Source organism: Jeotgalibaca arthritidis, from assembly GCF_011100465.1.
GTDB classification, from domain to species: domain Bacteria; phylum Bacillota; class Bacilli; order Lactobacillales; family Aerococcaceae; genus Jeotgalibaca; species Jeotgalibaca arthritidis.
Map to the genome: position 1 here is coordinate 2,265,757 of NZ_CP049740.1, position 82,340 is coordinate 2,348,096.

The following is an 82,340-nucleotide window of genomic DNA, read 5'->3' on the forward strand; positions in this document are numbered from 1 at the left end:
CTGTCGCCTCTGGTTTTAAAATAGTATGGTCAATATATTTGTTGATGTTCATCATTAATAATCTCCTCCGTTTAATAATTCAAAATGATATGATACAGCAGATAAAGCGTAAAGAGGTGCCGTTTCCGTTCTCAAGATTCGTGGTCCTAATGCACAGGTTAAGAAACCATCATCCTTGAAGGACGTGATTTCATTCTCTGACAAACCACCTTCTGGTCCAAAGACTATTAATAATTTGTCACCTCTCTGAAGGTTTTGTAAGGTTTTAGCCAGAACAGCCTGCTCACCTTGCTTAGCATCTTCTTCATAAGCAACTAGCTTAACTGAATATTTTTGTGATAAAGCTAATAGTTCCTTTAGGGTAACCGCTTGATGGACTGTTGGCACAAGTTGGCGATGAGATTGCTCCGCCGCTTCTTGGACAATTTTTTGGAATCGTTGCGTCTTTTTCTTTTTCTTGCTCTCATCCCATTTTACAACAGAATAATCAGAAGCAAAAGGAATGATTCGATTTACACCTAATTCTGTTGCTTTTTGAGCAATTAAATCAAGTTTATCCCCTTTTGGAAGTCCGCAAACAATGGTCACATCAATCGGTAGTTCATTATTTTTGTCTTCATTCGCTACCCAAGCCAACTGAACTTCTTTATCATCTGTAAAAGTAATAATTTCAGCAATGCAACTCTTTCCGTTTGGATCTGATAAGAACACTTTGGTTTCTGGTTTAAACCGCATCACATTTTTCATATGATGATAATGGTCCCCACTTAGGAAGATGGGATGGTTAGAAAAGTCTTCGAGACTTTCAGCAATCATATATCGTTGCACGACTAGTCCTCTACCTCCTTTTTACAAATGATACAGTACCAGTCTTTTGAATTTTTAATTTCTTCGATAACAAAACCTTGTTCAATTAGAGCATGAAGAACATCATCCTTTTTAGAGTTGATGATTCCTGATAGAATAAACGTTCCATTGTCTTTTAAATTATTCCAAGCATCTGTAATCATTAAGAGAAGAATTTCAGCTAATATATTTGCGACAATAATATCTGCCTTAGCATCTTTAATCCCTTCTAACAAACTATTTTTAGCAATGCTAATTGAATCGCTAAACCCATTTAGCTCAACATTCTTTTTGGTTTGTTGAATAGCAACTGGATCAATATCATAAGCATATGTTTCGCCTGCGCCTAAGTATTTTGCTGCAATACTTAAAACACCTGATCCTGTTCCAACATCAAGAACTTTCTCATCACCTCTGATGACAGTCTCAAGAGCTTCGAGTGATAATCTGGTTGTTGGATGAGTTCCTGTACCAAATGCCATACCTGGATCCATTAACAAACGTTTCTCGTCAGCCTGTTGTGGCGTATAATCTTCCCAAAATGGGACAATCGTTAAGTAACGGGTAATTCGAATCGGGTGGTAAAATTGTTTCCATGAATTTTCCCAATCTTCTTCTTTGACGTCATTAACAATTAGTTGGTATTTACCAAGATCGAGATCAATCTTTGCCATAGCGGCCATTTTTTGTTTAATAAGTGTAATCGTTTCTAAAAAAGCATCCGTATCAGGATAATAGGCTTTTACAAATACATCTTGATCACTTGCTGGTATATCTTTATCATCTTTTAGTTGGCCAAAGCCATCGTCCTGCAAATTAATAAAATCTAGTTCATCTTCAATAACGGTACCTTGAGCACCAGCTTCAATAAATAAGTTAGCTGTTGCATCAGCAGCCTCAGTTGTTGTCACAATGACGACTTCATTCCACTTCATTTTCATCCACCACTTTTTCTGTAATATCAGATGGATAAGAATAAATAACATAATCGAATCGATTCAAATCCTTCATTGTTTTAATTGTACTCAAGTAATTGTCATTATGCCACTTCATTTCAAATAAAACTGTCTGATTATCATGTATAAATTCATTTAAATCACTAATAGCCTGTACTACGGATAGTCGAAGCGTCTTACAAAGCGCTTGGATGGTGCCGCCATATAGGCCATCTTCCTTGTCAAAGGGAATAGAAAGCAAATAATTATCATTTTTAATTTCAGCTAAACGACTATCAAATAACAATATCGTTTCTTCAAAAACAAATTGATCATGGCTGTTGACTGTTCCATATTGATCGCTGACTCTTTCATCAAGTGGCATTGCAACTGGAATCATCACCACAATCTCAATCATATGTTTTTGTTTGAACCATTCTACCCGCCATTCACACGGCATATTCATGTCTTCAAGTGTTTCTTTGATTTTATTAATAATATTCTTTTGCATCTCCATAACCTCCTTTTTATAACCAACCTTGGTCCGTAGCCACGCTACCTTTTCGTTTCGAAACATAGGGATTTCCTTCCACAATAAATCTTAATGCTTTTTCGGTCCATTCCCCTTTATTAGGAATGCCTATTCGAGGTGTCGCGATAATCTGTTTTGCTTGTTTTTCTATATTTTCGTCAATAAATAATTGACTACCCAAAATACTTTTTCCATAATAGGCCATATCAATTCCCATAGCCTTTGTTAAATTTCCTGGACCATTCGTTAGATTATGTCCATGCCTTATACGAGCTCTTTCCATCTCATATATCCCCTCATAAGGCTCGATAGCACGAATAAGAATCCCCTCAGGTGTACCTATTGGTTGAGTGATAATGTTTAATAGGACATGGGTATGCATGATATGAGTATAAATGCTGCCAGCTTCTTGAAACATAATCTCCGTACGCTTCGTTCGTAGCCCTCCGTAACTATGAGCAGCCTTATCACTTACTCCTAAATAGGCTTCTGTTTCAACAATAAAACCTGAACGACGAATACCGTCTTTTTCATGGACAAGCAGTTTTCCTAATAACGATTGAGCAATTTGCTCTGTTGAATAGTTTGATTGTAACAATTCTTTTAACATCATTCATCCCTTACTATCTTTGTAATAACTAAAAATAGTTTACCAAATTTTCCAACAAAGCACTAACAATCTCATTTTGAGATGCTCAAATCTATAATTATATTTTAATGAAAGTTTTATTTCGCTCATAGCATCTCCTCACTTCTATTGTCACAATGCATTTTATTTGATATAATTGTAAGGAAGAAAATTTATTGAAAATGACAAATGATTTATATCATTATCTTGAAAAAAATGATTGAAGAACGAGGTGTGATGGATGACTGATAAAAACTTAACAACAAAAGATATTTTACAAAAAGAATTCAAAACTTCCATGAGAGGATACAATGCTGGTGAAGTGGATGAATTTTTAGATATGATTATCCGCGACTATGAATCTTATCAAAAAGATTTAGCTTTCTTGCAAAGTGAAAATGAGCGTCTACGTAGTCGTGTTGATGAATTAACAAAACAAGCTGCATTAGGCAAACGTAGCCAATCAAGCTCTAGCCCTGCTAGCGGTGTAACAAACTTTGATATTTTGAAACGTTTATCTAATTTAGAAAAACATGTCTTTGGATCTAAATTAGAAGATCATCAAGATGACGATTTATTATTAAACGATTGATTTTTCTAAAAATTAACGTATAATTAACCGTTGCTTGAAACTCTGTAAATTCTGGGTAATCGCGGTTTTTAAATAAACTGAGGAAAGTCCATGCTCACACAAGCTGTGATGCTTGTAGTGTTCGTGCTTAGCGAAACAATAAGCTAAGGCAATTTTTAATTGACGGCAGACAAAAAGGCTAAGGATTTTATCTATGCCTGAGTAATCTTGAAAGTGCCACAGTGACGAAGTATTGAAGGAAACTTTAATAGTGGAACGGGTAAACCCCTCGAGTGAGCAACCCAAACATTGGTAGGGGCACTCTCTTTAGTAGGAATCGAACGAAAAAGAGAGGCAGTAATGCAGATAGATGATTACCTCAGCAAAAAAGACCTGACTTTTTTGCGAGACAAAACATGGCTTATAGGAATTTACAGAATCAGGTTTTATGTTTGCGACATATTAAAATCGCACATGATGTTCAGAATTCAATTCGGGGCGGGACTGGTGTCCTGCCCTTTTCTACTGTTTATACCTTGTGTTATGAAAGGACGTTACTATGAAAAAAAATTACCAATTGGTTGCAACCGCAGCTAGTGGCATTGAAGCACTTGTTGGAAACGAATTAAAAGACTTGGGCTACACTGTTCAAGTTGAGAATGGAAAAGCATTTTTCCAAGGTGGAAACGCCGATATCGTTAAAACCAACTTATGGTTGCGCACTGCTGACCGCGTTAAGATTGTTTTTGGAACATTCAATGCGAAAACATTCGATGATCTTTTCGAACAAACAAAAGCGTTACCCTGGGAAGATATTTTACCGATGGATGCTGCTTTCCCTGTTTCTGGAAAGTCTCATAAATCAACCTTATACAGTGTGCCAGATTGCCAGGCTATTGTTAAAAAAGCAATTGTTAATCGCCTATCTGACTTCTACCACCGCCGTAACCGTCTACCGGAAACAGGTGCTGAGTATCCTATTGAAGTAGCGATTTTAAAAGACGAAGTATCGATTACGATTGATACAACGGGATCAAGTTTATTTAAACGTGGTTACCGTACTGAAAAAGGTGGCGCGCCAATGAAGGAAAATATGGCGGCTGCTCTTGTCAAACTGACAAATTGGTATCCGGATAAACCATTCTACGATCCAACATGTGGTTCTGGAACAATCGTGATTGAAGCAGCAATGATTGGCTTAAATATTGCACCTGGCTTAAACCGCGAGTTTATGGCAGAAAAATGGAATATTTTCCAAGATAATGAATGGCAAACATACCGCAATGAGGCTAAATTAGCTGCAGATTACTCCAAAGAATTAGACATTGAAGGTTCTGATATTGATGGTCGTATGATTGAGATAGCTAAACGAAATGCTGAAAAAGCTGGTGTTGAAGATTTTGTTAGCTTCAAACAAATGCAATTAAAAGATTTTACAACAGAAAAAGAATACGGTGTGATTGTTTCTAACCCGCCTTATGGTGAACGTATGGATGATCAAGAATCAGTTGAACGCCTGTATAAAGAAATGGGAGATGTGTTCCGTCCACTAGAAACATGGAGCAAATACATCATTACCAGTGATTTATTATTCGAAGAATTCTATGGTCAAAGAGCTACTAAGAAGAGAAAACTTTACAATGGCCGTTTAAGAACAGATTACTTCCAATATTGGGGCAAACGTGCACCACGTAAGCCACGTGATGTGGAATCTAACTAAATCCTTGAATGAAGAAAATCCCCAACCCTTTCTAGATTGAAAGGGTTGGGGATTTTCTCATTGTAAAAAGCACAGTGAACAAATGCCCTATAATTTAAGCGCCACACAATCAATGAAGAATCCATATTTTTTTATTCTTAAACGTCCCTTAATAAATTTAAGATATAATCAATACATCTTAAATTGGAGGAAATGTATGATGGATCTTGAAATGTATTACAATAATTTAACAGTTCGACTTTTTGTTTTAATTACTTTAAATATTATTTTAAGTAGCTTCTATTTGAAGTATCTCAGTCATTCAAACCGTTGTTTATTTCTTAAACAAGAACAAGGTATTTATTTATTACATATAACATATTGGGTTTTATTTATTGGAGGTTTTTTTGTAAAAAGTTTACCACCCAATTCCAGTAGTGTTATTGCGTACTTTGCTACTGAATTCATAATACTAGCAATTATTTTGATTAGTTATACTTTTTTACTATGGAAATTATTCAACAAAAGAAGATTTGATTATAGTATATTCTTTCTCACCTTACCTCTAATGATGTTATTTCTTTTTGCTCTAGGTATTGTTTAGGATTATTCACTTTCCTAAACTAATGTGGATAGCTAATGAGACTCTCTACCCACCTAAAATTTCAGCAAAATGTACGATACAGCCTTTTTTTTAAAGCTGTATCGTACACGAGCACACAAAAAACTGCCGGACTTCAAGTTCCGGCAGTTTTTATTTAGAATAAAGGGCTTGTTTAGCTAATTCGTGCGCCCCTCTATTTTCTTTTTCACTAATCCATTTTAAATGAAAATTTGAAAACTGTTGAAGAAGAGTGAATAGATCTTCTAGCAAATCTTTATATTTATCGTTAGATGTATAGTGCTTATCAATAGCATCAACTAACATCTTACTATCCGAGTGGCAAAGAATCAGTTGTTCAGTTAATTCGTTTTCAATCAGCAGTTCTAAACTCTTTATTAGAGCAAGATATTCTGCTTGATGATTATCAACATAATTGGCTAGTTTCTGACCAATTTGTGTTTGCCTACCATTATTGATTAATAAAATACCAATTGATGAACATTGCTTTTTAGGATTGGAGCCACCATCAATAAATAATCGTATCACTTCAGTGACCACCTCTTATCTTAATCGTCAATGCCATTGATTACTCTCACTTGGGTTGCTTGCGGACCTCTGGAGCCTTCTACTATAGTAAGAGACACCTCTTGACCTTCCTTTAATGTCTTAAAGCCATCATGATCAATGCCAGTAAAATGAACAAAAATATCACCTTTGTCATCAGCCAAATCGATGAACCCGTAACCTTTTTCATTATCAAACCATTTCACAACTCCATAAGCCATTGTAACATCCCCCTTTTCAATGAGAAAACCTTCAGCAATTCTGCTTATGAATTAATTATAAGCGTCATTGTAACCGCCGTCAACAATGCCAACTTTCTCTAGACACTTCCTAGTTGATTTAAACCTTCTTCAGCTAATTGAATGGCATCTCTTTCACTCGTGTTATAACCCAACATACTTTCAATCCAAGCATTTGGTGATGAAAAAGCTTGATTTTCAAAAGGATAATAGTAAGACAGGTGTAAAAATAAATTAGCTTCTAAAAATGATGCTGACTCTAAATCAATGTCTGTTTGAATTAATTCGATACAGTCTTGATAAAATGAAGTCTTTTCAATCGGTTTTAACTGCTCTATAGGATACGTCTCTATAAAAGATTCTTTCCTAATGGTTAGTGACCCTTCAAAAGATTGCTTAATCAATAACTGACAAATGTCAGTTTTAAATAAAGGATGGACCTTTTCAGATAACAATAATTGCTCGGCTATAGGAATAAGTGGTAACAACGGTAATTTCTCTAATTTTCTGAGTATTGAAAATTGCTTGTAAAGCGGTAAAATTTCAAACGACTTAAACTCAGCTACAATCGCTGCTATCTCTCTCTGTTTGTTCTCTTCCTCTTTCTTTTCAATCACTTGTAATTGATAATCCAAAATATCAAATAAATGCTGATGATCACTGGAACGTGAACCTTCAATCATCCGTTGTTTAATTTGTTGCTTCGCTTGGTCAAAATGGCCAGCTTTAACAAGTAAGCTGACAAAGAGCATATCTTCTTCAGCTAGAGCATGGGAATCATACAAATAAGCTTTATAGTTTTTAAACAAATCAATGGCCTTTTGATAGTCGGTTTGCTCTTCTAGCAAGCTAATAACAAAGTTAAATAGCTCATTGTCTATCTGGATTGATAAGGCTTTTTCAGCATAGTCAATAGTTGCTGTTAGATCTGCACCTTCAAATGCTAAAAAAGCTTGCTGAACATAGGAATCAAAATTTCTTGGAAATTGAATCAAATCTGACATGGCTATCCTCCTTTTTTTGTTATATAGCTATACAATAACAAAAAAAGCTCGCCGACTACAAGGTAGCCAGCAAACTTTTAATATTTTCTAAATCGTTCTTGTCGTTGTTCAACGATGGTTTCTTTGTCCCATTGCTTCATTTCTCGAAGAGCTGCAGCAACTTCACCACGCATTTTCAACAAGACTTCATCTTTTTTGAGTTTAACTTTACGTCGTGTTTCTGGAATGATTTTGTCAATGACTTCCAGTTCAAGAAGGTCTGTTGGCGTTAACTTCATAATTTCAGCAGCTTCTTTACTACGAGAAGAATCTTTCCATAAAATAGACGCAAACCCTTCTGGAGATAAGACGGAATACATAGCATTTTCCATCATCCATACCTTATTCCCCATAGCGAGCGCCAAAGCACCACCACTTCCTCCCTCTCCAATAAAGATTGAGAGAATCGGAACCGTTAGTTGAGACATCACTAATAAACTTTCAGCGATTGCTTCGCCAATTCCTCTGTCTTCGGACTCAACGTCACAAAAAGCACCAGATGTATTAATAAACGTCACAATCGGCCGATTAAATTTCTCAGCCTGCTTCATTAAGCGGATTGCCTTACGATAACCTTCAGAGTGTGGCGAACCAAAGTTACGGTAAACATTTTCTTTGATATCGCGACCTTTTTGAGTACCAATAACGGTAACAGCTGATCCATCTAAGAGACCAACCCCTCCAATAATAGCAGGATCATCACCAAATCGACGATCGCCATGCATTTCAAAGAAGTTATCAAATAGTTGTTCCGCAAACTCTTTGGTTGTTAAGCGCTCCACACTTCGGGCGTTTTTTACAATTTCATTTGCTTCAGTCATGTTGTACCCTCATTTCTTCGTTACTGTGAATGGCTAATAAAAAGCCAAGCTCTGAACGGAGTTCTTTTCGAGGAACAATATGGTCGATAAAGCCTTTTTCTAAGACATGCTCTGCTGTCTGGAAACCTTCTGGCAGAGATGCTTTGATTGTTTGCTCAATCACACGTTTACCAGCGAAACCAACTGTTGCTCCAGGTTCAGCTAAAATAATATCACCTTGTTGAGCAAAACTTGCGGTTACACCACCCGTTGTTGGATCCGTTAAGACTGTTATATACAACAAGCCTGCTTTACTATGATTTGCTACAGCTGTGCTGACTTTCGCCATCTGCATCAAGGATAGAATCCCTTCCTGCATACGGGCACCACCAGATGCTGTGAAGACAATAATCGGTAATTGAGAGTCTAATGCGCGTTCAAAAGCGCGCGTTAATTTCTCACCGACGTTCTTACCCATACTCCCCATAAAGAAGTTGGAGTCCATCACACATAAAACCGTTGATTGTCCTTTAATAACAGCTCGACCCGTCACAACTGCTTCGTCGATTTGAGCTTTTTCTTTTGTCGCCTTAATTTTATCTTCATAACCAGGAAAGTCTAGAGGGTTTTCAACTGGCATCACTGCGTCCCATTCTTCAAATGAGCCATCATCTACAATCAGTTGAATCCTTTCTTCAGATGAAATTCTAAAGTTATACTGGCAATGAGGACAAATTTTTTCTGTTCCTAAGTCCTTGCTGTAAATGGTTTTTTTACAATTTGGACATTTTTCCCAGAGACCTTCCGGCACGACCGGCTTTTGAACCTCCTCTTGAAGAGTGGCTGGTTCTAAAGATATGTATGGACGTTTTCGAAATAGTTTCATTTCCTCACCTCTTGCCTCTTAAATTATCTTCTCAATTGGATTAATCATGTTGAGAAGGTTGCCAATGTTGTAAAAAGGATGCTTGTAAATAATCGGTATCAAAATCACCTGAAACAAAACGCTCATCCTCCAAAATTGCTTCTTGGAAATATTGATTGGTTTCAACACCATGGATGACTAGCTCTTGTAGCGCACGTTTCATTTTTGCAATGGCTTCTTCACGATTTTCACCTTTTGTTACGATTTTGGCAATCATTGAATCGTAGAACGGAGGAATCTGATAACCACCGTACATCGCACTTTCTACCCTTAAGCCGTTTCCACCACTTGGTAAAAAGAGATAATCGATTGTACCAGATGATGGACGGAATCCTTCAGCTGGATTTTCTGCATTAATTCGGCATTCGATGGTATGTCCTGTCAACGTCACATCTTCTTGTTGGATCGCCATTGGTAAGCCACTTGCGATTCGAAGTTGTTCTTTGACAATATCAATCCCTGTTGCCATTTCTGTTACAGGGTGCTCTACTTGAATACGGGTATTCATTTCCATAAAGTAGAATTTTTCATCTGTATCGACTAAAAACTCAATCGTTCCAGCATTAACGTAACCCACATGTTGAGCAGCTCGAACAGCCGTTTCGCCCATTTCTTGACGTGTTTGGTCAGAAATATAAGTGGACGGTGACTCCTCAAGAACCTTTTGGTGATTACGTTGTAATGAACAATCACGTTCACCTAAGTGAATAACGTTACCATGCTCATCTGCTAAAATTTGAACTTCAATATGGCGAGCAGGAGTGATAATTTTTTCAATATACATCCGGTCGTCACCAAAAGCTGCTTTAGCCTCTGCTTTAGCTTGAGAAAAGAGCGCTTGAAGTTCTGCTTCAGCCATAACCTTACGCATACCCTTACCACCACCACCAGCTGCAGCTTTTAGAATAACAGGATAACCTAATTCTTTGGCTTTTTCAGCAGCTTGTTGATGTGTTTCAATGTAGTCTTTACTACCTGGAATAACAGGTACCGAAGCTTCAATCATGGCATTTCGTGCGTTTGATTTGTTTCCCATTAAATCAATCGTCTCTGCTTTAGGTCCGATAAATTTAATATTCATTTCTTCACACATTGTTGCAAAAATACTATTTTCGGATAAGAAACCAAATCCTGGATGGATGGCTTGTGCGCCCGTGACAACAGCAGCACTTAAGATGCTGGTCATATTCAAGTAAGAGTCACTTGCTCGAGCAGGACCAATACAGATGGCCTCTGTTGCGAGTTGGGTATGCAATGCCTCACGGTCTGCCTCAGAGTAGACAGCAACCGTCTGGATTTCCATTTCGTGGCACGCTCGAATAATTCGAACGGCGATTTCCCCCCGATTAGCTATCAATACTTTTTTTAGCATGGTTTATCTCCCAATAATAAATGTCATTTCAACTTCACAAACTTTTTTATCGCCAACAAATGCTTGGCCATAACCAATACCAGCGTATTTTTTAAGTTTAACGATGTCAACTTGTAAACGCAACACATCACCAGGAACTACTTTTTGGCGGAATTTAACTTTGTTTAATCCACCTAAGTAAGCTGTTTGTCCTTCAAATTCATCCAATTTCAACAATGGAATTGATCCCGCTTGTGCCAAAGCTTCAACAATTAAAACACCTGGCATAACTGGCTCGCCTGGGAAATGTCCTTGGAAGAATGGTTCGTTGATTGTTACGTTTTTATAACAAACGATATGCTCTCCAGGTGTTAATTCTTCAACTTTATCGATAAAAAAGATCGGGTAACGGTTAGGAATGATATCCATAACTTCTTGTGCACTTAATAAGCTCATTTATAATTCTCCTCTTCTTAGACAATACGGAATAATGGTTGGTTGTATTCAACAATTGATTCGTTTTCTACAAGAATTTCAACCACTTTACCAGTGTATTCTGATTTAATTTCGTTCATAATTTTCATTGCTTCAACTAAGCAGACAACTTGGCCTTCACTCACTTGATCTCCCTCAGAAACATATGCATCTGACTCAGGATTTGCTTGTAAGTATACGACACCTACGATTGGAGAAGTAATCACTTTTCCTTCTTTAGCTGCAACAACTGTTGATTCTGTATTGACAACAACCGTTTCTTGTTTAGGAGCAACTTGCTCTGTAGCAGTTGTTTCTACTTTTGTTTCAATGACTGCTTCTTTAGAAAATGAAGGTGTTGTATTTTTTGATAAGCGTAGCGCTGTACCGTCTTGAACATATTCAAATTCTGTTAAAGATGAGTCATCAATTAAGGAAACAAGCTCTTTAATATTTTCGAATTCCACTACGCTTCCTCCCATTTCTTAAAGCATAAAACGGCATTGTGACCGCCGAAACCAAGTGAGTTATTTAAGGCATAACGTACTTCTTTCGCGCGTCCTGTATTAGCAATATAGTCTAAGTCACAATTTTCATCTTGTTCTTTCAAGCCAATAGTTGGTGGTAGGAAATCATCTTGGATTGCTTTAACACAAACAACAGATTCGATTCCGCCAGCTGCACCTAATAAGTGACCTGTCATGCTTTTCGAGCTTGAGATAGCAACTTTAGCAGCAGCTTCTTCACCTAAAGCATATTTAATTGCTTTTGTTTCAGATGAATCATTTGCCGGTGTGCTTGTTCCATGAGCATTGATATAATCAATATCCATAGCTGTAATACCAGCATCTTCAATTGCCATTTTCATTGCTGTTCCTGCACCACTACCATCAACAGATGGAGCTGTCATATGATAAGCATCTGAGTTGCTACCATAACCAACAACCTCTGCCAAAATAGTTGCGCCACGTTTTTGAGCATGTTCTAAACTTTCTAGAAGAAGAACTCCTGCTCCTTCACCCATAACAAAGCCATTACGCTCTTTGTCAAATGGAATTGATGCGCGGTCTGGATCAGTACTTTCAGATAAAGCTGTTAGAGCAGCAAATCCTGCAATACCAATTTCACAAATCGTTCCTTCTGATCCACCTGCTAAGATAAGATCCGAGTAACCGTGTTTAATGTTGCGGTAAGCTTCACCAATTGAGTTTGTTGCTGATGCACACGCTGTAACGATATCTAAGCTGATTCCTTTAGCGCCTACTTTAATTGATGTATTACCAGCAGCCATGTTACCAATTGTCATTGGTACGAACATTGGTGGTACACGTTTTGGTCCCTTGTTATGCATTTTAATAATGCCTGATTCCATCTCATTTAATCCGCCGATACCAGATCCAATAATAACACCAAAACGATTAGCATCGATTTCTTCAACATTCAACTTTGCATCTTCTACTGCTTGAACAGCAGCTGCAACGGCATATTGTGAGTATAGATCCATACGTTTGAATTCTTTACGGTCCATATATAATTTAGGATCGAAATCTTTCACTTCAGCTGCTACAGAAATCCCTGTTTCTGATGCATCAAATCTTGTAATTGGTGCGATACCATTTTTACCATTCTTAATACCATCCCAGAATGCTTCTACCGTATTTCCTAATGGCGTAATTGCGCCCATACCTGTAATTACTACGCGATTCATATGCTTCCTCCTTACATGTACATGCCGCCATTCACACGAATGGTTTGGCCCGTAATATAGTCACTCTTACTTAAAAAGACAGCAGCTTCTGCAATATCTTTTGTTTTTCCAAATTTTTTCAATGGAATTTGTTCTAGCATAGCTTTTTGATTTTTCTCAGAAAGCGCAGCTGTCATATCTGTTTCAATAAAACCAGGTGTAATAGCATTACACGTAATCCCTCTTGATGCCGCTTCACGAGCAACAGATTTTGTTAAACCAATAATACCAGCTTTACTTGCCGCATAATTAGCTTGACCTGGGTTACCTGTTTCACCGACAACACTTGAAATATTAATAATTGATCCAGAACGTTGTTTCAACATGATTGGTAATGCATGACGAATGGTATTAAAAGAGCCTTTTAAGTTGACTTGGTAAGTCACATCAAAGTCTTCTTCATCCATACGCATTAATAATTTATCTCTATTAATTCCGGCATTGTTAACTAATACATCAACACTTCCGAAAATCTCTTTTGTTTTCTCAATAATTGTTTTTGCTACTTCAAAGTCGCTAATATCGCCAAGAATCGTTTCAACTTTTACACCAAAAGCGGTTAGTTTCTGAATCATATCATCTGAAATTGGTTTTCTAGCGTTTAAAACAATGTTCGCACCTTGTTTTGCAAACTCTTCAGCAATTGCTTCGCCAATCCCACGGGAACTACCTGTTACAACAACCGTTTTTCCTTTTAAATCCAAGTGATTTCCTCATTTCTTTACTCGATATTAAGCGTTTAGTCCTTCAAGTGTGTTTTGTAAGGAAGCTAAATCCTCCACATTATAAACAGTGACTTGCTTATCGATTTTTTTAATAAACTTACTTAATGTTTTTCCGGGACCAACTTCAACAAATGTATCGACACCCATTGAAATCATTTTTTGAACGGCATCTTCCCATTTAACCGCTGATTCAACTTGTTTTTCTAATAAGTATGGGATTTGATCCCCAGTCATGACATCTGCCATGGTATTGCCAATAACGGGCAAGTTTGGCTCGTTAATGGTTAAATCTTTTAACAGTTCAGCTAGCTTAATAGCAGCTGGATGTAATAAGGCAGTATGGAATGGGCCACTCACTTGAAGTGGAATCATTCGACGCACACCTTTTTCTTCTAATAAAGCAACGGCTTTATCTACCCCTTCAACTTCGCCACCAATCACAATTTGTGTTGGCATATTATAGTTGGCAGGTGCTACATAAGCTGTTTCAGAAGCTTGTCGACAAACGTCTTCTATAATTTCACGATCAGTATTCATGACAGCAACCATTTTACCAGTACCGGTTGGTGCTGCTTCAGTCATAAATTTGCCGCGTTTAGCAACCAATTTCAACCCCTCATTAAAAGAAAAAGCATTGGCTTTCACCAGTGCTGTATATTCTCCAAGGCTCAATCCGGCAAGATGTGTCGGTTGGATACCTTCTGAAGCAAGAAGTTGATCGATCGCATAACTAACGGTCAGAATTGCTGGTTGCGTGTATTCAGTTAAATGGAGGTTTTCATTTTCTTCAAAGCAAAGATCAGCCATATCATAGCCAAGAACTTCACTTGCTTGTTGAAAAACAGAGCGGACAATTTCATAATTATCATACAGCTCTTTACCCATACCAAAATACTGAGCACCTTGACCACTGTAAACAAATGCCAGTGACATATCTTCACCTCAGTTTTTTTATGACCACAGACCTGCTTGCTTTGAGATAGAATCTCGACAGCCAGTCATGTAGTCTTCGATGATTTCCTTACATGTTTCTTCTTTTTTAATTAGACCAGCAATTTGTCCAGCCATCATTGAACCACTGTTTTTATCGCCATCAACAACGGCACGTTTTAAAGCACCCTCTGCTAATTTCTCTAAGCGTTCAAAGTTTGGATGTTCTTTACTAGTTTCTTCTTTTTCTGCTTGTAAATATTCACGAGTTAGTTTGTTGCGTAATACACGCACAGGATGGCCAGTAATTTGACCAGTCACAACTGTATCGATATCTTTAGCTTTTATAATGGATTGTTTAAAGTTAGCATGGGCGTTTGATTCATGAGCAACAACAAAACGTGTCCCTACTTGAATACCAGCAGCTCCTAGCATAAGTGCCGCTGCCATCCCTCTACCATCACCGATTCCGCCGGCAGCAATAACTGGCACACTGACAGCGTCAACCACTTGAGGCAATAAAGCCATGGTTGTTGCCTTCCCAATATGTCCGCCTGCTTCCATACCTTCAACGATAATCGCATCTGCACCTTCTTTTTCCATACGTCTAGCCAGGGCAACAGAAGCGACTACTGGAATAACACTTATTCCAGCAGCCTTAAACTTGTCCATGTATTTACCTGGACTTCCAGCGCCAGTTGTAACAACTTTTACACCAGAAGCACATACTGCATCAACGACTTCTTCAACGTGTTGGTTTAATAACATAATGTTTACACCAAATGGTCGATTAGTCTTTGCTTTCATGTCAGCAATCTTGTGGTTGACAACATCTACGGTATCATGACCCGTTCCAATTAAACCAAGGCCACCGGCGTTAGAAACTGCACTTGCTAGATCAGCATCGGCAACCCATGCCATTGCACCTTGTACGATTGGATAGTCAATCCCCAACATTTCACATAAAACAGATTTCATACATGAGCCCACTTTCTTCTTTAAAAAATTATGCTAATTGTGCATCAACATATTTTACTAAGTCTTCTACAGTGTTGATTCCTTCGTCGCTTTCGATTTTAATATCAAATTCATCTTCGATATCGTTGATGATTTGGAATAAGTCTAAGCTGTCTGCGTCTAAATCTTCACGGAAGTTAGTTGTTAATGTTACTTCTGCTTCATCTTTGTCCAATTGGTCTACAATAATTGCTTGAATTTTTTCGAATGTCATTTTATATTCCTCCAAATTTTAAGTGCATTTTTTTATTTTTTTTATAGTTTGATAATGATGGAACCCCAAGTGAGGCCACCACCAAAACCAGTAAATAAGATGTGACTGCCATCTCCAATTGCCACTTGTCCTGAATCAACCATTTGGCTGAGTAGAACAGGTATGCTTGCTGCAGATGTATTACCTGTCTCCGCAATATTTGATGCGAATTTAGATAAGGGTAGCTTAACCTTTTTACTGATTGCTTCTAGTAGACGAATATTTGCTTGGTGGGCAACCACCCAGTCAATATCTTCTTTAACTAGATTTCCTTTCGCAACTACATCAGTAATTGTTTTCGGAACACTGCGGATTACAAAGTCAAAAATGCCTCTGCCATCCATTTGTAAGTACTGCTTTGCTGTTACAACGTCATCGGTTGCAGCTGCAAATGGATTAGTTACCTTCTTATCATCAGCAGTTAACGCAATGAAGCGTGAGCCATCTGAATGTAAGTCCTCAGCGACAAAATGATCTGTCTCTGATTCTTCCAGTAATAAACCACCAGCGCCATCTCCAAATAGAACAGCCGTTGAACGGTCTTCCCAATTTACAATTTTTGACATTGTTTCTGCCCCAAGGACAAGTCCTTTTTTATACATCCCACTTCTCATTAAATGACAAGCAGTTGATAGAGCATAAACAAATCCTGAACAAGCTGCATTAATATCGAAACAGAATGCATTTGTGGCACCAATTTTTTCTTGGACCAAGCAAGCTGTTGACGGACTGGATGCATCAGGTGTCATGGTTGCCAAAATAATAAAATCAATTTCTTCGCTAGAGATACCTCTTTTTTCTAAAATAACATTAGCGGCTTTCGCTGCTAATTCAGAAGTATTTTCTCCAGTTGAAATGTATCGTTGGGAAATGCCTGTTCTTTTCTTTATCCACTCATCGCTTGTATCTAGAAAAGCAGTTAAGTCATGATTTGACACAATATGTGGCGGTAAATAATGTCCGGTTGTTGTGATCTTAATTCCCATTTACATTACCTTTTCCCAATACTTTCAACCAGTTCGAATAAGAAACTGTGGAGGTTACTCAAACCTCGTAATAGTACTTCCACTTCTTCGTCATCCATACCTTCAATTGTTCGTTTCACCATTTCACGATGGAACTTTTCATGAAGACGATAGACAAGCTTACCTTTTTTAGTCAGACCTAGTTTAATAACCCTGCGATCATTTTCCATACGTTGTCTGACAACATAGTCTTTTTTAACGAGACTGTTGATAGCAACGGACAAGGTACCGGCAGTAATACTCAGTTTCTTAGCAACTTCAGACGATGTATGCTCTGAATACATACCGATTGCTTCAAGTGTATGCATTTCGCTAATTGATAAATCAGTAAAATTACTTGTTCGCAATGCATCTTCTTCAATATCAAGAACTTCGTTGAAAATCGAAACTAAATATGAATTGATTTGTTCGATAGAATGACTCAAAGAATGGCTCCCTCCTTTTAAAATTTTAGCTCGAAAGAACTTTGAATTCCAAATAGTTTGATTATCAAACCATTTGACCTCCAAACTATATACAAAAAATAAAAAACTGTCAACAATCTTCCCAATATTTTTTCTTCTTAACCTTTTCTTAAAAAAAGAATCTTGATATATCAAGATTCTAAAGAAATTTATTAAAACAAAAAACCAAGAGAATTAAGGGATTCTCTTGGTTTGATTTACTCTTCTGTATTCATAAATTCATCAATATCTTTGAAGTTAACAATTGTTTTATCTTCACAAATGTCCTTCATTACTTCCGATGATTGTTCCCAGTTGATTTCAACTACCGCACTATTAGTCAATAGTTTTTGGATTGTACCAACCATCTTGTGGTCCCGAAAAGTAAAGCGAATCTCATCCCCTACATCCGGCCTAATCGACTCTTTAATCGTATCTACAACCTTTAGGGCATCCTCGTAAGAAACACCTAGTAAACTCGCAATTCGAGAATTACTTGTACCCTTTCGTAGTTGAGTCTCAATCATCGTTTTTGTTTCTTCAGGAATCTTTTTAGCCATATCTAATTGATCTCCTCGCTTTCCGTGCATGAGTGGCCACACAGTTTCTAATATAAGTATAACATATTTTTAATAAATTAGGGATTAATAGCCCTTTTGGTAAAAATGTTGTGAAGGGTTATGGAAGGAGGTTTATGTGATGTTTTATCGTAACTTCTTCTTTATAAATGGATTTCTTAATTATAGAATTAATATCGAGTGTTTTTGAATTAAATTGCATTACTTTTTTCAAAATTAACAGTTAAATGTATTTTTGAAAAAGGGTTTCTATATGCAATTAAAAAAAGAGCAATATAACAAAAGACCCCCTATCATTAGGAGGTCTTTTCGTAAACTATCTTTTTCTATTTACGTCTCAGGAGGGATTCGAACCCCCGACCGTTCGCTTAGAAGGCGAATGCTCTATCCTGCTGAGCTACTGAGACAACACGGTGTTCTCTAACAGAACATTTATAATTATATGAAATTTTTGAATGAAAGTCAACAGATTTTCTAAAATGTTTTTTTAATATTTAGGGAGTCTTTTCAGACTCCCCTAGTTCATTAGTCTTTGAAAAATACGTCTTCTACAGCGGCTGTAACAGCTAGTTTGACGTGTTCGAATGTTAACCCACCTTGAATGTAAAGTGTGTATGGTGGACGAATTGGGCCATCTGCGGATAATTCGATACTTGCTCCTTGAATAAATGTTCCAGCAGCCATAATAACTTCACTCTCATATCCTGGCATCGGTGCTGGGATAGGTGTGACATTTGAATCAACTGGTGAATATTTTTGAATAACTTGAGCAAAGCCAATCATTTGTTCTTTAGATGGTAATTCTACCATTTGAATAAGGTCTGTACGAGGGTCATTCCATTTTGGTGTTGACTCTACGCCTACTTCTTCTAAGAGTGCTGCTGTATAGATTGCTCCCTTAACCGCTTCTCCAACAACGTGAGGTGCTAAAAATAGCCCTTGGTACATTTCTAATAAACTATACAAGGTTGCTCCTGCTTCACGCCCAATACCGGGTGTCGTCAAACGGTAAGCGCACTTCTCAATCAACTCTTCCTTACCTGCTATATAACCACCCATTTTGACGATACCGCCACCTGGGTTTTTAATTAAGGATCCTGCAATTAAATCGGCTCCAACTTCGATTGGTTCCATCTTTTCTACGAATTCACCATAACAGTTATCGACAAAGAAGATGGCATGAGGTGCTAATTCACGAACACGTTCAATCATTTGACGGATATCTTCAATCGTGAATGATGGACGGTTCGCATAACCACGTGAACGTTGAATACCAATGATTTTGGTTTTTTCTGATATTTTTTCTGCAACTGTATCAAAATCAACTGCACCATTTTCTAGTAAATCAACATGGTCATAACCGATTTGATACTCTATTAAAGAACCAATTCCGTTTCCTGTTACACCAACGATATCTAATAACGTATCGTAAGGCTGACCTGTGATATACAACAAGTCATCTCCTGGGCGAAGGAGTCCCAATAAGGCGGTCGAAATGGCATGTGTACCAGAAATAATTTGTGGTCTCACAAGTGCTGCTTCTGCTTTAAACACGTCTGCATACAATTCTTCTAAGGTATCTCGGCCTGTATCGTTGTAACCATACCCAGTACTTGGATTAAAATGATAATCACTGACGTTACAGTTTCTAAAACCATCCAATACTTTCTTTTGGTTAAACAAAGCATTATCTTGAACCTGCTTAAAGACAGGTTGTAGTTGCTTGTCAATTTTATCTACAATTGCTTCAATGTTACTCATTTATTTGACTATCTCCTAACCATTTTGACTGTCTTTTTGCGTAGCCTTTAAACAAATAGACATTCTTTTCTTCTATTAAATCCATTTCTTCAACGAATGTTTCTTGTTGAAGTTGATTAAACAAACTACCACCATCTAACAATGGCACCTCACGCTCATAGGCAACTAAATGCTTCTTAATTTCGTTCCACATAAAGTCTTGCAGTTTAGCAATATCATTCTCATCTAAGGCTGATATAACAATATGCGGGTGTAAATGAGGCTGGAAGTTATCGTGAATCATATCTTTTTTATTGTAAACCGTAATAATCGGCGTTTCTTGCATCTTTAAGTCTTCTATTAAAGAGAGCACTGTTTCTTCTTGTTGGTCAACAAATTCTTGCGATGAATCTACCACATGAAGGAACAAATCAACGCCCCTACTTTCTTCCAAAGTAGAATGGAAGGCATGAATCAGTTGCGTTGGTAAGTTTTGAACGAAACCAACTGTATCAGTTAAGGTTGCTTTGAATTGATTTGGAAAGACCATTTTTCGTGTTAATGGATCAAGAGTTGCAAACAAGAGATTTTCTTCAAATGTTCCTGCATCCGTTAAACGGTTTAAAATAGTTGATTTCCCAGCATTGGTATAACCAATCAAACCAATTTGAAAGACACCGCTCGCTTGCCTTTTTTCGCGTGAGCGCTGGCGATGTTTTTCTGTTTCTTCCAATTCTTTTTTGATTTCAGTAATCTGGCGATGGATATGACGGCGGTCTGTTTCCAGCTTCGTCTCACCTGGTCCACGAGTGCCAATTCCCCCACCTAAACGCGACATATTGACCCCCTGGCCCGTTAGTCTTGGTAAAAGGTAATTCAGTTGGGCAAGCGAAACTTGTAGTTTCCCTTCCTTACTTTTAGCACGCATCGCAAAAATATCTAAAATTAATTGAATACGGTCAATCACTTTACACGGAAGCGCCTCTTGTAGGTTTCTAAGGTGACGTGGTGATAATTCTTGTTCAAAAATAACCGTATGTGGGTTAAATTCTTCAACCAAATGGGTTAGCTCTTCTAGTTTCCCTTTACCAATAACGGTTCTAGGATCGATACTATCCTTTTTCTGTGTTAAAACGGCTACAACTTCCCCTTCAACAGTCTCCGTCAAATTCGCTAGTTCTTGTAGTTCATAGTCAAATAGGTCATCGGACTGACGTGTCTGTACAGAAACCAGAATAACGCGTTCTTGCTCTTTTGCTGTCTCCAACTAATCACCCCTTTCTATAAAATGTGTGACAACTTGATTAACATCTAACTGATAGTTTTGATCAAAAACATCAAACCAATGGACATTTGCCATGCGATTTCTAAACCACGTTAGCTGACGTTTCGCATAGCGTCTTGAGTTTTGTTTAACGGCTTCTTTAGCATCGTCAAAACTAATCTGTCCATCAAAATATGGGAACCACTCTTTATAACCAATTCCTTTGTGGGCTTGGTTATTTTCTCTCTCTGCTAAATCATAAAGAAAACGGGCTTCTTCTAGCAGACCCTTTTCTAGCATGCTGTCAACGCGACCGTTAATGCGTTCATACAAGAGTCCGCGGTCACAGTTTAAAGCAATCAGCAAGCTATCGTACCGATCGTTGACCTCTAACTCTTGATCTGAAAACAACTGACCACTGACGTGAATCGCTTCTAATGCTCGAATAACCCGTCTAGAATTATTAGGATGAATGGCTTGAGCCGCTTTCGGATCAATCGCCAACAATTTATTCCACATTGATTCAGCTGATGTTTCAGCTAGTTCCTCTTCAAGATGGGCGCGATATAAAAGATCATCACCTGCATTGCCGAACGTTAAGTCACTTAACAGGCCTTGAATATACAAACCAGATCCTCCAACAATAATCGGAAGCTTGCCCTTTTGGTGAATGGCTTCAATCGCTGCTTCAGCTGCTTCCTTAAAGTCACTTGCCGTATAAGGCGCTGCTGGATCGACAATATCAATCAGATGATGAACGACACCATCCATTTCTTCCTCCGTCACTTTCGCTGTTCCAATATCAAGTGTGCGATAAACTTGAAGAGAATCTCCATTAATAACTTCGCCGTTGTATTGTTTAGCTAATTGAACACCCAACGCTGTTTTTCCAACAGCTGTGGGGCCCATAATAACAATAACTTTCTTTTTTTTATTCACCTTGCACGATCCTCCTAATACGCAATGCCTTTTCAGGAAAATCCGTAATGACACTATCAACTTTTTTTCTAAAGCAAAAGGCTAACAAAGCTGAATGATTTACCGTCCATACTCGTATAGGAATAGACCGAGTTTGGAACAGTATATGGAGTAAGGTTTTTAATCCGGTATGCCATGCTAAAACTGTTATGCCATTTTTAAGTTGTTTATGATTTTTATTTTTCTCATTAAATAAGAGTGCAAACTCAACATCGGGATTTAACTGCGTTAGACGCTCTAGCGTACGATAATTAAAACTCGAATAAACAATTCGAAAGTCAGGCTTTATCTTGCCTACTAAGTCTAGAACAATTTTCTCAATGCCTTGGTACTCATTTTGATCAGTTTTTAATTCGATATTTAATATGCCCTTAAATTCGCGTTCTGATAAAAGTAATAAGACGTCTTCTAGGCTTAAGATTCGCTCTTCTTTAAATGACTCAGCAAACCAACTGCCGGCATCAAATTGTTTTAGCTCTTCAAGCGTATAGTCTACAACTGCACCCTTACCATTTGTGGTGCGATCGATGGTTTCATCGTGAATGACAACTAGCCTATTATCCTTAGATAAATGGACATCTAGTTCGATGCCATCACTCTTGACCGCTAGCGCTTCTAGGAAAGAAGCTTTGGTATTCTCGGGAGTTGTCCCTTTGCTTCCTCTATGTGCAATGACATTGGTTTTCAAAGTGACCGCTCCTTTCTTACATCTATTGTTTTGCCAAATCTAGTAATTCCTTGGCGTGAGCAATTGACAGTTCAGTAATATCACTACCAGCTAACATACGCGCAATTTCCATCGTGCGTTTATCTTCATTGATCGCATTAACATGAGTCAGCGTACGGTTGTCAGTGACTTCTTTTTCAATGTAAAAATGATGGTCTGCCATAGCAGCTACTTGAGGCAGATGACTGATACATAAGACTTGTGAATGAGCAGCAACAACATGAATTTTATTAGCGATTGCTTGGGCAACACGACCACTTACACCTGTGTCTACCTCATCAAAAATAATACTAGTTATGCCTTGAGTTTGAGTGAAAATTGTTTTTAGGGCTAACATCATCCGTGATAACTCACCACCACTGGCTACTTTAGTCAATGGTTTTAACGGTTCACCAACGTTTGTTGCGATGTAGAATTCAACTTGGTCTAAGCCGTCTGAATAAATGGTTCCAGCCGGTTCATTAAAATGAACCTTAAATGTTGCTTTCTCCATATATAGTTCTTTTAACTGTTTTTCAACATCTGCTTCAAGCTTTTTAGCAACTTTATGCCTCATTGTGCTTAATGTTTGCCCCGTCTTCTCAACCGTTTCTTTAGCTTGGTTAAATTCTTTTGTTAGACGTGCAATATAGCTTTCTTTATTCGAAATCATATCGAGTTCTAAGACAATCTTTTCATAATACGCTTTAATTTCTAGGATTGAAGCGCCATATTTTCGTTTTAACTGATGAATAACTTCTAGTCGAAGCTCGATTTCATTCAACCGTCCTTCATCATAGCTTAAATCATCAACTTCATTTCGAATAGATGCAATCACATCTTCTAATTGATAATAAGCTTCTGATATGCTGCTATAAAAGCCAGCATAGGCAGGGCTAAAATCTTGAATACGTTCAAGTGATTCCATACCAAAACCAATCTGATCAATGGCTGCACTACCTTCTTCGCCTTGAAGTGACCGATAAGCATTCGTTAATCCTTCTAAAATACGTTGATAGTTTGCCAGTAAACTGCGTTCTTCTAGTAAACTGTCTTCTTCATTATCAATAAGCTTCGCTTGTTCGATTTCATCAATTTGAAAGGTCAGTAGATCAATCCGTTGAATATTTTCCTGCTCGTCTGATTGCAAACGTTCCAGTTCTTCTTTAGCCTGTTTATAAGCATCGTAATCCGCTTGGTAACGTAGCAACTGTTTTTTAGTCAGCTCATCAGCAAATTGGTCCAACAAATAAAGGTGATTTTGGGCATTCATGAGTTCTTGATGCTCGTTTTGGCCATGAATATCAATTAAATGGCTGGCAATCTCACGTAAAATAGAAACCGTTACGATACTTCCATTAACACGGGCCACATTTTTGCCATTACGAGATAATTCTCTTTGCAATAAAATTTGGTCGTCATCATAATCAATCCCATACGTCTCTAGTCGTTCTTTCAAATTATTTGATTTTGGAAAAGTAAACAAACCTTGTAAGACGGTTTTATCTTCACCATGACGAATTAAGTCAGTTGATCCTCGTCCACCCGCTAACAATCCAACAGCATCAATAATAATGGATTTACCTGCTCCCGTTTCACCTGTTAGAACCGTCATACCGCCTTCGAATCCAATTCTAAGGCTATCGATAATAGCAAAATTTTTAATGGATAATTCTTGAAGCATAGGTTTTCTCCTTCTTGTTCATTATCGGAGTGTAATGGTTTTATTTTTTAATTGGCTATGAGCCTCTTTAATGACATCAGTCACAGAGACATGATCAGCAATTGCTCCTTTTTCTTCTGAAGCTGACTGCAAGTGAACAAGAAATTCAATGTTTCCCGTACCCCCTGTGATTGGTGAATAAGATAGATTCAAAACATTAAATCCTGTTTCACAAGCAAAAGCTAACATATCTTCAATGACATCTTTATGGATTTGTGGATCAGCGACGATTCCTTTTTTACCTACTTTATCTTTACCCGCTTCGAATTGCGGTTTAATTAAGGCAACAGCTTCTCCATTCGCTGCTAAAACCGTTTTTAAAACTGGCCAAATAAGCTTCAAAGAAATAAAAGACACATCCATACAAGCAAAAAGAACCTGCCCTTCCGTGAAATCTTCCGGTTTACTGTGGCGGAAATTTGTTTTTTCCATAACAGTAACACGGTCGTCATTTCTTAACTTCCAGTCCAATTGGTTCGTACCGACATCTAAAGCATAACAATGGCTAGCACCGCTTTGTAGTGAAACATCGGTAAAGCCACCTGTTGAAGAGCCAATATCTAAAACGACTTTATCTTCTAAAGAAATTGAAAATTCCTTTAAGGCTTTCTCAAGTTTCAAGCCACCTCGGCTTACATATTTCAAGCGCTCACCTTTAACATGTAAAGAGAGACTTGTTTTTACTTTTTCGCCTGCCTTATCATAGCGTTGATTATTTTCATCATAAATTTGACCGGCCATAATCATCCGTTTTGCTTTTTCTCGTGTTTCTGCTAATCCTTGTTGGACAACAAGTAAGTCTAATCGTTCTTTTTCCATTCTAAACTCCTTGGTCGAGCTTAACAAATTCTAGTAACTCGATAAATACGTCTAATAACGCTAAATTCAATTTGGTATCATCTGATTGTCTAATCAGCTCAATTTGCTTTTCTGCTTCCGCAATTTCATCGTCAAGTTTCTGAATGGCACCTTCTAGTCCTAATAAGGATGGATAAGTGTTTTTACCAAGCTCTTGATCACGATTGGCTTGCTTTCCAGATTCGTCTTCTGTTAAAACAACATCCTTTAAGTCGTTGTGAATTTGGTAAGCCAACCCAAGGTGTTCTGCATATTTATGAAGCGACACACTGGCATTAACACTCATGTCTGCAATCAAACTTCCAGCTAAAACAGCGAATTCAATTAAAGCTCCTGTTTTCTTCTTATGAATAGCGACAACATCGTCAAACGTTAATGATGCGCTCTCGCCTTGAATGTCTGCCATTTGTCCTGCGACCATGCCATTTGCGCCAGATGCTTCACCTAAACTTTTCGCAAGTTGTACGCGCTTGTTAGCAGGGATATCCTCTTGGTCCAAAATAATATTAAACGCAGCTGTTAACAGCGCATCGCCTGCTAAAATAGCTGTTGCTTCGCTAAAAGCCTTATGGGTTGTCAACTTGCCACGTCGATAATCATCATTATCCATCGCTGGTAGATCATCATGGATTAATGAGTAAGTATGGATCCACTCTAGTGCTGCAGCCACTGGAAACGCATCAATCATTGATCCTTTTCCTAACTTTACTGCTGCCAAAAGTAACAAAGGGCGGAACCGTTTGCCACCGGTTGACAATGAATACGTCATCGCCTCAAGTAATTCCTCTGATGTATGGGCATATTTTTTTACTGCTTCAATGAGATAGTTCTCAAAAGAAGCCATTTCTTCAACTAATAGTAACTCTTTTTTCATTTTGTTTTTGACTCCTTATTCAGTTACGTCAAACTCTTGAACACTGCCATCTGGAGCGATCATTTTTGTTAATGTTCGTTCGGCATGATTAAGAGTATCTTGGCAGTGTTTACTCAATGCCATGCCTTCTTGAAATTGTTTTAACGCATCTTCTAACGCCACATCTCCTGATTCCAAGCTTGTTACAATTGTTTCCAATTCTTTCATGGCTTGTTCAAATGTCAATGACTCAATGTTTATTTCACTCATGGTGTTCCTCCTGAATATCTATTACTTCGGCACGTACAATCCCATCTTGTAAGTGCACGTCAATCGTCTTAGATAACGCCAACTGTTGAACCGACTTTACAATTGTTTGATCTAGGGTTGTATAAGAATAGCCTCTGGCCATAATTTTTAAGGGGCTTAACAAGTCTAGTGACTCAATGACTTGACTAAAGTCACGTTTCTTTTGATCCATATAGCGTGTCATGCTAGCTATTCGTAGTTTATCTAAGTTTTCAAATGAGCGTTGGGCAAGTACCAATTGCGTTCTAGGACTTGCAGCTCGTAGTCGTGCATCTAGTTGTTCAAACTGACGAGATTTATTTTGATAATGTTGCTGTGTTTGCTGCTGTAATTGTGTCGACAGCTGATCTAGCTTCTGTAAATGTCCTTCGTACAGACGGTTTGGTTGACGAAAAACATAAGAATGCATTAAACGATTCAGTGTTTCTTGTCGAACCGCCAGTTTATTTTTTAAAGCACGGTATAAGCGTTGTTCAGACTGTTGAATGCCTTGAATAAGGTCTGCTAAAACAGGGACAGATAATTCAGCTGCAGCAGTTGGTGTCGCTGCTCGAATATCTGCTGCTAAATCTGACAAAGTGGTATCCGTCTCGTGACCCACGGAGGATATAATCGGCATGTTCATCTCTACAATTTGCCTGATGACCGCTTCTTCATTGAACGACCACAAATCTTCAATGGAGCCACCACCCCGGCCAATAATCGCTACATCAATGTCATCTTGTCGGTTAATTTGTTTTAGATTCTCAACAATGCTTTGAACAGACCCTTTGCCTTGAACAACCGTTGGATATAGTTCAATTTGTGCAATCGGATAGCGCCTTTTAATGGTGGTCATAATATCGCGGATAACAGCACCGCTCGGACTTGTTACTACCGCTATTTTTTTGGGATAAGCTGGCAATGGGCGTTTTGTCCGTGAAAACAACCCTTCCTTAGATAGTTTGTCTTTTAATTCTGTATAAGCTTGATACAGAGCGCCAATACCATCTGGTTCCATATGCTCAATAACGATATTGTAACTCCCGCTTGGTTCATAGACATTTACTCGACCAATAAGTAGGACTTTCATACCATCTTGTAGATTAAATTTTAATTGATTAAATTCTCTTTGGTACATCACCGCTTGTATTAATGAATGATCATCCTTAATACTAAAATACTGATGTCTTGGTCGTTTACGGTAGTTCGAAACTTCACCCGTTAAAAAAACACGATCAAGATGAGGGTCAGCATCAAATTTTCGCTTGATGTATTTTGTTAATGCGGTAACTGTTAAATACTGCGTTGTCACTTACTCACCTCAGTTTAATTCTTCCGCTTTTTGAATCGTTTGGTCTAATAGCATAGTAATCGTCATTGGACCTACACCACCTGGAACAGGTGTTACATAGCTAGCGATACCTTTAACTGATTCTGTGTCAACATCACCAATTAATTTACCTTCATCGTTACGGTTCATTCCTACGTCAACGACAACGGCACCTTCTTTAATATCGTCGCCGGTAATAAAATGTCCGCGTCCAATCGCAACAACGAGAATATCAGCTTGTTTTGCTAAAGCTTTTAAGTCTTGTGTCCGTGAGTGAGCAATCGTTACCGTTGCATGTTCGTTCATCAGCATAACCGCCATCGGTTTACCTACAATATTACTACGTCCAATAACTACAGCGCGCTTGCCCTCTAAAGAAATATCATATTCTGCTAATAATTTCATAATGCCATAAGGCGTACACGGTAATGCGCCATCATTTCCAAGGAAGAAATTCCCCATATTCATTGGATGGAAGCCATCCACATCTTTTTCATAGGCAATGGATAATAAAACGGTTTGTTCATCAATATGCTTTGGCAATGGTAACTGTACTAATATCCCATGCACCGTTGAATCTTGGTTTAATTGTTCAACTTGTTTAATTAAGTCTACCTGAGAGGTTTCTTCTGGTAAACGAATCACTTGAGAGTTAATTCCTGCCTGTTTGGCTTGTCTTTCTTTATTTCTAACATAAACTTGGCTTGCTTTGTCTTCACCTACTAGAATAACCGTTAAGCCTGGAATGATTCCTTTTTCTTTCAAAAGTGAGACACGTTCTTTCATCTCAGCTTGCATTTTTTGTGCTAATTTTTTTCCATCAAGTAGTTGCGTATCCATATCATCATTCCTTTTATATTATTTCCTTTCATTTTACCATAATCAACTGACTTTAAAAATCAGTATGAAAAAGAATCCCCAATCAATAAAAAATCCTTAATGAATACTCATTAAGGATTTTCTGTATGGGTCATTAAATTCGATAACACACCATTGATAAACTTACGAGAACTGTCATCACAATACTCTTTAGCTAACTCGATGGCTTCGTTTAATGCAACACGGCTTGGAACATCCGCTTCATCAACAAATAACATTTCAAAAACTGCGAGTTGTAAGATGATAACATCCGTTCTAGGTAACCGTTCTAATGTCCATTTTTTCAAATAAGGACGGATTTTTTCGTTAATAGGATCCTGATTTGTCAAAACGCCTTCTACTAATCGATACAAATAAGGTTCTTCAGGCCAGCCATGTGTATCATATTGTTTTTCATAATCACTCAGTCTTGCCATTTCAATAGCTGTATCGATATCTAACTCGTCATTAGATTTTAGTTGAAAAATCGCTTGAAGCGCCTTTTCCCTTACTTGATGACGATTAAGTGTTGGGAAAGTCACAGATTATTCACCCGCTTCTTTCTCGGTTAACGGCTCTTGTTTTTCCATTCCCTTTGGAGTTACTAATCCAACAACATGAACATTTACCATGCTGACTTCTAAATCACTCATAAATAAAATTTGTTCTTTTACTTTTTGTTGGATTTCCATAGCTACTTTAGGAACGGATGCGCCGTATTTAATATAGCAATAAATGTCTACAGACAGGCCATTTTCATCCATTTCAAGATGAACACCTTTATTGTGAGCAGAACGGCCTAACAATTCATTTACACCACTTTTAAATGATCCTTGCATGGCATATACGCCTTCTACTTCATGAGTTGCAACACCTGAAATGACTTCTATTACTTCGGGCGCAATTTCAATTTTTCCTAAAGATGCATTTTTTTCTCTAATCGAGATGTTTGCTTCATCCATCTTGATTACCTCCTCTTTTATTCTGGTAGCTTACGCGCGTGATACATAAGATCCTTCAGATGTATTTACGATAAGTTGATCTCCAGCATTAACGAAGAATGGGACGTTAATAACTAAACCTGTTTCCATTGTTGCAGGTTTTGATCCACCTGAAGCAGTATCACCCTTAATACCAGGCTCTGTTTCAGATACAGTTAATGTTACCGTATTTGGTAATTCAACACCTAATGTTTCATCTCCGTACATAATTAAATGAACTTCCATGTTTTCTTTTAGGTATTTTAGTTCTTCTTCAATTTGAGCTTCGTTTAATTCAACTTGCTCGTAGTTGTCCATATCCATGAAGACATGAGCATCTCCACTTGCATATAGGTATTGCATTTTTCTGTTAGAGATGTGTGCACGACCTACTTTTTCATTTGAACGGAATGTTTTTTCTTGAACAGCACCAGTACGTAGGTTTCTTAATTTTGAACGTACAAAAGCTGCACCTTTTCCTGGTTTAACATGTTGAAAATCCATAATGCGCCATAGTCCGCCATCTATTTCAACTGTTAGTCCTGTTTTAAAATCGTTTACTGAAATCATTCTATTTCCTCCTGAGCGATACTTTTGCTTTAGTTTACCATATTGTTGGCTTTAGTTGCCATTTTATTAGAGAATTATCAGTTCTTTTGGTGAAAAAGTTAATACTTCATTCCCATTTTTTGTTAATAATAAATCATCTTCAATACGTACGCCACCTAATCCATCAATATAGATACCTGGCTCGTTAGTAATGACATTATTTTCAACAAGAACTTTTGGTGATTTTTGAGAGGTGTTTGGACCTTCGTGAATTTCTAGCCCAATACCGTGCCCATTAGAATGACCAAAGTATTCACCGTAACCTTTTTCAGTAATGTAGTCTCTTGCGATACTATCGACTTCGATACCAGTCATACCTGGTTTAGCTGCTTCATTTACTTTAAGTTGTGCTTGTAAAACAACATCGTAGATTTCTTTCAATTTTGGATCAGGTTCACCGACAGAAACCGTTCTTGTCATATCAGACACATAACCATTGTAGTAGCACCCAAAATCAAGTGTGACAAAATCACCTTGTTCAATCAGTTTTTCACTAGCTACGCCGTGTGGCATTGCTGAGCGGTAACCACTTGCAACGATTGTATCAAAGGAAACGCTTGTTGCGCCAAGTTCACGCATATGGAAGTCTAACCGATTCGCAATCTCAATTTCTGACACACCTGGTTTAATGTAATCAAGGATATACTTGAAACCAGCATCTGCAATTTCACATGCTTTTTTGATTGTTGCAATTTCTTCCTCATCTTTAACTTCACGTAGCTCTTCAATCAAGCCGCTAATTGGAACAAGGTCAGCATCTAATAAACCTTCCAATTCATCGTAGTTTCTAAAAGAAACATAAGCATCTTCAAAGCCTAATTGCTCAATCTTATTTTCTTCTACAATACGTTTGACTTCATGATAGATTGGTCCACGATTTTGAACAACTTCATAATCATCAGCTTGTTCGCCAGCTTGACGTGTATAACGGAAGTCAGTGACAAAAAAACCTTTCTCTTGTGTAATGACTGCTAATCCTGTTGTACCTGTAAAATTAGAAACATATCTCAAATTATATGGGCTAGTTACTAAAATAGCATCCAAATTTTCTTCTTTTAAGGCTTTTTGTATGTTTGAAAGTCTACTCACTTCATCTACTTCCTTTCAAGTTTAAACGTAAAATGACATAATCCTATCCTATTATAGCAAATAATTAAGCTGTGAGGTAAAAATTATGAAAATAGCGAGCAAGTTTTTTCATAATTAAAAATGAGCTGTTTGAAAAACAGCTCATTCCTCAATTGTGATGATTAAATTTCCCTGATAACCTGTGTTCAAACAGCTAGTCAAAATGATTCGGTCTCTTTCATAGCTAACAGATACGTCACCAATATTATAAGAATAGACGTTTTCCTTTTCACCTTCTTTAATAAATTGCTCAGTCATCAATAGCATACTTTGTGATTGGTAATGTTCTTTTAATAGTTGGTAGGTTTCTGCTTGATTCTTATAAATATAGCAAACACTAAAAAAGCAAAGCTGTGTTAAAAACAAACCCACTAACAATAGTGGTAGAATCGACCCTCTCTTATTCGTTATGAGGTTCAACTTTAATCGTCCCTTCTAATATTTGACCGTTAATAAAATTAATTCTGACACCGACAAGCTGGTTGGATGATTTATCATCATACCTGACCGATTTTAATTTACTAATCATCGGAACATAACCACTACTATTTTTAGTCCGAACGACTTCGCTATTACGCCACTCATAACTAATGACATCAGTTGACTTCTTCTCTAAAAACGTCAGTTCATGTTCTCTTTTTTTAGTTAATGTTTTAGTGTTTATGTCATTTTCAACCTGATTTAAAAATAAATGCCACTCTATATTTTTATCACTATGAAGTGTTGTTTGAATGAGTTGTAAGCTACTAAATACATGACCTAGTAATATCAAAACTAAACTATTGATAAACAAAGCCAGCAGACTTTCTACCAAACTAAAGCCTCTGCTATTCCTACTCAAGATAAATCGTTTCATAACGACTTCCTTTCACTGATTGACAATAAATAGTTACTTTTGTTTTTGCTATAGAAGCTGTTAGTTGGAGATTATCGGATAATCGACTAGTCGTTCCAGTTACTTGGTCATCTATAGATGCTTCTATTAAGCTGTCATAACAAAAACGCCATATTTCAACTTCTTCCTTATCATCATTTACTCCAGACATCATACCGATGATAGCAGGCAAAAGGATGGTCGTTATTAAACTAACAATCATCATCGCAATCAAACTCTCATAGAGAATTGATCCTCGCTTATCGTTTAATTTCTTCAACACGATACCTCCCCATCCCCATTTGGATAGTAATTTTGTAAGCATTTTGACTGTTTGAAAAATAAATGGTAGTTGGTTGAATATAGCCTGTGTCTCCTTTCACCCAAAATGACTGGTCCCTATCAGCTCGAACACCTGTCGGTAAAACTAAGCGTTCCTTTTTAAAATGGTAATCAGGAGAAGCCGTAAAGAATTGAATTGTCGTGTTGCCACTGATCGTTATTATTTCAACTTTTACGGCTTTATTCTGAATAACCGCATAGTTTTGAGCCTTCTCTAACTCTGTTAAAAAATGATTGACGAAATAGCGAAGCTCTACGTTGTTACTTTGATGATTAGCAGTTGTAGAAGACAGCAGAAATATAAGGGATGTCACCATGAGGACAATCAAGGATTCAAGTAAACTAAATCCTGATTGCCACTTACTATTCAACTATTATTCCCCAGTCAATCGCTTTATTCAGCTGAGCGTCGGTAATATACTTGTCCTCAGCCAATTTTTGTATAGATGGCCTTGTGCCTTCACGAAGTTCGTAGAGATCTAGTTGGGAAATAATTAATTGCTCTAGCGCCACCATGCCATCTTTGTTTACTTTACTAGAAGTTTCATTGAGATTAGGGATAATGAGCAAGCTAAGAACAGAAATAATCAAGAGGACAATCAACATTTCTACAAGAGTGAACGCATGTTTGTTATTACATTTTATTAATTTTTTCATCTTAATACATTCCTTTCATCATTGACAACATGGGATACATAAGAATGCCGTAAATCAAAACAATAATTAATCCAATGAATAGAAATAAAACAGGCTGTAAATAATTTATCTTTCGTTCGATATCAGTCATTAATTGTTGGTAGCACTCCTGCGAAAATAGTTTTAATTTCTTCCCCAACTGACTGGTTAGTTGACCATGGTAAGTAATCCAAGTTAGCTCTTTTCTAAAAATAGGAAACTTCGCCATGATAGTTGGTAAATCATCACCCGCTAATAAATCCGTCGAAATCAAATCCGCCAACTCACGAAGCAACTGATTAGTTGACTCGGAGGAAACCATCTCTAGAAATTGATATATCGACTGACCGTTGAGTAAGGCATAGCCTAACTCACGAGAAAAATAAAAGGTATAATAATCTGAGTACCATTTTCCAAATATAGGCATCCTAATTAAAAAACAGACATGGTCATAAGCTGATTTCTTATTTAAATAGCGATTAAGCATACTCGCGACTAGCAAAACAATAAATACGAGACTGCACATCATATAAGGGAGTTTTTCTAAAAAGATAATCATTATTATTCCCCATTTGTTATCATTTGTAACTGAACTTTCCAATGTTGGCAGTAAATAATGCCGTATGGCAATCATCATAAGTGTCGCTAATAAAATGAGAAAACTAGGATAAGCTATCACTTTTTTTGCTTGTTGGCTTTGGCTTTGTTTTCTTTTCATTTGGCTTGCACAAAATGATAGAGTCTCGATTAATTGACCGTTCCGAATAGAAAAGTGGAGCTGTGTGATAATGTCTGCTGAATATCCTAGACTGGACAGACTTGAAGGAAAAGACTCACCCGATGCCATTCGTTTAACAACTTGGTCAAGTTGAGATTCTTGCTTCACCATCATAATTTTTAAGAAAGAAATAGCTTCACTGATAGAGAATCCTTCCGCTAGCAACTCTGATAGCCGATTTAAAAATAAGCACTGTTGATTTAGAGTCCACTTTTCAGAAGATTTGGTTGCTCTCATAGTCTTTACTGCTGATGTAACCACAGGCATAAGCTTTCCGCAATTTGTGATTCATTCTGACAAACTGCGCTCCCCTCCCTTCTTCGTAAAGAATATTTTTTAACGGTTGATCATTTAATAATTCAAATAAAATAGCCTTTTTCTCATAAACAGAAAAATGAGAACAGTAGATTGAACACGCCCCTTCACATAAGTAGCAGTATTTATTGAGCATACGTTGAGAAACAATACCAATCAGTGATTGCTTTAATTGTTCATGAGAAACGTTTAAATCTAACATACGTGTAATCACACCGATACACTCCTTAGCATGAATAGTCGCAATGACCAAATGTCCCGTTAGCGCGCTTCTAACAGCCATTCGGGCAGTATTTTCATCGCGAATTTCACCAATAACTAAGATATCTGGATGGTGTCGTAGTGATTGCTTAATGAGAACGTCATAAACCAAACCCGCCTTTTCATTAATCTCTGATTGCAAAAAACGCGGTTCTTTAATCTCCACCGGTTCTTCCATCGTGATAATTTGCAACGGTTCTTCATCATAAAGTTTTCTTAAAAAGTGATAAATGGTTGTCGTCTTTCCCGAACTAACGGGTCCTGAAAACAAGATTAAGCCGCTCTTAACCTTTAACATCTTTTCTAATGTTTGATAATCTTTAGGAAAGAACACATGCATCTGATTTCGTTTACGATCATTGTGGTCATATAAAAGTCGCAAAACCATTGATTCTTGATAACGATAGTTCGATATTGTTGATAAGCGTAGTTCAATTTCTTCCTGATTAATTACAATATGACAGGCTCCAGACTGAGGCTTTCGTTTTTCACCAATATCCATATTCGATAGAAATTTAAAGTAAGAGAGGTACTTTTCACCACTTACGACTGACAACATCATCATTTTCTTCAAACCAGATGGCACACGGAAATAGATATCGTAGCTGTTCTTATTCGGTAAAATATGAATATCACTTACTCCAGCCTTTACTGCAAGCCCTAGCATTTCGGTTATTTTTGCTTCCATCATCTTCGCTCCTTTCATATATATAATCCGCAAAAGAATCAATTTCCGTTTTTTTAGTTTGAAATTTGTTATAATACTAGCTAGCGAGTGTTTTTAGGAGGACCGTTATGAATTTAAAAACAAGTACATCTATTTTTCTATGTACCATTGGCGCATTTATTTTTTCAATTGCCATTAATACTTTCTCTATCCCTAATCATTTAGGTGAAGGTGGCGTAACTGGGATTGGATTAATGATTTATTATTTATCAGACATACCAGTTTCTATTACAACCATGGTTTTAAATGCATTTATATTAGCAATTGGTTATCGTTATTTAGATAAAAAAACAATGGGATTGACTATTTTTTCAACGGTTATGGTTTCTGTCTTTTTAGAATTAACCTATGGCTGGGCATTTGTGATGACAAATCCCATTCTGGCACCGATTTGTTCGGGTGCTTTGATTGGATTATCACTCGGTATCATTATGCAAGCTGGTGGCTCTACTGCTGGGACAGATATTATTGCCTTAATTCTTAATAAGTATTTAGGCTGGAGTACTGCAACGGCTTTAGTCGTTATTGATGTTTTAATCGTTGGCCCGTCTATTTTTATTATTGGCTTAGAAAATGTCGTCTTAACCGTCGTTCATCTCTACATCCAAACTAAGGTACTAAACTTTATTTTAGAAGGATTTAATCCGAAAAAATCAGTCTTTATTATTTCAGACCACTACGAGGAGATTGCAAGGGAGATTGACCGTGTTATTGGTCGAGGAATGACTTTATTTGAAGCATCAGGTTATTATCGTAAAGACAATAAAAAAGTGATCATGGTTGTTATTAACCGCCAGCAAATTATGCCGTTAAATAAGTTGATTTCTTCTATTGATGATAAAGCCTTTGTAGTCATTTCAGAGGTTCAAAATGTTGTTGGAGAAGGCTTCTCTTACATCATTTCTGATGAAGAATATCAGCATAAGATGAATGAAATGATTGAAACTGCTGAAAACAAAGAAAGAAGCAACTCCTAGGAGCTGCTTCTTTTTTAGTCTTCTGATAAGTTTGCGTTATGAAAGACTTCTTGAACATCATCGTCATCTTCAAGTTTTTCAATCATCATTCTAAATTGAGTTTCTTTATCTGGATCAATATCCATTAATGTTTGTGGTACCATTGTTGATTCTGCTTGCGCAATCTTGTAGCCTTCTGCTTCAAGAGCATCGCGTACATCATTCAAATCGGCTGGATCAGTATAGATTTCAAAAACATCATCAGATGTTTCTAACTCTTCCCCACCGGCTTCAAGCACACTCATCATCATCGTATCTTCATCAATATCCAAACCTTCACGTTCAATAGCGATATAGCCTTTACGGTCAAACATATAAGAAACAGAGCCTGTTTCACCTAAAGAACCACCGTTTTTATTAAAAGCCACACGAATGTTTGTTGCGCTTCTGTTGCGGTTATCTGTTAAAGCTAATACCAGAACACCAACACCATTTGGTCCATATCCTTCATAATTGATTTCTTCATAGTTTTCGCCTTCACCAGAACTTGATGCTTTTTTAATCGCGCGATTAATATTATCGTTAGGCATGTTAGCTGCTTTTGCTTTTTCGATTTTCAAGCGTAATGCTGGGTTAGACGAGGGATCCGGTCCACCACTTTTTGCAGCAACATAAATCTCTTTGGAAAATTTTTGAAAAACTTTTCCACGTTGTTGATCTGCTGCACCTTTAGAATTCTTAATTTTACTCCATTTTGAATGTCCAGCCATCCAATCCCTCTTCTCTTTGTTTAATTAACCTCTTTATTTTAGCAATTATAGGGCTGTTGTGCAAATCCTTCTTAAAAACTTTTAATCAATTTGTTTTGCATTTTTCCTTTCTTTATTCTAAAGTTAATAAAGATTATTAATTTTTGTATTTTGGAAGGAGAATTTTATGAAATACCCGTTAACATGGGACTTAGACTCTATATTCCCAGGTGGAAGCCATTCTAAAGAGCTTCAAGATAAACTCGTTGTGATTGAGGAAGATGTGAAAGCTTATTTCAACTTAAATGAGAGTTGGGAACCAGCATCAGATAAGCCACACTATCAAACATTCCAAACCCTAATCGCCCAATCAGAAATCATTACTAAAGCGATTTCTCAAACGGCTAGTTTTATCAATGCTGTTCAATCAGCTGATGTTACTAACACACATGCACCGATTGTCCGCAATCAAATTGCGCAACTATCTAGTCAATACGCAATTGTTCAAACATCTGTTATAAAAAAACTAGCGGCTATTTCTGACGAAGATTTTGGAGCGCTTATTAAACTTGAAGCATTTGAAAATTTAGCCTTTGCTCTAACTGAAACAAGAGAAAAAGGAAACCGCTTATTAAGCGAAGCGGAAGAAAGTATGCTGTCTAAACTAAGTCAAGATGGCTTCCATGCTTGGAGTAATCATTATGACACCTTAGTTTCTTATATCAAAATACCATTTGAAGCAGCAGATGGACGCATTCAAGAGTTGTCAGCTGGTCAAGCAATGAACCGAATGTACTCCGATTCAGATCCAGCAGTACGCCAACAGTTGTTTGTGAAATGGGAAGAAGCTTGGGCAAGTTATGCGCCACTCTTTGCTGAAACATTAAACCATTTGCAAGGTTTTCGTTTAGAAGATTACAAACTTCATGGTTCAACTGACTTTATGGAAGAGCCACTTCGCTATAACCGTATTGAAAAAGAAACGCTGGATGCTATGTGGCAAGCTATTACTAACCATAAGCAACCTTACTTAGACTTTTTAAATCGTAAAGCCGCTCTAATGGGCAAAGAAAAACTAGCGTGGTATGACGTTGATGCACCCGTCTCAGTTGGCGATTTTAATGCTAGAACGTTTACTTATGATGAAGCTGTTGACTTTATTGTCGAAAATTTCGCTAAGTTCGGACCTACACTTGCGCAATTTGCTCAAGACTTAGTTGGAAATGGCTGGGTAGAGGCAGAAGACCGCGCTGGCAAACGTCCTGGTGGTTATTGTACAAGTATTCCTGAATCTAAAGAGTCTCGTATTTTTATGACCTTTACTGGATCTGCCAGCGATATGAGTACACTAGCCCATGAGATTGGTCATGCTTTCCATTCTTATACCATGTGGGATTTACCCACAATGAATACGCGTTACGCTATGAATGTGGCTGAAACAGCATCAACATTCGCTGAAACGATTGTATCAAGCGCAACAGTGGATGCTGCTGAATCTGACGAAGAAAAAATTTCTTTATTGAATACAAAGTTAGAAAATGCAACAGCAATGTTCTTAAATATTCACGCTCGTTTCTTGTTTGAACAAGCCTTCTATACAGAACGACAAAAAGGCTTAGTATCAGCTGAACGTTTATCTGAATTAATGGTAGACGCACAAAAAGAAGCCTTCCAAAACCAATTAAGTGAGTACCATCCACACTTCTGGGCTTCAAAATTACATTTCTTTATCGATAATGTGCCATTCTATAACTTCCCTTATACATTTGGATTCCTATTCAGCCTAAGTATTTTCGCTGAGTATCAAAAAAATCCAGCTGGCTTTGAAGAAAAATATATGGCGCTATTAAAAGATACAGCTGTTATGAAAACAGAAGACTTAGTGATGAAGCATCTAGGAAAAGACATTCGTTCTCTAGCATTCTGGGAGCAAGGTCTTGCTATTATGGAAAAAGATGTTCATACCTTCTTAGCATTAACAGAAGATAAAATCTAAAAAAATGAGGATTCTGCTGGTCAGAATCCTCATTTTTTTGGTATGTAAACAGAGATAGCGCTCGGAAGTATCGTGACATCAAGTGGAAATGCCCCCTCTTTATCACCATCTATATTGATTGTTAAATTAGCGTTATTACAATCTATGATGAGCTGTTGATAGCTTCCATACGTTAATCGTTTGGTTTGGTTAATCCGTCCTCTTAGAATGCGCCACACATAAAAAGCCGCACCGAAAAATTGAAAACTTGGAAAAAGTAGCGTATGTAAGAGGCCATCATTATAGCGTGCTCTCTGGAAAAATTTTGGCATAGATGCCACTGTTGGATGAAGAGATAACACAAATAAAGATGTCTCTACTGAGTCTTCTTCCATCGCTGTTTTTAACCTTAGATGGAATGGCTTTTGCCGGCTCGCATAGAAAGCCCCATTGAAAAAATAAGCCAGTATGCCATATTTAGATTTCGCTTCTACACTAACATTATGAATGGCTTCTGGGATACCACCTATAGCAATCAATGAAATAAAGTAGTTATGATTAACTTGTCCGATATCCATGCTTGTTAGCTCTAAGTCTCTAAGGGCTAGCAAAGCTTCCTCCGTTTTTACTGGTATACCTAATGACCTTGCCGCATCATTGACTGTCCCATTTGGCAAAATCCCTAGCTTGATGACTTGATTCGTTTTCATAATACCATTAACAACTTCCTTGACTGTGCCATCACCACCAACACAAAAAACGACATCTAAATTCGTAGATGCTTCTAGAACTAAACGCTCGCCGTCACCCCTTCTATTGGTATAGACAACGCTAATCTCATTAAAAGAATGGCTCAATGTGTCTACTATTCTTTTTTCTAGTGCTCGACCATTGCCTTTTCCTGATGAAGGATTAATGATTAGCAAACAATTTGTCATCATTTAACCTCCTTTTGTTCTATTATTCTGCTATTATATAATCTTTATTTGGTCTGACCAAATAAATCAACTAACTAAATCAAAGTATAGCCATTTTTAGTCTTTCATTGTATAATTGGACGTTGGATAGGAATAATGAACGGAGGAATTTTAATATGACTGAATCTTATCGTGTGTTACTATTCTATAAATATGTAACGATTGAAGAACCAGAACTATTTACCAAACAACACTTAGACTTTTGTAAAAGCTTAGGAATTAAAGGACGTATCTTAGTTTCAGGAGAAGGTATTAACGGTACCTTATCTGGAACAATTGAGCAGACAGACGCTTACATGGCTCATATGAAAAACGACCCGCGTTTTAGCGATATTATGTGGAAGATTGATGAGGCTGATGGCCATGCCTTCAAGAAAATGTTTGTCCGCTATCGTCCAGAAATCGTTAGCTTGCAATTGGGCGAAGATGACTTAGATCCTAATGAAACAACTGGCCAATATTTATCCGCTCAAGAATTTAAAGAAGCACTATTAGATGACAATACCGTTGTCATTGATGCCCGTAATGATTATGAATTTGACTTAGGTCATTTCCGCGGTGCCATCCGCCCAGACATTCGTTCGTTCCGCGAACTACCAGAATGGATTCAAGAAAACAAAGAACAATTCATGGATAAACGTGTTGTTACCTACTGTACTGGTGGTATTCGCTGTGAGAAATTCTCTGGTTGGTTAGTTAAAGAAGGATTTAAAGATGTTGGCCAATTACATGGTGGTATTGCTACTTATGGAAAAGACCCAGAAGTTCAAGGCGAGCTATGGGATGGTAAGATGTATGTCTTTGATGAACGTATTGCAGTAGACATTAACAGAAAAGAACATGTTATTGTAGGGAAAGATTGGTTCGATGGCACACCTTGCGAGCGTTATGTTAACTGTGCTAACCCATCTTGTAACCGCCAAATGCTATGTTCAGAAGAAAATGAATATACTTATATGAGAAGTTGCTGCCATGACTGCCGTATTGTAGAAAACAATCGTTATGTGGCAGAACACAAGCTTTCTAAAGAAGCTGTGGCAGAACGCTTAGCTGCAATTAGCCAAGACGTTGCACAATAAGAAAAATGAAAGAAACCGTATATTACATACTGGTTTCTTTTTTGTTTCTATATAGACACGACAATAGCTATATCATTATATTTTTGTTATAATGTCAAAGATTATGGGATGAATAAGAAAGAGGGATCAAATGAATCAATCAAATAAAAATCCATTTAAAGCATTCTATTCCAAGCACAAAAATAAGCAAAGCAAGCAAGAACCATCTAGACGAGGAAAATTGACTAAAGAAAATCAAGACTTGCTTTCAAAAGGATTATTTACATTTAATGTAGCCTATGGCGTTATTAAATCAACACTGATTTCGGTTATTCTATTTATCAGTTTGCTTGGTTTTCTAGCACTTGGTACAGGAATGGGCTATTTTGCTGCTCTAGTTTCTAATGAAGAACCACCATCGGAAAATGAGATGGCACAAGCAATTGGAAATCTAGAATTGATTTCTAGTCTACACTATAATGACGGACAACTCATTTCAGAAGTACGAACAGATTTATTAAGAACCATCATTACAAAGGATGCAATTTCCCCTTTTGTCATCGACGGCTTAGTTTCAACAGAAGATGAGTACTTTTATGAACATAATGGCGTTGTACCGAAAGCTGTTGTTCGCGCCCTAATAACTGAAGTAACTGGTTTGGGATCCGCGACTGGTGGGTCAACCATTACACAGCAATTGGTCAAACAACAAATTTTAACACACGAAGTGACCTTTTCTCGTAAAGTGAATGAAATACTTCTTGCGATGCGTTTGGAAAATTATTTCGACAAAGATCAGATTATTACCGCTTATCTGAATGTGTCACCATTTGGCCGTAACAGTAACGGTGGTAATGTTGCTGGTATTGAAGAAGCAGCGATAGGTATTTTTGGTGTCCACGCTAACGAAGTATCCTTGCCACAAGCTGCCTTCTTAGTCGGCTTACCGCAAAACCCTTATACTTACACGCCCTACACTGTTTATGGCGAACTGAAAGAAGACCTTTCTGACGGTGTGAATCGTATGAAGACCGTTTTAAATCGTATGTTTGAAGAGCAAAAAATTAGTCAAGACCAATACAATGAAGCCATCCAATATGATATTACCCAAGACTTCATTCCAGCTAAAAACTCTGGACAAAACAGTCATAACTATCTCTATCAACAAGTTGAAAAACAAGCCATTGAAATTTTAATGGCGATAGAAGCAGAGAAGAATGGTTTAACTTTTGAAGAAGTTGACGCTGATGTCGACCTTTATAACGACTATTACTTCCGTAATCAAGCCATTTTAAATACATCAGGTTATAAAGTCACTTCAACAATTGATAAAGCTGTTTATCAAGCTATGCAAGAAGCAGTCGCTGAATATGGCGAAAATCTGGGTCCTACCTTCGTAGATACTTATACGAATGAAGAAACTGGCGAAACGGAAGAAGTTATTGAATTAGCACAATCTGGTTCTATTTTATTAGAAAATGAAACAGGCCGTATTCTTGGTTTCATCGGTGGTCGAGATTTCTCTATTGATCAAAATGATCATGCCTTTGATACTTATCGAGATCCAGGTTCAACCATCAAACCGTTAGCTGTGTATGCTCCGGCGTTGGAAATGAATGTGATTACGCCAGCTACTAGACTAGCTGACTCTGCAATTGGTGATCAGGCAACCCCTTATTCAGGAGCGCCATGGAATGTTTCTAACATTGGTGAAGTTATCTCAAATAAGATGGTGACAGCCCGTGAAGCCTTGTATCAATCGATGAATAACCCAACTGGTAAATTGTATCTCAACATGCTAGAGTTCGGCTTGGAACCTTACAAGTATATGGATATGATGAACTACACTATGATTGATGACTACAAAGCAAATGCAGCCTTTTCTTTAGGCGCTGGTCGAACTTCTGTTGCCGAACAAACAACAGGCTTTGCCACTTTCGCTAATCAAGGTGATTATATTGGCTATTACCTCATTGAAAAGATTGAAGATGCCGATGGTAATATTATTTACCAACACGAGAAAGAACAGCGCGATGTTTTCTCAGAAGAAACAGCTTATCTAACCATTGATATTTTAAGAGATGTTATTGATTTAGGCTTCTCTAGCCAAATTAAAAATTACTTGAATTTCTCTGCTGACTTAGCAGCTAAAACAGGTACATCTGAACATAACCGCGACTATTGGATTATTGCAAGTACACCAAAAGTGACCTTAAGTTCTTGGATTGGTTATAATAATGCCATTGAAGATCATGTCTTTTACGATCCTTATTCAACTGGTGCCCCTTCTGCAAATAACATGCGGTACTGGTCACTGATTGCAAATAAAATCTATGCAGCTAGTCCTGAAACTATCGGAACTGACCAAACCTTTACACGTCCTGAAGGGATTGTAGAAAAAGAAGTCGTTGCTGAGACAGGAACACTAGCCGGAAAAGTGACTATACCAGGAACAACAACGACTGTCTCCGTTGATGGCACTAAGAAGACTGAATTATTCAAAGCTGACAACCTTCCTAAAGCAATTACTTATAACTTCTCTCCAGGTGCCTCCGATAAGGACTTGAAACAACTTTATTGGGATAAAAAAGTTAAGGCTGTTAAAGAAGCCGAAGAGAAGAAGAAAAAAGAACAGGAAGCTAAGAAAAAAGAGGCAGAGGATAAAAAGAAAGCCGAAGAAGAAAAGAAAAAAGCTGAAGAACAGAAGAAAGAAGAAGCTAAGAAAAAAGAAGAAGAAGAAAAGAAAAAGAAGGAAGAAGCCGCTAATAATAACGACTAACTTCCCCTTTCTCATTGAAAATCCCGCTAGGCAGATGCCTAACGGGATTTTTTAATTTAGTCTTCTTTAGCAGTTGTACCACGGTAAGCAATCTTGTAAGGAAGAGTAATTGTTTTTTCGTCAATCTCTTCTTTATTCATGATTTTCGTCAAGAGACGCATCGCTACAGCACCGATATCATAAAGTGGTAGCATAATTGAGCTTAATTGTGGACGAGCCATCTCAGTTACTTTTGAGTTATTACTTGTAAAGATTTCAAAGTCTTCTGGTACATTTACACCAGCATTGACAACACCATTCAATAAACCAATAGCTAATTCATCGTCACTCACATAAGCAGCTGTTACGCCTTGTTCAAGTAAACGTGGTGCTAATTCTTCACCCGCTGCAACAGTTAATTCACTTTCGTGTACAAGTGACTCATCGTAACCGATTCCTGCTGATAGCAAGGCATTTTTGTACCCTTTCAGACGGTATTGACCGTTAATTGGATTAGCCAATGGTGTTGAAACGAAAGCAATCTTTTTGTTGCCGCCATTAATCAGTTTTGTAATAATCGCTTCTGTTGCTGCGATATAGTCAATATTAACACTGCCAACTTGTTGATCAGGATCAACTGTTCCTGCTAGTACAACTGGTGTTTTTGAACGTGAAAACTCAGCACGTAATTCATCAGTAATTTTATTACCCATGTAAATGATACCGTCTACTTGTTTTGCAAGTAAGGTATTCAAAACTTGGATTTCTTTGCTTTCATTTTGATCAGAGTTTGCTAAAATGATATTATATTTATACATAGTCGCAATATCGTCGATTCCTCTTGCTAATGAAGCGAAAAACAAGTTTGTAACATCTGGAATAATAACCCCAACTGTTGTTGTTTTCTTACTTGCTAATCCTCGCGCTACAGCATTTGGACGATAGTCTAAGCGATCGATTACTTCTAATACTTTTTTTCGTGTTGTTGGTTTAACATTTGGGTTACCGTTGACAACACGAGAGACTGTTGCCATTGAAACATTAGCTTCACGAGCAACGTCATAAATTGTGATTGTTTGCTTTTCCATATTTTTTCCCCTTTTCAGCATAGTGAATGATTTACAAATTGAAAATGTTTGAATTATATTCTCAAGAAGAATTTATCATTATTTTCAAAAAAATGCAAGCGTTTCAACAATGTTTTCATGAAAATTTCACATGTTCTTTCATTCAATTAATTTCGTGTTATAATGATTTAAACCTTAGGAGGACTAACCATGAACGAAAAAACAATACGTATTTGTAAAACAATGAAAGATGATAATATTGATATCGCCTTTTTCAATAACCCTATTGTAATAAATTTTTTAACTGGTTACAAGAGTGAACCTCACGAACGGATTCTAGCAGCAATTTTATTTGCTGACGCTCCACCCCTTCTCTTTACACCAGGTTTGGAATTTGAAGTTGCTAAACGACTAACGACAGGCTTTGATGTATTCAGCTATCAAGATACTGAAAATCCCTGGTTAGTCTTGAAAGATAAACTTGATAGTCTTGACTTACCTATTCAAAATTGGGCCATTGAAAAAGATTATCTAACCGTTGCTCGAAAAGAGGCGCTAGAAAGAGCCTTCTCAAACAGTCAGTTTGATTATGACTTTTCACCCTTTTTAGAAGAGTTACGTTTGCAAAAAACAGCGGATGAACTTGTTCTGATGGAAAAAGCTGGCTATTGGGCAGATGAAGCGATTAAGATTGGTGCTCGAACGCTTAAAGTGGGCGTTACTGAAACAGAAGTTGTTGCCCAAATTGAGTACGAACTGAAAAAACGTGGTATTAGCGAAATGAGTTTCGATACGATGGTTTTATTTGGAGACAATGCAGCTAGCCCTCATGGCGAACCTGGTAGTCGTCAACTAAAAGAAAATGAATTTGTTCTTTTTGATTTAGGCGTGATGTATAAGGGTTATGCAAGCGATGTAACACGCACCTTATTCTTTGGCGACAAACCAACTGACCACCAATCTCATATTTATCACCTTGTTCTTGAGGCACACGATCAAGCAATGAAACAAGCAAGCCTATCGCTAACAGCAGAAGAATTAGACGCTATCGCGAGAGACGTGATTGATTCAGAAGGCTATGGTCAATACTTCAACCACCGTCTAGGTCACGGACTTGGTCAAAGTGTTCATGAGTTTCCTTCTCTTATGAAAGGTAATACAATGAAGCTTGAAAAAAACATGTGCTTCTCAATTGAACCAGGTATCTATATCCCTAACGATATTGGCGTGCGTGTTGAAGATTGCGGCTATTTAGATGAGTCAGGATTCCATTCTTTTACGTCTTTCCCAACTGATATTGCTGCTTACAAAACATTTATCCTATCTGAGCAATAAAAAAATGCTGGTAGTCTTAGTGACTACCAGCATTTTATATTATTTTGTAACGTTTTCTGCTTCAGCTTTGCCTTCTTCAGCAATCACTTCTGCAACTTCTTTACCATCTTTTGATTTCTCTTTAATATCTGCTACAGACTGAGAGACTTCTTCTTTTGCTTTTTTAAAGTCTTCAGATACTTTAGATGATGTTTCACTGAATTGGGATTTTAAGTTTTCGCTTGTATCTTTCAAGCTAACTTTAATATCTTCACCAGTTTCTTTGGCTACTTCAACTAATTCGCTGCCTTTTTCAACAGCAATGTCTGTGTAGTCATAAACTGTGTCCATAAAGTCATTAAACTCATCAGAAATATCTTGTCTTAATTCTTTACCTGATTTAGGTGCAAATAACAAAGCTGTAATAGCTGCTGCAGCTCCACCAATAATTGCTCCTAATACAAAACCGCCGTCTTTTTTACTCATCATACATCTCTCCTTCAATAAAATTAATTATTTTGTTTTTTTAGTAAATCGAAATATCTGTTTCTTTTGCAGCCTTTTGTTCTTTTCTTCGACGATTCATGGCTGCAGCTGTTCTACCTAAATTATTCATAGTAGAGGCTTTTTTACTTGTCTTACTGCTTTTATTGCTCGTGATGGAACTTGCTAAATTTCGGGTAGATTGGTTCACGTCTGATACTGTTACGCCAATATCACCGATGGCTGTAAATAATGGGTCTGTTTTACTGATTTTCCCATTTAGGTCATCCATTAAGGTGTTTGTTTTGTTTAACAATCCTTCTACTTCAATTGCTAAATGGTCCACATCTTTGGTAATAACCGTTATACTATTATTTGCTTCTTCAGCAATTTTAGATACATCATCTAAAATTTTAGTAGCTTTTCTAATTGCTAATACTAGGAAAAAAACTAATACTGCAAACGCTACAGCTGCGATAAGAGCAGCAATATTTCCCCAACTCATAAGAACCACTCACTCCTTTTCGTTTATTCATAAGCACTAGCTTGCTTCTAGAAAACAGCATCATGTTTATGTTCTGCTTAATAAAATAATACCATAAGGGTTTTCATTATGCTATTGAAACCACTTTTTTTAAACTTTGACCTCACTCTTTAAACGTGTTAGTCTTTGAGTAGATTTTTATTTAAAGGTGGGATTTGATGGTTGTATTGAATACAGTAACAAATAATGCAGTGGATGAAACGATTCAAAACGTCACAGAGTCATCCAACTATATTGTGAGGTGGTGGAACAGTATTGATTGGACCGATATCATCGCACAAGTGATGACAAAATCTATTCACATTCTCTTCATTTTAATCTTATTTATGGTGATCAGACGGATTATCAAATTCTTTTTAAAGCGAGCATTTTCTACTAGAAGCAAACGACAAACCTTCTCCATAAATAGACGAAATACCATTTACAAAATGGTTGATAATGCCGTCTCTTACGCCCTATCATTTTTCCTCATCTATACCCTTTTATCTATTATGGGTATTCCCGTTTCAACTTTATTAGCTGGTGCAGGAATTGCGGGGATTGCCATTGGTTTAGGAGCTCAGTCCTTTATTAGTGATATTGTTAATGGGTTTTTTATCTTACTGGAAAATCAATTTGATGTGGGAGATTCTGTAACCATCGGTGAGTTTTCTGGTTCGGTTGTGTCCATTGGCCTGCGTTCAACGCAGTTAAAAGGGTTTGATGGCACTCACCACTTTTTACCTAATCACACTATTGATGCTATTTCAAATAACTCGCGCAATGATATGCGTGCATTGATTGAGCTCACACTTTACCCGGATAGTGATTTTGAAAAAATTAAATCGATCATTGAAGAAAAGAATAATCAGTTGGTAACCGAATATCCTGAAATCGTTAGAGGACCAAATTATGTTGGCCCTACAAACCTAGGGAATGGTTTGGTGACTTATAGTGCTGTTTTTTATACTTTAAATGGTCAACAATTTCGCATTCGTGATACCTTTTTAGCAGAATATTTGGCAGCTCTAAAAGAAGCAAATATCGAACTGCCGAAACATGGCATTTTAAACGCTAAATAAGACAGGACAAACGCCCATAAGATAGTTACATATTTTGTGGGCGTTCTTTTTTTTCTCGATTGAACCATACACGCTATAAAAATAAGCTGTGTCTTACATTAGCTTGGAATAATAAAAACGATTGAGCTCTCTCAATCGTTTTTGTTTAAACTACTTATTGTTTTAGTATCAATTTCTCTTTTAAATCATATTCATGATGTAATTCATGGACTAAATGATTAACACGTCCTAGAATCTCTTTACGAGTCACAATACCGTTAAAGTAACCTTCATCATCTACAACACATAAAAAGTTATGATCAATTAATTTATTTAAAACTTCTTCTAGCTCAAATGACGTTGGTATAATCGGTACATTTTTATCCATAACCTCTTCAACAGTCAATTTTTCCATTTCTTCAAATCGAATCGAATCAACAGCCATAATCGCATTAATAATCATTGGCATTGAAATTATACCTTTGATTCTCGATTCATTATCTAAAACAGGAATAGAACTATATTTTACTTGCGATAATACTAATAATGCATGGTAGAGATTGTTATTACAATTTAGGTTAGCAACGTTTTCGCTTGAAACGATAAAAGGTTTCCCGTTATCGAAAAGTAAAACAGATTGGACTTCCTTGCTAATCATTTCCAAAATCCTCCTCGTGTATACGCTTCTTTTATTATACACTTTTATCTGTTATTCATAATCACCCAAACACTCTATTTAATCATTTTTTAAAGTTCTGTTTGTGTCCATTTTTTACCTAAAGAAGGAATCTCTTTATGCTTATCATTGTAAACTTTTAGTTCTACAGCTTCTTCTGTAGCATCTAATAAACAATAGGTCTTCTCATAAACCGATCCTCTTGGGCTTTTAATACTGCCCGGGTTAATAAAAAAGACACCCGCTTCGTAGTCTGCCGCAAGGATATGGGAGTGGCCGTAAAAAACAAAGCGCAAAGCTTCTGCTTCAGCGAATGCTTTTAGTTTATCTAAGCTCCACTTCACATCATGATAGTGTCCATGAACAATGCCATAGGGATACTCAAGACTTCGCTCCACATGACTCAAGTTAAAATCGCCATAATAGTCACAATTCCCTGCGACTGTATCCATAACGCCCCATACTAAATCACGATCACTAAGTTCTGAATCACCACAATGGACAAACTTATCTACCTTATCTTGATAACGATTGACTAACTGATTTAGAATATGACTATCTCCATGACTATCGCTGACAATCAATAAACGCATGCTATCGCTCCTTACTCAAACCATTCTGAGATCTGTTTGTCTAATTCTTTTAACGCAAGAGCACGATGGCTAATGGTGTTTTTTTCATCTTCTGACAATTCTGCAACTGACTTCCCTAATTCAGGTAAGAAAAAGATCGGATCATAGCCAAAGCCTGAGTCTCCTTGAGGAAATTGGGCAATTTCTCCTTGAAATTTACCTTCTACTACAAGTGACTCTTTTCCTGGTTTACTTAATACTAAGGTGCAATGGAAATGAGCTGAACGATCCACGTCCGTCATTTCACCTAGCATCGCTAATACCTTAGCGTTATTGCGTGCATCATTCTTCTCTTCTCCAGAAAAACGCGCTGAGAAAACACCTGGCGCACCATCTAAAGCATCGATACATAAGCCCGAATCATCAGCCAAAACAGCTGTTTGAAGAAGCTCACTAATCGTTTCGGCTTTTAACCGCGCATTATCTTCAAACGTGTAGCCAGTTTCTTTAACATCCTCGATTTCAGGATAATCCAATAAGGTCTTAATATAATAGCCTTTTGGTTCAAGCATTTGTTTGAATTCTTTTGCTTTTCCTTCATTCTTAGTCGCAATAATAATAGTCTTTTGTTCACTCATTTTAATAATCCCCTTTAACGGTTTTCTACCTCTGCCTTTTCAACTGTTAATCCCTCTATTCCCAACCATTGACTCGCAATGTCAGAGAATAGCTTTGTTGAGCCTGTCGTGAAAAAGCGATTTTCCATTTTTTCATCACCACTTAAGGCAGCGATTTGGTGGTAGTCTAAAATTGTACTCACTTCAGAAACGGTTTCAGCTCCTGAATCGACTAAATGGACATGATCACCCATGACATTTTGAATAATGGGTTTCAATAACGGATAATGTGTGCAGCCTAGAATAAGGGTATCAATATTTAACTTGGCTAAGGGCTGTAAGCTTTCAAAAACGACTTTCTTAGCGATAGAGGAATGATATTGATTACTTTCAACTAGGGGAACAAATTTTGGACAGCTAATACTATTGATATAGAGTGACGCGTCCTTATCAAGTAGGGTCTTTTCATAGACACCACTATCAATTGTTCCTTGTGTTCCGATCACACCAATACGATGATTGTTAGAATACTTCAGTGCTGCTCGGCTACCTGGTAAAATAACCCCGATAACTGGAATATCTACCCGTTTTCGAATATCATCCAAAGCCACAGCTGTAGCAGTATTACATGCGATAACAAGTAATTTGATATCTTGCTTCATTAAAAATTGTGTCAGTTCCCACGTAAATTCAACCACTTCTTCAGCTGGCCTAGGACCGTACGGGCAACGCGCATTATCACCGATATAGTAAAAAGATTCATTAGGTAGTTGTCTCATTGCTTGCTTAACAACGGTTAATCCACCTACACCAGAATCTAAAAATCCGATTGCTTTTTTTCTCATGATATCTTTCCCTTACCTACATTTGATTACTAGAAATATTATAACAAATAATAAACAGATTCGCTTAGATATGATACAATGACTTTGATAGATTTTCATTAAGATTCTGAGTCAGTTTATTCAATAATAGTAAGGGCTGGAACATTGTTCCAGCCCTTCTGTAATCAGCTATCTTTATTTTCTACCATTTAACTGGCTAGCACGTTCTTCTTCTCTCCAGTTTTGAATGTATTTATAGACTGGCAAGATTAGAAAAATTAAGCCAATCCATTTTCTTAAATTTCTCATTTGATTAGCACCCTTTCTAAAAAATCATTCATCCTATGTTTTTATTATGCCTGATTTTTAAGGAAAATGCTAATCATACACTATTAACTGTTTTAAAGAGAGGTTATCAAATGTCAACTAATGATCGCGAAGAACTCATTAATAGCGAGCACTTTCCCGTTATTATGATTCGAGACTTTTTACTCAATAATATTTTAGGTCAGGAAACTGATGATATCTTGTATTGGAGCGGTAAACAACTGGCACGGCAATTTCCATTAATTCATGTCAAAGATTTGCAAGAGTCTTTCCGATATTGTGGATTTGGCACACTTAGCCTTCATAAAGAGGAACGACACCGCGATATTTACTATTTAACAGGCTCTATTATAGAGACTCGTTTACTTAAACCTGATGCATCCTTTCATTTAGAAGCAGGATTTCTTGCTGAACAAATTGAATTAACAAAAGGAAAGCCGTGCGAAGTACAAGTCAAGCATCCCGAACAAGCCATTACCGATACGGTTCAATTAATTGTTAATTATGAATAAAAAAAGTAGCGACATGTGTTGTGTCGCTACTTTTTTTAATTAGATATATTGTTCTAATACTTCTTCAAGGCGTTCTTTTGGTGTGAAACCAACTAGTTTCTCTACTACTTCGCCATCTTTTTTAACAAGTAGTGTTGGAATTCCCATTACGCCAAACTCTTGAGGTGTTGCTGGGTTAGCGTCTACGTCCATTTTTGCAAATGATACTTTGTCGCCCATTTCCTCATCTAATTCGTCAATGATTGGTGATTGCATACGGCAAGGACCACACCATGTTGCCCAAAAGTCAACTAAGACTACCCCATCTTTTGTTTCTGTTTCAAAGTTTGAATCTGTTAATGCTTTAACCATTTTTATATTTCCTCCCTTTATCTCTATTCATAATCACATTATAGCAAAGTTACTTTTTGTTAGCTAGGTATCTGCTTAGCCTTTAAAAACCGCAACGGTTGCACCATTTCCACCTGCATTATGTGGCGCAAACTCAAATGATTTGACTTGCGGATGGCGTTTTAAAGCATCAATGACACCTTGGCGAATCGCACCTGTCCCCTTACCGTGAACAATAGTCACTTGTGGATAACCAGCTAGTAGAGCAGAATCCAAGTAGCTATCTAGAGCCATCAGAGCATCTTCATAACGGAACCCTCTTAAATCGAGTTGGGTTGACACATGACTATCACTCGCTGAACGAACATTTGCAATTTGACGTTTGACTTTTCTAGCTTGTTTACTTGGTTCTTCTTCAATTTTTCGTAAATCTGATTCAGGTAATTTTAATTTCATAATACCAATTTGAACAACCCATTCGCCTTTAGGTGTTTTTTCGATTAAACTACCTCGCTGGCCATACGTTTCGGTAATGACTTCATCGCCGGCCTTCAATTGCTTTTTGTCTTTAGCTTTTTGTAAGACTTTATTCTTAGCTAAGAAATCTTCTTCTTGTTTCAAATCATCAAACTGTTTCTTTAAATCAATTAATTCGTGCTCTTTAACAGTAGTAGACTTCCCTAAGTTCATCTGCATTTCACGAATTTCCTGCATTAAAAATTCAGCTTCTTCTTTAGATGTTTCAACAATCTGGTTAGCTTCTTGTTTAGCCTTTGCAATAATGGTTTCTTTGTCATTTTCTAACTTCTCATTAGCAGCTTTTAAGTCGCTTAAAAGGGCATCTGACTCAGCTAGCTGTTGCTTTAATTGATAAGACTCAGCCTCAGTTTTACGACGTTTCTGTTCTAAATCGGCAATCATTTCATTCAATTCTTGGCTATCCTCTTGAATAAAACCTGTTGCTTGTTGAATAATTTGATCGGCTAAACCTAGTCGGCGGGAAATATCAAAAGCATTACTTCGCCCTGGAATTCCAATCATCAGACGATAAGTCGGCGCTAGCGTTTCAGAATTGAACTCCATACTAGCGTTAATCGTAGCTGGACGATTATAAGCGTAGACTTTCAGTTCTGGATAGTGAGTCGTTGCCATCACCATGCTTCCTTTTGACCCAACATAGTCGAGAATTGAAATCGCAAGTGACGCCCCCTCTTGAGGGTCTGTACCTGATCCTAACTCATCAAATAATACTAAACTCTTTTCATCAATTTGATCAATAATCGTTACAATGTTAGACATATGAGAAGAGAACGTACTTAAGCTTTGTTCAATCGACTGCTCATCACCAATATCAGCGAAAATGCCCGTAAAAATACCAATTTGACTATTCTCAGCAGCTGGAATTTGTAAACCTGCCTGTCCCATTAACTGAATTAAGCCTAATGTTTTTAAAGCAATCGTTTTACCACCCGTATTGGGTCCTGTAATAATTAACGCTTGGTATTCTTCACCAATAATCAAATCATTGGCAACCACGTGCTCTTGATCAATTAACGGATGGCGTGCACCCCAAATCGCTACATGATTTTGACTACTTAAACGCGGACGGCTTGCTTTAATACTGTCAGCATATCTTGCTTTTGCGTTAATGACATCCAATCTAGTCAAGACTTGACTATTAGCCGCTAGCTCATTCGTATATGGCGCAAGTTCCGCCGATAATTCATACAGGATACGTTCTTCTTCTTGACGTTCTTCAGCTTTTAACGATCGTAATTTGTTGTTTAGGTCAAGTACTGCTTGAGGCTCAATAAAGAGTGTTTGACCTGTGGAACTCTGGTCATGAACCACACCACCAAAATGATGACGGTATTCCTGTTTTACTGGAATCACATAACGATCATTACGAATCGTAATAATAGTGTCACTCAAGTATTGCGATTTTTTGCCCCTAATCATATCATCTAGTTTTTCACGAACATGACCTTCATTACTTTTAATTGACTGACGAATACGTTTCAATTCCGGACTTGCATCACTTAAAATCTCACCATCATCTGAAATGGATAGCTTAATCGTTTTACGAATGTCAGGCAAATCAATTAAACCATCAACAATCTGATAGAGCTGATAGAGTTCAATCTCCTTTTCAGACAAGTCTGCAAAAAATTGTAACATCTCTTTAGTTGTTGAAAGGACACGTCCAATTTGCGAAAGTTCTTTTCCATTCAAAGAACCACCGATTTGAAGGCGTTTGAGAGGCATAGTGATATCAGCCAAACGCGGCATAGGAATACCACCTTTTAATCGTAATAACTTACGACCGTCATCCGTCTCTTCCTGCAAGATATTGACTTCTTCATAGGTTTTCTTTACCTCTAGTTGGAGTAACTGTTGCTTGCCAAGCTCTGTCGCCGCTAACTGGGCAACTTGACCGACTACCTTTTCAAACTCTAGTTTTTTTAAAGTCTTTGCATTCAATTTGTTCACCTCTTTTACTTTAATTCAAAACAATGAGGCTGGGACAACGCCCCGCCTCTCTCTTTTTTATAGTTGACCAACTAATCCTAACCACAAGTCAGAAATGGTTGATGATAAATAAGGTGTATTAGCGATCATCCATCTTGCTAAATTACTATCTGCTAATAATTGCTGAACAGCTTCAAACGGAATCATGGTCAGAATATACAATAGTAGAAATATCCCCAAATATTGCATTAAAAAGCCAAGCAAGCCGCCACCAATGTCATTTAATTGTTTGACAACCGGTAAAAAGGTTAAGGAATTTAACATATAACCAATAATACGCGTTGCTAACCATCCAACAAAGATAATTAACAAGAATGAGATGCCATTATAGAAGGCTACATCAAGATTTAACACTTGAATGGCATCATAAAACACCATCTGATCATCAATGCCTGGTTGCGCATAAGGAACGAGCATTTCAAGGTATTCTGCAAGTTGTAAATAATACTGTTGGGCAAAGTAAAAAGATATGATATAGCCCGCAGTATGAACGAGTTGTAAAACAAGGCCTCTTCTTACGCCTGCATAGACACCCATACAAAGTAGTAATAATATAATGATTGTCAGCATGTTATCACCTATTTCTGGAAGGCTGTTGCCCTTCTTTTTCTTGACTCGTTTCGAGTTGTTGTGCTTGTTTTAATCGATTCTCTGCAGCCGTTGTCGGTCTAACAAAGCGGCTTTTAGCAGTCTTAGCTGTTTTAGCTGATTTGTCAGGAACTGGATTTGGAGATGTGATTGGTCTCTTCTTTAATTCTTTTTCAAGACTTGCTAATTTCTCTTTTAACTCATCTAATTCAGCTTGCCGTTCCATAGACTCTGAAATGGCGTTTACTGCAATTAACACAGCACGTTGTTCCACATCTAAGTTAGGCATAACGTCTTTCAATTGATCAATTTTTTCATTCGCTATTTCCGAAACCACTTTTAAATGCTCTTCTGGTTTCTTAGCCACAATGGTATATGGCCGTTCTGCGATGGTTGTTTTATAGCGACGCTTCTCTTCCGCCATTTTCCATCCTCCTTGCATTTCTACATATCTTTTATTTTACCATATTTTCCCACTCTGAACAGTAAAAAGTAGAGAAGGTTTAGCTTATGCCTCGCCTTCTCTACTTTTCTTTAGCGCTTTTCCCAAGTGATATTCGCGACACAAGCAACCACATCACCATTTTTAATTTGATGAGCAGTGACAATTTGACCGTTGCTTTCTTCTGTCATCGACAGGCTACTATCAATCATATTGCCAAATTCCACTTCTTTTTCATACTTAATTGTAATTGCTGTGATGCGATGTTCTAACATAAATGCCATATCAACCGTATTAATAATCCAGTCAAAATACTTAGAATTATTGACATGTTTGTTAGCATCAATATCTAGATAACGCACACGGTATGGCATTGTCAGTTGATTGTCTTCGTCCACTGGCTGTATTTTTGGTTGTCTTAATAGTGAACGAATTTCTTCTGCTTGATAAGGGGCTACAATAGCCTTATCAATACGTGTCATTTTGCGACTTTCCATATCCATAATCGAAAATGTCGTCATGACTTCGACTAATAAATTGTCACTAGTATCAAATGCCCTAAATACCCGGTAGGTAAAGAAGCGATTGTAAGACAATGCTTCTGTTTCAAACATAATCCTTTCATCTTTTTTAGGAATACGCTTAATGTCCATATGATATTGAATAATAATCCAACTCAAACCCTTTTCAAGCATGCTCTCTTCTGTATTACCTAGCGCTGCACTTTGGACACCAGAAACATGAACCATTTCATTGATGAGTGATGGAATCGTCATTTCTCCTTGAATATCACATTCGTGACTTCTGACTTGATGATTTGTTCTAAAGGTTAACCCGCTCATAATTTTTTTCACCTCAATAAATACTTACTCATTTATCTATTTTAACATAGCTGAGATGAAATTTAGCGGAATTTAACCTCAACAGTCTGGTAACCACTAGCACGAAGTAAATTAGTTATCATCTCTTTTGCTTGTTGGTCTGCTTCTTCTAGTATACCTGCTTCTATTTTATCCATTTCTATCTTTTCACGTTCTTTGTTGATTTCATCAAAAATAAGCTGTGATGGATAATCAGAAAATAATTCACCCTCTATATCTTCAACACGTGTTTTATCTACCTCGACCACATTATCAGTAATGATTGACTGATCTAACGTAACGACAACCCGTTCATCGCTGTCAACTTTTACATCAAGTTTCGATAAATCTGTTCCAGCTTTTAAATACCCGCTATAACTAATTAATTTAATCGCTTCTGCAAAAGAAAAATCAGACCCTAAAACAGATAAGGATTTATCAGTACGGCTAATAATCACATTGCTGTATTCATATTTTAATGTCGTCAATTCTTGTATCTCGCTTAATTGCTCTCTTACTAGTTCACTTTTTGATTCGTGGTTAGCGCTGATATTAAGCCAGTCTGACGAATTAATTGCAAATAAACCAACAAATCCGACTAACATACCCAAAATTAACGTGATAATTGTTTTTTTCATCTCCATTTTTCTCCTATATGATACAAACGGCTGAGATTTTACTCTCAGCCGTTTGATCCTTTTAATTCAGTTACTCTAGCGAATGCTAGCAGAAAGTTGTTCAGCTAATGCCGATTCAACCTTCTCAACAGCTGTTTGAACATCTTCATCCACTAATGTTTCTTGTGGGTTTAAGAATGCCAATGAATAAGCCATTGATTTCTTACCATCTTCAATTCCTTCTCCTTGATAAATATCAAATAAATGGATATTAACGAGGAATTTGCCCGCATTTGCTTCAATGATGCTACGAATCTCTTCGTGGGTCACTGTTGCGTCAACTAAAATGGCAATATCTCTTGATGTTCCAGGATATTTTGGAATTGGATCTTGACTGATATCTTCCTTATCAGTAGCTAAGACTTGGTCTAAGTTAAATTCAAATGCATATGTTTCTTTTAGGTCATAGTCCTTAGCAACAGATGGGTGTAATTGGCCAACATAACCGATTACTGTTCCATCTAATACAATTTCAGCTGTACGTCCTGGATGCATCCAGTCAATACTTTGCGTTGGGCGGTAAACAATTTTATCGGCTAATCCTAAACGTGTAAAGTAACCTTCTAAAATACCTTTGACATGATAGAAGTCAACAGCTACACGGCTTGTTTGCCATCCTTTTTGAACAATGCTTCCTGTTAAAACAGCAGCAACTTGTTCTTTTTCTTGTGGTAAAACAGCTTCCGAATCTGGAAGGAAGATTTTACCAATCTCATAAAAACGAATATCGGCATTATTACGCGCCACATTATAAGCCGTATTTTCAAGCAAGCTTGATACTAAGTTCATACGAAGCGTACTGCGATCTTCACTCATTGGCCAAGCTAAACGAATGGGTTCTGCTTGGTATTGTGTATAAGCTTTTGATTTTTCAGCTGTTGTTAAAACATAGCTGATATTTTGCGTTAAGCCTGATGCTTCCATCTCATGACGGGTTTGACGAATTAATTTTTGAGCTGGTGTTAATTGTCCTGGAATAGATGCTGTCACAGGTAGTGTCGCTGGTAAACGATCATAGCCGTAAATACGAGCTACTTCTTCAACAATATCTGCTTCAATCGAAATATCCCAACGTCTTGGCGGAACCGAAATTGTTAAACGGTCACCGTCAACGCTGTAACCAAAGCCAAGTTGGTCAAAAATCGCTGAAACTTCTGCCATTTCAATCGCTGTTCCTAAAGAACGGTTAATCTTAGCTAAAGTGATTGCTACCTCTTTATTTTCAACCGTTAAGTTCGTTTGCGATGCTGTTCCTTCAACGATCGTACCACCAGCAAGCTCATGAATCAAAGCTGCGGCATGATGGCCAGCTTCTTCAATTGTTGCCACATTAATTCCTTTTTCAAAGCGTGCACTTGATTCACTTCTTAAGTTAAAGGCAGTCGCTGTTTTACGAATAGATAAAGAATCAAATAAGGCAAATTCTAAAGCAACAGTTGTTGTTGAATCGGTAATTTCTGAATCAAAGCCACCCATCACACCTGCTAGGGCAATTGGCTCCTGTCCATTTGTGATGACAATGTTTGACTCTGATAATTCACGGTCAACACCATCTAGTGTTTTTAGTTGTTCACCATTTTTAGCACGGCGAACTAAAATTTCTTTTGAACCAATCTTATCGTAGTCAAAAGCATGTAACGGTTGTCCATACTCCATTAGAATATAGTTGGTAATATCAACGACATTGTTAACAGGACGCATGCCTGCATTCATTAATTTAATTTGAAGCCACATTGGACTTTCTTTAATCGTCACGTTTTTGATGACTTGAATATGGTACGCTGGTGAATCGTTTTGATCGTCAACAGCTACTGCCATATAATCTTCAATCTTGTCTTCTGTTTGAGAGTTTGTATAAGTCGCAAAGTTTGCTTTCTTATTGTAGATAGCAGCCACTTCATGAGCTACACCACGCATACTCAATGCATCGGCACGGTTAGGTGTAATATCAATGTCTAAAATAGCATCATCTAATCCTAAAACAGTCGCAATGTCTTGTCCCACTTCTGCATCTTCTGGTAAAACAAAAATACCATCTGCATATTTTTTAGGAATAACGCTATCCGAATAACCTAATTCTTCTAGCGAACAGATCATACCGTTTGACACTTGCCCACGGATTTTACCTTTTTTAATTTTCATGTTTCCTGCAATGCGTGCCCCATGCAAAGCAACGATTATTTTTTGACCAGCAGCGATATTAGGCGCGCCACACACAATTTGTGTCGGTTCTTCTTCGCCGATATCAACTTGACAAATATGTAGATGATCAGAATCTGGGTGGTCAATCACGTCTAAAGCATGACCAACAACAATCTTCTTCAAACCAGCTCCTGGTTCAATAACATCGTCCACTTCAATCCCTGTACGTGACATTCTGTCCGCAAGCGCTTTGGGTTCAACGTCTGCTAATTCTAAATACTCTTGTAACCATTTATATGACACTTTCATTGTTTATTGCTCCTTCACTTTGAACTGGTCTAAGAATCGTTTGTCGTTTTGATAGAAATGACGAATATCATCGATACCATATTTCAACATGGCTACACGTTCAATTCCTAATCCAAATGCAAATCCAGAATAACGATTAGAATCAATACCAGACATTTCCAATACGTTTGGATGAACTAAACCAGACCCAAGAATTTCAATCCAGCCGCTACCTTTACAGACATTACAGCCATTTCCACCACATTTAAAGCAACTAACGTCTACTTCAACAGACGGCTCAGTAAATGGGAAGTAACTTGGGCGTAAACGAATTTCACGGTCAGCACCGAACAATTTCTTAGCAAATAAATCAAGTGTTCCTTTTAAATCTGCCAACGTAATATCTTCTGCTACAACTAAACCTTCAATTTGTGCGAATTGATGAGAGTGTGTCGCATCATCGCTATCTCGGCGGTAAACTTTACCAGGACTAATCATTTTAAGTGGTCCTTTAGAAAAATCATGTTTCTCCATTGTACGCGCTTGAACAGGCGATGTATGTGTACGCATTAAAACTTCTTCTGTTATATAGAAGGTATCTTGCATATCTCGTGCTGGGTGATCTTTTGGTAAGTTCATTTTCTCAAAGTTATAGCTATCCAGTTCAACTTCTGGCCCATCAATAACTTGGTAACCCATACCTAAAAAGAGGTCTTCGATTTCTTCCATAATTTGTGTGAAGACATGTTTAGTCCCAATCGCAATTTCTTTTCCTGGTAATGTCACATCGATTGTTTCTGCTGCTAATGCTTCTGCCAATGCAGCTGCTTCAAGTTTATCTTTAACGGTTTGGATGGCATCACTTAATTGGTCGCGCACCTCGTTTGCAAGTGCTCCGATAACAGGACGCTCTTCTGCAGAAACATCTTTCATTCCACGCAATGCCTCGGTAATCGGCCCTTTTTTACCTAAATAAGCCACTCGAAAATCATTTAACTCTTTTAAATCGGTTACTGCATGAATCTTTTCTAACGCTTCAACTTGAAGCGATTTTAATTTGTCTTTTAAATCCATTGTTCTCCCTCACAGTCTAAAAAAATGCACAAAAAAACTCCTCCCAAAAAGGGACGAGATATCGCGGTACCACCCTTGTTTTACTCATATTGAGTAACACTTCATTCATTAACGACAAAGTTGCCGGAGCTTTATTCATTGCTTATGCAAATCCCAAAGTCTGCTCAAGGAGTGAAAACATGCCCTTCCTGATTGATTTGCTCTCAGTCTGTGGCAAATCTCCCTGTAACCAGTACTAATTGGCAGGCGGTTCCTGTCTATGCATTTCTTTTATTCTTTAATTAATTTAACAGTCTTTCAAGACTTCGTCAAGCTTCTACACAAATCCATTTATCTGCCCATGTTTGAATCTCAGCCATGACTTTTTCTAGCGATCTTCCTTTTTCAGTTAAGCTATACATCACTTTAATAGGGCCTTCTTCATTTTCAGTTCGAAGAACAATACCTTCTTCTTCTAATTCTTTCAGACGTTCAACCAATACACGGTCACTTACTCCTGAAATTTGTTCTGAAATATCTTTGAAACGGCGGTTATCTACTAATAAAACCTCAATAATAAGTCCCGTCCATTTCTTACCTAAAATAGTAAATGTTTTTTCAAAACGCGGACAAATACAGTCACCTGAAAGGATCATGTTTTCCATTATTTACACCTTCTCAATTCTATTAAATTTAGTAAAAAAGCGGACGAGTATCGTCCACTTTTACCTGTTTTATTAAAAACTAATCGTATTGGTTAAAATGCTTCTTTTAAATGACGCCCATTTACCGCGGAATGTTTCTCTCGTACGGTTCACATAAGGTGATAAAGCTTCATCACAAGCACAATACTTATCTACTAAGGTAACAATGTAACTCTCTTTGTATTTTGGTAGAGCAATCGTTGCTCCCCACATATGTTTTAGAATAATATCTTTTTCTAAATCAGATAATTCAGTTAATTTTAAGGCATTTTCACACGCAATTCTTGGATGCACATAGGCATGAGAGCCTTCGTCAAACTTTGTCGTGCGCCAGTCATAATAAAACAAATCATGTAATAAACCAGCTCTTGATATTGCTCGAACATCACAGTTAAGTTTTTTGGCGATACAATAACTGCGGTATGCCACAGAGATTGAATGATCTAAACGAGTACTGTGATAGTGCTGAGTAATATCTTTTAACATTTGAACTTCTTCAGTTTCCAACAAATCGCTTATATACGAAAGGAATTCCTCATCTTTTTCCCACTTCAAGTCTGTCATTCATCATTCTCCTTATTAAAAGTACGTCTCTTATTATACATGAATTTGAATGCTTGACTAGTGGTTTGACTTATTTTTTAGTCATTTTGATAAAAATGTCACATATTGGTAACAACTCTAATTAACGAAATGATACATTAAAATACTTGCAGCAACTGCAACGTTTAAAGATTCTGCTTTCCCAATGATTGGAATATAAACATTAGCGTCTGTTTGTGCTAAAACCGTTTTAGAAACACCGTTACCTTCATTACCCATAATAATGGCTACTGACTCAGTAAGCGGAATTTCTTTGTGTCTTTTTGCACGCTCATCTAGGGCGGTCCCATAAACAGGAGTCCCTGCTTCTTTAAAGGAATTGATTAAACTAGCTAAATCCACACGGTAAATGGGTATGTGGAATTGACTGCCTTGCATAGAACGAACTACCTTGTCATTAAAGGCATCTACCGATCCCGTTCCAAAGATAACCCCGTCAAAGCCTGCAGCATCGGCTGTTCTAACAATCGTACCAGCGTTCCCTGGATCTTGAACGGCATCAAGAAGAATATATTTGCCACTCAATTGACTTGGCAAAATGGGTTGTTCAATCGGTAAAATGGCAATAATTCCCGGTGCTGTTTCTGTTTGAGACAAAGATTGCATAACCGATTCACTGACAATAACCGTTGCTTCAATATGAGAATTTTTTTCTAAAAAATGGTCGGTCACAATCGTTGCTTCCATTTTCACATGATGATTGAAGGCTTCAATATAAAGATGTTCCCCTTCAATCATATACAAACCTGCTTGTTTTCTACCCTTAGCAGTATGAAGCTTCCGCCATTCTTTTATTTTTTGATTATTCGTAGATGTTATTCGTTCCATCTCTCTTGCCCCCTATCAACGCTACCCATTATAGCAATGAATTAAAAAAAAGTCGCTGTTTAAACAGCGACTTTCGGATTAGATTGAAATATAATTAATCGGATTAACAAATGACCCATTTTCAAATACTTCAAAGTGTAAATGCACACCCGTTGATTGACCAGTTGATCCCATTGTTCCAATTTGTTGACCTTGCTGAACACTTTGCCCTGGAGCAACTTGTAGGCCTGGCGTCATATGAGCATATTTCGTTTTAACTTCCTTACCGTTAATCGAGCCATGGTTAATGACAACATGGTAACCATATGTTGCATCAAATGCTGCAATCTCTACAACACCACTTTGCGCTGCAACAATTGGTCCACCTCCTGCAATATCTGTCCCATTATGCATACGGTGTTCACCGTCAACGGGGCTAATTCTAAAGCCATATGGCGAAGAATTATAACCAGATGCCGGACGAATAAAGCCTGAAGAATTAGTTGCTGGTGCTACTGATTTTTCTATAACAGTTGAAACGACACTATTTGCTACTTCTTGAGCTGCTTTTTCTTGAGCTAATTTTTCTGCTTCAGCTTTTTCACGCGCAATACGCTCGTTTTCTAATCGTTTCTCCTCGCTAGCAATATCCTTAGCAATTTGACTTGATTTCTCTGTTAATAAGGCTTTGGTAGATTCTAATCCTTGTTTTTCTGATTCAGTTAACGCAACATTATCAAGGATTTTAGAAATCTCAACATTTAATTCATCTTGTTGAGCAACGACATTATTCTTTGAAATTGTAATCTCTTGTTTTAAAGTTTGAGCAGCTACTTTTTCTGCTTCTACTTTTTCTTTCGATTCTTCAACTTCTAACTTATCATTTTCTTGTTGCTGAACGATCTCCTTGTTAGCAGTAATCAAACGATTAACTGTACCTACTTTCCCGATCAAATCAGTGAAAGACTCTGCACTGGCAACAATCGTAACAAAATCAGTCAAGTTTGCTTCTGTTTGAATCAGACGAGCTTGGTTATTTAATTTTGCTGTTCGTTGTTCAATAACAACTTCTAACTCTTCAATCCGTTCAACCAATGACACTATTTTATATTCTATATTAATGAGCTTTTGTTCTTGTTCTTCTAACTGCTTCATTAGGAGATCAATATTCTTTTGCAACTCTTCAATATTTGCTTGAAGGTCATCTTTTTCCTTCTCGAGTTCAACAATAGATGACTCTTTTTTATTAATTTCTTCTTCAACACTTTCTGTTTCTTCTTCAAGTTCTTGTTTTTCGCGATTTAAGTCATCTAAACTATGGGCTTGAACATCAGTATACATTCCGAATGAAGATAACAGTAATAGGCTAGATGCTAATGCAAAATATCTTTTTTTCAACAAAGACTCTCCTTTTTCGTTTAATACCACAATGAGTATATCATTTAAAAGGCTATTCGTCTGTATTAGAAATATGACAACTTTGTTTCAGATAGTAAGATGAAACAAGTGGTTCATTGAGTTTTTCGTGACAATCATTTATTGTTTTAATAAGTAATTTGATGATAGTTTATAAATAAATCATCTTTAAAAATCAATATCTTGAATTTTTTGTGCATTTTTTAGCAAAACGAATAGTTCAAGATGTTATCTCTTAGTAACAGTTGTGTCCATAAAATGAACGATAGCCCTCTCTAGTAAACTAGAGAAGGCTATCTAACTAATCAATATTCAATATTTAAAGTGGGGCAAAACTATTACTTCATTTTTAATTATTTCTCATTTAAACGATGTATTCCCTAACCTCTAATACATCCTTGTAGCTCCATAGCTACGCCAGTGTGAATAAACTTCCTCAAAAAAACAAAAATCTCGTGTATTGATATCTTTCATATGAGATATATTATAGCATCTTTCTTTCATTTATGCAAATATGTGTGAATATTGGTTGAATTTGTTGGTAGAGGTAGTAGTAATCAATTTGAAATTAAAATCATACCTCTATATGTAAATATTTTCTCCTCACTAAATGAACTTGAACGGAATCTAATCAAAACTTATAATTCCTACTACAATGGTTACAATAAAACACGTGATAACAGATAAATTTACTTCGTTATCGTAACCAGCCCTTTTAGTACTCCAATAGCAATTGAAGTGTACACAATTATAGTAGCATCGAATGATGTATTATTAATTCCCCAATAAAACAAAAGCAAAGATAATACCAGTAATATGAGTTTTCCGATCATTTTAAAATAATCTTTTTCTTGTGTGACTTTAAACATATTAACGCCAGAAACAACAAAAACCTCTGAACTCAACACGAGAGCAATATATGGAAATACCATATTAAAGGCAATCTGAATCACATCTCTGAAGGCTTCACTTATTAACTCCGCTGACACAGTTGATAACCCCTTTTTAAAATGATTGTAATCCAGTTTAAACTATAAAAATAGCTATTAGATCGTTTTAAATCAAACTAAAAAAGAATTGTTTATGATTTAGACACATTTTATTTTTATGAAGTTACGCCATCAAAAAAAAGGAGACAAACGCTTATTAAAAACGCGTGTCTCCGTTTTTTTCTTTTTACTTAAGAGTTATTTAATCAACTGATAAATCGCATCTGCGTAAATAGCAGTTGCTCTAAACAAGTCATCTAATGCTAGGAACTCGTTTGCTTGGTGCATTGTGTCAATGCTGTCTGGGAACAATGCTCCGTATGCAACGCCACGCTCTAGCAATCGGCCGTAAGTTCCGCCACCAATTGAGCGTTCATGCCCTTTTAGACCTGTATGTTTTTCGTAAACGTCCAATAGTGTTTTTACCAATGGATCATCTGCTGGAACATAGTGAGGTAATTTACCGGCACTCTTAGCAATAGTAATGCCAAATTCGCTTAAAGCAGCTTCTGTTTTAATTTCTAATCCTTCTGCTGTTACACCTGTTGGGTAACGGAAATTTAAGGCGATATTGCCGCCTTTTTCTGGTGTAAAGGTAAAGATACCCGCATTCATGGTTAATTCACCCATAACTTCATCTGTATGAGCTAAGCCTAATTTTTCAGCTGTATGTTCCAAGTGAATGTAGTCTGTAATCAATTGTAGGAATTTAGCAGCGTCTCCACCAAATTGATAGTGATTTAAGAAAACAGCTAAGTACGTTCCTGCGTTGATCCCGCCAGCTGGGTTCATACCATGTGATGATTTACCAACTAACTCAATCGTTACTTGTTCATTTACAACATGAATATTTCCTGTCACAGGATTGTTTTCAACAAATTCAAAGAATGCTTTTTCGATAACGTCAGCTTCTTCACTTGTAAAGACTGCAGTCGCATCTTGAGGAACCATGTTTTCACGCAAACCTGCATCAAAACTCAACAATTGGTTTTTACCACCTTTATTGTCTCCACGGAATTGGATATAAAGGGATTGGTTTCCTTTTTCACCGTTAATAATTGGGAAATCCGCATCTGGTGAAAAGCCAAAGTCAGGTGTTTCTTCATGAGCTAAGTAGTGGTCCATACATTTCCAACTGCTCTCTTCGTCAGTTCCGATAATCATACGAATACGTTTGGAAATAGGTAGTCCTAAATCACGAATAATCTTAATGGCATAGTAACCTGCCATAGATGGGCCTTTATCATCACTTGATCCACGTGCATAAATGCGGTCGTCTTTAATAACAGGCTCAAACGGATCTGTGTCCCAGCCGCTACCAGTTGGTACAACGTCAACGTGTCCAAAGACACCCATCAATTCTTCGCCTTCTCCGTATTCAATATGTCCTGCTAAGTTTCCAACGTTTTTAGTTAGGAAACCATCACGTTCACCAATTGCTAAGAACGCTTCTAATGCTTCTTTCGGTCCTGGACCAACAGGCATTTCTGCTGTTGCTTTCGCATCGTCTCTAACACTATCAATTCTTAAAATTGTAAATAAATCATCAAGAATATCTTGTTTTCTTTTTTCAACTTCACTTTTCCAATTGATTTCCATAAAAACACGTCCTTTTTAAACTTCTATCTCCCATTAGGAGCACTATTCTTCTATCTTATCATTTTTTACTGATTGATTCAGCATTTCCACTTATTTATTTGGCAAATACGCTTTTAAATCTGCTAATTCAGATTCAGTTAAATAACGGTACTCTGCTAATTGAAGCTTGGGATCTAGTACTAAACTCCCCATGGTTAAACGTTTCAGATAAGTGACTTCCTTACCACTCGCTTTGACCATTCGCTTAACTTGATGGAATTTACCTTCTTTAATGGTAATAAACACTTCAGATTCTTGTTTCTCTTCATCCACTGACTTGATTTCAAGTTCTCCGGGCAGACATTCAAAACCGTCTTCCAAAACGATACGATTTTTAAAGGCCTCACAATCAGCTTCATCCATAATGCCAGCAACTCGTGCATAATAGCGTTTAGCTACTTCTTTTTTTGGTGATAGTAGAAAGTGAGCCAGCTCGCCATCATTTGTTAAGAGCAACAATCCTTCTGTGTCTTTATCTAGTCGACCAACAGGAAACAAATTAAGGTGCTGATACTCTTCTGATAGTAAATCAATGACTGTTTTTTGCTTCATATCTTCAGTTGCACTCAGTACACCTGCTGGCTTGTGTAACATCAAATAGTGGAACTCTTGGTACTGAATACGTTCGCCATTAACCACGACTTGGTCTTGGTTAAGATCAACTTTCATCTCACCCTTAGAGGCCACTTTATCATTAACCACTACTTTTTTCTGTTTCAATAAGACTTTTACTTCTTTACGTGATCCAAATCCCGTATGAGATAAAAATTTATCTAATCTCACATGATCGCTCCTTATGATATCTTTAATTTCCTACGCAAACCTGCCACACGTTCTCCTAATACCTCGTCTGCTATCTTTGTTTTTAAAGCTAAATAAATATAAACAAAGCCACCAAAACCAGCAACTAAAACGACAATCACAAAGGCTGTTCCCCTTCTATCAGTTGATAAAAATAAGCTAGATAGACGTAATACAATGTGAGCAACTGCGGTCATCCAGCCTGTTATCAAGGCCATTAGACCAATACTTCGTAGCGTTTCATCCCACTCTAGTTGGACAAGCTTATGAATTTTCCACGTACACAGCACTGTTGTGACTAAAAAGCCTAGAGTTGTCGCATATAGCGTTCCCGCCGTCTGAAAAAAATAGATAAAGGGATACTGAACAACTAGCTTCACAAGTAGACCAACGCCTAGATAAATAATGGCTGATAAATGGTCACCAAATGATTGCAAAATAGATGCTACAATCGTAAAGGCTCCTAAAACAATACTCATTACACAAGCGATCATTAATAGCTGTGAGCCGAGTGCATTATATTCCGATGACCCATAGAATACAGAAAAAATAGGTCGTGATACGACCATCATTCCAAAGGCTGCTGGCAGCATAACAAAGAAAAATAATTTTGAAATCTGCTCAATTTGTTTTCTAAGTTGCTTAAAGTCTTGCTTGATAAAATTCTCAACTAACAAAGGAATCGATGTTGCTGACATCCCTACTGCTAGAGAGATAATAATCATAATTAATTTATCAGCGTTAAAGCTAAATAAACTAAATAACTCACCGATGACATCTTTATCGTAATCCGTTAAACGAAGCATAATCGGTTCAAAGGTGAATTGATCAATAAACTTGCCAAAAGTAATCCCGGAACCAACGACAATAAATGGAATCGACTCAGCCACCATTTTTTTAATGGCACTCGTAATGTCAATGCTAACGGTTGATTGATCAGCGGCCAACAGCTTCCTATATTTTTTCATATGTCGTTGGTAGTACCAAATCAACATAATAAGAGATGCAAAGGCTCCTACGAAAGCAGCAAAAGTGGAGTGAGCAACAGCAGTTGCAACTCTTCCGTCTAATACTTTCATGACAACAAAGGTTGCTAATAACATATAAGCAACACGAATAATTTGTTCAACGACTTGTGTAATCGCTGAAGGAATCATATCCTGATAACCTTGAAAATACCCTCTGATTAAACTCATCACTGGTACGATTAGCAATGCCGGCGCTAAAGATCGAATTACTAAGGTTTTATCCGCTAAAGATGCAATTGGACTATTAGCAGCAATAAATGGCGCTAATATGTACATCACAACACTGCTCGCTAATCCCGTTAAAAGCATAAAGAGTAAGCTCTTTTTGAAGAGATCTTGTCCTGCTTTATATTGCTTCTTAGCATTGAATTCAGCGATTTGCTTAGACATTGCTGAGGGAAAACCAGCTGTACCAATTGATAGGAACAATTGATATGGTGCATAACCAACCGAAAACAAGGCGTTTCCAACTTGTGATCCGGCTCCCATCATAGCAGTCCATGGAATAATATAGAGCGCTCCTAAAAGACGCGAAAAAATGCTTCCGAAAGTCATCCAAAATGTTCCTTCAACCATTTTTTCTTCGGAGTCGCTACGAATAACTTCTTCTAGTTCATCAACTAATAATGGTTGGTCAAACTGAATCGTTTGTTGTAAATCTTCTTCAATTTCAATAGGCTCTTCTTCCTTTAGCCTTTCAGCTCGCTTACGCTCAGCTCTTGTTTTATAATTTTGCATATTATTCAACCTCTGCCTGTTTTTTCATTAGATGTCTTTTTGACCTTTATCTATTATAGCTTTCCTTTGCTAATATTTCCATCTTGGTTTTATAGAACGGAAACTAAAAATCTGTTCATTATTGATAAAAAATGATATAATAAAAGTAAGAAAAGACCCCTTTATTACTTGTGGCTAGTGATTATTGTCATTCATATAGAAAGAGGGATTATCATGATGACTCACAAAAAAGCGACAAAACGACGCTTAGTCACCCTCCTGCTCGCTCTCACAATGACCCTTCTATTTTTAACCCCTAGTGCCTCAGCTGCTACTTCCCAATTCATTTCGAAAGGACCATCAACCTCCAAAATAGTTGCACTTACCTTTGATGATGGTTCTGATGGTACTAATTTCAATAAAATCCTTGATATTCTTGCTAAACACCAAATTAAAGCGACTTTCTTTCTGACCGGTTCTGGTGCGAAAAACCACCCTACTGTTGTCAAACGAGCCGTGAATCAAGGACATGATATTGGAAACCACTCCTTTAACCATCCAGACTTCACAACTTTGACCGCTGCCCAAATGAGAGACCAACTCTCACAAACTGAGCAAGTTGTTTTAACTCAAACGGGTCAATCAACCAAGCCTTTTTTCCGCGCACCATTCGGATCAACCAATTCACTTGTTCTTCAAACCGTTGGGAATGCTGGTTATACTTATACCGTTCATTGGACCATCGACTCTCTCGATTGGACCGGCAATTCCTCAACGACCATTACTAATCGTATTTTAGATCAAATGACACCTTCTTCTATCATTCTAATGCATACTGGCGCTGGCGCAAGTGGTACACCAGCAGCTTTAGAAAAAATTATTCCTTCCTTAAAGAATATGGGCTATCGCTTCGTGACCCTTTCTCAACTATTAGGTCTTGAATCACTTCCAAACACAGGATCAACAACAACTTATACCGTTAAAGCCGGAGATACCCTCTACGCTATTGCAGCTCGCTATCAAACAACCATTCAACAGTTAGTTCAATTAAACAACATCAGCAATCCAAATCTCATTCGAGTAGGTCAAATTCTTGCTATCCCATCGAATCAGCCACAAACACCTCCACCAGCTACTCTTACCTACACAGTTAAAGCTGGCGATACCTTATATGCCATTGCCAGTCGTTACCATACGACTGTTCAGGAATTGGTTAGACTTAATGCTATCGCTAACCCGAACTTAATTAGAGTTGGTCAGGTACTTAAATTAACTGCAAGTCAACCAACGACTTCAACAACAACTTATACCGTTAAAAGTGGCGACACACTCTACAAGATTGCGCGACAGTTTGGAACAACCGTCCAACAGCTTGTAACAGCCAACCAAATTTCCAATCCAAACTTGATTCGCGTCGGACAAACTTTAATTATTAAATAAATGTCGATACAAACGGAATAAAGGAGCTGTATCTTACATTTAGGGGTTAACATGTAAGATACAGCCGTATTTTGAAGGCTGTATCGACTAGTTTCCGCTATATCAAAAAGGATTGAGCGTCTCGGCTCAATCCTTTTTGATTAAAACATATTAGTTGGCAACAATATTAACCAATTTACCAGGAACTGCAATCACTTTACGGATTGTTTTACCTTCAATTTCTTCTTTAATTTTCTCATCTTGCATCGCCACATCAGCTAACTCATCTTTTGATAGAGAAGCAGATACTTTGGCACGTGATTTCAACTTACCATTGACTTGGAAAATGACTTCTACTTCATCTTCGACAAGGTATGTTTCGTCATAACTTGGCCATGCAACATAACTAATACCTTCTGCAGAGCCTAGTTTTTCCCAAATTTCTTCTGCCAAGTGAGGCGCAATTGGCGCAACCAATTGAACAAATCCTTTAACATATTCCACTGGCAAAGCTTTTGCTTTGTTAGCTTCGTTAACAAAAATCATCATTTGTGAAATAGCTGTGTTGAAGTGTAGTTGTTCGTAGTCTTCTGTTACTTTCTTAACTGTTTGGTGATAAACCTTGTCTAGTTCACCTGTGTTTACTTTTGTGATACGGTCGCGCAATTGACCATTATCATCAATAAACAAGCGCCATACACGATCAAGGAAGCGACGGCTTGCTTCAATTCCTTTTTCACTCCAAGCCGTACTTGCATCCAAAGGACCCATAAACATTTCGTAAAGCCTTAGCGTATCTGCACCAAACTCAGAAACGATATCATCTGGGTTAACAACATTGCCTTTTGATTTAGACATTTTTTCGTTATTTTCGCCTAGAATCATACCTTGGTTAAATAGTTTTTGGAATGGTTCTTTCGTTTTAACAACACCGATATCATAAAGGAATTTATGCCAGAAGCGCGCATATAGCAAGTGAAGAACAGCATGTTCTGCACCACCAATATACAAGTCAACATTTTGCCAATATGACATCGCTTCTTCACTTGCAATGGCATTGCTGTTATGAGCATCCATAAAGCGCAAGAAGTACCATGAACTACCTGCCCACTGTGGCATGGTATTGGTTTCACGTCGTCCTTTCATCCCTGTAACAGGATCAACAACATTCACCCACTCATCGATGTTAGCAAGTGGCGATTCACCTGTTCCACTCGGATGGATTTTATCTGTTTTAGGCAACAACAAAGGCAGTTCATCTTCTGGAACTGTTGTTGACGTACCATCTTCCCAGTGAATAACTGGAATTGGCTCTCCCCAATAGCGTTGACGTGAGAACAACCAGTCACGTAGACGATAAGAAATAACCGTTTCGCCGACCTTGTGCTCAGTCAACCATTCATTCATAGTTTGAATTGCAGTTGCTTTATCCAAGCCATCTAGGAAGTCAGAATTGATGTGGTTTCCGTCTCCAGTGAAGGCTTCTTCTTCAACATTGCCGCCTTCAAGGACAGGAATAATTTCAAGCTCAAACTTTTTAGCAAATTCATAGTCGCGTGTATCATGAGCAGGAACTGCCATAATCGCACCTGTTCCGTATGTAGACAGAACATAGTCAGAAATCCAAATCGGAATCTCTTTGCCATTTACTGGGTTAATCGCATACGCACCCGTAAAGACACCTGTTTTATCTTTTGAAAGTTCTGTACGCTCTAGATCACTCTTCAAAGCAACTGAATCAATATAAGCTTGAACAGCTTCACGTTGCTCATCAGATACAATCTCTTGAACTAATGGTAATTCTGGTGCCATAACTGTGTAAGTTGCGCCGAACAAAGTATCTGGGCGAGTCGTAAAGACGGTAAAGTTTTTATCAGTTCCTTTAATATCAAATGTCACATTTGATCCTTCAGAACGGCCAATCCAGTTACGTTGCATTTCTTTAATACTGTCAGGCCAGTCAACTAATTCTAGATCATCAATCAAACGTTCTGCATAAGCAGTAATTTTCAACATCCATTGACGCATTGGCTTTCTATAAACAGGATGTCCACCACGTTCACTCACACCATCAACGACTTCTTCATTCGCCAAAACAGTTCCTAAAGCTGGACACCAGTTAACGGATACTTCTGCCTCGTAAGCAAGACCTTTTTCGTATAGCTTTGTAAAAATCCATTGGGTCCATTTGTAGTAAGATGGGTCTGTTGTATTAATTTCTCTTGTCCAATCGTAACTGAATCCAAGTGATTTAATTTGACGTTTAAATGTCTTAATATTATGAGCTGTAAATTCAGCAGGATCATTTCCTGTATCAAGGGCATATTGCTCTGCAGGCAAACCAAACGCATCCCATCCCATTGGGTGCAAGACATTATAGCCTTGTGAACGTTTCATACGCGCTAAAATATCAGTAGCTGTATAGCCTTCCGGATGGCCCACGTGCAAGCCTTGTCCAGATGGATAAGGGAACATATCTAGAATGTAATATTTAGGTTTTTCTGTTCCTTTTTCTGTTTTGAATGATTGGTTTTTATCCCAATACTTTTGCCATTTTTTCTCAATCTCTTGATGATTGTAAGACATTTTTCTTTGCTCCTTTTTATAAACATAGTAAAAACGTTGAGAAAATAAAAAAGCCTATAGAAATCCCCTTGGGAAATCTATAGGACGATTTTATCGTGGTACCACCTATTAATTAGAATGAACAATCATTCTCTTCTCATACCGTTAACGAGGTGAACCGGTCATACTTACTATATTCAGTATAACAACTAAAAGGTGAGTTCAGATATTTGAATCATGCATTTCCACCAACCATGCACTCGCTATTGATTCATCTAGCCTACTAATCCTTCTCAACGTTTTTCAATTTATTTACCGTATTTTATCAAATATATAGGCTTTTTTCAAGACTTACTTTACTTTCAATAGTTGACCGGGATAGATCGTTGATGAGTTGACATCATTTATTTCCAGTAAACGCGTTAAACTAATACCATTACTTTTAGCAATGGAGTAAAGTGTGTCGCCACGCTTCACTTCATAACTACCTGATGGAGCAATTGTCTGGGTTGGTTCAACTACTGCTGTTTTCCCCACCAGCGTTAATGACTGACCGACAAAAATTAAATCGGAAGCCAATTTATTCCATTCTCTTATTTGAGAAACAGATGCGCCTGCTTTAGTTGCAATTGCATATAAGGTATCACCCTTTTGAACGGTATAAGTTGATTGGTTCGTTACAGGTGTTGTTTGAGCGGGTTTTTCTTGCTCTTTTACAACGACTGTTGTTTTTGATGTTACTAACACTTGACCTGGATAAATCATATCTGATTTCAAGTTGTTAATAGACTTAAATTCAGCTAATGATAAACCAGCGCTTGTTGCTAAACGATACAGTGTGTCACCAGATTTGACGGTGATTGTTTTCGTAGATACAGACGGATTAGGTTTAGTTTGTTGAACAGGTTGTTCTTTAACAACTGTGCTTGTTTCTTTTGTTGTATATAAAATTTGACCTGGGTAAATCACATCTGACGTCAGATTATTCACTGACTTAAGCTCTGCTAAACTCATACCTGCTTTAGTCGCAATCTTGTATAAGGTGTCACCATTAACAACGGTAATTGTTTTAGCCGTTGGTGTAGTCACTGTCTGACTAGGTGTTGTCGTATTTCCTGTATTTGTTTGACCTGTTTGTGTTGTTGAAGTCGAAACTACTAACTTCTGACCAACTTGTAAAAAGTCGGTTTTCAAATTATTCCAAGATTTTACTTGAGCAATAGTCACCTTATACTTCTGACTAATTGACCACAGCGTATCACCAGATTTGACAGTATAAGAGCTAGTGTTAACAGCTGGATTAGTTACCGTTGGAGTTGTTGGTGCTGTTTCAACGGGCTGGCTAGTCGTTTTAGATACGATGAGTGTCATACCTGGGTAAATACTTTCTGATTTTAAACTATTCCATTTTGTTAGATTAGCAACAGTAGTCCCATTACTTAAGGCAATGCGATACAAGGTATCACCAGATTTAACCGTATAGCTTGTGCCTGTTTGACCAGCAGGTTCAGCTGGTTTAGGCGTTGTTGGTGTTGCTGGTGTTGTTGGTGTTGCTGTTGTTGGTGAGTCATATTCAGCTAATCCATGTGCTTCAATAATACGATTTAACTTCGTATTATAGGCACTGTCTGTCGCATAGCGTCCTGTTAAATAAGCTGTCGCATCTTCATAGGTTGATGCATTCGATTTCCATGCACCACTATAATAATTTGAATCCCAACTTGTACCATTTTTAATTAAACCAGCATAATCTTCAAGAGATTCCGCATATGACGGATACTTACGAAATTCAGCTTTTATCTCATAATAATTTTGATTTCCCTTATCTTCTAAGGTGCTCATTTCAACGGTCTGACCGTTATAATTTCCTTTAATTCCAAATAAATTATAATTTGGTTCTGAGGCTAATGAACTTGTTCCCCATCCACTTTCAAGGATTGCTTGTGCCAACATTACCGATGCATACAGGTCATTCTTGGCTGCAATACTTGAAGCCGATGGAATAATCGTATTTAAAAATGCATTATCAGAGTATGTTTTGGTTGTCGTTTGGTTGGCTGAATCATTTTCCTTGGCATTCGCTTGGATAGGCGCAGCAATAGTAGAAACAAGTACAGAAGCTCCCATTAAAGCAAAGCCCTTTTTCATTTGTTCTGTAGAAGAAAGGATTTTATCTTGTATGTTTTTTGCTTGTTTGATGGTATGCAACTGTTTTCTAGAAATATTCAAGTAAACCACTCCTATCGAATTTTAAAGCATTTCAGATAGTTCCATTATAGAGGGTTTTTAACTCTCTTTTTTCTTTTTTCACAAATTGTTATAAAAGTAACCAAACTGTAATAAACATACTTTCGCTTTTTGTCCTTAGTCAACACTGTGTTATACTATTTTAAAAAAAGGAGGTCATAACATGCTTAAAAAAGCTCTTGATTATAGCCATTCCCTTTTAAAAGAATGTGTTATTGCAGGTGACTTAGTAATTGATGCTACGGTGGGAAATGGTCACGATACTATTCTGCTGGCAAGTTTAGTTGGTCCAAATGGCAGTGTCATTGGCTTTGATATTCAAGAACAAGCCATTCAAAAGACATCCGAGAAATTATTGTTAACTGGGCTAAGCCAGCAGGTTCATTTACATCAAGTTGGACACCAGTTTATTGGAGACTATTTACCTAGTCAAAAACAAGTTAGTGCTGCTATTTACAATTTAGGCTACCTGCCTGGTGGTGACAAGTCAATCACGACACTAAAGGAATCTACGATAGAAAGCATTAAACAACTCATCCCCCATTTAAGAATAGGGGCCTTGGTCGTTATCGTGGTTTACAGTGGGCATCCAACAGGGCAAGAAGAAAAAGATGCCCTTCTTGGCTACTTAAGTAGTCTCGATCAAAAAGACTATGCGGTCTTACAGTATGGCTTTATTAATCAAAAAAATCAGCCACCCTTTGTGGTTGCTATTGAAAAGAAAAAATAGAAAATCAGCCCTACTCAATGAGTAGAGCTGATTGTTTATGGTTTAGAATAGGTGTGAATAGCCTAACTCAACTAAATGGTCATAGGATACTTTCAAGCTTTCGAAAGGATCAACACCATATGTATCATCTTGTTCTACTAATAAGTAGCGTACACCTGATGATAATGATTCTTCAATAATTTCTTTTAGTGGTAATGAACCTGTTCCAAGTTCTGCAAATTCAATCAAGTTGTTAAAGCTGTCCATAAATTTGCTTGCATCACCTTCAAATAAAGCATCTACTGCTTCTTGAGGAAGTTCACCAACACGGTAATCTTTCAAGTGAATTAATTCAACTTTACCATTGTAGTCACGAATCACTTCAAGTGGGTTTGCTCCCCCACGTTGAATCCAGTGAACATCTAGTTCGAATCCTAGTAGAGGCGCTTTTTCGCGAATAATATCTAATAAGAATTTACCGTCATACTTACGGAATTCAACATGATGGTTGTGATAGTAAAGTGTAATACCGTCCTCTTTTAATTTTTGAGTAACGTCATTTACTTTTTCACAGAATTCTAAAACTAAGTCTAAGCTAGCCATTGCTGGAATAGGTAGCATTCCAATGCGCAATAAGTCAGCATTTACAGCCTTACAATCGGCAACAATTTTATCGTAATGAGTAGTCAATGATTCGCCATCTTTTACTTGTGGTTCTAGAGACGCACTCATAGCAGCTACTTCCATGTCAAAGTCTTGACACGCTTTTTTAATTGCTTCAATATTTTCTGGAGAAGTCTCAATTTGTGAGATTTCTACTGATTTATAACCAATCTCAGATAGTTTTTTCATCGTTTCGTAAACGCCTAGTTCTTGAAACTGTTGTTTAACTGTTGAACCTTGTACACCAATTTTAGCCATTAAAAAATCCTCCTCTTATGCTTTTGTGCTAAATTTTCCTTCTTCAGTAATACGTTTGTTTAATTCTTCTAAATAAAGATTATGATCATGGTTGTAGTCTACTTCTTTATCTAACCAATCAGATAAATGCATCGCATTCGCTAAACGAACACCGTTAATTCCTTCTGCACCAGGTGCTAACAATGCCTCACCCTTAACAATATGGTTAGCAAAGTTATTTAGAACATCAATATGTTGTTGTCCCATAACCATTTCAAATTCTTCAACTGTTTCTTCCACATAATCAGACATATTCATTTGACCCATGAATAATTTCACAACATCAGCCATGTCCATTTTTTCAGAAATTTCTTGTTCTGGATTAACAAGTTTTTTAATGATTAATTTTTTAGAATCTTCAACAACGATTTTTCCTTTTGTACCGAAAATTTCAAAACGGTCTGTTCCGATCATATCATTCGTACATGTAATAAATGAACCTGTTGCACCATTACCAAAATCAAGTAATGCATTGACTTCATTTTCAACAATAATATTACGTCCAGCACCATATTGTAGTTTAGCAGTTACCTTTTCTGGTTTTCCACAAATCCATTGTAAAAGGTCTAATTGGTGAGGTGCTTGGTTAACGAGAACACCGCCGCCTTCTCCACCCCAAGTTGCACGCCAGTCACTTTGGTTGTAGTAGCCTTGTGGTCTCCACCATGTTGTGATAATCCATGTAGCACGTTGTAAATCACCAATTTCCTTATTATCCATCAATTCTTTTACGCGACGGTATAATGGATTTGTACGTTGGTTAAAGAAAATCGCAAACGTTGTGTCTGAGTATTCTTCTGAAGCTTCAATTAAGCGTTCTACTTCTTTTGTATAAACACCAGCTGGTTTTTCCCCTAGTAAATGAATGCCACGTTTTAAAGCGTCAATCCCCATAACAACGTGATCATAGTGAGGAACAGTTGTGACAATCGCATTAACAACGCCTGAATCTAATAAGTCTAAATAGTTATCAAAAACAGGTAAACCTGGGAAGTCTTTAGCAATTTTCTCACGTTTAGCTGGATCAATATCACAAATCGCTGCTAATTCAATCAGATCTTCATTTAAACGCTCATCCTTTTGAGCAAAGAAGCTAGCGTACATGCCACCTTCTGCACCATATCCAATAATTCCTAATTTAACTTTTTCTGTCATTTAAATTCTCCTCCACTAATAAATTGATAATATTGTTTTTTGTACTGACTAGGTGAAAGGCCAATGTTTTTCTTAAAAAATCGGCTGAAATGAGCTTCACTCTCAAAGCCATTCTCTTGAGAAATCACTTTGATTAGTTGATTTGGCTCCTGAGTAATTTGACTACGCGCCTTCGACAAACGATACTGCATCAAGTATGTCATAATCGTATGTCCAGTTACTTCTTTAAAGACATGAGACATATAAGACTTACTTATATTAACCGCTTGAGATACGTCGTCGATTGAAATAGAACGATGATAATTCTTAAACAAGAAATTAGATACTTTTTCGGCGATTTCCGTTTTCTCATCTCGAAAACCTTGGTCTTTACGGATAATATAATCGGTAGAAATAGAGATGTGAATCAGCAACTGAACAACCGCTAATTTCAAACGTGCTTCATTCAATCTATTTTCCTCTAAGTCGACTAAAGTTGCGATTTCACCAATCATATTCTCGATGATTGCTTCATCTCGTTTCTTAAAAATCCGAATTAAACCGCTACTATTCTCTTCAAACAGGTTTAATAATCGTTCTAAATTTATATCTTGTAATAGCGGACGAATCCAATCTGAATCAAAACGTAAAACGCTTCGTTCATAATCTTGGGGATCACCAGAAACGTATGCTTTATGAATCGTCATACCATCTAGCATTAAAAGCTGTCCAGGCTGCAAGTAAAAAAATTGATTGCCCACTAAGAAACGACAGTTACCACCATGTAATAAGACCAACTCATATTCTTTATGCGTATGGAAATCTAAGGAGTAGGTAATGCCTCTCATTCGAGTGGCTGCGACTACAGCGCTTTCTTGTTCTTCAAACATGCAATCCCCCTTCTCGGCTATTACAATTATTATAATGAATAACCGCTTTCATAACCATGACCACTTATGTTTTCTTTAACGCTTTCATTGACTCAAAGTGTGGTATTTTTACCATATCTCTCTATATAGTCATTATTTAACGATATTCTAAATTTCTTAAATGTAAGTTGTGACCGATTTCATTTAGAAAAAACACCCATTTATAAGTGTTTTTTCAATAAATTGTTAAATTAGCAACTTTAAGGTAAAAAATAAAAAACCAAAATCGACTTTTTTCAGTCAATTTTGGTTTTCATATTAAAGTAATTTCTCTTTTAGAATAGCTACTTTATCTGTACGTTCCCAAGTAAAATCTTGATCGTCGCGGCCGAAGTGACCGTAACTAGCTGTTTTACGGAAGATTGGACGTTTCAAATCAAGCATTTCAATGATGCCATCTGGTGTCAATGTAAAGAGTTCTCTCACAACTTCGATAATGCGTTCTTCAGACACTTTTGCAGTTCCAAACGTATCAACCGAAATTGAAACAGGTTCTGCAACACCAATCGCATATGCTAATTGAATTTCGCATTTATCAGCAATTTCAGCTGCTACAATATTTTTAGCGATATAACGCGCTGCATAACTTGCTGAACGGTCTACTTTCGTAGCATCCTTACCTGAAAATGCTCCACCACCGTGACGCGCATAACCACCATAGGTATCAACGATAATCTTACGACCTGTTAAACCAGAGTCGCCTTTCGGTCCTCCTGTTACAAAACGACCTGTTGGATTGATATAATATTTTGTTTGTTCATCAAGTAAATCAGAAGAAATCACTTCTTTAACAACATGTCTCATAATATCTTCTTGAAGGGTTTCATAGGTTACAAACTCATCATGTTGTGTACTTAAGACAACAGTATCAACTCGAACAGCTTTACCATTATCATCATATTCAACCGTTACCTGCGCCTTACCATCTGGGCGTAAATAATCTAATGTCCCATCTTTACGAACCTTAGCAAGTTGATTTGTTAAGCGATGACTTAAACTAATTGGCAATGGCATTAACTCTTCTGTTTCGTTAATAGCAAAACCAAACATAAGCCCTTGGTCCCCTGCTCCTGTTGATTCACTAGATTCATCATCACGTGTCTCTAGAGAATGATCAACCCCTAATGCAATATCATCAGATTGTTCATCTAAAGAAACCATTACAGCTAAGTTTTCTGCATCAAAGCCATATTTACCACGTGTATAACCGATTTCTGTTACTGTATCACGAACAACTTGTTGAATGTTAACATAAGCAGATGTTGTAATTTCACCAAACACCATTACTAAACCAGTTGTGACGATTGTTTCACATGCCACACGTGCGTTAGGATCTTGCTTTAACAATTCATCTAAAATTGCATCACTAATTTGATCTGCAATCTTATCTGGATGTCCTTCCGTTACAGATTCCGATGTAAATAATTTTTTTTCTACCATTTTCATTTCCCCCATTTTCTTTGGTTACAAGGCAAATCCATTCATTGGATCCTATCGGGATATTGCTTTCAGCCTTAAAAGAGCAACAGCTAAACTATACGCTTTTATAGGTTAAAATGCAAGTAAATATTTGGTTAGAAGTAAGTCTTTCTTGACATCATGTTGTACTTTTTCTATGATTAAGGAGTATATGCCTTCAAAACAGAGGAGGAACAAAATGAACAGTCTCAAAACAAATCTATTAAACTATCTCAACAATACATTTCTAGCATGGCTCTTACTGCCATTCGCTTCTATTGGGATTGGATCTATTCTAGGGGCAAAAGCAAATTCCTTTCAGCTTTACCCATTTTTCTTACTTTATTCTTTTTTACTAGCCATTGGGTTACAAGAAAAGTATCTTATTAAAAAACAACAAGGGAAAATGATTAACCCTTCCTTATTAAGACATCTTTTAGGTGTAATAAGCGTTGTTATACTGCTTTTAATCCTAGTTTCAGTAAATTGGTTAGCAGTGTCTCTACTATTGCTCTATAGCCTATTTATTTACATTGCGCATCAACCATTAATAAGCTTAGAACAAACAGAATTTTACTATGTTCTTCAGCTCTTTTTCAAAGGACTTATCTTAAACTTATTAGCTTTTTACTTCCAAGCTCAATTTATTTCAGCTACAATCGTTACTTACTTATTGCCAGTCTTATGCTTTGTGAGCATTCTTATCGTTGTTCAGCAAAGGAAAATGCTACAGATTGATCAAGCCCCAAATCACTTTTCACGATTTATGTATTTAAAATTCAAACCCATTATAGCTGGTTTGTTTCTAGTTGGTAGCATGCTAGCTGTAGTCGTCCTTTTAATTAATAAAGTATCCATTATTATCGTTGTTATATTTGGATTGTTTCTTATAGCAACACTCTGCCCCCTATTTTTAACTCAGATTAGAAAGCAGCTCAATAAGACGAACTACATTTCACTAGTCATTTTTATCATTATACTTATTTATAGTTTTATCTTACCGGTTTTTTAAACACACACTTCCCTTAAAAAGGAAGTGTGTGTTTTTTTAGAGTTAGAAACAATAAAAAAGCTATCTATCTTCCTTAATATAGGAAGATAAATAGCTTAAAGAGTCTTAAGATGACCCGTACGGGACTCGAACCCGTGTTACCGCCGTGAAAGGGCGGTGTCTTAACCGCTTGACCAACGGGCCCTTTTCTTTTAAGCGGGTGAGGAGAATCGAACTCCCGACAACAGCTTGGAAGGCTGTAGTTTTACCACTAAACTACACCCGCAAATAAAAATGGCTTGGGACGGAATCGAACCGCCGACACCTTGAGCTTCAATCAAGTGCTCTACCAACTGAGCTACCAAGCCTTACTATTTAATAAAATAGCCATCATAACAAACGTTATAATATTGCGGGGGCAGGACTTGAACCTGCGACCTTCGGGTTATGAGCCCGACGAGCTGCCAACTGCTCCACCCCGCGATAATAAAATAATAGATAACTTTTAGAAAAGTTATAAAGGAGGATAAGGGATTCGAACCCTTGCACGCTTTTACACGCCTGACGGTTTTCAAGACCGTTCCCTTCAGCCGGACTTGGGTAATCCTCCGAGATAAAATAATAATATGCTATTTTTTATATCTAGTC

General features: G+C 37.2%; 85 protein-coding genes, 6 tRNA genes, 1 other RNA gene, 1 riboswitch and 1 other annotated feature (1 of these 94 running past the window's edge). Of the genes, 13 read left to right on the top strand and 79 right to left on the bottom strand.

The window, feature by feature from the left end:
- The 5 genes in view from deoC to G7057_RS11315 are tightly spaced (at most 16 nt apart) and all read right to left on the bottom strand, a layout consistent with a single transcriptional unit that may run on beyond the window.
- A protein-coding gene (deoC, locus tag G7057_RS11295) for a deoxyribose-phosphate aldolase (protein WP_166164247.1) crosses the window boundary here: on the bottom strand, nucleotides 1-52 show its beginning. The gene continues 614 nt to the left of window position 1, outside the view; only the first 52 of its 666 coding nucleotides appear in the window; it begins with the start codon at nucleotides 50-52; the stop codon falls past the left edge of the window.
- A 2-nt stretch (nucleotides 53-54) separates the two neighbouring features.
- Nucleotides 55-828, bottom strand: a complete 774-nt coding sequence (locus G7057_RS11300; RefSeq protein WP_166163822.1) for a 16S rRNA (uracil(1498)-N(3))-methyltransferase — start codon at nucleotides 826-828, stop codon at nucleotides 55-57.
- Between the two features lie 2 nt (nucleotides 829-830).
- Entirely contained in the window at nucleotides 831-1,781 is a 951-nt protein-coding gene (gene prmA / locus G7057_RS11305; protein WP_166163824.1) for a 50S ribosomal protein L11 methyltransferase, read from the bottom strand.
- Nucleotides 1,768-2,292 carry a DUF3013 family protein gene (locus G7057_RS11310; protein ID WP_166163825.1) on the bottom strand — a complete coding sequence of 175 codons (525 nt, stop codon included), beginning with the start codon at nucleotides 2,290-2,292 and terminating at the stop codon, nucleotides 1,768-1,770. The genes prmA and G7057_RS11310 overlap by 14 nt, the downstream gene beginning before the upstream one ends.
- Before the next feature lie 16 nt (nucleotides 2,293-2,308).
- Nucleotides 2,309-2,923, bottom strand: coding sequence for a DNA-3-methyladenine glycosylase (locus G7057_RS11315; RefSeq protein WP_166163827.1), 615 nt, complete (start codon nucleotides 2,921-2,923; stop codon nucleotides 2,309-2,311).
- Between the two features lie 259 nt (nucleotides 2,924-3,182).
- Here G7057_RS11315 and gpsB point away from each other — a divergent pair, with 259 nt between their 5' ends.
- The 3 genes from gpsB to G7057_RS11330 all read left to right on the top strand — a co-directional run bounded on the left by gpsB (nucleotide 3,183) and on the right by G7057_RS11330 (nucleotide 5,232).
- The gene (gene gpsB / locus G7057_RS11320) at nucleotides 3,183-3,533 is read left to right on the top strand and encodes a cell division regulator GpsB (RefSeq protein ID WP_166163828.1); all 351 of its coding nucleotides are present in this window, start codon (nucleotides 3,183-3,185) and stop codon (nucleotides 3,531-3,533) included.
- Between the two features lie 47 nt (nucleotides 3,534-3,580).
- An RNA gene (gene rnpB, locus G7057_RS11325) (RNase P RNA component class B) lies at nucleotides 3,581-3,941 on the top strand.
- A gap of 130 nt (nucleotides 3,942-4,071) precedes the next feature.
- On the top strand, nucleotides 4,072-5,232 hold the full coding sequence (locus G7057_RS11330) for a THUMP domain-containing class I SAM-dependent RNA methyltransferase (RefSeq protein WP_166163830.1): 1,161 nt from the start codon (nucleotides 4,072-4,074) through the stop codon (nucleotides 5,230-5,232).
- A gap of 733 nt (nucleotides 5,233-5,965) precedes the next feature.
- On the opposite strand, the gene G7057_RS11335 is transcribed toward G7057_RS11330, so the two are convergent.
- The 38 genes from G7057_RS11335 to comGA all read right to left on the bottom strand — a co-directional run bounded on the left by G7057_RS11335 (nucleotide 5,966) and on the right by comGA (nucleotide 35,180).
- The gene (locus G7057_RS11335) at nucleotides 5,966-6,361 is read right to left on the bottom strand and encodes a ribonuclease HI family protein (RefSeq protein WP_166163832.1); all 396 of its coding nucleotides are present in this window, start codon (nucleotides 6,359-6,361) and stop codon (nucleotides 5,966-5,968) included.
- Nucleotides 6,362-6,381: 20 nt separating this feature from the next.
- A complete protein-coding gene (locus G7057_RS11340) occupies nucleotides 6,382-6,600 on the bottom strand; it encodes a cold-shock protein (protein WP_076765932.1) in 219 nt (72 codons plus the stop codon).
- 98 nt (nucleotides 6,601-6,698) lie between these two features.
- Nucleotides 6,699-7,622 (bottom strand): hypothetical protein, encoded by a 924-nt coding sequence (locus tag G7057_RS11345; protein ID WP_166163834.1) that lies wholly within the window; start codon nucleotides 7,620-7,622, stop codon nucleotides 6,699-6,701.
- Nucleotides 7,623-7,699: 77 nt separating this feature from the next.
- Nucleotides 7,700-8,482, bottom strand: coding sequence for an acetyl-CoA carboxylase carboxyl transferase subunit alpha (gene accA, locus G7057_RS11350; RefSeq protein WP_166163836.1), 783 nt, complete (start codon nucleotides 8,480-8,482; stop codon nucleotides 7,700-7,702).
- Nucleotides 8,475-9,347 carry an acetyl-CoA carboxylase, carboxyltransferase subunit beta gene (gene accD / locus G7057_RS11355; protein WP_166163838.1) on the bottom strand — a complete coding sequence of 291 codons (873 nt, stop codon included), beginning with the start codon at nucleotides 9,345-9,347 and terminating at the stop codon, nucleotides 8,475-8,477. The genes accA and accD overlap by 8 nt, the downstream gene beginning before the upstream one ends.
- Nucleotides 9,348-9,387: 40 nt before the next feature.
- A complete protein-coding gene (locus G7057_RS11360) occupies nucleotides 9,388-10,758 on the bottom strand; it encodes an acetyl-CoA carboxylase biotin carboxylase subunit (RefSeq protein ID WP_166163839.1) in 1,371 nt (456 codons plus the stop codon).
- Nucleotides 10,759-10,761: 3 nt separating this feature from the next.
- Entirely contained in the window at nucleotides 10,762-11,193 is a 432-nt protein-coding gene (gene fabZ / locus G7057_RS11365; protein ID WP_076765923.1) for a 3-hydroxyacyl-ACP dehydratase FabZ, read from the bottom strand.
- 17 nt (nucleotides 11,194-11,210) lie between these two features.
- Nucleotides 11,211-11,678, bottom strand: coding sequence for an acetyl-CoA carboxylase biotin carboxyl carrier protein (gene accB / locus G7057_RS11370; protein WP_166163841.1), 468 nt, complete (start codon nucleotides 11,676-11,678; stop codon nucleotides 11,211-11,213).
- Nucleotides 11,678-12,919 carry a beta-ketoacyl-ACP synthase II gene (gene fabF / locus G7057_RS11375; RefSeq protein ID WP_166163842.1) on the bottom strand — a complete coding sequence of 414 codons (1,242 nt, stop codon included), beginning with the start codon at nucleotides 12,917-12,919 and terminating at the stop codon, nucleotides 11,678-11,680. Before fabF ends, accB begins: the two co-directional genes overlap by 1 nt.
- Nucleotides 12,920-12,930: 11 nt before the next feature.
- Complete coding sequence (gene fabG, locus G7057_RS11380) at nucleotides 12,931-13,662, bottom strand: 3-oxoacyl-[acyl-carrier-protein] reductase (protein WP_076765917.1); 732 nt, start codon at nucleotides 13,660-13,662, stop codon at nucleotides 12,931-12,933.
- A 27-nt stretch (nucleotides 13,663-13,689) separates the two neighbouring features.
- The gene (fabD, locus tag G7057_RS11385; protein ID WP_166163844.1) at nucleotides 13,690-14,616 is read right to left on the bottom strand and encodes an ACP S-malonyltransferase; all 927 of its coding nucleotides are present in this window, start codon (nucleotides 14,614-14,616) and stop codon (nucleotides 13,690-13,692) included.
- An 18-nt stretch (nucleotides 14,617-14,634) separates the two neighbouring features.
- On the bottom strand, nucleotides 14,635-15,591 hold the full coding sequence (gene fabK / locus G7057_RS11390; protein ID WP_166163845.1) for an enoyl-[acyl-carrier-protein] reductase FabK: 957 nt from the start codon (nucleotides 15,589-15,591) through the stop codon (nucleotides 14,635-14,637).
- 28 nt (nucleotides 15,592-15,619) lie between these two features.
- Nucleotides 15,620-15,844, bottom strand: coding sequence for an acyl carrier protein (locus G7057_RS11395; RefSeq protein WP_076765911.1), 225 nt, complete (start codon nucleotides 15,842-15,844; stop codon nucleotides 15,620-15,622).
- 41 nt (nucleotides 15,845-15,885) lie between these two features.
- The gene (locus G7057_RS11400) at nucleotides 15,886-16,869 is read right to left on the bottom strand and encodes a beta-ketoacyl-ACP synthase III (RefSeq protein WP_166163846.1); all 984 of its coding nucleotides are present in this window, start codon (nucleotides 16,867-16,869) and stop codon (nucleotides 15,886-15,888) included.
- A 5-nt stretch (nucleotides 16,870-16,874) separates the two neighbouring features.
- The gene (gene fabT / locus G7057_RS11405) at nucleotides 16,875-17,333 is read right to left on the bottom strand and encodes a fatty acid biosynthesis transcriptional regulator FabT (protein WP_166163848.1); all 459 of its coding nucleotides are present in this window, start codon (nucleotides 17,331-17,333) and stop codon (nucleotides 16,875-16,877) included.
- A 236-nt stretch (nucleotides 17,334-17,569) separates the two neighbouring features.
- The gene (locus G7057_RS11410; protein ID WP_166163849.1) at nucleotides 17,570-17,911 is read right to left on the bottom strand and encodes a DUF2187 family protein; all 342 of its coding nucleotides are present in this window, start codon (nucleotides 17,909-17,911) and stop codon (nucleotides 17,570-17,572) included.
- Nucleotides 17,912-18,262: 351 nt separating this feature from the next.
- Nucleotides 18,263-18,336 (bottom strand) — tRNA-Arg (locus G7057_RS11415).
- 118 nt (nucleotides 18,337-18,454) lie between these two features.
- Nucleotides 18,455-19,690, bottom strand: coding sequence for a methionine gamma-lyase family protein (locus G7057_RS11420; protein WP_166163851.1), 1,236 nt, complete (start codon nucleotides 19,688-19,690; stop codon nucleotides 18,455-18,457).
- Entirely contained in the window at nucleotides 19,683-20,936 is a 1,254-nt protein-coding gene (gene hflX / locus G7057_RS11425; protein ID WP_166163853.1) for a GTPase HflX, read from the bottom strand. Before hflX ends, G7057_RS11420 begins: the two co-directional genes overlap by 8 nt.
- Nucleotides 20,937-21,872: a tRNA (adenosine(37)-N6)-dimethylallyltransferase MiaA gene (miaA, locus tag G7057_RS11430; protein WP_227004603.1), complete on the bottom strand. Its 936-nt coding sequence runs from the start codon at nucleotides 21,870-21,872 to the stop codon at nucleotides 20,937-20,939. It lies immediately after the preceding gene.
- Entirely contained in the window at nucleotides 21,865-22,599 is a 735-nt protein-coding gene (locus G7057_RS11435) for a glycerophosphodiester phosphodiesterase family protein (protein ID WP_166163855.1), read from the bottom strand. The genes miaA and G7057_RS11435 overlap by 8 nt, the downstream gene beginning before the upstream one ends.
- Before the next feature lie 22 nt (nucleotides 22,600-22,621).
- On the bottom strand, nucleotides 22,622-24,301 hold the full coding sequence (recN, locus tag G7057_RS11440) for a DNA repair protein RecN (RefSeq protein ID WP_166163857.1): 1,680 nt from the start codon (nucleotides 24,299-24,301) through the stop codon (nucleotides 22,622-22,624).
- A 21-nt stretch (nucleotides 24,302-24,322) separates the two neighbouring features.
- The gene (locus tag G7057_RS11445) at nucleotides 24,323-25,159 is read right to left on the bottom strand and encodes a TlyA family RNA methyltransferase (protein WP_166163859.1); all 837 of its coding nucleotides are present in this window, start codon (nucleotides 25,157-25,159) and stop codon (nucleotides 24,323-24,325) included.
- A gap of 1 nt (nucleotide 25,160) precedes the next feature.
- Nucleotides 25,161-26,072: a polyprenyl synthetase family protein gene (locus tag G7057_RS11450; protein WP_166163861.1), complete on the bottom strand. Its 912-nt coding sequence runs from the start codon at nucleotides 26,070-26,072 to the stop codon at nucleotides 25,161-25,163.
- A gap of 15 nt (nucleotides 26,073-26,087) precedes the next feature.
- Entirely contained in the window at nucleotides 26,088-26,321 is a 234-nt protein-coding gene (locus tag G7057_RS11455) for an exodeoxyribonuclease VII small subunit (protein ID WP_076765889.1), read from the bottom strand.
- The gene (gene xseA, locus G7057_RS11460; RefSeq protein WP_166163863.1) at nucleotides 26,314-27,654 is read right to left on the bottom strand and encodes an exodeoxyribonuclease VII large subunit; all 1,341 of its coding nucleotides are present in this window, start codon (nucleotides 27,652-27,654) and stop codon (nucleotides 26,314-26,316) included. Before xseA ends, G7057_RS11455 begins: the two co-directional genes overlap by 8 nt.
- 9 nt (nucleotides 27,655-27,663) lie before the next feature.
- On the bottom strand, nucleotides 27,664-28,512 hold the full coding sequence (locus G7057_RS11465; protein ID WP_166163865.1) for a bifunctional methylenetetrahydrofolate dehydrogenase/methenyltetrahydrofolate cyclohydrolase: 849 nt from the start codon (nucleotides 28,510-28,512) through the stop codon (nucleotides 27,664-27,666).
- A 110-nt stretch (nucleotides 28,513-28,622) separates the two neighbouring features.
- A complete protein-coding gene (nusB, locus tag G7057_RS11470) occupies nucleotides 28,623-29,072 on the bottom strand; it encodes a transcription antitermination factor NusB (protein WP_166163867.1) in 450 nt (149 codons plus the stop codon).
- Nucleotides 29,073-29,075: 3 nt separating this feature from the next.
- Nucleotides 29,076-29,492, bottom strand: a complete 417-nt coding sequence (locus G7057_RS11475; protein ID WP_166163869.1) for an Asp23/Gls24 family envelope stress response protein — start codon at nucleotides 29,490-29,492, stop codon at nucleotides 29,076-29,078.
- Between the two features lie 30 nt (nucleotides 29,493-29,522).
- On the bottom strand, nucleotides 29,523-30,080 hold the full coding sequence (gene efp, locus G7057_RS11480) for an elongation factor P (RefSeq protein WP_166163871.1): 558 nt from the start codon (nucleotides 30,078-30,080) through the stop codon (nucleotides 29,523-29,525).
- A 66-nt stretch (nucleotides 30,081-30,146) separates the two neighbouring features.
- The gene (locus tag G7057_RS11485) at nucleotides 30,147-31,208 is read right to left on the bottom strand and encodes a M24 family metallopeptidase (RefSeq protein ID WP_166163873.1); all 1,062 of its coding nucleotides are present in this window, start codon (nucleotides 31,206-31,208) and stop codon (nucleotides 30,147-30,149) included.
- Nucleotides 31,209-31,349: 141 nt separating this feature from the next.
- Entirely contained in the window at nucleotides 31,350-31,667 is a 318-nt protein-coding gene (locus G7057_RS11490) for a hypothetical protein (RefSeq protein ID WP_166163875.1), read from the bottom strand.
- Nucleotides 31,648-32,103, bottom strand: a complete 456-nt coding sequence (comGF, locus tag G7057_RS11495) for a competence type IV pilus minor pilin ComGF (protein ID WP_166163877.1) — start codon at nucleotides 32,101-32,103, stop codon at nucleotides 31,648-31,650. Before comGF ends, G7057_RS11490 begins: the two co-directional genes overlap by 20 nt.
- Nucleotides 32,081-32,401: a type II secretion system protein gene (locus G7057_RS11500; protein WP_166163879.1), complete on the bottom strand. Its 321-nt coding sequence runs from the start codon at nucleotides 32,399-32,401 to the stop codon at nucleotides 32,081-32,083. Before G7057_RS11500 ends, comGF begins: the two co-directional genes overlap by 23 nt.
- Nucleotides 32,382-32,834: a competence type IV pilus minor pilin ComGD gene (gene comGD, locus G7057_RS11505; RefSeq protein ID WP_166163881.1), complete on the bottom strand. Its 453-nt coding sequence runs from the start codon at nucleotides 32,832-32,834 to the stop codon at nucleotides 32,382-32,384. Before comGD ends, G7057_RS11500 begins: the two co-directional genes overlap by 20 nt.
- Nucleotides 32,827-33,120, bottom strand: a complete 294-nt coding sequence (gene comGC / locus G7057_RS11510; RefSeq protein WP_166163883.1) for a competence type IV pilus major pilin ComGC — start codon at nucleotides 33,118-33,120, stop codon at nucleotides 32,827-32,829. The genes comGD and comGC overlap by 8 nt, the downstream gene beginning before the upstream one ends.
- A gap of 1 nt (nucleotide 33,121) precedes the next feature.
- Nucleotides 33,122-34,153, bottom strand: coding sequence for a competence type IV pilus assembly protein ComGB (gene comGB, locus G7057_RS11515; RefSeq protein WP_166163885.1), 1,032 nt, complete (start codon nucleotides 34,151-34,153; stop codon nucleotides 33,122-33,124).
- The gene (gene comGA / locus G7057_RS11520) at nucleotides 34,131-35,180 is read right to left on the bottom strand and encodes a competence type IV pilus ATPase ComGA (protein WP_227004604.1); all 1,050 of its coding nucleotides are present in this window, start codon (nucleotides 35,178-35,180) and stop codon (nucleotides 34,131-34,133) included. The genes comGB and comGA overlap by 23 nt, the downstream gene beginning before the upstream one ends.
- 107 nt (nucleotides 35,181-35,287) lie before the next feature.
- Here comGA and G7057_RS11525 point away from each other — a divergent pair, with 107 nt between their 5' ends.
- A complete protein-coding gene (locus G7057_RS11525; protein ID WP_166163889.1) occupies nucleotides 35,288-36,196 on the top strand; it encodes a YitT family protein in 909 nt (302 codons plus the stop codon).
- 14 nt (nucleotides 36,197-36,210) lie between these two features.
- Here G7057_RS11525 and G7057_RS11530 read toward each other — a convergent pair whose 3' ends face one another.
- On the bottom strand, nucleotides 36,211-36,945 hold the full coding sequence (locus G7057_RS11530) for a YebC/PmpR family DNA-binding transcriptional regulator (protein WP_166163891.1): 735 nt from the start codon (nucleotides 36,943-36,945) through the stop codon (nucleotides 36,211-36,213).
- 166 nt (nucleotides 36,946-37,111) lie between these two features.
- Between G7057_RS11530 and G7057_RS11535 the strand changes: the two genes are divergently transcribed.
- The gene (locus G7057_RS11535) at nucleotides 37,112-38,920 is read left to right on the top strand and encodes a M3 family oligoendopeptidase (RefSeq protein ID WP_166163893.1); all 1,809 of its coding nucleotides are present in this window, start codon (nucleotides 37,112-37,114) and stop codon (nucleotides 38,918-38,920) included.
- A 29-nt stretch (nucleotides 38,921-38,949) separates the two neighbouring features.
- Here G7057_RS11535 and G7057_RS11540 read toward each other — a convergent pair whose 3' ends face one another.
- Nucleotides 38,950-39,837 carry a diacylglycerol/lipid kinase family protein gene (locus G7057_RS11540; protein ID WP_166163895.1) on the bottom strand — a complete coding sequence of 296 codons (888 nt, stop codon included), beginning with the start codon at nucleotides 39,835-39,837 and terminating at the stop codon, nucleotides 38,950-38,952.
- A gap of 155 nt (nucleotides 39,838-39,992) precedes the next feature.
- Here G7057_RS11540 and trhO point away from each other — a divergent pair, with 155 nt between their 5' ends.
- The gene (gene trhO / locus G7057_RS11545) at nucleotides 39,993-40,955 is read left to right on the top strand and encodes an oxygen-dependent tRNA uridine(34) hydroxylase TrhO (RefSeq protein WP_166163897.1); all 963 of its coding nucleotides are present in this window, start codon (nucleotides 39,993-39,995) and stop codon (nucleotides 40,953-40,955) included.
- 130 nt (nucleotides 40,956-41,085) lie between these two features.
- The gene (locus G7057_RS11550; RefSeq protein WP_166163899.1) at nucleotides 41,086-43,713 is read left to right on the top strand and encodes a transglycosylase domain-containing protein; all 2,628 of its coding nucleotides are present in this window, start codon (nucleotides 41,086-41,088) and stop codon (nucleotides 43,711-43,713) included.
- Between the two features lie 56 nt (nucleotides 43,714-43,769).
- Here the strand turns inward: G7057_RS11550 and ccpA are convergent, their stop codons facing one another.
- The gene (ccpA, locus tag G7057_RS11555; RefSeq protein WP_166163901.1) at nucleotides 43,770-44,780 is read right to left on the bottom strand and encodes a catabolite control protein A; all 1,011 of its coding nucleotides are present in this window, start codon (nucleotides 44,778-44,780) and stop codon (nucleotides 43,770-43,772) included.
- A gap of 189 nt (nucleotides 44,781-44,969) precedes the next feature.
- Here ccpA and G7057_RS11560 point away from each other — a divergent pair, with 189 nt between their 5' ends.
- Nucleotides 44,970-46,094: an aminopeptidase P family protein gene (locus tag G7057_RS11560; protein ID WP_166163903.1), complete on the top strand. Its 1,125-nt coding sequence runs from the start codon at nucleotides 44,970-44,972 to the stop codon at nucleotides 46,092-46,094.
- A gap of 39 nt (nucleotides 46,095-46,133) precedes the next feature.
- On the opposite strand, the gene G7057_RS11565 is transcribed toward G7057_RS11560, so the two are convergent.
- Together G7057_RS11565 and G7057_RS11570 are read right to left on the bottom strand one after the other, a co-directional pair.
- Complete coding sequence (locus G7057_RS11565; protein WP_166163905.1) at nucleotides 46,134-46,559, bottom strand: YtxH domain-containing protein; 426 nt, start codon at nucleotides 46,557-46,559, stop codon at nucleotides 46,134-46,136.
- Between the two features lie 40 nt (nucleotides 46,560-46,599).
- Nucleotides 46,600-47,061, bottom strand: a complete 462-nt coding sequence (locus G7057_RS11570; protein WP_166163907.1) for a DUF948 domain-containing protein — start codon at nucleotides 47,059-47,061, stop codon at nucleotides 46,600-46,602.
- A 197-nt stretch (nucleotides 47,062-47,258) separates the two neighbouring features.
- Between G7057_RS11570 and G7057_RS11575 the strand changes: the two genes are divergently transcribed.
- Nucleotides 47,259-48,161, top strand: coding sequence for a mechanosensitive ion channel family protein (locus G7057_RS11575; RefSeq protein ID WP_166163909.1), 903 nt, complete (start codon nucleotides 47,259-47,261; stop codon nucleotides 48,159-48,161).
- 154 nt (nucleotides 48,162-48,315) lie between these two features.
- Here the strand turns inward: G7057_RS11575 and cbpB are convergent, their stop codons facing one another.
- From cbpB to racE, 4 genes are all read right to left on the bottom strand, one after another.
- Nucleotides 48,316-48,798 carry a cyclic-di-AMP-binding protein CbpB gene (gene cbpB, locus G7057_RS11580; protein WP_166163911.1) on the bottom strand — a complete coding sequence of 161 codons (483 nt, stop codon included), beginning with the start codon at nucleotides 48,796-48,798 and terminating at the stop codon, nucleotides 48,316-48,318.
- A gap of 89 nt (nucleotides 48,799-48,887) precedes the next feature.
- The gene (locus G7057_RS11585) at nucleotides 48,888-49,409 is read right to left on the bottom strand and encodes a YfcE family phosphodiesterase (RefSeq protein ID WP_166163913.1); all 522 of its coding nucleotides are present in this window, start codon (nucleotides 49,407-49,409) and stop codon (nucleotides 48,888-48,890) included.
- Between the two features lie 11 nt (nucleotides 49,410-49,420).
- Nucleotides 49,421-50,026, bottom strand: a complete 606-nt coding sequence (locus G7057_RS11590; protein WP_166163915.1) for an XTP/dITP diphosphatase — start codon at nucleotides 50,024-50,026, stop codon at nucleotides 49,421-49,423.
- A 14-nt stretch (nucleotides 50,027-50,040) separates the two neighbouring features.
- Nucleotides 50,041-50,850: a glutamate racemase gene (gene racE, locus G7057_RS11595; RefSeq protein ID WP_166163917.1), complete on the bottom strand. Its 810-nt coding sequence runs from the start codon at nucleotides 50,848-50,850 to the stop codon at nucleotides 50,041-50,043.
- A gap of 398 nt (nucleotides 50,851-51,248) precedes the next feature.
- Here racE and G7057_RS11600 point away from each other — a divergent pair, with 398 nt between their 5' ends.
- Nucleotides 51,249-51,668 carry a DUF2507 domain-containing protein gene (locus G7057_RS11600; RefSeq protein WP_166163919.1) on the top strand — a complete coding sequence of 140 codons (420 nt, stop codon included), beginning with the start codon at nucleotides 51,249-51,251 and terminating at the stop codon, nucleotides 51,666-51,668.
- Nucleotides 51,669-51,707: 39 nt separating this feature from the next.
- Here G7057_RS11600 and trxA read toward each other — a convergent pair whose 3' ends face one another.
- The 16 genes from trxA to G7057_RS11680 form a co-directional block, all read right to left on the bottom strand.
- Nucleotides 51,708-52,019, bottom strand: coding sequence for a thioredoxin (gene trxA, locus G7057_RS11605; RefSeq protein ID WP_076765833.1), 312 nt, complete (start codon nucleotides 52,017-52,019; stop codon nucleotides 51,708-51,710).
- A gap of 75 nt (nucleotides 52,020-52,094) precedes the next feature.
- Nucleotides 52,095-54,479 carry an endonuclease MutS2 gene (locus tag G7057_RS11610; RefSeq protein WP_166163921.1) on the bottom strand — a complete coding sequence of 795 codons (2,385 nt, stop codon included), beginning with the start codon at nucleotides 54,477-54,479 and terminating at the stop codon, nucleotides 52,095-52,097.
- A 66-nt stretch (nucleotides 54,480-54,545) separates the two neighbouring features.
- Nucleotides 54,546-55,097, bottom strand: coding sequence for a CvpA family protein (locus tag G7057_RS11615; protein ID WP_076765829.1), 552 nt, complete (start codon nucleotides 55,095-55,097; stop codon nucleotides 54,546-54,548).
- Nucleotides 55,098-55,101: 4 nt separating this feature from the next.
- A complete protein-coding gene (locus G7057_RS11620; protein WP_166163923.1) occupies nucleotides 55,102-55,539 on the bottom strand; it encodes a cell division protein ZapA in 438 nt (145 codons plus the stop codon).
- A gap of 110 nt (nucleotides 55,540-55,649) precedes the next feature.
- A complete protein-coding gene (locus G7057_RS11625; protein ID WP_166163925.1) occupies nucleotides 55,650-56,399 on the bottom strand; it encodes an acyl-[acyl-carrier-protein] thioesterase in 750 nt (249 codons plus the stop codon).
- Nucleotides 56,400-56,461: 62 nt separating this feature from the next.
- Nucleotides 56,462-57,055, bottom strand: a complete 594-nt coding sequence (locus tag G7057_RS11630) for a DUF4230 domain-containing protein (RefSeq protein ID WP_166163927.1) — start codon at nucleotides 57,053-57,055, stop codon at nucleotides 56,462-56,464.
- A 75-nt stretch (nucleotides 57,056-57,130) separates the two neighbouring features.
- A complete protein-coding gene (pheT, locus tag G7057_RS11635) occupies nucleotides 57,131-59,545 on the bottom strand; it encodes a phenylalanine--tRNA ligase subunit beta (RefSeq protein WP_166163929.1) in 2,415 nt (804 codons plus the stop codon).
- 3 nt (nucleotides 59,546-59,548) lie between these two features.
- Nucleotides 59,549-60,598: a phenylalanine--tRNA ligase subunit alpha gene (gene pheS / locus G7057_RS11640; protein ID WP_166163931.1), complete on the bottom strand. Its 1,050-nt coding sequence runs from the start codon at nucleotides 60,596-60,598 to the stop codon at nucleotides 59,549-59,551.
- Between the two features lie 308 nt (nucleotides 60,599-60,906).
- Nucleotides 60,907-61,242 (bottom strand): winged helix-turn-helix transcriptional regulator, encoded by a 336-nt coding sequence (locus tag G7057_RS11645; RefSeq protein WP_452170773.1) that lies wholly within the window; start codon nucleotides 61,240-61,242, stop codon nucleotides 60,907-60,909.
- Nucleotides 61,243-61,314: 72 nt separating this feature from the next.
- Nucleotides 61,315-61,845: an HD domain-containing protein gene (locus G7057_RS11650; protein ID WP_166163933.1), complete on the bottom strand. Its 531-nt coding sequence runs from the start codon at nucleotides 61,843-61,845 to the stop codon at nucleotides 61,315-61,317.
- 117 nt (nucleotides 61,846-61,962) lie between these two features.
- Nucleotides 61,963-62,712 carry a TrmH family RNA methyltransferase gene (locus G7057_RS11655; RefSeq protein ID WP_166163935.1) on the bottom strand — a complete coding sequence of 250 codons (750 nt, stop codon included), beginning with the start codon at nucleotides 62,710-62,712 and terminating at the stop codon, nucleotides 61,963-61,965.
- A gap of 78 nt (nucleotides 62,713-62,790) precedes the next feature.
- Nucleotides 62,791-64,089, bottom strand: coding sequence for a peptidoglycan DD-metalloendopeptidase family protein (locus G7057_RS11660; RefSeq protein WP_166163937.1), 1,299 nt, complete (start codon nucleotides 64,087-64,089; stop codon nucleotides 62,791-62,793).
- Nucleotides 64,090-64,796: 707 nt separating this feature from the next.
- On the bottom strand, nucleotides 64,797-65,096 hold the full coding sequence (locus G7057_RS11665) for a hypothetical protein (RefSeq protein ID WP_166163939.1): 300 nt from the start codon (nucleotides 65,094-65,096) through the stop codon (nucleotides 64,797-64,799).
- A 198-nt stretch (nucleotides 65,097-65,294) separates the two neighbouring features.
- On the bottom strand, nucleotides 65,295-66,695 hold the full coding sequence (pepV, locus tag G7057_RS11670; RefSeq protein ID WP_166163941.1) for a dipeptidase PepV: 1,401 nt from the start codon (nucleotides 66,693-66,695) through the stop codon (nucleotides 65,295-65,297).
- Nucleotides 66,696-66,785: 90 nt separating this feature from the next.
- Nucleotides 66,786-67,517 carry a pseudouridine synthase gene (locus G7057_RS11675; RefSeq protein ID WP_166163943.1) on the bottom strand — a complete coding sequence of 244 codons (732 nt, stop codon included), beginning with the start codon at nucleotides 67,515-67,517 and terminating at the stop codon, nucleotides 66,786-66,788.
- Nucleotides 67,518-67,528: 11 nt separating this feature from the next.
- On the bottom strand, nucleotides 67,529-69,301 hold the full coding sequence (locus tag G7057_RS11680; protein WP_166163945.1) for a putative polysaccharide biosynthesis protein: 1,773 nt from the start codon (nucleotides 69,299-69,301) through the stop codon (nucleotides 67,529-67,531).
- 213 nt (nucleotides 69,302-69,514) lie between these two features.
- Between G7057_RS11680 and G7057_RS11685 the strand changes: the two genes are divergently transcribed.
- Nucleotides 69,515-70,720, top strand: coding sequence for a LysM peptidoglycan-binding domain-containing protein (locus G7057_RS11685; RefSeq protein WP_166163947.1), 1,206 nt, complete (start codon nucleotides 69,515-69,517; stop codon nucleotides 70,718-70,720).
- 150 nt (nucleotides 70,721-70,870) lie between these two features.
- On the opposite strand, the gene leuS is transcribed toward G7057_RS11685, so the two are convergent.
- Together leuS and G7057_RS11695 are read right to left on the bottom strand one after the other, a co-directional pair.
- Complete coding sequence (gene leuS / locus G7057_RS11690) at nucleotides 70,871-73,285, bottom strand: leucine--tRNA ligase (protein WP_166163949.1); 2,415 nt, start codon at nucleotides 73,283-73,285, stop codon at nucleotides 70,871-70,873.
- A gap of 77 nt (nucleotides 73,286-73,362) precedes the next feature.
- Nucleotides 73,363-73,570 (bottom strand) — a binding site (T-box leader).
- Between the two features lie 45 nt (nucleotides 73,571-73,615).
- On the bottom strand, nucleotides 73,616-75,493 hold the full coding sequence (locus G7057_RS11695) for a LysM peptidoglycan-binding domain-containing protein (protein ID WP_166163951.1): 1,878 nt from the start codon (nucleotides 75,491-75,493) through the stop codon (nucleotides 73,616-73,618).
- 181 nt (nucleotides 75,494-75,674) lie between these two features.
- Between G7057_RS11695 and G7057_RS11700 the strand changes: the two genes are divergently transcribed.
- Nucleotides 75,675-76,241 carry a class I SAM-dependent methyltransferase gene (locus G7057_RS11700; RefSeq protein ID WP_166163953.1) on the top strand — a complete coding sequence of 189 codons (567 nt, stop codon included), beginning with the start codon at nucleotides 75,675-75,677 and terminating at the stop codon, nucleotides 76,239-76,241.
- Nucleotides 76,242-76,283: 42 nt separating this feature from the next.
- Here the strand turns inward: G7057_RS11700 and G7057_RS11705 are convergent, their stop codons facing one another.
- The 4 genes from G7057_RS11705 to metK all read right to left on the bottom strand — a co-directional run bounded on the left by G7057_RS11705 (nucleotide 76,284) and on the right by metK (nucleotide 80,683).
- Entirely contained in the window at nucleotides 76,284-77,141 is an 858-nt protein-coding gene (locus tag G7057_RS11705) for a sugar phosphate isomerase/epimerase family protein (protein WP_166163955.1), read from the bottom strand.
- A 15-nt stretch (nucleotides 77,142-77,156) separates the two neighbouring features.
- On the bottom strand, nucleotides 77,157-78,335 hold the full coding sequence (locus tag G7057_RS11710) for a Gfo/Idh/MocA family protein (RefSeq protein WP_166163957.1): 1,179 nt from the start codon (nucleotides 78,333-78,335) through the stop codon (nucleotides 77,157-77,159).
- Complete coding sequence (locus G7057_RS11715) at nucleotides 78,332-79,204, bottom strand: AraC family transcriptional regulator (RefSeq protein WP_166163959.1); 873 nt, start codon at nucleotides 79,202-79,204, stop codon at nucleotides 78,332-78,334. Before G7057_RS11715 ends, G7057_RS11710 begins: the two co-directional genes overlap by 4 nt.
- A 297-nt stretch (nucleotides 79,205-79,501) precedes the next feature.
- Nucleotides 79,502-80,683 (bottom strand): methionine adenosyltransferase, encoded by a 1,182-nt coding sequence (metK, locus tag G7057_RS11720; protein ID WP_166163961.1) that lies wholly within the window; start codon nucleotides 80,681-80,683, stop codon nucleotides 79,502-79,504.
- Nucleotides 80,681-80,760: riboswitch (SMK box riboswitch) on the bottom strand. It overlaps the preceding gene by 3 nt.
- A 140-nt stretch (nucleotides 80,761-80,900) precedes the next feature.
- Here metK and G7057_RS11725 point away from each other — a divergent pair.
- Nucleotides 80,901-81,713, top strand: a complete 813-nt coding sequence (locus G7057_RS11725; protein WP_166163963.1) for a hypothetical protein — start codon at nucleotides 80,901-80,903, stop codon at nucleotides 81,711-81,713.
- Nucleotides 81,714-81,824: 111 nt separating this feature from the next.
- On the opposite strand, the gene G7057_RS11730 is transcribed toward G7057_RS11725, so the two are convergent.
- The 5 genes from G7057_RS11730 to G7057_RS11750 all read right to left on the bottom strand — a co-directional run bounded on the left by G7057_RS11730 (nucleotide 81,825) and on the right by G7057_RS11750 (nucleotide 82,302).
- Nucleotides 81,825-81,896, bottom strand: a tRNA-Glu gene (locus G7057_RS11730).
- Between the two features lie 11 nt (nucleotides 81,897-81,907).
- Nucleotides 81,908-81,978 (bottom strand) — tRNA-Gly (locus G7057_RS11735).
- Nucleotides 81,979-81,987: 9 nt separating this feature from the next.
- Nucleotides 81,988-82,060, bottom strand: a tRNA-Phe gene (locus G7057_RS11740).
- Nucleotides 82,061-82,102: 42 nt separating this feature from the next.
- Nucleotides 82,103-82,175 (bottom strand) — tRNA-Met (locus G7057_RS11745).
- A 37-nt stretch (nucleotides 82,176-82,212) separates the two neighbouring features.
- A tRNA-Ser gene (locus G7057_RS11750) sits at nucleotides 82,213-82,302 on the bottom strand.
- Nucleotides 82,303-82,340: the final 38 nt, after the last annotated feature.

Bases quoted from the DNA above. Each gene is read 5' to 3' on its own strand.
- prmA (WP_166163824.1), bottom strand. From the start codon at position 1,781: ATGAAGTGGAATGAAGTCGTCATTGTGACAACAACTGAGGCTGCTGAT.
- G7057_RS11310 (WP_166163825.1), bottom strand. From the start codon at position 2,292: ATGCAAAAGAATATTATTAATAAAATCAAAGAAACACTTGAAGACATG.
- G7057_RS11315 (WP_166163827.1), bottom strand. From the start codon at position 2,923: ATGTTAAAAGAATTGTTACAATCAAACTATTCAACAGAGCAAATTGCT.
- gpsB (WP_166163828.1), top strand. From the start codon at position 3,183: ATGACTGATAAAAACTTAACAACAAAAGATATTTTACAAAAAGAATTC.
- G7057_RS11330 (WP_166163830.1), top strand. From the start codon at position 4,072: ATGAAAAAAAATTACCAATTGGTTGCAACCGCAGCTAGTGGCATTGAA.
- G7057_RS11340 (WP_076765932.1), bottom strand. From the start codon at position 6,600: ATGGCTTATGGAGTTGTGAAATGGTTTGATAATGAAAAAGGTTACGGG.
- G7057_RS11345 (WP_166163834.1), bottom strand. From the start codon at position 7,622: ATGTCAGATTTGATTCAATTTCCAAGAAATTTTGATTCCTATGTTCAG.
- accA (WP_166163836.1), bottom strand. From the start codon at position 8,482: ATGACTGAAGCAAATGAAATTGTAAAAAACGCCCGAAGTGTGGAGCGC.
- accD (WP_166163838.1), bottom strand. From the start codon at position 9,347: ATGAAACTATTTCGAAAACGTCCATACATATCTTTAGAACCAGCCACT.
- G7057_RS11360 (WP_166163839.1), bottom strand. From the start codon at position 10,758: ATGCTAAAAAAAGTATTGATAGCTAATCGGGGGGAAATCGCCGTTCGA.
- fabZ (WP_076765923.1), bottom strand. From the start codon at position 11,193: ATGAGCTTATTAAGTGCACAAGAAGTTATGGATATCATTCCTAACCGT.
- fabF (WP_166163842.1), bottom strand. From the start codon at position 12,919: ATGAATCGCGTAGTAATTACAGGTATGGGCGCAATTACGCCATTAGGA.
- fabD (WP_166163844.1), bottom strand. From the start codon at position 14,616: ATGTCACTGGCATTTGTTTACAGTGGTCAAGGTGCTCAGTATTTTGGT.
- fabK (WP_166163845.1), bottom strand. From the start codon at position 15,591: ATGAAATCTGTTTTATGTGAAATGTTGGGGATTGACTATCCAATCGTA.
- G7057_RS11395 (WP_076765911.1), bottom strand. From the start codon at position 15,844: ATGACATTCGAAAAAATTCAAGCAATTATTGTAGACCAATTGGACAAA.
- G7057_RS11400 (WP_166163846.1), bottom strand. From the start codon at position 16,869: ATGGGAATTAAGATCACAACAACCGGACATTATTTACCGCCACATATT.
- G7057_RS11410 (WP_166163849.1), bottom strand. From the start codon at position 17,911: ATGGCTAAAAAGATTCCTGAAGAAACAAAAACGATGATTGAGACTCAA.
- G7057_RS11420 (WP_166163851.1), bottom strand. From the start codon at position 19,690: ATGAGTAACATTGAAGCAATTGTAGATAAAATTGACAAGCAACTACAA.
- recN (WP_166163857.1), bottom strand. From the start codon at position 24,301: ATGCTTCAAGAATTATCCATTAAAAATTTTGCTATTATCGATAGCCTT.
- G7057_RS11445 (WP_166163859.1), bottom strand. From the start codon at position 25,159: ATGGAAAAAGAACGATTAGACTTACTTGTTGTCCAACAAGGATTAGCA.
- G7057_RS11450 (WP_166163861.1), bottom strand. From the start codon at position 26,072: ATGAAAAAAGAGTTACTATTAGTTGAAGAAATGGCTTCTTTTGAGAAC.
- G7057_RS11455 (WP_076765889.1), bottom strand. From the start codon at position 26,321: ATGAGTGAAATAAACATTGAGTCATTGACATTTGAACAAGCCATGAAA.
- G7057_RS11465 (WP_166163865.1), bottom strand. From the start codon at position 28,512: ATGGATACGCAACTACTTGATGGAAAAAAATTAGCACAAAAAATGCAA.
- G7057_RS11475 (WP_166163869.1), bottom strand. From the start codon at position 29,492: ATGGATGAAGCAAACATCTCGATTAGAGAAAAAAATGCATCTTTAGGA.
- efp (WP_166163871.1), bottom strand. From the start codon at position 30,080: ATGATTTCAGTAAACGATTTTAAAACAGGACTAACAGTTGAAATAGAT.
- comGF (WP_166163877.1), bottom strand. From the start codon at position 32,103: ATGAAACGATTTATCTTGAGTAGGAATAGCAGAGGCTTTAGTTTGGTA.
- comGC (WP_166163883.1), bottom strand. From the start codon at position 33,120: ATGAAAAAATTAATAAAATGTAATAACAAACATGCGTTCACTCTTGTA.
- comGB (WP_166163885.1), bottom strand. From the start codon at position 34,153: ATGAGAGCAACCAAATCTTCTGAAAAGTGGACTCTAAATCAACAGTGC.
- comGA (WP_227004604.1), bottom strand. From the start codon at position 35,180: ATGGAAGCAAAAATAACCGAAATGCTAGGGCTTGCAGTAAAGGCTGGA.
- G7057_RS11525 (WP_166163889.1), top strand. From the start codon at position 35,288: ATGAATTTAAAAACAAGTACATCTATTTTTCTATGTACCATTGGCGCA.
- G7057_RS11530 (WP_166163891.1), bottom strand. From the start codon at position 36,945: ATGGCTGGACATTCAAAATGGAGTAAAATTAAGAATTCTAAAGGTGCA.
- G7057_RS11535 (WP_166163893.1), top strand. From the start codon at position 37,112: ATGAAATACCCGTTAACATGGGACTTAGACTCTATATTCCCAGGTGGA.
- G7057_RS11540 (WP_166163895.1), bottom strand. From the start codon at position 39,837: ATGACAAATTGTTTGCTAATCATTAATCCTTCATCAGGAAAAGGCAAT.
- trhO (WP_166163897.1), top strand. From the start codon at position 39,993: ATGACTGAATCTTATCGTGTGTTACTATTCTATAAATATGTAACGATT.
- G7057_RS11550 (WP_166163899.1), top strand. From the start codon at position 41,086: ATGAATCAATCAAATAAAAATCCATTTAAAGCATTCTATTCCAAGCAC.
- ccpA (WP_166163901.1), bottom strand. From the start codon at position 44,780: ATGGAAAAGCAAACAATCACAATTTATGACGTTGCTCGTGAAGCTAAT.
- G7057_RS11560 (WP_166163903.1), top strand. From the start codon at position 44,970: ATGAACGAAAAAACAATACGTATTTGTAAAACAATGAAAGATGATAAT.
- G7057_RS11565 (WP_166163905.1), bottom strand. From the start codon at position 46,559: ATGAGTAAAAAAGACGGCGGTTTTGTATTAGGAGCAATTATTGGTGGA.
- G7057_RS11570 (WP_166163907.1), bottom strand. From the start codon at position 47,061: ATGAGTTGGGGAAATATTGCTGCTCTTATCGCAGCTGTAGCGTTTGCA.
- G7057_RS11575 (WP_166163909.1), top strand. From the start codon at position 47,259: ATGGTTGTATTGAATACAGTAACAAATAATGCAGTGGATGAAACGATT.
- cbpB (WP_166163911.1), bottom strand. From the start codon at position 48,798: ATGATTAGCAAGGAAGTCCAATCTGTTTTACTTTTCGATAACGGGAAA.
- G7057_RS11585 (WP_166163913.1), bottom strand. From the start codon at position 49,409: ATGCGTTTATTGATTGTCAGCGATAGTCATGGAGATAGTCATATTCTA.
- G7057_RS11590 (WP_166163915.1), bottom strand. From the start codon at position 50,026: ATGAGTGAACAAAAGACTATTATTATTGCGACTAAGAATGAAGGAAAA.
- racE (WP_166163917.1), bottom strand. From the start codon at position 50,850: ATGAGAAAAAAAGCAATCGGATTTTTAGATTCTGGTGTAGGTGGATTA.
- G7057_RS11600 (WP_166163919.1), top strand. From the start codon at position 51,249: ATGTCAACTAATGATCGCGAAGAACTCATTAATAGCGAGCACTTTCCC.
- trxA (WP_076765833.1), bottom strand. From the start codon at position 52,019: ATGGTTAAAGCATTAACAGATTCAAACTTTGAAACAGAAACAAAAGAT.
- G7057_RS11615 (WP_076765829.1), bottom strand. From the start codon at position 55,097: ATGCTGACAATCATTATATTATTACTACTTTGTATGGGTGTCTATGCA.
- G7057_RS11620 (WP_166163923.1), bottom strand. From the start codon at position 55,539: ATGGCGGAAGAGAAGCGTCGCTATAAAACAACCATCGCAGAACGGCCA.
- G7057_RS11625 (WP_166163925.1), bottom strand. From the start codon at position 56,399: ATGAGCGGGTTAACCTTTAGAACAAATCATCAAGTCAGAAGTCACGAA.
- G7057_RS11630 (WP_166163927.1), bottom strand. From the start codon at position 57,055: ATGAAAAAAACAATTATCACGTTAATTTTGGGTATGTTAGTCGGATTT.
- pheT (WP_166163929.1), bottom strand. From the start codon at position 59,545: ATGAAAGTGTCATATAAATGGTTACAAGAGTATTTAGAATTAGCAGAC.
- pheS (WP_166163931.1), bottom strand. From the start codon at position 60,598: ATGGATTTAAAAGACAAATTAAAATCGCTTCAAGTTGAAGCGTTAGAA.
- G7057_RS11645 (WP_452170773.1), bottom strand. From the start codon at position 61,242: ATGGAAAACATGATCCTTTCAGGTGACTGTATTTGTCCGCGTTTTGAA.
- G7057_RS11650 (WP_166163933.1), bottom strand. From the start codon at position 61,845: ATGACAGACTTGAAGTGGGAAAAAGATGAGGAATTCCTTTCGTATATA.
- G7057_RS11655 (WP_166163935.1), bottom strand. From the start codon at position 62,712: ATGGAACGAATAACATCTACGAATAATCAAAAAATAAAAGAATGGCGG.
- pepV (WP_166163941.1), bottom strand. From the start codon at position 66,695: ATGGAAATCAATTGGAAAAGTGAAGTTGAAAAAAGAAAACAAGATATT.
- G7057_RS11680 (WP_166163945.1), bottom strand. From the start codon at position 69,301: ATGCAAAATTATAAAACAAGAGCTGAGCGTAAGCGAGCTGAAAGGCTA.
- G7057_RS11685 (WP_166163947.1), top strand. From the start codon at position 69,515: ATGATGACTCACAAAAAAGCGACAAAACGACGCTTAGTCACCCTCCTG.
- leuS (WP_166163949.1), bottom strand. From the start codon at position 73,285: ATGTCTTACAATCATCAAGAGATTGAGAAAAAATGGCAAAAGTATTGG.
- G7057_RS11700 (WP_166163953.1), top strand. From the start codon at position 75,675: ATGCTTAAAAAAGCTCTTGATTATAGCCATTCCCTTTTAAAAGAATGT.
- G7057_RS11705 (WP_166163955.1), bottom strand. From the start codon at position 77,141: ATGGCTAAAATTGGTGTACAAGGTTCAACAGTTAAACAACAGTTTCAA.
- G7057_RS11710 (WP_166163957.1), bottom strand. From the start codon at position 78,335: ATGACAGAAAAAGTTAAATTAGGAATTATTGGATATGGTGCAGAAGGT.
- G7057_RS11715 (WP_166163959.1), bottom strand. From the start codon at position 79,204: ATGTTTGAAGAACAAGAAAGCGCTGTAGTCGCAGCCACTCGAATGAGA.
- metK (WP_166163961.1), bottom strand. From the start codon at position 80,683: ATGGTAGAAAAAAAATTATTTACATCGGAATCTGTAACGGAAGGACAT.
- G7057_RS11725 (WP_166163963.1), top strand. From the start codon at position 80,901: ATGAACAGTCTCAAAACAAATCTATTAAACTATCTCAACAATACATTT.